Annotated in this window: 93 protein-coding genes, 1 tRNA gene and 3 pseudogenes (1 of these 97 running past the window's edge); 55 read left to right on the top strand and 42 right to left on the bottom strand. The window is 61.7% G+C overall.

Annotated features, from left to right (window positions below; translation table 11 throughout):
- Positions 1-55: 55 nt before the first annotated feature.
- The 3 genes from LA343_RS10180 to LA343_RS10170 all read left to right on the top strand — a co-directional run bounded on the left by LA343_RS10180 (position 56) and on the right by LA343_RS10170 (position 2,186).
- Complete coding sequence (locus tag LA343_RS10180) at positions 56-574, top strand: DUF501 domain-containing protein (RefSeq protein ID WP_039911539.1); 519 nt, start codon at positions 56-58, stop codon at positions 572-574.
- Positions 567-1,547: a Ppx/GppA phosphatase family protein gene (locus LA343_RS10175; protein WP_025403225.1), complete on the top strand. Its 981-nt coding sequence runs from the start codon at positions 567-569 to the stop codon at positions 1,545-1,547. Before LA343_RS10180 ends, LA343_RS10175 begins: the two co-directional genes overlap by 8 nt.
- Before the next feature lie 565 nt (positions 1,548-2,112).
- Positions 2,113-2,186: transfer RNA gene (locus LA343_RS10170), tRNA-Leu, on the top strand.
- 436 nt (positions 2,187-2,622) lie between these two features.
- On the opposite strand, the gene LA343_RS10165 is transcribed toward LA343_RS10170, so the two are convergent.
- From LA343_RS10165 to LA343_RS10155, 3 genes are all read right to left on the bottom strand, one after another.
- Positions 2,623-4,155, bottom strand: a complete 1,533-nt coding sequence (locus LA343_RS10165) for a glutamate-cysteine ligase family protein (protein ID WP_025403224.1) — start codon at positions 4,153-4,155, stop codon at positions 2,623-2,625.
- Positions 4,156-4,223: 68 nt separating this feature from the next.
- Positions 4,224-5,522: a fatty acid desaturase family protein gene (locus LA343_RS10160; RefSeq protein ID WP_025403223.1), complete on the bottom strand. Its 1,299-nt coding sequence runs from the start codon at positions 5,520-5,522 to the stop codon at positions 4,224-4,226.
- 116 nt (positions 5,523-5,638) lie between these two features.
- A complete protein-coding gene (locus LA343_RS10155; RefSeq protein ID WP_025403222.1) occupies positions 5,639-6,757 on the bottom strand; it encodes a flavin reductase family protein in 1,119 nt (372 codons plus the stop codon).
- A 326-nt stretch (positions 6,758-7,083) separates the two neighbouring features.
- Between LA343_RS10155 and LA343_RS10150 the strand changes: the two genes are divergently transcribed.
- From LA343_RS10150 to LA343_RS10140, 3 genes are read left to right on the top strand one after another with little or no spacing between them, the layout of a single operon-like run.
- Positions 7,084-7,422 (top strand): helix-turn-helix domain-containing protein, encoded by a 339-nt coding sequence (locus LA343_RS10150; protein WP_025403221.1) that lies wholly within the window; start codon positions 7,084-7,086, stop codon positions 7,420-7,422.
- Positions 7,419-8,591 (top strand): type II toxin-antitoxin system HipA family toxin, encoded by a 1,173-nt coding sequence (locus tag LA343_RS10145; protein ID WP_025403220.1) that lies wholly within the window; start codon positions 7,419-7,421, stop codon positions 8,589-8,591. Before LA343_RS10150 ends, LA343_RS10145 begins: the two co-directional genes overlap by 4 nt.
- Before the next feature lie 37 nt (positions 8,592-8,628).
- Positions 8,629-13,740 carry a DEAD/DEAH box helicase gene (locus LA343_RS10140; RefSeq protein WP_025403219.1) on the top strand — a complete coding sequence of 1,704 codons (5,112 nt, stop codon included), beginning with the start codon at positions 8,629-8,631 and terminating at the stop codon, positions 13,738-13,740.
- A 65-nt stretch (positions 13,741-13,805) separates the two neighbouring features.
- On the opposite strand, the gene LA343_RS10135 is transcribed toward LA343_RS10140, so the two are convergent.
- The 3 genes from LA343_RS10135 to LA343_RS10125 all read right to left on the bottom strand — a co-directional run bounded on the left by LA343_RS10135 (position 13,806) and on the right by LA343_RS10125 (position 16,993).
- A complete protein-coding gene (locus LA343_RS10135; RefSeq protein ID WP_144084508.1) occupies positions 13,806-15,083 on the bottom strand; it encodes a pentapeptide repeat-containing protein in 1,278 nt (425 codons plus the stop codon).
- Positions 15,084-15,464: 381 nt separating this feature from the next.
- Entirely contained in the window at positions 15,465-16,622 is a 1,158-nt protein-coding gene (locus LA343_RS10130; protein WP_025403216.1) for a GIY-YIG nuclease family protein, read from the bottom strand.
- Positions 16,623-16,726: 104 nt separating this feature from the next.
- The gene (locus LA343_RS10125) at positions 16,727-16,993 is read right to left on the bottom strand and encodes a BRCT domain-containing protein (RefSeq protein ID WP_025403215.1); all 267 of its coding nucleotides are present in this window, start codon (positions 16,991-16,993) and stop codon (positions 16,727-16,729) included.
- Positions 16,994-17,856: 863 nt separating this feature from the next.
- Between LA343_RS10125 and LA343_RS10120 the strand changes: the two genes are divergently transcribed.
- The 3 genes from LA343_RS10120 (at position 17,857) to LA343_RS10110 (ending at position 23,962) form a co-directional block, all read left to right on the top strand.
- Positions 17,857-20,277, top strand: a complete 2,421-nt coding sequence (locus LA343_RS10120; RefSeq protein ID WP_025403213.1) for a DUF262 domain-containing protein — start codon at positions 17,857-17,859, stop codon at positions 20,275-20,277.
- A gap of 605 nt (positions 20,278-20,882) precedes the next feature.
- The gene (locus tag LA343_RS10115; RefSeq protein WP_025403212.1) at positions 20,883-22,781 is read left to right on the top strand and encodes an McrB family protein; all 1,899 of its coding nucleotides are present in this window, start codon (positions 20,883-20,885) and stop codon (positions 22,779-22,781) included.
- Positions 22,778-23,962 (top strand): 5-methylcytosine restriction system specificity protein McrC, encoded by a 1,185-nt coding sequence (locus tag LA343_RS10110; RefSeq protein WP_025403211.1) that lies wholly within the window; start codon positions 22,778-22,780, stop codon positions 23,960-23,962. The genes LA343_RS10115 and LA343_RS10110 overlap by 4 nt, the downstream gene beginning before the upstream one ends.
- Before the next feature lie 103 nt (positions 23,963-24,065).
- On the opposite strand, the gene LA343_RS10105 is transcribed toward LA343_RS10110, so the two are convergent.
- From LA343_RS10105 to LA343_RS10085, 5 genes and pseudogenes are all read right to left on the bottom strand, one after another.
- Positions 24,066-24,908: a CPBP family intramembrane glutamic endopeptidase gene (locus tag LA343_RS10105; RefSeq protein WP_144084506.1), complete on the bottom strand. Its 843-nt coding sequence runs from the start codon at positions 24,906-24,908 to the stop codon at positions 24,066-24,068.
- 231 nt (positions 24,909-25,139) lie between these two features.
- On the bottom strand, positions 25,140-26,165 hold the full coding sequence (locus tag LA343_RS10100) for a cutinase family protein (protein WP_224209158.1): 1,026 nt from the start codon (positions 26,163-26,165) through the stop codon (positions 25,140-25,142).
- 107 nt (positions 26,166-26,272) lie between these two features.
- The gene (locus LA343_RS10095; RefSeq protein ID WP_052337574.1) at positions 26,273-27,001 is read right to left on the bottom strand and encodes a type 1 glutamine amidotransferase; all 729 of its coding nucleotides are present in this window, start codon (positions 26,999-27,001) and stop codon (positions 26,273-26,275) included.
- A 74-nt stretch (positions 27,002-27,075) separates the two neighbouring features.
- The gene (locus LA343_RS10090; RefSeq protein WP_025403207.1) at positions 27,076-27,585 is read right to left on the bottom strand and encodes a DinB family protein; all 510 of its coding nucleotides are present in this window, start codon (positions 27,583-27,585) and stop codon (positions 27,076-27,078) included.
- Positions 27,586-27,631: 46 nt separating this feature from the next.
- Positions 27,632-28,779: pseudogene (locus LA343_RS10085) on the bottom strand (glycerophosphodiester phosphodiesterase family protein).
- 192 nt (positions 28,780-28,971) lie between these two features.
- Between LA343_RS10085 and LA343_RS10080 the strand changes: the two are divergent.
- The 4 genes from LA343_RS10080 to LA343_RS10065 all read left to right on the top strand — a co-directional run bounded on the left by LA343_RS10080 (position 28,972) and on the right by LA343_RS10065 (position 33,470).
- A complete protein-coding gene (locus tag LA343_RS10080) occupies positions 28,972-29,397 on the top strand; it encodes a hypothetical protein (RefSeq protein WP_025403206.1) in 426 nt (141 codons plus the stop codon).
- An 11-nt stretch (positions 29,398-29,408) separates the two neighbouring features.
- Positions 29,409-30,899, top strand: coding sequence for a cryptochrome/photolyase family protein (locus LA343_RS10075; protein ID WP_025403205.1), 1,491 nt, complete (start codon positions 29,409-29,411; stop codon positions 30,897-30,899).
- Positions 30,900-30,962: 63 nt separating this feature from the next.
- On the top strand, positions 30,963-32,696 hold the full coding sequence (locus tag LA343_RS10070; protein ID WP_025403204.1) for a bifunctional ADP-dependent NAD(P)H-hydrate dehydratase/NAD(P)H-hydrate epimerase: 1,734 nt from the start codon (positions 30,963-30,965) through the stop codon (positions 32,694-32,696).
- A gap of 48 nt (positions 32,697-32,744) precedes the next feature.
- Positions 32,745-33,470: an SDR family oxidoreductase gene (locus LA343_RS10065; protein ID WP_025403203.1), complete on the top strand. Its 726-nt coding sequence runs from the start codon at positions 32,745-32,747 to the stop codon at positions 33,468-33,470.
- Here LA343_RS10065 and LA343_RS10060 read toward each other — a convergent pair.
- A complete protein-coding gene (locus tag LA343_RS10060) occupies positions 33,467-35,047 on the bottom strand; it encodes a succinic semialdehyde dehydrogenase (protein WP_025403202.1) in 1,581 nt (526 codons plus the stop codon). The two genes, LA343_RS10065 and LA343_RS10060, sit on opposite strands and share 4 nt — an antisense overlap.
- Before the next feature lie 404 nt (positions 35,048-35,451).
- Here LA343_RS10060 and LA343_RS10055 point away from each other — a divergent pair, with 404 nt between their 5' ends.
- A complete protein-coding gene (locus tag LA343_RS10055) occupies positions 35,452-36,348 on the top strand; it encodes a Bax inhibitor-1/YccA family protein (RefSeq protein ID WP_025403201.1) in 897 nt (298 codons plus the stop codon).
- 140 nt (positions 36,349-36,488) lie between these two features.
- Here the strand turns inward: LA343_RS10055 and greA are convergent, their stop codons facing one another.
- Entirely contained in the window at positions 36,489-37,013 is a 525-nt protein-coding gene (gene greA, locus LA343_RS10050) for a transcription elongation factor GreA (RefSeq protein ID WP_025403200.1), read from the bottom strand.
- 268 nt (positions 37,014-37,281) lie between these two features.
- A complete protein-coding gene (locus LA343_RS10045; protein WP_025403199.1) occupies positions 37,282-37,725 on the bottom strand; it encodes a DUF4307 domain-containing protein in 444 nt (147 codons plus the stop codon).
- 188 nt (positions 37,726-37,913) lie between these two features.
- On the opposite strand from LA343_RS10045, the gene mca reads away from it, so the two are divergent.
- From mca to LA343_RS10030, 3 genes are read left to right on the top strand one after another with little or no spacing between them, the layout of a single operon-like run.
- Entirely contained in the window at positions 37,914-38,942 is a 1,029-nt protein-coding gene (mca, locus tag LA343_RS10040; RefSeq protein ID WP_025403198.1) for a mycothiol conjugate amidase Mca, read from the top strand.
- The gene (locus tag LA343_RS10035) at positions 38,939-39,388 is read left to right on the top strand and encodes a hypothetical protein (protein ID WP_025403197.1); all 450 of its coding nucleotides are present in this window, start codon (positions 38,939-38,941) and stop codon (positions 39,386-39,388) included. Before mca ends, LA343_RS10035 begins: the two co-directional genes overlap by 4 nt.
- A gap of 10 nt (positions 39,389-39,398) precedes the next feature.
- Positions 39,399-40,169 carry an isoprenyl transferase gene (locus tag LA343_RS10030; protein ID WP_025403196.1) on the top strand — a complete coding sequence of 257 codons (771 nt, stop codon included), beginning with the start codon at positions 39,399-39,401 and terminating at the stop codon, positions 40,167-40,169.
- A gap of 49 nt (positions 40,170-40,218) precedes the next feature.
- Here LA343_RS10030 and coaA read toward each other — a convergent pair whose 3' ends face one another.
- The gene (coaA, locus tag LA343_RS10025) at positions 40,219-41,136 is read right to left on the bottom strand and encodes a type I pantothenate kinase (RefSeq protein ID WP_039910956.1); all 918 of its coding nucleotides are present in this window, start codon (positions 41,134-41,136) and stop codon (positions 40,219-40,221) included.
- 251 nt (positions 41,137-41,387) lie between these two features.
- Between coaA and glyA the strand changes: the two genes are divergently transcribed.
- Both glyA and LA343_RS10015 read left to right on the top strand, forming a co-directional pair.
- A complete protein-coding gene (gene glyA / locus LA343_RS10020; protein WP_025403194.1) occupies positions 41,388-42,683 on the top strand; it encodes a serine hydroxymethyltransferase in 1,296 nt (431 codons plus the stop codon).
- Complete coding sequence (locus LA343_RS10015) at positions 42,676-43,242, top strand: isochorismatase family protein (RefSeq protein WP_025403193.1); 567 nt, start codon at positions 42,676-42,678, stop codon at positions 43,240-43,242. The genes glyA and LA343_RS10015 overlap by 8 nt, the downstream gene beginning before the upstream one ends.
- A gap of 184 nt (positions 43,243-43,426) precedes the next feature.
- Here LA343_RS10015 and LA343_RS10010 read toward each other — a convergent pair whose 3' ends face one another.
- Positions 43,427-44,476, bottom strand: coding sequence for a TDT family transporter (locus tag LA343_RS10010; protein WP_025403192.1), 1,050 nt, complete (start codon positions 44,474-44,476; stop codon positions 43,427-43,429).
- 70 nt (positions 44,477-44,546) lie between these two features.
- Between LA343_RS10010 and LA343_RS10005 the strand changes: the two genes are divergently transcribed.
- The 4 genes from LA343_RS10005 to LA343_RS09990 all read left to right on the top strand — a co-directional run bounded on the left by LA343_RS10005 (position 44,547) and on the right by LA343_RS09990 (position 48,789).
- Entirely contained in the window at positions 44,547-45,557 is a 1,011-nt protein-coding gene (locus LA343_RS10005) for a LysR family transcriptional regulator (protein WP_081737346.1), read from the top strand.
- 9 nt (positions 45,558-45,566) lie between these two features.
- The gene (locus LA343_RS10000; RefSeq protein WP_025403190.1) at positions 45,567-46,355 is read left to right on the top strand and encodes an enoyl-CoA hydratase/isomerase family protein; all 789 of its coding nucleotides are present in this window, start codon (positions 45,567-45,569) and stop codon (positions 46,353-46,355) included.
- Between the two features lie 80 nt (positions 46,356-46,435).
- On the top strand, positions 46,436-47,206 hold the full coding sequence (locus tag LA343_RS09995; protein ID WP_025403189.1) for a TetR/AcrR family transcriptional regulator: 771 nt from the start codon (positions 46,436-46,438) through the stop codon (positions 47,204-47,206).
- Positions 47,203-48,789, top strand: coding sequence for an MDR family MFS transporter (locus tag LA343_RS09990; protein WP_025403188.1), 1,587 nt, complete (start codon positions 47,203-47,205; stop codon positions 48,787-48,789). Before LA343_RS09995 ends, LA343_RS09990 begins: the two co-directional genes overlap by 4 nt.
- A gap of 14 nt (positions 48,790-48,803) precedes the next feature.
- Here the strand turns inward: LA343_RS09990 and LA343_RS09985 are convergent, their stop codons facing one another.
- The 3 genes from LA343_RS09985 to LA343_RS09975 form a co-directional block, all read right to left on the bottom strand.
- Positions 48,804-49,979, bottom strand: a complete 1,176-nt coding sequence (locus tag LA343_RS09985) for an MFS transporter (RefSeq protein WP_025403187.1) — start codon at positions 49,977-49,979, stop codon at positions 48,804-48,806.
- A 194-nt stretch (positions 49,980-50,173) separates the two neighbouring features.
- Positions 50,174-51,346 carry an acyl-CoA dehydrogenase family protein gene (locus LA343_RS09980; protein WP_025403186.1) on the bottom strand — a complete coding sequence of 391 codons (1,173 nt, stop codon included), beginning with the start codon at positions 51,344-51,346 and terminating at the stop codon, positions 50,174-50,176.
- Between the two features lie 875 nt (positions 51,347-52,221).
- Positions 52,222-52,599, bottom strand: a complete 378-nt coding sequence (locus LA343_RS09975; RefSeq protein ID WP_025403185.1) for a DUF5997 family protein — start codon at positions 52,597-52,599, stop codon at positions 52,222-52,224.
- A 72-nt stretch (positions 52,600-52,671) separates the two neighbouring features.
- On the opposite strand from LA343_RS09975, the gene LA343_RS09970 reads away from it, so the two are divergent.
- The 4 genes from LA343_RS09970 (at position 52,672) to LA343_RS09955 (ending at position 56,626) form a co-directional block, all read left to right on the top strand.
- Positions 52,672-53,427: a substrate-binding domain-containing protein gene (locus tag LA343_RS09970; RefSeq protein ID WP_025403184.1), complete on the top strand. Its 756-nt coding sequence runs from the start codon at positions 52,672-52,674 to the stop codon at positions 53,425-53,427.
- 320 nt (positions 53,428-53,747) lie between these two features.
- Entirely contained in the window at positions 53,748-54,359 is a 612-nt protein-coding gene (locus tag LA343_RS09965; RefSeq protein WP_025403183.1) for an LGFP repeat-containing protein, read from the top strand.
- A gap of 214 nt (positions 54,360-54,573) precedes the next feature.
- Positions 54,574-55,956: an RNA 5'-3' helicase PhoH2 gene (locus tag LA343_RS09960; RefSeq protein WP_025403182.1), complete on the top strand. Its 1,383-nt coding sequence runs from the start codon at positions 54,574-54,576 to the stop codon at positions 55,954-55,956.
- A gap of 97 nt (positions 55,957-56,053) precedes the next feature.
- Positions 56,054-56,626, top strand: a complete 573-nt coding sequence (locus tag LA343_RS09955) for a GNAT family N-acetyltransferase (RefSeq protein ID WP_025403181.1) — start codon at positions 56,054-56,056, stop codon at positions 56,624-56,626.
- 121 nt (positions 56,627-56,747) lie between these two features.
- On the opposite strand, the gene LA343_RS09950 is transcribed toward LA343_RS09955, so the two are convergent.
- From LA343_RS09950 to glpX, 4 genes are all read right to left on the bottom strand, one after another.
- On the bottom strand, positions 56,748-58,373 hold the full coding sequence (locus tag LA343_RS09950; protein ID WP_025403180.1) for an MDR family MFS transporter: 1,626 nt from the start codon (positions 58,371-58,373) through the stop codon (positions 56,748-56,750).
- Positions 58,370-59,095: a TetR/AcrR family transcriptional regulator gene (locus LA343_RS09945; RefSeq protein ID WP_025403179.1), complete on the bottom strand. Its 726-nt coding sequence runs from the start codon at positions 59,093-59,095 to the stop codon at positions 58,370-58,372. Before LA343_RS09945 ends, LA343_RS09950 begins: the two co-directional genes overlap by 4 nt.
- Positions 59,096-59,295: 200 nt before the next feature.
- Positions 59,296-60,708, bottom strand: a complete 1,413-nt coding sequence (locus tag LA343_RS09940) for a class II fumarate hydratase (protein ID WP_025403178.1) — start codon at positions 60,706-60,708, stop codon at positions 59,296-59,298.
- Positions 60,709-60,848: 140 nt separating this feature from the next.
- Positions 60,849-61,886, bottom strand: a complete 1,038-nt coding sequence (gene glpX / locus LA343_RS09935; protein ID WP_025403177.1) for a class II fructose-bisphosphatase — start codon at positions 61,884-61,886, stop codon at positions 60,849-60,851.
- A gap of 298 nt (positions 61,887-62,184) precedes the next feature.
- Here glpX and LA343_RS09930 point away from each other — a divergent pair, with 298 nt between their 5' ends.
- Entirely contained in the window at positions 62,185-62,763 is a 579-nt protein-coding gene (locus LA343_RS09930) for a DUF4245 domain-containing protein (protein ID WP_025403176.1), read from the top strand.
- A gap of 9 nt (positions 62,764-62,772) precedes the next feature.
- On the opposite strand, the gene LA343_RS09925 is transcribed toward LA343_RS09930, so the two are convergent.
- Positions 62,773-63,033 (bottom strand): exodeoxyribonuclease VII small subunit, encoded by a 261-nt coding sequence (locus LA343_RS09925; RefSeq protein WP_025403175.1) that lies wholly within the window; start codon positions 63,031-63,033, stop codon positions 62,773-62,775.
- Positions 63,033-64,391, bottom strand: a complete 1,359-nt coding sequence (gene xseA / locus LA343_RS09920; protein ID WP_025403174.1) for an exodeoxyribonuclease VII large subunit — start codon at positions 64,389-64,391, stop codon at positions 63,033-63,035. Before xseA ends, LA343_RS09925 begins: the two co-directional genes overlap by 1 nt.
- Positions 64,392-64,496: 105 nt before the next feature.
- Between xseA and LA343_RS09915 the strand changes: the two genes are divergently transcribed.
- Positions 64,497-65,510 carry a 4-hydroxy-3-methylbut-2-enyl diphosphate reductase gene (locus LA343_RS09915; RefSeq protein WP_025403173.1) on the top strand — a complete coding sequence of 338 codons (1,014 nt, stop codon included), beginning with the start codon at positions 64,497-64,499 and terminating at the stop codon, positions 65,508-65,510.
- Between the two features lie 117 nt (positions 65,511-65,627).
- Here LA343_RS09915 and LA343_RS09910 read toward each other — a convergent pair whose 3' ends face one another.
- The 5 genes from LA343_RS09910 to LA343_RS09890 form a co-directional block, all read right to left on the bottom strand.
- Positions 65,628-66,407: a DUF6542 domain-containing protein gene (locus LA343_RS09910; protein ID WP_224209157.1), complete on the bottom strand. Its 780-nt coding sequence runs from the start codon at positions 66,405-66,407 to the stop codon at positions 65,628-65,630.
- 53 nt (positions 66,408-66,460) lie between these two features.
- Positions 66,461-68,236, bottom strand: a complete 1,776-nt coding sequence (locus LA343_RS09905; protein WP_025403171.1) for an AI-2E family transporter — start codon at positions 68,234-68,236, stop codon at positions 66,461-66,463.
- A 175-nt stretch (positions 68,237-68,411) separates the two neighbouring features.
- Positions 68,412-68,585: a methionine/alanine import NSS transporter subunit MetS gene (gene metS / locus LA343_RS09900; RefSeq protein WP_025403170.1), complete on the bottom strand. Its 174-nt coding sequence runs from the start codon at positions 68,583-68,585 to the stop codon at positions 68,412-68,414.
- Positions 68,585-70,249, bottom strand: a complete 1,665-nt coding sequence (locus LA343_RS09895) for a sodium-dependent transporter (RefSeq protein WP_025403169.1) — start codon at positions 70,247-70,249, stop codon at positions 68,585-68,587. The genes metS and LA343_RS09895 overlap by 1 nt, the downstream gene beginning before the upstream one ends.
- 107 nt (positions 70,250-70,356) lie before the next feature.
- Positions 70,357-72,006, bottom strand: coding sequence for a sodium-dependent transporter (locus tag LA343_RS09890; protein WP_224209156.1), 1,650 nt, complete (start codon positions 72,004-72,006; stop codon positions 70,357-70,359).
- Positions 72,007-72,372: 366 nt separating this feature from the next.
- Between LA343_RS09890 and ychF the strand changes: the two genes are divergently transcribed.
- The 4 genes from ychF (at position 72,373) to LA343_RS09870 (ending at position 77,445) form a co-directional block, all read left to right on the top strand.
- The gene (ychF, locus tag LA343_RS09885) at positions 72,373-73,476 is read left to right on the top strand and encodes a redox-regulated ATPase YchF (RefSeq protein WP_025403167.1); all 1,104 of its coding nucleotides are present in this window, start codon (positions 72,373-72,375) and stop codon (positions 73,474-73,476) included.
- A gap of 6 nt (positions 73,477-73,482) precedes the next feature.
- Entirely contained in the window at positions 73,483-74,244 is a 762-nt protein-coding gene (locus LA343_RS09880) for a type II restriction-modification system restriction endonuclease (RefSeq protein ID WP_025403166.1), read from the top strand.
- Positions 74,237-75,760 carry a DNA methyltransferase family protein gene (locus LA343_RS09875; protein WP_025403165.1) on the top strand — a complete coding sequence of 508 codons (1,524 nt, stop codon included), beginning with the start codon at positions 74,237-74,239 and terminating at the stop codon, positions 75,758-75,760. The genes LA343_RS09880 and LA343_RS09875 overlap by 8 nt, the downstream gene beginning before the upstream one ends.
- Before the next feature lie 95 nt (positions 75,761-75,855).
- The gene (locus tag LA343_RS09870) at positions 75,856-77,445 is read left to right on the top strand and encodes a recombinase family protein (RefSeq protein WP_025403164.1); all 1,590 of its coding nucleotides are present in this window, start codon (positions 75,856-75,858) and stop codon (positions 77,443-77,445) included.
- Positions 77,446-77,564: 119 nt separating this feature from the next.
- On the opposite strand, the gene LA343_RS09865 is transcribed toward LA343_RS09870, so the two are convergent.
- The 5 genes from LA343_RS09865 to LA343_RS09845 form a co-directional block, all read right to left on the bottom strand.
- Complete coding sequence (locus LA343_RS09865) at positions 77,565-79,430, bottom strand: plasmid recombination protein (protein ID WP_025403163.1); 1,866 nt, start codon at positions 79,428-79,430, stop codon at positions 77,565-77,567.
- A 554-nt stretch (positions 79,431-79,984) separates the two neighbouring features.
- Complete coding sequence (locus tag LA343_RS09860; protein WP_025403162.1) at positions 79,985-80,302, bottom strand: hypothetical protein; 318 nt, start codon at positions 80,300-80,302, stop codon at positions 79,985-79,987.
- Positions 80,303-80,419: 117 nt separating this feature from the next.
- Complete coding sequence (locus tag LA343_RS09855) at positions 80,420-80,968, bottom strand: hypothetical protein (RefSeq protein WP_025403161.1); 549 nt, start codon at positions 80,966-80,968, stop codon at positions 80,420-80,422.
- Positions 80,969-81,105: 137 nt separating this feature from the next.
- Positions 81,106-82,542, bottom strand: coding sequence for a hypothetical protein (locus LA343_RS09850; protein ID WP_224209155.1), 1,437 nt, complete (start codon positions 82,540-82,542; stop codon positions 81,106-81,108).
- 41 nt (positions 82,543-82,583) lie between these two features.
- A protein-coding gene (locus LA343_RS09845; protein WP_119664410.1) for an IS3 family transposase occupies positions 82,584-83,788 on the bottom strand; the annotation gives its coding sequence in 2 pieces (ribosomal slippage) (positions 82,584-83,494 and positions 83,494-83,788; 1,206 coding nt in all).
- A gap of 326 nt (positions 83,789-84,114) precedes the next feature.
- Between LA343_RS09845 and LA343_RS09840 the strand changes: the two genes are divergently transcribed.
- The gene (locus LA343_RS09840) at positions 84,115-84,465 is read left to right on the top strand and encodes a hypothetical protein (RefSeq protein WP_144084504.1); all 351 of its coding nucleotides are present in this window, start codon (positions 84,115-84,117) and stop codon (positions 84,463-84,465) included.
- A gap of 323 nt (positions 84,466-84,788) precedes the next feature.
- Here the strand turns inward: LA343_RS09840 and LA343_RS09835 are convergent, their stop codons facing one another.
- Positions 84,789-85,103 (bottom strand): helix-turn-helix domain-containing protein, encoded by a 315-nt coding sequence (locus LA343_RS09835; RefSeq protein ID WP_025403157.1) that lies wholly within the window; start codon positions 85,101-85,103, stop codon positions 84,789-84,791.
- A 593-nt stretch (positions 85,104-85,696) separates the two neighbouring features.
- Between LA343_RS09835 and LA343_RS09830 the strand changes: the two genes are divergently transcribed.
- The 6 genes from LA343_RS09830 (at position 85,697) to LA343_RS09805 (ending at position 96,586) form a co-directional block, all read left to right on the top strand.
- On the top strand, positions 85,697-89,383 hold the full coding sequence (locus LA343_RS09830) for a hypothetical protein (protein WP_144084503.1): 3,687 nt from the start codon (positions 85,697-85,699) through the stop codon (positions 89,381-89,383).
- A gap of 330 nt (positions 89,384-89,713) precedes the next feature.
- Positions 89,714-91,126, top strand: coding sequence for an IS1380 family transposase (locus LA343_RS09825; RefSeq protein WP_025403155.1), 1,413 nt, complete (start codon positions 89,714-89,716; stop codon positions 91,124-91,126).
- A gap of 463 nt (positions 91,127-91,589) precedes the next feature.
- Positions 91,590-93,137, top strand: a complete 1,548-nt coding sequence (locus LA343_RS09820; RefSeq protein WP_025403154.1) for an Abi family protein — start codon at positions 91,590-91,592, stop codon at positions 93,135-93,137.
- Complete coding sequence (locus tag LA343_RS09815; protein ID WP_144084502.1) at positions 93,124-93,354, top strand: hypothetical protein; 231 nt, start codon at positions 93,124-93,126, stop codon at positions 93,352-93,354. Before LA343_RS09820 ends, LA343_RS09815 begins: the two co-directional genes overlap by 14 nt.
- Positions 93,355-93,706: 352 nt before the next feature.
- Positions 93,707-95,653 carry a hypothetical protein gene (locus LA343_RS09810; RefSeq protein ID WP_224209154.1) on the top strand — a complete coding sequence of 649 codons (1,947 nt, stop codon included), beginning with the start codon at positions 93,707-93,709 and terminating at the stop codon, positions 95,651-95,653.
- A gap of 378 nt (positions 95,654-96,031) precedes the next feature.
- Entirely contained in the window at positions 96,032-96,586 is a 555-nt protein-coding gene (locus LA343_RS09805; protein ID WP_025403152.1) for a GNAT family N-acetyltransferase, read from the top strand.
- Positions 96,587-97,050: 464 nt separating this feature from the next.
- On the opposite strand, the gene LA343_RS09800 is transcribed toward LA343_RS09805, so the two are convergent.
- Entirely contained in the window at positions 97,051-97,608 is a 558-nt protein-coding gene (locus LA343_RS09800) for an antirestriction protein ArdA (RefSeq protein WP_025403151.1), read from the bottom strand.
- 853 nt (positions 97,609-98,461) lie between these two features.
- On the opposite strand from LA343_RS09800, the gene LA343_RS09795 reads away from it, so the two are divergent.
- From LA343_RS09795 to LA343_RS09760, 8 genes are all read left to right on the top strand, one after another.
- Positions 98,462-98,788 (top strand): helix-turn-helix transcriptional regulator, encoded by a 327-nt coding sequence (locus LA343_RS09795; RefSeq protein ID WP_025403150.1) that lies wholly within the window; start codon positions 98,462-98,464, stop codon positions 98,786-98,788.
- Positions 98,785-101,337: a hypothetical protein gene (locus tag LA343_RS09790; protein ID WP_025403149.1), complete on the top strand. Its 2,553-nt coding sequence runs from the start codon at positions 98,785-98,787 to the stop codon at positions 101,335-101,337. The genes LA343_RS09795 and LA343_RS09790 overlap by 4 nt, the downstream gene beginning before the upstream one ends.
- 22 nt (positions 101,338-101,359) lie before the next feature.
- Positions 101,360-102,787, top strand: coding sequence for a DNA polymerase (locus LA343_RS09785; protein WP_224209153.1), 1,428 nt, complete (start codon positions 101,360-101,362; stop codon positions 102,785-102,787).
- 73 nt (positions 102,788-102,860) lie between these two features.
- Positions 102,861-103,178 (top strand): hypothetical protein, encoded by a 318-nt coding sequence (locus tag LA343_RS09780; protein ID WP_144084501.1) that lies wholly within the window; start codon positions 102,861-102,863, stop codon positions 103,176-103,178.
- On the top strand, positions 103,168-103,314 hold the full coding sequence (locus LA343_RS09775) for a hypothetical protein (RefSeq protein WP_224208505.1): 147 nt from the start codon (positions 103,168-103,170) through the stop codon (positions 103,312-103,314). Before LA343_RS09780 ends, LA343_RS09775 begins: the two co-directional genes overlap by 11 nt.
- Positions 103,307-103,654 (top strand): hypothetical protein, encoded by a 348-nt coding sequence (locus LA343_RS09770; protein ID WP_025403146.1) that lies wholly within the window; start codon positions 103,307-103,309, stop codon positions 103,652-103,654. Before LA343_RS09775 ends, LA343_RS09770 begins: the two co-directional genes overlap by 8 nt.
- A 204-nt stretch (positions 103,655-103,858) precedes the next feature.
- Positions 103,859-104,185, top strand: a complete 327-nt coding sequence (locus LA343_RS09765) for a hypothetical protein (RefSeq protein WP_025403145.1) — start codon at positions 103,859-103,861, stop codon at positions 104,183-104,185.
- A complete protein-coding gene (locus tag LA343_RS09760; protein ID WP_025403144.1) occupies positions 104,182-105,039 on the top strand; it encodes a relaxase/mobilization nuclease domain-containing protein in 858 nt (285 codons plus the stop codon). The genes LA343_RS09765 and LA343_RS09760 overlap by 4 nt, the downstream gene beginning before the upstream one ends.
- Before the next feature lie 20 nt (positions 105,040-105,059).
- Here the strand turns inward: LA343_RS09760 and LA343_RS09755 are convergent, their stop codons facing one another.
- Positions 105,060-105,770: an IS6 family transposase gene (locus tag LA343_RS09755; RefSeq protein ID WP_025403143.1), complete on the bottom strand. Its 711-nt coding sequence runs from the start codon at positions 105,768-105,770 to the stop codon at positions 105,060-105,062.
- Positions 105,771-105,813: 43 nt separating this feature from the next.
- On the opposite strand from LA343_RS09755, the pseudogene LA343_RS11875 reads away from it, so the two are divergent.
- From LA343_RS11875 to LA343_RS09735, 5 genes and pseudogenes are all read left to right on the top strand, one after another.
- Positions 105,814-106,177 (top strand): annotated as a pseudogene (locus LA343_RS11875) (transposase).
- Between the two features lie 153 nt (positions 106,178-106,330).
- Positions 106,331-107,095, top strand: a complete 765-nt coding sequence (locus tag LA343_RS11805; RefSeq protein ID WP_317986388.1) for an IS3 family transposase — start codon at positions 106,331-106,333, stop codon at positions 107,093-107,095.
- A 163-nt stretch (positions 107,096-107,258) separates the two neighbouring features.
- Positions 107,259-107,618 carry a Cd(II)/Pb(II)-sensing metalloregulatory transcriptional regulator CmtR gene (cmtR, locus tag LA343_RS09745; RefSeq protein ID WP_014307245.1) on the top strand — a complete coding sequence of 120 codons (360 nt, stop codon included), beginning with the start codon at positions 107,259-107,261 and terminating at the stop codon, positions 107,616-107,618.
- Positions 107,619-108,215, top strand: coding sequence for a cadmium resistance transporter (locus tag LA343_RS09740; protein WP_025403141.1), 597 nt, complete (start codon positions 107,619-107,621; stop codon positions 108,213-108,215).
- Positions 108,216-108,543: 328 nt separating this feature from the next.
- Positions 108,544-109,722, top strand: coding sequence for a zinc-dependent alcohol dehydrogenase (locus LA343_RS09735; RefSeq protein ID WP_025403140.1), 1,179 nt, complete (start codon positions 108,544-108,546; stop codon positions 109,720-109,722).
- Positions 109,723-110,462: 740 nt separating this feature from the next.
- Here the strand turns inward: LA343_RS09735 and LA343_RS09730 are convergent.
- Positions 110,463-111,845 (bottom strand): replication initiation protein, encoded by a 1,383-nt coding sequence (locus LA343_RS09730; protein WP_317986483.1) that lies wholly within the window; start codon positions 111,843-111,845, stop codon positions 110,463-110,465.
- Here LA343_RS09730 and LA343_RS11870 point away from each other — a divergent pair.
- Both LA343_RS11870 and LA343_RS11795 read left to right on the top strand, forming a co-directional pair.
- Positions 111,807-112,170: pseudogene (locus LA343_RS11870) on the top strand (transposase). The gene LA343_RS09730 and the pseudogene LA343_RS11870 sit on opposite strands and share 39 nt — an antisense overlap.
- A 153-nt stretch (positions 112,171-112,323) precedes the next feature.
- Positions 112,324-113,088 (top strand): IS3 family transposase, encoded by a 765-nt coding sequence (locus tag LA343_RS11795; protein WP_317986388.1) that lies wholly within the window; start codon positions 112,324-112,326, stop codon positions 113,086-113,088.
- 210 nt (positions 113,089-113,298) lie between these two features.
- On the opposite strand, the gene LA343_RS09720 is transcribed toward LA343_RS11795, so the two are convergent.
- From LA343_RS09720 to LA343_RS09710, 3 genes are all read right to left on the bottom strand, one after another.
- On the bottom strand, positions 113,299-113,697 hold the full coding sequence (locus LA343_RS09720; RefSeq protein ID WP_081737340.1) for a recombinase family protein: 399 nt from the start codon (positions 113,695-113,697) through the stop codon (positions 113,299-113,301).
- Positions 113,698-113,814: 117 nt separating this feature from the next.
- The gene (locus LA343_RS09715) at positions 113,815-114,477 is read right to left on the bottom strand and encodes a DUF305 domain-containing protein (RefSeq protein ID WP_025403137.1); all 663 of its coding nucleotides are present in this window, start codon (positions 114,475-114,477) and stop codon (positions 113,815-113,817) included.
- A 52-nt stretch (positions 114,478-114,529) separates the two neighbouring features.
- Positions 114,530-115,343 carry the 3' portion of a copper-translocating P-type ATPase gene (locus LA343_RS09710; protein WP_025403136.1) on the bottom strand. 1,406 nt of this gene lie beyond the right edge of the window, so the window shows 814 of its 2,220 coding nt (coding positions 1,407-2,220); the start codon falls outside the window, past its right edge; it ends in the stop codon at positions 114,530-114,532.

Below are 115,343 nucleotides of genomic sequence, written 5' to 3'. Positions count from 1 at the left end.
CCAAGAGCTCCACAAAAACCCGCCCTCCACGGTCACGCCCGACGATCTCGACGTAATGCAAAAGCAGTTGGGGCGTCGCCCCCGAGGCGCGGTGGAAGTTAGCTACCGCACGCCAGACGGCCAACCGGCCGTGGTGAAGACTTGGCCGAAGCTGCCGGACGGCACCCCGTTCCCCACCCTCTACTACCTCACCGACCCGCGGCTCACCGCCGAGGCATCGCGCCTGGAAGTGGCGGGCGTGATGAAGTCGATGCAGGCTAGGTTGGCGTCGGATAAAGAGCTGGCCGAGGACTACCAGCGGGCGCACGAGCACTACCTCGAGCAGCGCAATGCGATGGAGGATCTGGGCACGGATTTCTCCGGCGGCGGTATGCCCGAGCGAGTGAAGTGCCTGCACGTGCTCATCGCGTATGCGCTGGCGGAGGGGCCGGATCGTGTCCGTCTTGGCACGGAGACGGTGGCGCTGGCCGCCGAGAATAATCCGAAGCTGCGCGGCACGGCGATCCCCGCCGACTGGCCCACGGCCGAATCTTTGGGCACATCGATGCAGGAAGCGAGCGTTTCTGATGACTAGTTCCACACACGAGTCCGCACAGCGGTTCGCGGCGATCGACTGCGGCACCAACTCCATCCGCCTGCTCATCGCGGAGCGCACCGCCGATGGCAGCATCCGTGAGCTCAACCGCGACAACATCATCGTGCGGTTGGGGCAGGGTGTTGATGCGTCTGGCCGTTTCGTCCCCGAGGCTCTTTCTCGTGTCGACGCCGCCCTAAGCACCTACACCGACCGAATGGTGGATTTCGGGGTGGTTGACGTGATGATGGGCGCCACGTCGGCCACGCGGGATGCGCACAACCGGGACGAGTTTTTCGACATCACGGCGCGTCACCTGGGGCGGGTGCGCGAGGGCGCCGTGGCGGAAGTTATTACCGGCGAGCGCGAGGCGGAGCTGAGCTTCGCCGGTGCCGTGACGGATCTGCCGGGCGCGACGGAGCGCAACGTGTGCGTCATCGACTTGGGCGGCGGCTCCACGGAGTTCGTGGTGCACGGGCCGGGGCGTGAGCCGCAGGCGTACTCCGCTGACATGGGGTGCGTGCGCCTGACGGAGCGTTTCCTGCATTCGCAGCCGCCGGCGGAGGATGAGATCGCCGCGGCCCGCGAGTACGTGGACGGGCTCATGGACGTGGTGGCTTCGCGCGTTGAGCTGGGCGTGGTGGAGCAGGTCGTGGGCGTGGCTGGCACGATGACGACGCTAAGTGCCATCACCCAGGGGCTGGATTCGTATCAGCCGGAGAAGATCCACATGTCAACGCTGTCGTTGGAGGACTTCCGCGCGACGGCTCGCGAGCTGCTGGGGCGCACGCCGGAGCAGCGCTGCGAGTTCGGGCCGATGCACCCTGGCCGCGCCGATGTGATCGGTGGCGGGGCGATCGTGGTGGATGCGTTCACGACGCGCTTCCTCGCGGAGGGGTTGGTTGACATCACGGTGAGCGAAAAGGACATCTTGGACGGGATCCTCGCGGAGGTCGTCGCGCGCAACAGTTAGCGCGCAACAGTTGGCGCGCAACAGCTAGCAGCGGCTGTGCGGTGCCGACCGTCTCACGTGCCGACCGCTCTATGGGTAGACTTCGGGCGGAAAGAGAATACCAGAGGATTGAGGTGCACTCGATGACAATCCACGTTAAGGCAATCGTCCCATTCTTCCTTGGTACGTTTTTCGCACTCATGCTCGCTAGCCGATACGGTTCATTTCTCCTTGGTCTAGCTTTCTTTGTCTTCGTCACAGTTGTTTGTTTCGCCGCAAATCGGTTCCTCATTAAGTCGGAATCGTCTAGGAATTAAGTGTCTGCACCGCCACAAGTACGGCTTCGTGCTGTGGCGCACATCGTTTGGCGGCTCTGATGGCTCCCGCTTTGCTTGCGTCAATCTCGCGCTAGTCGCGCCGATGTAATCGGTGGCGGGGCGATTGTGGGGGATACTTTTTCGACGCACGTTCCCTTGAAGAGGGGTTGGTTGATATCACAGTGAGCGAAAAGGATATATTGGACGGGATCCTCGCGGAGGTCGTCGCACGCAACAGCTAGCGTGCAACCTCCGGTGTTGGAGGATTGGCCCCTATAGCCCAATTGGCAGAGGCAGCGGACTTAAAATCCGCCAAGTGTCGGTTCGAGTCCGACTGGGGGCACGTCACTTCCTGTGTGCGAATGCCGTGTTTTGTGAAGTAGCACATCTGACCACCTGGGGTTTTGCAAACGCAAAGTGCACAAACCACGGCATTTGTACATCCGCAGGCCCCAAAACCGCAGCCGAGCACCGGGTACTGGGGCCGAGGGCTGGGCGCCGAGAGCCGAGCACCGGGCGCATATTGGGCACTGGGTGCCGGGCTCTGGGTGGGGTCCCGCTGGGACACTAATCAGGACTTCAAATGTGTCAATGTTGTGTTTTGGCGTTTTCGACTTTGCAAAACCCCAGGTCGCATTTTTCGAAAGTGCACAAAACACAACATTGTCACACCTGCGGCACGGCGCGACCGAGCACCCGGCGCTGGGGCCGAGCACTGGGCGCTGGGCGCTGGGCGCTGGCCGCAAATCGCTGGCGAGTGACTCGTGTGGCTTTTGTGACTAGTGGACGTCCGTGGACCAGGTGTGCACCGGCGCGCCGGACTTCTGGTTGGCGATGTAAGCCTTGAGCATGCGCGCGATGGCTTCGCGCCGGACAGGAGTGTCGGGGCCATCCACGCTCTCCGCACCCTCCACGCCGTCCTCGACCTCCGCGACCACAGCCGCCGTTGCGTGGTTCAGCGCCACGAGCTGCCACGTCGCGCCGTTCTGGTGGCTGCGCGCGCGACCCTCGATGATCTCCAAGTTCTTGTAGATGAGCTTCCGGTCCACCTCCAGCTGCTCCAAGCCCTGCTCGGCTTGCTCCAGCAAGTGATTGGTCACCAAATCCGCGACGGGGATGGTGCCGAGCGTCGGCCAGGTCATGTTGGCATACAGTCCATCGCGGGCTCCGGCGAAGAAGTTGCTGGTGGCGTCGTCGTAGGAGAGACGAGACCACACCGGGCGGGTCTGACCAACCAAGTACTTCACCATGCCGTAGTAGAACGCGGCATCTGCCACGATGTCTGCGACGGTCGGCCCCGCCGGAAGCAGGCGATTTTCCACGCGGATGTGGGAGAGCTCCGTGTTCGGGTCGTAGATCGGGCGGTTCCAGCGCCAAATCGTGCCGTTCTGCAGGTTGAGGTAGTGCAGGCCCGGCTTGCCATCAGTGACGATGGGCGTGCCCGCCTCCACGCGATCCTCGGGCAGCAGCGGGGAGAAGTAGCGCACGTTCTCCTCGAACAGGTCGAAGGCGCTGGTGATCCACCGCTCGCCGAACCACACGCGCGGGCGCACGCCCTGAGTAATGAGCTCTGGGGTGCGGGTGTCGATGGACTGCTCGAACACCGGGATGCGCGACTCGTGCCACAGCTTATGCCCGGCGAACAGGGGAGAGTTGGCGCTCAGCGCCGTCTGCACGCCCGCGATGGCCTGCGAGGCATTCCACGCCGCGGCGAAGCGGTCCGGTGCCACCTGCAGGTGCAGCTGGATGGAGGTGCACGTGGACTCGGGGGCGATGTCCTCGAAGTCGTGGTGGTAGCTTTCCTGGCGTTCCAGGTCGATGCGGACCAGCTCGCCGCGGGATTCCAGCACAGAGTTGGATAGGGCCTTGTAGCGGTTCTCGGGTGTCATCCAATCCGGGTTCTGGAGGAACTCGGTGGTGACGCTCGGCAGCGTGCCGATCATGGCGACTTCCGCCCCGGCCTTGTTCGCGGCGTCCCGGACGATGCCCAGCCGCTCGTTGAGCCCGTCCTCCAGGTCCAGCAGGCCCGTGCCGGAGATGGACAGTGGCGGGTGGTTGAGCTCCACGTTGTACGCACCGATCTCGGATTGGTATTCGTCCGAGAGCTCCGCGAGCACGTCGGCGTTGCACAGCTTCGGCTGCATGTGCTCGTCCACGAGGTTGAGCTCCAGCTCCAACCCGATGGTGCCCTGGTTGATGAACTCGGCTTCTTGCAGGTGCCGGTCGAACACCTCCAGGTCATCCATCAGGCGCTGGCGGTATCGCGTGCGTTGGCGCGGCGTGTAGGACTCGGTACTGACTGCATCACCCATGGTTGCCAAGTATAGGCGCGTCTGCGACGGAACCTGCGGGAACCGCCCAGAGCCAGACCCAGCCCCACCTACGCCAAGAACCGCGGCCGCATCCTCTTCAGCAGCGCCAGCCCCTTGGTCAGCTCCTTGTGCCCCGTCGCCGCGGCCACCTCCGGGTAGCGCTCGAAGGCCTCGTCCGCGCGCACTTCGGGAGCGTTGAATTTTTCCGCCCGCAGCCACGAGTTCGGCAGCGTGAGCTTGAGGATCGTCCGTTGGACCTGCAGGAATTGCCGCGCGAAGCTGTCCGTGTTGTAGGGCAGCCCGAATTCCTTAGCGATCTTCTCCACTTCCGCGCCGATCGCGGATAGCCGGTTGCTTGGCATGTCCGGGTAGAGGTGGTGTTCGATCTGATAGTTGAGGTTCCCGGAGAGCACCGTGAGCGCCTTCCCGCCGCGGAAGTTCGCCGAGCCGAGCATTTGCCGCAGGTACCATTCGGCGCGCGTCTCTTCGTCGAGGGTGCGTTTGGTGAACGTTTCGGCGTCGTCGGGAAAGTGTCCGCAGAAGATCACCGCGTAGGCCCACAGGTTGCGGATGAGGTTGCCTGCCAGCGCTGTGGTGGCGGCGCGCTTGGCGGCCTGCAGTGCGGCGCGTCCGCGGGTGGGCTTTGTTCTTCTATCTCGACGCCACCTGCCGCCCAACTGCGGGAACGCATAGGCGGCCGCTGCCGCGATCGCCGGGAAGGCCACGTAGTCCTTGGTGACTTGACGGCGAACCTTTCTGATCACGCTGAGCAGCCTGGGTTTGGTTTCCTCCCAGCTTTGCCGGCCAGCGAAGTAGCGGCCGAGTTCAACGTCGTAGAAGGCCACGGCGTATTCGAAGAGGCAGGCCAGGATCACGTTGGTCAGTGGCTGGGCGGCGGTGGAGGGTTTCCACTTCCGGTCGCGGGTGACGCGCAGGATGCCGTATCCGACGTCGTTATCCATGCCGAGGATGTTGGTGTAGGTGTGGTGGCTGAAGTTGTGCGAGTGCTTCCAGCCTTGGGCGGGCCCTACGTTGTCCCATTCCCAGGTGGCGGAGTGGATTTCGGGGTCGTTCATCCAGTCCCACTGGCCGTGCATGACGTTGTGGCCGATCTCGAGGTTCTCGAGAATCTTGGACAGGCCCTGCCCGGCGATGGCCACTGGGGTGAGGGCGGGGGCGAGGATGGTGAGCAGCCGGGAGCCGAGCTCGAGACCGCGCTGGGTGGAGATGAGGCCGCGGATGTAGGCGGCGTCTTTGTCGCCGAGGCTTTCGCGGTGGCGGCGCTCGATCTCGTCGAAGCGGCGGCCGATTTCTTCGATGTCGGCGGCGTTGAGGTGGGCGTAGCTGGGGATGTCTGTGATGGCCATGGGTGCTCCGTCGGTGGGGTCGTTGCTGGCGGGGGTCAGTACGGGTCAGTACGGGTCAGTGCAGGTCAGTGCAGGTCAGTGCAGGTCAGGGCTGGGTCAGGCGGGATCAGGCGGAATTAGGCGGGGGCTTCGCGCACGGTGACGGCGCCCTGCGGCGTGGTGCTGCACGCGCGGACGTTCTCCCCGGCGCCGTGGACGTGCCCGCTGCGCAGGTCGGTCACGGAACCGTCCACGATATGCGCGGTGCAGGTGTGGCAGATGCCCATGCGGCAGCCGTGGGGCAGGGCGTATCCGGCGGCCTCTGCTGCTTCGAGGATGCTGGTGGAGCCGCTGCACTCGAAGGTGCGGTTGGTGCCCTCGAGGGTGACGGTGCCCCCGTCCGTGGCTCCTGCGGCCAGTTCGCTGTGGAAGCACTCGGTGCGGGTGCCGGGGAGGGCGGCCGTAATGGCGTCGAGAAAAGGCTGCGGGCCGCAGGCCAAGCGCTCGCGGGAGGTGATGTCTGGGATGAGGTCGCGGAGGCGATCCGGGGTGAGGCGGCCGCGCTCGGACGAGTTCCAGGGGAGGAGCGTGTAGCCGCGGTGCTCGGCGGCAAGGTCGGTGAGTTCGCGCTGGTAGGGGGCGGGGATGGTGCCGCGGGAGTCGCTGTGGACGTGGATGATGTCCGGCAGTTGGGCGCGGCCGGTGGGGTGTTCTTGGGCGAGCCAGCGGATCATGGAGATCACGGGCGTGATGCCCGCGCCTGCGGTGATGAACGCGATGGAGTGGGGAAGGGGAGTGGGCAGGTAGAAGTCGCCGCCGGGTTGGGTGAGGCGGATGATGTCGCCGGGGCGCATGGTGTGGGAGATGTGGGAGCTTACGGCGCCGTCGGGGACGGGCTTGATGCCGATGGTGAGGAGGGCGCCGGTGCTGTGGTTGGAGCCACCGGGGTTGGAGTCGTGGCGCGTGCCAGCCGGGGCGGGTGCGTTGGTGAGGGAGTAGCAGCGCCAGACCCAGCGGCCGTTGACGCGCACCCCGAGGCCGATGAACTGGCCGGGGTGGAAGTCGGTGACCATGCCGGGGCCGGGTTGGAGGGTCACTTCGGCGTGGTCGGGGTGGCGGGAGACGTCCACGACTCGGCCGCGCAACTCCCGGCCGTGGAGTGGGTTGACGAGGTTGGCGTAGTCGCTGGGGAAGTGAGGGAAGGTCAGCAGCCGCGCGAGGCGGCGGGTGGCGTGCTGGATTGAACTGCGAATCAAAGCTTTCTCGAACCTAAAGGTTAGTTGAGGGGAAATTCTTCCCCTCTACAACTACACGCGATGGGCTGGTGCTGTCACGGTCGGAAGGGGTGATCCGCGCCACGGCTGGGCCTTGTCGGTGGTGTGGTCGCTTCGCTCCTTTTCCTCTCGACGCCACCATGCCGCGTTCCCTCGTGCCATTCCTGGTGGAAACGGGGAGGTGCTGACGTGAAGTCAGGTGAGCACGATGGAAGTTTCCACGAAAAATCGTGGAAGTTTCTGTTGCTTCGCTTGTTCGCCGAGTATCTCTAGGGGGAAGTGTAGGAAATATTCTTCCTATTTGGGGTATGCAAGCCTACAATGAGGGCAGAAAAACCTCTAAACGGAAGGATATTTCCGAGGTTATGGTTGGGTATCACAGTAGCGCTCATGATAACAGCGCTGATGAAAACTTCGGCGGCGATAAGACCGTCGCATCAGCCCCTGGCCTCACATCCGCAGAGAAGCTAGGCGCAGCCATCCGGGATGCCCGCAAAGGGTACATGCTCACTCAGCAGCAGCTGGCGGAGCTGATCGGTACCTCCGACCGTACTCTCAGGGATATTGAGAAGGGAAGCACGAGCCCTAGCGTTGGGGTGGTGCTGGCGGCGATGGATGCGCTGGGGCTGACGTGGGAGATCTCATGATGGAAGACCTCAAGCGGGTCAGAACCGCAGATGTCTACAAAGCGGGTCGTGTGGCCGGCACGCTGGCGAAGGATGCTCAGGGGGGCGTCACCTTTGCATACGCAGCGAGCTACCAAGGAGAACCGGTAGCCACAACCCTGCCGCTGTCCACATCACCGGTGCACGTGTCCAATGGCGGGCTTCCTAGCTTTTTTGCTGGGCTCTTGCCAGAAGGCCACCGGCTCACTGTGTTGCGCAGAGCGGTGAAGACATCAGCAGACGATGAGCTGAGCCTGCTGCTCGCAATCGGTAGCGATGTGCCTGGCGATGTTCAAGTGGTGCCTGCCGGGGTTTCCCCTGTCAGCCAAAAGCCACTGGTATACGGCCCGCTGGAAGAACAGGACTTTTCCATACTGACTGATTCTGTCGATGGGGTTGGCCTGCCGGGAGTGCAAACCAAGGCATCGGCCTCGATGGTCAACACCCCTGTGCGACTTGATGGTTTCCACGGGATTCTTAAAGTGGACCCACCAGAGCATGCAAATCTTGTCCTCAACGAGGCCTTCCACTTGCGGCATGCGCATAAGCTCCGCATTCCCGTGGCGGAACACGAGTTAGTAAGAGATAAGAATTCCCTCCCCGGCTTGCTCGTGAAGCGGTTCGATCGGGGTGCCAACGGCCACAGGTTCCCCCTAGAGGATGCCGCTCAGATTCTCAATATCGTTCCAGCCAGGAAATACAACGTTGATTCCGAGGACGTGGTCCGTGCTGTGCAACAGGTGGTGACGGCTCCCTTGGTGGCAACGCGGAACCTCTTCATTCAGTTCTTCTACGCCTGGTTGACGGGTAATGGCGACTTACACGCGAAGAACATTTCTGTGCTCCGCGATCGCGCCGGGGTGTGGGGCGTTGCTCCGATGTACGACGTGCCATCGACGGTCTTCTACCGAGACATGACGCTTGCCTTGCCCATCGCGGGCAAAACGAAGAATGTGCGTGCACGTCACTGGGAGGAGTTTGCCGCGACTATTGGTTTATCGCCTGCAGCTATGCGCAGCGCGGTCAAAACAGTGCTCGCGGTGATCGCTGGCATGGATACAAGCGAGCTGCCGTTTGAGGGCTCTATCCTGTACGGCGCTCAGCGGGAGCTGAGGTTCCGTCGAGCCGAAGCGGAAAAGCTGCTGGAATAATCACCGCAACAATAACCGCGCCTGCCATAATGTCCCCATGTCATCTTTTTCTGAAGCACTGAGCCAACTGCGCGATAACCAACCCCAGGGCAAGTACGGCCTCGCTTTTGAGAAGATGATGGTCAACTATTTCCGCACAGATCCTGTGCTGCGCAGCGAGTACGACCAAGTTTGCCGCTGGACGGATTGGCGCTACAACGGTGGCAAGGCCGATACAGGCATTGATCTGGTGGCCCGCCGCCAGGAGGATCACCGCTGGGTGGCGATCCAGTGTAAGTTCTACAAGCCCACCACCTCCATCCAGAAGTCGCACTTGGATTCCTTCTTCGAAGCCTCGGGTCGCACCTTCACCACCGAGCACGGCACGGAGTCCTTCGCCCAGCGCATCATCATCTCCACCACGGATAAGTGGTCGGCCAATGCGGAGGCCATGCTGGAGAACCAGGGCATCCCCACCAACCGAATCGGCACCGCCACCATCGCGGACGCGCCGATCGACTGGGATCTCACCTTCCCCGGCTCGGATATCGAGATCAATCTGTCCCCGCGCCAGACCTTCGAGCCCCGCCCGCACCAGGCCACCGCTATCGCGAAGACCATCGAGGGCTTCGCCACTCACGACCGCGGCAAGCTCATCATGGCCTGCGGCACGGGCAAGACGTTTACGGCCCTTCGCCTGGCCGAGCAGGTCGCCGAGCTCAACGGTAACCGCGCCCGCGTGTTGTTCCTCGTGCCGTCGATCTCCCTGCTTTCGCAGACCCTCAAGGAGTGGACCGCCCAGCGCCGCTTGGATTTGAAGTCCTATGCGGTCTGTTCCGACACGAAGGTCTCGAAGAAGGCCGAGGATATCGCCTCGTACGACCTCGAAGTCCCGGTCTCTACGAACGGCGCGGATATTGCCGAGCGTTTCTCCCACGGCAAGCGCGCCGCCGGCCTGCAGGTGGTCTTTTCCACCTACCAGTCCCTCCCGGCCGTCCACGAGGCGCAGGCTACTGGCTTGGACGATTTTGATTTGGTGATCTGCGATGAGGCCCACCGCACCACGGGCGTGACGCTGGCCGGCGAGGATGCCTCCAACTTCGTGTGCATCCACGACGCGGACTACATTCGTGCTGCTCGCCGCCTGTATATGACCGCGACCCCTCGTTTGTTCGACGACGCTACGAAGGGCAAAGCCGCAGAGCATTCCGCGGAACTCGCGTCCATGGATGATGAGGCCGTGTATGGGCCGGAATTCCACCGTCTAGGCTTCGGCGAAGCCGTGGAGAAGGGCCTGCTCACGGACTACAAGGTGCTGGTCATGACCGTGGATGAGGAAGTGGCCGCCGAGGCCCTGTCCCGCGGCCCGCAGGAGGTCAACCTCTCGCTGGCCTCGGCGATGATCGGTGCGTGGAACGGCCTGGCGAAGCGCTCCGGCAAGGAGCAGGGCACCAAGCACGGCTTCGATATCGATGCCGCCCCGATGAAGCGCACCGTGGCGTTTGCCAAGGACATCAAGACCTCAAAGCAGATCGTGGAGAGCTACCCCACGCTGGTGGCCGCCCACCAGCAACTCCTGCGCGAGAAGGCAGCCCTCAACGAGGTCTCCTTGCACAACGTGGACCTGGAGATCGCCGCCCGGCACGTCGATGGCGCGATGAACGCGATGGAGCGCAACTCCCGCCTGTCCTGGTTGGAGGCCGACGTGCCGGAGAACCAGACTCGCGTGCTCTCGAACGCGCGGTGCCTCTCCGAGGGCGTGGACGTTCCCGCCCTCGATGCGGTTGTGTTTTTCAATCCACGCAACTCCATGGTGGACGTGGTCCAGTCCGTTGGCCGCGTGATGCGCAAGTCCGAAGGCAAGGATTATGGCTACATCATCCTGCCCGTGGCGGTGCCACCCGGAAAATCCCCCTCGGAGGTATTGAGCGATAATCGCCGCTTCAAGGTGGTCTGGCAGATTCTCAACGCGCTGCGCGCGCACGATGACCGCTTCAACGCGAAGGTAAATTCCATCACCTTGAACGAGTCCGCGCCCGAAGAGCTGCCCATTGAGGTGGAGCACGTGGAACGCCCGGACGAGGTGGAGAATCGGAAACTGGATGGCGTCGAGAACACAACCGACCGAGCGGCCGCGCTGGATTCGGCCGACGAGGTGACTGCGCAGACGTTGGCGCTGTTCTCGCTGGAGCAGTGGCAGGAGGCCTTGTACACGAAGCTGGTGGACAAGGTAGGTACGCGCACCTACTGGGAGGATTGGGCTGATGACGTGGCTGATATCGCCGACGCCCAAACAGCCCGCATCCGCAGTTTGCTCGGGAGCGCCGATGCCGCGCTGCGCAAGGAGTTCGAGGCGTTCGTGGATGGGCTGCGCGGTAACCTCAATGACTCCATTACGGAGGACGAGGCGATCGGCATGCTCTCGCAGCATCTGATTACCGCGCCGGTGTTCAATGCGCTGTTCTCGGAGTACGACTTCGCCGCACACAATCCGGTGTCAAGGGTGATGCAGCGGATGGTTGATGCGCTAGCGGATAAGCGCCTGGAGTCGGAGACGGAGGGGTTGGAGAAGTTCTACGAGTCCGTTCGCGTGCGTGCCTCGGAGGTCACGAGCGCTTCGGGTAAGCAGCAGGTGGTCAAGGAGCTGTACGAGCGCTTCTTCCGCAAGGCCTTTAAGAAGCAGGCGGAGGCGTTGGGCATTGTGTACACGCCGGTGGAGATTGTGGATTTCATTCTCCGCAGCGCCGATGACCTGCTGAAACAGCATTTTGGCCGCGGGCTGACGGATGCGGGTGTGCATGTCCTCGATCCCTTTACGGGTACGGGCACGTTCTTGGTGCGTTTGTTGCAGTCGGGGTTGATTCGCCCGGAGGATTTGGCGCGCAAGTACGCCAGCGAGTTGCATGCGACCGAGATTATGCTGCTCGCGTACTATGTCGCCGCGGTGAATATCGAGACGACGTTTAACGCGATCATGGCGGAGCGTCGCCAGTTGCAGGTGGAGTCGGGTCTGCCGGATCCGGTTTCCACGTGGGATGAGCGTTTGCGACAGTTGCGTGGTGCGTCTGCGGTGGAGTCCACCCACGGCCGTGAGGTCACCGGCAGTGAGCCGTTGGGCAGTTCCGTTTCTGCTGGTCAGGCTACTTCCGAGCCTGCCGACGACGCTGACTCCCACGCGTATGTCCCCTTCGGCGGCATCGCGCTTGCTGATACGTTCCAGGTGTATGAGGAGGGTGACGCCCTCGACCTGGACGTGTTCGTGGAGAATAACGAGGCAATCCAGCGGCAGATGCAGGCGCCCATCCACGTGATTGTGGGTAACCCGCCGTATTCCGTGGGGCAGAACAGCGCGAATGACCTCAACGCGAACCTCAAGTATCCGTCGTTGGATGCTCGGATTGAGGAAACCTACGCGGCGAAATCAACGGCGGTCAATAAGAACTCGTTGTATGACTCCTATCTGCGTGCTTTCCGCTGGGCCACCGACCGCATTGGTGACCAGGGCATTGTCGCGTACGTGTCGAACGGTGGTTGGCTGGATGCCAATACCGCCGACGGCGTGCGTTTGGCTATGGCCGAGGACTTTAGCGATATTTACGTCTTCAACTTGCGTGGAAATGCACGAACTGCCGGTGAATTGCGTCGCAAGGAAGCCGGAAATGTGTTCCGCGATGGTGGTCGAACCACAATCGCGATTACCTTTGGCGTAAAAGATCCCAAGCGTTCGGGCTGCACGATTCATTACCGCGATATTGGCGATTATCTCAGTGCCGAGGAAAAGCTCGACATCGTTAAGCATGCCTCAATTAATTCCCCGCCTTGGGAACAGATTGAGCCCAATAAATATGGTGATTGGCTCAACCAGCGTTCCGAGGAGTTCGAGACCTGGCCGGTCTTAGGCGACAAGAAGAATAAGCAGGTCAAGAAGTTTTTTGCTAGTTACTCCGCTGGCCTGCAGACTAATCGCGATGCGTGGGTCTACAACTTTTCGCTTAAGAACCTGAACACCAATGTCCAAGCCTTTGTACAAACCTACGAAAATGCGCGGCAGGTAGCCGGAGATAAGAAGCTTTCGGCTAAGGACTTATTCCAGGAGCTTCCCGAGTTCGTTGATAGTCGAGCGATTAAGTGGTCATCTAGTTTGGAGGCTTATCTTAACCGCGGTGTCCAACTCAAAAAAGAGAATGCCGAAACTATTGCGCTTTATCGGCCATTCTGCCGTGAACACGTGTACTTCAACCAATATCTGAACCACCGCGTCTATCAACTCACGTCGATGTTCCCGACACCGGAACATGACAATATTGGGATTCTAATTACATCTCCGGGCGGAAATGCTCCGTTTACGGCAAATGCAACTAATTTGATTCCCGATCTTGTCTCAGTGACCGGTGCAGGTAATGCCGCGCAGTTCTTCCCCCGGTGGACGTGGGAGCGTGTCGAGGTTTCTGACGGTGAGTTGGATTTGGCGTTGGGGCAGTCGTCGTCGGCAAGTATGAAGGGCAGGGAGGGCGAAATCCTCTCCGGGTACCGGCGTGTGGACAATGTGACGGATGAGATTTTGGCGGAGTACCGCTCGGCGCTGGGGGACGTGACGAAGGACGACATTTTCTATTTCGTGTACGGGCAGCTGCATGATCCGGCGTACCGCGCGAAGTATGCGGCCGATCTGAAGAAGATGCTGCCGCATATTGCGACGCCGCAGTCGCGGGAGCGGTTTGACCAGGTGGCGGCGGCTGGCCGGGAGTTGATGGCTCTGCACGTCGGCTACGAGGAGGTTGAGCCGTACCCGCTGGATGTGCAGGCCAAGCAGGGGGTCTCCGAAGACGAGCGCGAGACCTGGCGTGTAGCGAAAATGAAGTGGGCGAAGCGAAAGGACCCGGAAACTGGAAAGACGGTCAATGACGTCACCAAAATCATCTACAACACGAAGGTGACGATCTCTGGCATTCCGGCGGAGGCAGAAGAATACATGCTCGGCTCACGCTCAGCTCTAGAATGGGTTATCGACCGCTACCAGGTGAAGAAGGACAAGGCCTCGGGCATCGTTAACGACCCCAACGAGTGGGCCGACGAGGTGAGCAATCCTCGCTACATCGTAGATCTCATCGGGAAGGTCACGCGCGTCGCTGTGGGAACAGTACGCATCGTGCGTGGCTTAGAATACTAGGTCTTTATTCTCTATTCACCGGTTTTGTGAAGTTGCACAGTCCCGGTAGACCATCACAGCTGGGTTCATAATTCACGTCTCTCGTGGTAGTTCTCGCAGGGAAGCGGTGGTCGGCTTTTCTGAGCATTAGCCTCCCTGGAATAGTTCAGTTTCAAACCATGCCTACCAGGTTTGAAGCCTTGTGGAAATACGGTCTCTTTGGAGTAGAGTGCGTTTTGAACGTCGGCATTGTTCAATTTGGCTCCTAAGAGGTCGGTGTCTCGGAGGTCGGCGTTTCGGAGGTTGGCCTGACGGACGTCGGCTCGCATGAGCTTGGCATGGTGGAGACGCGCGGCCCTGAGCCTAGCGTGGTGGAGTTTTGCTCTAAGAAGTTCAGCGCCTTGCAAACGTGCGTTAACGAGATTGGAGCCTTGCAACCTGCTGTCCCATAGGCACGCGTGTTGGAGCTGTGCTTTGGCGAGGTTGGCGTGTTGGAGCTGTGCTTTGTTAAGGTCGGCGTGTTGGAGCTGCGCTTTGGCGAGGTTGGCGTGTTGGAGGTTGGCGCCGCCGAGCTGGGCGTCTTGGAGGTTGGCGCCGCCGAGTCGGGCGTTCTGCAGGTTTGCTCCGACAAGAAGAGTGCGCCTCACGTAAACGCGATTTAGTTGCGCATCCTTTAGCCAGGCCCCATCCAGGTTGAAGTGGTGCCAAGATTTTAAGGAAGGCTCAGATGATTCTGAGATAAGATACGCACGGTCTGTATGCACCCGGAGGAGATCAGCACGTGCTCGCTGCACCATATTCTGACGGTCTTCGTCACATATAGAGTCTTCGTCGGTGGCACCGGGCAGCTTTTGGCAGAAGATGAGGGTGACGATTTCTTGGCGACGCTGTTGTACCTCCTCAAAGGTCAGATCATGGCGTTCCCGTACACCTTCACCATCTGGGCTCTGTGATTCACCGTCTGGTATTGCTCCGTAGGCAACTCCTAGGTTCCACCAGTCGTCGGCTAAGCCCCCAAGCTCGATGAGGCCGGCAACCTGCGTAAAACCGTTTGTCGAAGAGAGGTGGTTGATAGCCGTTGCCAGACGGCTACCAAGGGCTTCCTTTCTCTTGCTAAGCTCCTGTAATTCCAGTCGTCTGTTTTCATTTAGGATTCGGTTGCGCTCTATCATTTCTCGCTGAGCGAAGTCCCTCTTCCATCGTGAGTAGAGGATAACCGTTGAAATCACAGCTCCGACCATGGCTAAGAATGCTGGTGAGAGGATCTCTACAGCTTTGGCGAATGTTAGCTTCCACGAGAAAACCGAGATAACGACACCAGCGCTGATAAGGAAAAAACGACAACGAGGACGACTTCCTTCCACTCACTAAACCATGAATTCCACTTACCTAACCAAGCCTTAGCTCGGCTATCGGCGATTTGTGATTCGCCTTTCCAGAACCTTTCTCGGGGAGGCTCTACTGATTCGTTCTGTGCTGTGTCGTCTCCCTCATGTGAGGAAGTCTCGGCTGTTGGATTGGGCTTCTCTCTAGGGTGGTCATTTGCCATGCACTCAGTGTAGTTGGATAACGGACATGTTCTAACTTTGTTCAGCGAGACTGACTTTCAGAGTAAGCGTCGAGCTTGGCGTGGGAGAACCCGAGCAATAGCCGGTGAAGTTCGTAGAGCCGTCTCCCTTCGGGACGTACTACGCTTTGCCGTTGTTGTACGCGCACGGCGAATTGTGAATGTAAGGATCCAAAAATTAGCGATCCAATGAGACGTATATACTCGTCGCTAGGGTTGGGGAGTGGAAGCGGCGGAAGATACCCGATGAGCCCTGTCGCATGAGAGAGATCGCGGCCTTCCGTAGGAGTGGGAGAAGCTCCGGAAAGTGCACGGTGAGGAACTGTTCTGCGCTTCCTACAGGCAGGCTCAGTGTATCTCGTGGTGCCACCCGGTAGTTGGTCCTGCTGACAGACCAGTGGAGGTCTGGGGTGTTGGGGCGGGTGGTGGCGTCGGAGGAAAGGAGGATCTCTTCGCCAGCGTTTAACGGCGACAGATTGGAGGGAGAGTCCTCGGCGAATATCGGTAGGATGGTGTTTTCCGGGAAGTTGAGATGAACCCAGAATGTCGGCTGGATGACATCGGAGTCGATGACCAGGGGGTCGGTGGACGGAAATTGGCGGCGCGGGAAGTATGCGAGTTCGAGAATGCCGGTGTTCAAGGAAGCGAAGCGTCCTCCGGAGGTGGAAGGCATATCTGAGAGGGTCCAGTAGTCGAGTTCGGTGTCGACAGCGTTCGGAATAATGTTCTTGAGGAGAAATCCGAGGTCTTGGATGATCGCTGCGTGGACACCCTGCCAGATTCCCTGCTGGTGCGAGGGTTGTGCGAAATAGGCGGCTAGCTTCGTGTTCGCCGAGTTGTTGGATAGGGCAACGGAGCTCGATGAACCCTGAGCACGATGTATTGGTTGGCCTGCAGCAATCCGCTTGCGCAATCTGCCCAACTCGTAGTTGGGCGCACCGGCCGCCCAGTGGTGCTGTTCTTCGATGGTCACGACCTTGTCGAGAGGTGCCGGTCGCTCGTGCCCCAAATTCCCCGCCTTGTTCCGCAGCGTGTGACCAGTTTTGCGTAACCGTTGGATCTCTGAACGTTCCGCCTCATCGAGGTCGCCTTCAAGGATGGGGCGGAAGCGAATGGCAATAATGTCTGCCCACGGCTCGTGATGAGAAGAGCCGTGGACATGGGTGGCGAAACGCGAGACCACGTTTACAGACTGGCCCACATAGAGTTCGCCGTTTGCGAACTCGAGAACATAGATGCCTCGGCGGTCGCGCTGGATGAGAGGTGCAATGGATTGCCCAGGGGACAGAGGCCAACGCTGATAGACGGGGCGGTCTTCAGGGGTAGCGCTGTTCACATGGGCCTCCAGTGTCAGACTAAGAACTGGCCTAAGCGTACCGATTGTTAGTGAATTTTCATCGCCCGGTGGCTCGCCGTAGATGTAGAAGCCATGGCTGAGAGCTAGAAAGTCAACTGTTCGTCACCAAGGCGTTGAAAGAATTCTTCTTCGGTAAGCACCTCGATAGGTGAGACCGCTGCACGAAGTTTTGCTGTCTTGGTGAGCCTGCGAGGAGCGGACACCCCTTCGGTCCATAAGCTGGGATTTGGAATACTGACTTCCAAGATCGTTGACTTTTTCGTTAGGTTCTTTTCCGTGGCACGCCCCAAAGCCTCAACGAGCTGCTGGACTCCAGCGCGCTGTTCTAGCTGTAGGGTTTCGGTGATCATCACTCTCTCACCCCTGAGAACCGTGGAATTGCCAAATTGCGCGACCTAATCCTCCACTACGGATCGGTTGACTCCAGCTGCCGCGTGCCGGCGACGGGTCCCACTGGGAGGGCAGAGTTCAACCAGGCGATCGAACACGTATTCTTACTGCATACGTGTGAAGATCCGGCTGCACGCCTCAGCATCTGCGTTGGATTCGTGGTGCTCAAAAGTTTCACCCGGAAAGCAATAGTCGAGGACCGCATCAAGATCCTTTCGGTCTAGATCTGGCGCAATAAAACGGCGAGCCATTCGCAGCGTGCACAGCCGAGAGTTGACAAATTCAGGGTGTTCGCAGGTGGCGCCGAGATCAGAAAGAACGTAGCCATCGAAAGTCATGTTGTGGGCGACGGGGGTCGATCCCCGATGAAGTTGGCAACGGACTACCTAATACCAGACCACTCTGGTGCATGGGTTACATCCTCGGCCGTGATGCCGTGACCCCACGCGTTGACGGGATTGAAGTAGCCAACGTTAGCTTGGGGGCGAAGCACCGTATGGAAACGATCCATAATGATTCCGTGGTTGTAGAAGGCCACTAGGTTAGGGCGTAAGCGGAACGGCATTGCTCGTAGGCGGTTCCGAAGTAGATAGCAACGAATTCTTGCATGAGGTTGTTGATGTGTGTGAGGGGCCGGACAACGTCTTTTGCAAAGACGATAGCGTTAGTCCAGTACATAGGAGAAGACGTTGCTGCAAGCGTTCGAATTGCGGGGATTTTCCGAGAAGCTGTCCAGCACGCCGGTAGTGTGAGAAGCACGGCCACATGCGTGATCATATGCCAGGCGTTAGGGCACGTACCTCAAACCCAAGGAGCTCAGAAGTTGAAAGGCAACGTTCGGGACATTGTTCTCCTCTTCGATGGGAACGATAAGCAGTTGATTATCCCCGTTTACCAGCGCAATTACGATTGGGGTGAAGCGCAGTGTGCTCGGCTCTTTGACGACTTGATTGAAATAGTCCGGCACGACCGGGTTAAGCATTTTTTCGGTGCTGTCGTAGGAAAGCCTGAAACTTCCTTCGACTGGATTGTTATCGATGGTCAGCAACGTCTCACCACCACCAGCCTGTTGATGCTGGCTCTCGCGGACGCGCTCGATGCTGGGGTTGTTGAGTCGGAAGATTCAGAATTGAGCAGCAAGATTCGTCGCAACTACCTCAAGGGTGCCGGTTACACGGCGGATTCTGAGACGAAGTTGAAGTTGAAGCCTGTGAAACACGATTTGGACGCCTATCGAAGGCTGCTTCAGCGTGATGAACCCAAAGAAGAATCCACTATCACGCGCAACTATCGGTACTTCCGCGAGCGCATAGCCGAAAAGGAACTCACTGGTGATGAACTGTGGACCGCGATCCAGCGGTTGGAAGTCATGGCTCTGGATCTAGAACCCCACGATGAACCGCAGCGCATCTTCGAATCTTTGAATTCCACAGGTAAAGAGCTTAAGGAATCTGACAAGATTCGAAACCTCGTGCTCATGGGCTTGGATAACGCTACGCAGGAACGTCTCTACGAGCGTTACTGGAATGAGATTGAAAGGAACGTCGGTTTCGAAACAGACACCTTCATCCGTCTCTATCTGATTTCTCAAACCCGAAAAACTCCTCGATTCGATGCCGTTTACGAGGCATTTAAGGTCTACCTTCGAGGCCTCGATGAACCCGTGGAACAAACCTTGGCGCTCATGCGCAGCTATTCAGAGCACTACCGCGATATCAACCAATCGCGGACCGGAGTGCCCGCCGCAGACCGAAGGCTTCGCCGCTTCAACCTCCTGAACCGCGAAGTGGCCCTTCCGGCCCTCATGCCGATTGTGGGAGACCTCAAAGAAGAACAGCTGTCTCCGGAAGAATTCACAAAGATCGTCATTTTGGTGGACAGCTACCTGTTCCGACGAGCAGTGGTGGGTGCCCAATCGAACGCCCTTAACAAGATTTTTGCCACACTCTACAGCGAAGCTCGAAGACTAGTGACCGATGACAGCTCCCTAGAAGACGCAATCATCTACCTGCTCCGACGTAGAGACGGCACGTCGGGAGAGTTCCCGAACGACGAAGAATTCAGTGAACAGTTCCTCACCCGAAACTTCTACAATTTCCGTCTCGAAAACCGGCGCTACCTTTTCGAGTGCTTGGAAAACCTCAACTCGAAGGACATTTTGGATATCGCCTCCGGTATCGACGCGGGTGACATCTCTATTGAACACATCATGCCGCAGACCCTCACTAAGGAATGGCGTGAAGAGCTTGGCCCGAACTGCGAAGAAATCCACAAGACGTGGCTGCATCGGATCGGCAACCTCACCGTTACTGGTTACAACTCCGAGTACAGCAACTACACCTTCGCCCGCAAGAAAGAGTTGCCAGGAGGATTCGACTCCTCTCCGTACCGTCTCAACTCCGATGTTCGTGATGCATCACAGTGGGATGAGGCCGCAATGAAGCGGCGATCCCAAAGACTGCTACAAGACGCGATCGATTACTGGCCCATGATCGAGACGGACTTCGAGCCTGTGAGGGAGCCACTGCCTTCGATGCCGATGGGCGAAGACAACAACTTCAGTAAACGGGCCATCGTCTCCTACGAGTTCGACGGAGCCTCCCACACCGTGGGGAGTTTCCGGGATCTCATTCGCGGCGTTATTCGAACGTTGTCCGGCGAATACTACGAAGTAATTCGTGCTTATGCCGAGCAAGGTGCCCCTGGTCTGTCTGCAGGCAGTGAGCCGGGGTACAGCGGCCAGGAGGAGATTGTTCCGGGACTATGGGCTGTCACCAGTTCGTCGACCGCTTCGAAAATGACATTGCTGCGAGGACTTTTCCGCGCATTAGGGTTGGACCCCAATGATCTTGTGATCTACATGCGGCCGAAGACTGGAGCCGAACCAGAAGAAGACACCAGGGTAAAAAAGTTTGCGGAACTCACGAAGTTTATTCCTCGATTCGATGAGTTGGTCGATGCACCTAGTTCCGATCCCATCCTCCCAGAACTAAGAGCAGAGTTCCTCACGGTGTTCACAAAGTTCGCTGTTCCGGAGTGGCATGGGATTGTAACCTCTGTGCCGACTAAACCCGAGCTGGAGAGGGATACGTCCAGCTACAACGCGGAAAAGGTCTTGGCCGTTCTGACAGCAATCCAGCAGATTGACACGATGATGCCCGGAACGTTTAACTCCAAGGTGTGTGATGGCTCAGTAAGCCATTTGTTGGAGCGGCTTGCCCAGGTGGACACAGTCGAGACCTAGGTCGGCTACCGCTTGAGTTCCAAACCTAGGAGCGGATGTCTGTCGCGTGTAGCGCAACGGGTCATGCACAAGAAACCAATTCTTCGACACCGAACGCTCGCCAGTCTCACAGATCGTCTCAACATTTCTCGGTAATCCCCGTCAGCCCAAGAGGCGAACCCGAGGAAATGTTCTGGCAGGAAAACCCGCTCTGCCCGGATCGTGGTTTGGCTAGGCAGCAGCATCAGCGGCCACCAACGAGGAATTGAACAGAGCGACTACCATCGACCATGCTCACCTCCTCAGATGATTCCGCAACGTTCCTCGCGTAGGTGACTGTGTGTTGGTAAATAGCAAGATAACTGGGCCCCTCTCTATATAGGAACTGTGGAAGGTTTCGCGTGGTAACTATTCCCGGTGAACCCACGATCGCCCCAGTTGGAGCGGTCGAACAGTGGCTTGCTCGCGTTCCCGTACAGCGGGGGCTCGGACTTCTTTCGATACAGTAGTTCAGAACGTACCTTCGGAGCTCGGCTTCGGGTTATCGCACTGCATTCTCTGAGACGCGCCACAACGCGATAGCGCGGCTCGAACCTGCGCTCTCAGGAAAGGAATATCCAGGCCCTATGGAACCCACACCAGTCAACGACGATCAGAGCCTTAGCTGGGTTCCCTTCTTTGCCGAGATGTCCGACACACTCAAGGACTACCAAGATCGTCGCGCAGAGCTACTCACCAGACTCCGTGACGCAGCCGAGGCGTCCGGGCGGCCCTCGCTGTTTAACCTCCTATGGACTTATAGCAAGGGTGGCGCTCGCTACGAAGCCGATGATGTAGACCCATTCACAGTCTTTGCGGTGATCAATCGGCAAATCTCCTTGAGCAGCAAAATCGCCGTATGCACTGGATTCAAGCAGGCCCTCGGGCTCAACTCGCCCGTACCCACCGGGTTCGCTGGGGTGCCCCAGGTCAACAACATGCGGTCCAGGTTTGAATCGCGAGATGCCGACGCGGGCAACACCGCCTTCTACGACAACATCTGGGCACTCTTCACTGCTGCGCTGGAACTGGCCACACCGAACACCCCGGCTATCCCCACCCAAAGCGAGAACCCCGCTGGCAACCGCAACGGGGAGGCATTCGGCGAATACGGCGGTAGCGGCGTCGAGAGGCAACTGGCTACCGAAGGCGAAGCCTACGAAAGGTTTGTTACAGCCTTCGACGTAGCAACTGCGGGACGGGCGCGTGGCTCATACACCATGGCGCTGTTTTGGATCAGAGCCCAGCACTACCTGCCACTCGATTCGCGCACCATCGACTACCTCCAAGGGTTGACCAGTACCGAATCGCCGGATGAAGAACCGATTGCTGCGCGCATGGCGTGGTCGAAGTTGCCTCGATCTATCAAAGGCAGTGAGTACATCGACGTATGCAACAACGTGCGCGCCTGGATCGCCGAAGACGCATCGCTACCTGCAACGTTCCCGGAGCTATCGGATTCCGCGTACCTGGCCCCCGCGGCCAGTGACGGGGACGTGGAATCAGAGGAAACCCCATCGTCGCCAACGGCGCACTCGGCAGACAACGCCGGTAGCTCAGAGGCAGTAGAGGCCGCCATCAAGTACACCGTCGCGGACATCGTGGACGCAGGTTGCTTCATGCCCGGAGACGACCTCGAGGCAATCCTCACGCGTTGGCGGGAAAAGAAGAACCTCATTCTGCAGGGCCCACCCGGTACAGGGAAGACATGGCTGGCGAAGAAGCTCGCCTACGCTCTGATCGGCACGGATTCGGACGAGACCATCACTGCCGTGCAGTTCCACCCTTCAACGTCCTATGAGGACTTCGTCCAGGGGCTCCGGCCCGATGCGGAACGCGGCCTCGTGGTACAGGATGGGCCTTTCATGGACGCCATCTACGCCGCCGCGGGCGAAGAGGACGAAAAGACGAAACACGTTGTCCTGATCGAGGAGATCAACCGCGGCAACCCGGCGCAGATCTTTGGTGAAATGCTGACTCTCCTTGAGGCGGACAAGCGCAACAGCGGTAGTGCGCTGAAGCTGCTGTACGCCTCCGGTGACGATGATGCGATCCACGTCCCGCCGAACCTGTACGTCATCGGCACGATGAACCAAGCCGACCGGTCACTGGCCATGGTCGATATGGCTCTGCGGCGCCGATTCGGGTTTGCCACGTTAAAGCCGAGTTTGGGAGGGGAATGGCTGCAGTACTGCGTCAGCAAGTGCGGCCGCGACGAAGCGGTTCTGACACAGATCGCGGAGCAGATCACGGCCGTCAATGCGTTGATCGAGGATGACGTGAACTTGGGCTCGGCCTATTGCATCGGGCATAGCTTCGTGACCCCTGGTCGGCGCAGCAGCCCACTATCCGCAGACGAAACCAGAGCATGGTTTGGCCGAGTAGTGGAAACGGATCTCCAGCCGCTCCTAGAGGAGTACTGGTACGACGATCCCGACCGTCTGAAGGAGGCATTAGCACTGCTCAACGAGGTTCACGTGCAGTGAGTGAGCACGAGGGCTTTGACATCAGCAGGTACGTCCCCGTCCGGAGCCTATGGGTGCTGCAGCTCTACGCGTCGTCGGCGTTGACCTGCGGGGCGGTGACGGACTCCGGGGTGGACGATCCCGATGCCGACATTCCATTGCTGGTCGCCGAGTTGCTGTGCGGCGCAGTGGAGCAGCGGATGAAGCGCGAGCTGACCATCGGGTTCACCCGCACCCAGCGGAACCTCAGCCGGATGCGCGGCAAGATCAACGTGCTGCCAACGCTGCGCGGGCAACTGCTGGAGAAAGGCCAGATCAACTGCACCTTCAACGATCTCACGGTGGATAGCCCGGTGAACCGGTATCTCTTAAGGGCGCTGAACCGAGCAGCCACCACAGTGCAGGCGATGAAGAAGGTCGGGCAGCGCAATGGCACGTTGACGACCGAGCAAGCGAAGGAAGTCGCGGCCCTCGCGGCGCGGGCTCGGAGGTTGTGCCGGACTCTGACCAATTCTGGCGTGCCCTTCCAGTCGGATGCGCCGGAGCCTCGTGGACGACTATCGCGCCAGGACCGCAAGCCCGTGGCGCTGGCCTCCCTGATGTTGCAGCTGCTGCTGCCCGATCGGGGGACGGGTCACGCTGCTGTGAAGCGGTCGGATCTGAGCGAGGAGAAGCTGCGCACGTTGTTCGAGGCCGCTCTTCTGGGGATTTACCGTTTTTATTTGACGCCACAAGGATGGCAAGTCCATGGAGCGAAGGACATTCATTGGGCTGTGGACGACGTGTCCGACGAGGCAGCGGGTCACGAACCGGCGCTACCACGAATGAGGACGGACATTACGCTGGTGGATCCCGAGGGGCGGCTGGTTATCGTGGATGCGAAATTCACGAACATGGCGGCGACCGGCCGCCACGGCGACAAGCTGACCCTGAAACCGGATTACTTGTATCAGATTCACGCTTACGTGACGATGGCTCAGCTGAACCCCGGCCAGCTACGGGGAGTCAGCGCGGGGGAGAAGAAGGTTGGGGGAGTGATGGTGTTCGCCGCTTTGGGTACCGAGGTGCGGCCGGAGTTTCCGCGGCATCAGGAGTGGGTGATGGACGGGCATCCGATGGCGTTTTCGGCACTGGACCTTATGGGCTCAGCTAGGGTGATCCGCGACGATGCCCTCGCTGCAGTGGGGGCGGGGCCGCTGTAACCTTTACTGCCGTTTGTCGGAGCCGCGCCATCGCACAGCATCGCAACAACGGGGAGTAGATCCGGTGCTTATGAACCTTGAATTCGGCCGTGACGAGAAACAGCTACTCCGCGCGAGCGGCCTGTGGCTTCTCATTCTGCGCTCGGAACTTCTTCAAGCAGAAGACGATCAGCGCGATTCCCACGATCGACGCGACTATGGACCCCTCCATGCCGTACTCACCGCCGGAAAGAAGGGCCATTCCGGGGCGTGGCTGAGCGTGAATCAGTGCACCCTCCATCACCAGGCCGCTGACATGGGAACCGTAAATAATGCCCAAGAACATGTTCCAGAAGGTGTGGCCGGCGCCAATCTTCCATGAGTCGCCCGTCATCAAATAGGCGGAACCGAACACCAAACCGAAAATCACAAGGTTCACCATGCCCATGACACTCATATTCGAATTGGTACCATGCAACGCAGCGAACATGAGCGATGTCACGATCAAAGCAACGAAAACATTCATCGACTTCGCGAACTGAGGTAACAAGTATCCGCGGAAGATGATCTCTTCGAATGCGCCCTGGAACAGGAAGAAGGCCATCGTAATGAGGAACGTAGGGACCGCAGCCTGAGTCAGCGCCCAGGAAATGTCGATACCGCGCAGCAGCAAGTTTGAAACGAACACGATTGTAATCGCCCCGATGCCCACCACCATGCCGAAGAGGTATCGGCGCGGCCATCCCTCAGCAATCCACCCCTGCGTTCGTAGCGACATCTTCGAAACCTTCGAGATGAACCACAGTGCAAAAAGCGTATTCGCAGCCATGCCGAGCAGGGTGGCCAACGTGAATTCCTTCTCCTCGGCTGACGGGAAGATGAGGCCGAACGCGAAAGAAAACAAGCTTCCGGTTACAAGGATGATAAACGCGGAGACCGCCACAGGAATAACAATGTTATCCTTCACGGACTTCCGTGGAATTGCTGCAACGTGTTGAGAGAACACGACATCTCCTTTCCGATGAACGGGGTGCCAAAGCTACTCCAACAAGCTCCAGCTCAAGGCAGAAGCAACACTATATACAAAACTGTACATTTGTCCAGTAGGTAAAGATCGGATCGGAGCCTCGATTTCGCCTGCTCGAGCGGTTGAGTTGGATTCGCTGCAGAGAGCCGCAGAGTGGCGTCGAGAAAAAGACTAGGAGCTGGACTGGGAGTAGCTCGAAAAGGAGGGGATAGGGGAGGACTCCGCCGTGGCGGCGTTCGCGATGACGTGGCGCATGGTGCGCAGGGCGTCGGCGTCGCCGGGGTGGGGTGTTATGAAGTAGGTGTCGTGGACCTGGGTCATGGCGTCCACGGCGTGGGCGGGATCGACCTGCCACGCGGCGCACACGATGTCACCATGCAGGCAGTAGCTCGTGCGGTTCGGAGTGTAGGCGCCGAAGAAGGAATGGCCGGGAAGGATCTGCGCGGGATTGCCGATGGAGATCACTCCGCCGAGCTGGCCGCGGCGGGCGAGCTCCTGCTCGTTGGCGCCAAGGACGAACGAGCCCTGGGAGTAGCCAATGAGCACGTACTTCGGTTTGCAGCCGGAGGCGGCCTCGTACTCGGCGACCTGCTGCATCGTGCCGGGGATACCCACGCGAGCACTGTTGAGGAACTCGGTGATGGAATGGTTGACGATCTCCAGCGGAGACTGGCGCGACAGCAACACAGCGAGGCGCTGGAGGGTCTCGGTGGGGGTGAGATCCTCGCCTTCCTCGGCGAGCGGCGGGAGGGGGAAGGCGGCGGGGTAGTGCTCGGCGTCGAGTCCGATGACGGGCACGTTGGTCAGCAGGCTTGTGCCCGCTTCTTGCTGGTTCTGCTTCTCCGCCTCGAGCAGAAGGCCGCGGATGTTCGGGCCCTCGTAGCCGTTGGAGGCAGTGGGATTCGCGCCGTAGGTGGTGGGCGTGATCATGCCCGAGCCGTTTTGCTCCGAGCCGCGCGCGGCGATGATGGCCGTGGCGGGGCAGGTGGGAGCGGCGGCGCCAGCAGGTTCAGCGGCTGCCGTGGTTGCGGCCAGCGGAGCCACCGCAGTGAGTGCAGCAACAGCAACACCCGCCGCCACCGCGCGCAGCGAACGGGATGCGCGGCGCGGCGAACGGCGGGTGGGCAGGCTGCTTGACTGGCTGCTGGCATTGCCGGTGGACCGGCGATTAGCGCGGAAAGTAGGCAGGAAAATCACCCGCCGATTATCGCACGTGCTGCACAGTAATGCTGAGAACCAGCTGAGCACACGGGGGTAGCCGGTGCCCCAGCGCCAACCAAGCCCCAGCCCCGGCCCTAACAGCCCTAGCCCAGGCGAGAAATGAATTCCTTCACCACGTAGGCGCCGATCTGCTTGGCCTTGTCGTCAGCGGACTTCGCAGCCTTGTACGCCGGCTCTGCGGCATCCTCGCCGTCCTGCACGCGAGCCCACTCGCGGAACTCCTCCGGGCTCACCTCCGGGTGGAACTGCACACCCAGGGCGGACTTGATGCGCACGGCCTCCACCGGGCAGCGATCGGAGTGCGCCAGCAGAACGCCCTCCGGCGGCAGCTCGGCCACGTAGTCGCTGTGGGATTCGTACACCGTCAGCGGCGCGAGGTCCTGCACGCCGCCGAACCAATCATCGGCCTTGCCCTCGTCGGTGACCTCCACGGTGACCACGCCGTCTTCCTTGTGGGCCAGGGAGCCCACCTCAATGTGGCCGCCCATCGTGCGGTTCAGCAGCTGGTGGCCGAAGCAAGTGCCCAGCACCGGCAGGCCCTTATCTACGGCACCCTTGAGCAGTTTCATTACCGGTGGAATCCACGGGTTCTCATCCTCGGAGTAGCAGTTCATACGGCCGCCACAGATAACAATGCCGGAGATCGAATCCAGCTGCTTCGTGGAGATCGGACCGTCTTCATCGTTGTGCTGGTTCCGGTCCACAAGTGCGGGGAGGTTGATTACGTCGTACATCCGCTCGGCTTCGTCGAGCCAGTGGCTGATGCGAGTTGCGGGGGAAATCGGGTCTGGTTGTAAAATCAGTACGGTCATGCCTGCATGCTACTGAAAACTTCCGGTGCTTTCAGAGGATGAAGTATCACCTACATTGTGCTCCTGGCCTGCAGCTATGCCCGCATCCCGGCCACGTAGGCCGCCTGGGCGAGGTGCGCGCTGGCGTCGTCGACAATCGAGATCAACCGGGTTCCGCGGGAGATCGGTTCGCCGTCGTATTCCGCGATGGTTTCGCCGAGGTCGGAATCGGTGAGCGTGCGGCAGTAGGCGATGAGCGCCTCGAGCGTGGCGTTGATGTAGCCAGTCAGGGTGCCCATCGCGTTGGCGCCGCGCACCTGGATCTGCTCAGCGTCGCTGGGGGAGTGGCCGTAGCCGAGGCTGTCGCCGATCTCCCCGAGGCCGAGCTCGTCGCGGTACAAGCCGGTGCGCCAGATCTCATCGTCGCTGGTCAGGGCCGCGAGCTGCATGTCGATTTCTCGCCCGGTGTGCCACAGCAACCACGCCACGGAGTTCGGGTGACCCTCCGGGTGGTGGTTGAGCTGGTCGGTCGTGAGCGAGGGCAGCGCCGCAAGAGCATCTTTTGGTCTCGACGCCACATCGAGGAGCACATCAATTCCATTCATGGTTCCCATGCTAGGCGCGGGACCAGGATTTGCGACAAGCGCGGTGCTAGGCGATGGCCACCCCACGACCGTTGAGGATCTCCAGCGCGCGGGTGGGGTAGTCGGTGATGATGCCGTCTACTCCGGCGTCGATCATGGACGTGATATCGGCGGATTCGTTGACCGTCCACGGCACCACGGTCAGGCCTGCGGCATGGGCGTGGGAGACGCTTTCAGCGCTCACCAGCGCGAAGTCCGGAGACAGGATGCTGGCACCGACCTGCTTGGCTGCGCGCGTGATGTCGCCCTGGGTGGCGTCGAAGTTCACCGACCCCGTCCACACCGAACCGGGTTTCCACGTGGTGTCATCCCACAGCAAGACAGTGGGGATTTGCGGGGCCTGATCGCGCATGAGCTCCAACGAGCGCCAATCGAAGGACTGAATCACCGAACGGTTGTCGGCGCCGCTGGAGTGGATGACGGGGAGGATGGCATCGAGGAACTGCTGCGGGGTCGCGGAATCGGCGCGCTTCTCGGCCTCCAACTTCGTTTCGATGTTGAAGTGCACATCACGGCCGTTGGGCTGATTTGCCGCCAGGGCGAAAACGTCCTTGAGCTGCAGCATCTTGTTGCCCGGAACCGGTTGGGCGTTTGGGAAGTCGGCCAGCTTCTTGCCGCAGTCGAGGGTCTGGAGCTGCTGCCAGTTCAGCTCGTGAACCAGTTTGCCCACGTAAGGGAACTCGGGGTCATTCGGGGTGGCCGGTGCGGTATCGGAGCACTTCTCGGCCTGCACCGAGGGGTCGTGCCACACCACGGGGTGCCGTCCTCGGCGACCACCACGTCCAGCTCGAGCGTGCTGACGTTGAGATCCAAGGCATGGGTGAACGCGGTGGCGGACTCTTCGGTGAATTCTCCGCGGCCACCACGGTGGGCCTCCAGGTCGAAGCCCGGCTGCGCATCGGGAATGACCGGGCCGAGCCCAAGCGAGCCCGGAATCGGCAGCCCGGCCAGCGATCCCAGCGGGGCGATGGAATCGGAGGAGCTCGGCACAGAGCCAGCCGCAGTGCTCGGCACAGAGCCAGCCGCAGTGCTCGGCGCAGCCTGAGCCACGCCGCCGCCCGCGACAGCGCACACGGCCACGGCTGCGGCCGCGGCACGAGCAGCCACCCTGGAAGCCACCCTGGAAGCCCTGGAAGAAAGAAGTCGAATAGTCATGAGGGGTGAAAGTCCTTCCTCGCGCCCGGTTGGGCGTCGAAAAGAGAAAAAGAAAAGCTCAACGGGCAGGCAGATCGCCCACCGCCATCCGGGGATGAACCCAGATCGCTCAACACATTAGAACCCCGCCGCCGAGCCCGCACGCCCAACACCGGCCGTTTCTGCTGCACACTTTTCACTAGGCTGGGGCGCATGAAGAGTGTGAAGGACGCAGCGCGAGCCCTGCGCCGCCATAGTGTGGTGGCGAGCTGGTGGAGTTCAGCGTCCAGCCGCACCCACGGCGATCCGAGCTCGCTGTTCGGCGTGGTCACCCTGTTCAGCGGCAGCAAGCTGCAGGTCAAAATTACGAACATCAGCTCGGCCACGCCCGTGCGCGGTCTCCGCGCGGTGGTGCACAATCAAACGCTGGCCACCCGCGATGTCGTGTGGCCGCAGCGGTCCGTCACCCTGCACGGCACGAGCTCCGGGCTGTACCGCTACGCCGCCGAGCACAGCACCATCCCCGTCGAGGTCAGCTGGACCGTGCGCTCGCTGCGCATCCCGTTTCGCCGTATTACGCGCACGCACACCTTCCACTCGCCGCTGGTCGATGGCGATGTGGTGGCCTCGGGCGTCTAACCTCGGTACCCATGACACCTTCCGCCGCCGACCGCCAGCCCGTGGGCCTGTTCTGGTTCCGCGATGACCTCCGCCTCGCCGACAATCAAGCGCTCACCGCCCTGGCGGACTGGGCTGCTGATCACTCCGGCGTGGTCGTGGGGTTGTTTGTTCATGAAGATCCCGACGCCACCACGATCCGCCCACTCGGCGGCGCCAGTAGGTGGTGGCAGCGCGCGAGCCTGGACGCTCTGCGCCGGGCGCTGTCTGCCTTCGAGGTTCCGCTGATCGAGCTCGCGGGCGATCCGCGCACCGTGGTTCCGGACGTGGCGGACCGCCTCGGCGCGGCGGCGGTGAGCTGGTCGCGGCGCTACCACAAGCCCTTCATTGACGTGGACACGGCCGTGAAGGGGCAGCTGAAAAACCAGGCCGTGGAGGTGCATTCCTTCCCCGGTTATCTGCTCACCGAGCCGTGGGAGGTGCGCACAAACAGCGACACGGCCTACAAGGTCTACACGCCGTTTTCCAAGGCCGCGGGTGCCCTGGTCAACGAGATGTGGCAGCCGCCGTTGCCGGTGCCGGAGCACCTCGCCGGGCCGGGCGCGGACGCCTCCGAGATCAACGGTGTGAAGCTTGGCTCCCTCGGTGCCGAGGTGTCTCGTCAATCCACGGACGAGCCACCGCAGTGGGCCACAAAGATCCTCCAGTACTGGACACCCGGCGAGGAAGGCGCGGCCGCGCGCCTGGCAGAGTTCCGCCACGAGCTCGGCGGCCAGCCCGGCTACGACGAAGGCCGCGACTTTCCGGCCACCCCAGTGACCAGCAGGCTCTCGCCGCACCTGCGCTTCGGCGAGATCAGCCCGCGCAGCGTGTGGGCCGCCGCAGCCGAGGAAGCCCCCGACTTCCCGCAGGACGTCGAGACGTTCCACAAGGAATTGCTGTGGCGCGATTTCGCCTGGCACCGCCTCCACGAACACCCGGATTTGGCGACTCGCAACGTTCGCCAGGAGTTCGACGCCTTCCCGTGGGCATGGCCCGGCGAGGATAACGGTGGCACCAGCGACAGCGTCGATGAGGCCGTCCAGGCGTGGAAGACCGGGCGCACCGGCATCCCCATCGTGGATGCGGGCATGCGCGAGCTCTGGGAGACCGGCACCATGCACAACCGCGTGCGCATGATCGTAGGCAGCCTGCTCACCAAGAACCTCGGCGTGCACTGGCAGGTCGGGGAGCGATGGTTCTGGGACACACTGGTGGACGCCGACTTCGCCAGCAACCCCTTCAACTGGCAGTGGGTCGCCGGCTGCGGGGACGATGCCAGCCCCTACTTCCGGATCTTCAACCCCGAAACGCAGCAGAAGAAGTTCGACGCCGACCAGAAGTACATCTCCACCTGGGTTCCCGAAGCAGCACTGGGACCGCTGTCCGGGGAGTACCCCGCGCCGATCGTGGACCTTAAAGAGTCCCGCGCCGAGGCGTTGGAGGCCTACCAGCTCATGAAGGACAGCGCCGCGCAGCAGTAACGCAGCAGTAATACCGCCCTAACCGGGCTTCGCCCAATAGTGGTCAGCCCTATAGTGGAAAATATGAATTGGCTTTTCAGCATTGACCAGATCCGCGCCGCCGAACAACCCCTCCTGGAAGCACAGACCAGGCCGGACGAGTTGATGCAATCCGCAGCCGCCGCCGTGGCGGACGCCTGCGAGCAGTGGGCCCAGGGTGATCGCTATCTGCTGTTCGTCGGCCCCGGCGGCAACGGTGGCGATGCCCTCTACGCAGGCGCACTCGCCGCCATGAAGGGCAAGCGGGTCGATGCCTACCCCATCGTTCGCACCGACAGCGGCGAGCCGAAGATGCACGAGCGCGCCGCCGAGACCTTCACCACCGCGGGCGGGCGCATCCTCACCGACCTGCCGAAGGCCGCTGAGCTCGCCGACTACGGCCTCATCGTGGACGGCATGTTCGGCCTCGGCAATCGCGTCGACGGCATCCCGCTGGACATCGCCCGCCTCCTGCACGCCAACGACCACAGCATCCCCGCCGGCGATAGCGCCGAAGCCAGCGCCTGCACCCCAGAAACCTACGCCATCGCCCACGCACCCAACCACATTCCGGTGCTGGCGGTCGATCTGCCTAGTGGCGTCGACGCGAATACGGCAATCACAGCAGCGCCGACCGAGGACGGGATCAACACGCACGTCACGGCCACGGCCACCGTCACCTTCGGCGGGATGCGCAGGGCCCACGGGATCAGCGCCGAGTGCGGGCACGTGAGTGTCAGTGACATCCATCTCGACGATGGCCGCCGCCTCAGCGACGAACTCGCCACCGTGGCGGGCGCGGCGGATCGCCCGCTGCCGTCGCTGTACTGCGTGCCGCTCGGCGACAGCCACAGTTGCCCCGCCCACGCTGAGACCCAGGCGCTGCTGCGCAACCTCCCCGGCGAGCCGTCCGCGACAGACGACAAGTACTCCGGCGGCGTGGTTGGCATCTACGCGGGCAGCGAGCAGTTCCCCGGCGCCGGCGTGCTGAGCTGCACCGGAGCCGTGCGCACCACGAATTCCATGGTGCGCTACGTCGGCGGCAACGCGTGCGCCATCACCGCGTCGCTGCCGGAGGTGGTCATCCACCCCGACCGCTTCGCCACCGGGCGCGTCCAGGCCCGCGTGCTGGGCCCCGGCCGCGGCACCGATCGGGCGGCCAAGGAAGAGCTCGTGGACCTGCTGGATACGGTGCAGCCGCTCATCCTCGACGCGGACGCGCTGACCATCATCAGCAAAGACAAGGACCTCGTGGAGACGCTGCGCAAGCGCCTCGCACCGACGGTGTGCACGCCCCACGGTGGGGAGTTCGAGCGCCTCGCCAAGCCCGTCCGCGAGCTCGGGCACGAGGTCGCCAACTCCGCCGATGACCGGCTGCAGGCCGCCCGCGATCTGGCCGTCGCGCTGGACTGCACGGTGCTGCTCAAGGGCCGGTTCAGCGTTATTGCTAACCCGCGTCAGACCGTTGTAGTGGACTACGGGTCTTCCTGGGCTGCCACGGCAGGCTCCGGTGACGTACTCTCCGGCATCGTGGGGGCTATTTTGGCTCGTGACGCCAGCAGGCGAGCCTTCGCCCACGGCTATGCGGAAGCGGGACAGTCAGAGATCGACAGTGCGGAAGCGGACTACGTGCTGTTCACCACGGCGCTCGGCGCGATCATCCACGCCGTGGCGGCGTTCCAGAGTGCGGAAACGCCGTATGGTCGCGCGCCGACCTCGGCCTCGCGCATCGCGGAGGCGATTCCCTGGGCGATCGCGCACCTGACCGCGCAGGTGTAGAGCGAGCGCGGCACAGGTGCGCGCCATCCGTGGCTATGATGGGCGAGTATGACTACCAGCGCAGACAAGAAAACAGACGCGAAAACCGACAAGAAAATTGCCGTGATCACGGGCGCCACCCGCGGCATCGGCCATGCCATCGCCACCCTGCTGGCTGACGATCACCACCTCATCGTCGGCGGCAGCGGAGACAGTGCCGTGGAGGTGGCCAAGGAGTTCCCCAGCGCCGAACCCTTCGTCGCTGACCTCACGGACACGGCGTCTCTTGAACAGAAGGTTCGGGAGCTCGGGCTCGACCGAGTGGACGTGCTGGTGCACTGCGCGGGAGTTGTGGCGCACGATCCCGTCACGGAGACCACGCCGGAGCAGTGGCAGCACGCCTTCGACATCAACCTGTTCGCCGTGGCCGAGCTGACGCGGCAGTTCCTGCCGGCGCTCAAGGCCGCTCACGGCACGGTGGTGGCGATCAACTCCGGTGCGGGGCATCACTCGGGCGTGGGCTACGGGCCGTACGCAACCACGAAGTTCGCCCTGCGCGCCTACACAGACGCGCTGCGGGAGGAGCACCGCGATGAGATCCGGGTGTCCTCGATCCACCCCGGCAAGGTGGATTCCGACATGCAGCGCGAGATCCAGGCTCAGCGCGGCAACGACTACGACGAGTCGCAGTTCCTGAGCCCGGAATCCGTGGCCAAGGCAGTGCGCTTCGCGGTGGATGCCACCGACGATGCGATGGTCGAATCCATCACCATCCGCCCTGCCAACGGTAGCTAGGGCAGGATGCGCAGGGTCTTGCCCAGCTGCATGGCCGCGCTCATCACGTTGATGTAGGCCTTGCGGGACATCGATTCCGGGCCGCGGATCGACATGAAGCGCTGCTCGGTAATGTTCTGGGAGGCCGTGTACTTCACGAGGCCTTCCTTGCCGTGGCGGTGAGACACGCCGGACTCTTTGCGACCGCCCATCGGGTTGCCGATGGCTGCCCACGCGGTGGTGTAACCATCGTTGATGGCCAGGGAGCCGGATTCTACCTTCTGAGCCACGCGCCATGCAGTCTCTGGGGAGGCGTACACGGAAGCGTTAAGGCCGTAGTTGGTGTCATTAGCCTTTTCGATGCCCTCATTGAGGTCATTGACGGCCTCTAGGTACACCACGGGGCCGAAGACCTCCTCGGTGCGCAGCAGCGCATCCTCGGGAACGTCGGTGAGCACGGTGGGCTCGTAGAAGTACGGGCCTAGATCCGGGCGAGCCTTGGCGCCGGTAAGCACGCGGGCGCCCTTTTCCACGGCATCATCAACGTACTTCCGCACGGTCTCCAGTTGGTTGGCAGAGGCCAGGGAGCCCATCTGGGTCTCCCAGTTGAAGCCAGAGCCCAAGGTCATGTCCTTGACGCGCTGCACGAAGGCGTGCTGGAAGTCGTCGAACGTGGCTCGCTCTACATAGATGCGCTCGATGGACACGCACAGCTGGCCAGAGTTGCTGAAGCAGGCATCCACGGCACCGCGGGCGGTGTAGTTGATGTCCACATCGTTGGCGATGATCATGGGGTTCTTGCCGCCGAGCTCGGCGGAGTAGCCTACGAGGCGGCGCCCCACCTGCTCGCCGAGGATCTTGCCGGTGGCGGTGGAGCCGGTGAACATGAGGAAATCGCAGTTATCGGCGATCGCCCCGCCGACCACGCGGCCGGAACCGGTCACGAGTTGCACCAAATCGCGCGGCAGACCGGCCTTAAACAGCAGCTCGAAGGCAATCAGTGCGGTGAACGGGGTGGAGGAGTCCGGCTTCGCCACCAGGCCGTTGCCGGCGATCAGCGCCGGGATGGCGTCTCCGATACCGAGCGCCAGCGGGTAGTTCCACGGGGTGATCTGGCCGACCACGCCCAGCGGGTGGTGGTACTCGCGGGACTTCGCCACGATCGGCAGCGCGCTGCGGCGCTTTTCGGGCTTGAGGAACTTCTCCACATTGTTGGCGTAGTAGCGCGCGTTGTTGGCGACATCCAGTACTTCGTCGAACGCGGAGGCACGGTTCTTGCCAGTCTCCAACTGGATGATGTCGCACAACAGCTCGCGATTGCGCAACACCTGATCGTGGAAACGGCGGAAGATCTTCCTGCGCTCGCCGAACGGAACGTGCTCCCAGGACTTCTGCGCACGACGGGCAAAGCGGAATGCCTCGGCCACGTCGTCTTCAGAACCGGACGCGACCCAGCCGATGGTCTCTCCGGTAAACGGCGCCTCGACCTCCACCCGGTCGCCGTCCAGGTGGTTGATTCGTGCATTGGTGGTTAGGCCACGCAGTTCCTGCTCGAAGTCGGCAGGTAGTGGGCCCATCTTTAGTCGTTTAGGCATCATGTTTTCGGAGATTACCAATCTCGACGCCGCTACGTGGAAAAATAATGGTTATGTATTCATCGCGTTGTTAGGTGTGCGCACACGTGAGAGCCGCTTTTGTGCGCTAGCGACTGTCAGCCGCGCTTCAACTGTGCTCCAGTCACGCTTCAGCCGCGCTACGGCGGCAGCAGACTCGCTACCTGCACATGGAGCGCCACCTGCCCCCACGATGGCCACGCGGCCGAGGGAAATACCAGGTGAATTCTTTATGGGGGAGCGGGTGTGGGGTGGCGTCGAGAAGGGTGGGAACTAAAATGGCAGGCCGTGCGTTGGGTTAGATGTACGCAAGCTAAGAAATCGCTAAAGGTGCATCAACACAGTGCGCCAGAGGTGAACAAAAGACCAGCATAAGTTTGGAGTGAAAAATGCAAAGTTCCAATCCCTTCATGGGATCGCTGGCCAAGAACGAAGGCCAGCACCCGTTCGCTCAGGGCGGCCAGGGTTATGGCCAGCAGGGACAGGGCTACGGGCAGAACCCCTACGCCACCTCTGCTCGCGGCGGCATCGCCACCGCAGCAGCTCACCAGGGCATGCAGGGCGCGGCCAACTACGGCCAGGCCGGTGAGGCCGACCGCCCCATGACCGTGGACGACGTGGTGACCAAGACCGGCATCACCCTCGGCGTGATCGTCGTGGCGGCCGTCATTAACTACTTCGTGTCCCTGTCGAACCCGGGCCTAGGCTCGATCCTTACTTTCGTGGGTGCGATCGGCGGCCTGATTACCGTGTTCGTCTCCTCATTTGGCAAGAAGTATGGCTCCGCACCGGTCACCCTGACTTACGCGGCCTTCGAGGGCCTGTTCGTGGGTGGCTTCAGCTTCCTACTCGCCAACATGACCGTGGGTGGTGCCAACGCCGGTGCCCTCATCGCTCAGGCTGTGCTGGCAACCATTGGTGTGTTCGTCGGTATGCTGTTCGTTTACAAGACCGGCGCGATCCGCGTGACCCCGAAGTTCACTCGCTTCATGGTCGCCGCGCTGATCGGTGTGCTGGTTCTGGCCCTGGGCAACCTGGTCTTCGGCCTGTTCACCGGCTCCGCTGGCCCGCTGCGTGATGGCGGCCCGATCGCCATCCTGTTCTCCCTGCTGTGCATCGGTATCGCTGCCATGAGCTTCCTGCTGGACTTCGACCAGGCGGACAAGCTGGTGCGCGCTGGCGCTCCCTCCAAGATGGCATGGGGCGTGGCCCTCGGCCTGGCCGTGACCCTGGTCTGGCTGTACGTCGAGATCCTGCAGCTGCTCAGCTACTTCCAGCGAGACTAGCCACCGGCTCTCGCTAACTGGCGGCTCGCTGACGAGCACTCATAAGAGCTCACACACAAGCACCGCCCTCCCGATCGGATTCGTGATCGGGAGGGCGGTGCTTTTTGTATTCTGCTGTATTTCTGCGCTTGCTTCTGCGCTTACTTCTGGGCAGCGCGCGGGATGTCGCGGTCCGGATCGTAAGGCTCGGCGCTGACGATGGTGACCTTCACGGTCTCACCATTCGGGGTCTGGTACTCGCGGCTCTCGCCCTCCTTAGCACCCACGATGGCAGCGCCCAGGGGAGCGTCGGTGGAGTAGGTCTCCAGGTCGGGGTTGGAGGACTCCAGGCCACGAGTGCCGATGAGGAACGTTTCCTTATCGTCCTCGTCATCGTCGTAGTACACGTGGATCACAGAACCCACCAGCGCCACACCGGACTCCTGCGGAGCCTCGCCGATCGTGGCGTTATCCAGCAGCTCCTCCAGGTACGCGATACGGGCCTCTTCCTGGCCCTGCTGCTCACGGGCGGCGTGGTAGCCGCCGTTCTCCTTGAGGTCGCCCTCTTCGCGGCGTTCGTTGATCTCGGCCGCGAGGACGGGGCGATTCTCCTTGAGGCTGATCAGCTCTGCATTCAGGCGGTCGTGCTGCTCTTGGGTCAGCCAGCGGGTCTGGTTCTCAGCCATGGTGTTGATCTCCTGTAGTTGAGGTCTCGAGTGGCATGCGGGTGCGCCTCGTGCGATTCGCGACTCCGCCACACCACAGTCCCTGCAGTTGTCACTGCATCGTCATTGTCGTGGTGAGCACGTCGCCGCACGGAGCGCGCAAATACCCTGCGTATTTTTCTGTGCAAAGTGTAGCACTGCGCACGGACACCCCCACCCAACCGCACCGATTCGCGCGCCTGAGTCCCCAAGCGCCCCCAAGCGCTCCAGCCCGCAAGCCCCTGCCGTATTACTGCCCGCTACCCGTCTCCGGGTTGAGGTACTTCGGCAGCACCGTGGAGCACCCGTACACGGTCCCGGCGTATCCCTTCTTCCGGGTGTCGATCTGCACCTCGTAGCGCGACACCCGCTCGCCCCCAGCGGGCACCACAAATTCGCGGCGGCCGACCTCGTTCTTGTCGTAGTCCAGCGCCGTGACGATGCAAAACGCCGCCTTCTCCGGGTCGTCGCGCGTCACATCCACATTCATGCTCAGCCGGTTATCGCTGATGACCTGCCCGCCGGCCTCCTGCGCCGTCACGTCCGCCGCGCTCCCGCGGAACAGCTGCGCCACGATGTAGGCCAGGGTTGCCGCCAACACAATCGACAGCACAATCACCACGATCTTCCCCGAGAACTTCGTGTTCCGAGTCTTTCCGTACCGCTGCTGCGTGGTCTGGTTTGTCGCATCCATGATGCCCCCAATCGTATCGCACCACACCTGCGCCTTCCCATTTCCCACTGCCCGTTGTTTTCGTCTTCCTTCTTTGTTTCGACGCCACTAGCCTCCCACCCCCTCAGCAGCTCACTTGGCCGTCTTGGGGCTGGCCGTGCTGGGGAGTAAATTGGGGTGGCATATGTGAAAGGTGGTTGTAGGTTTCCGTGAGTCACTTCTCGAGTCGCTCCACGACTCAATCCGATGAACAGCACCAGCACGGCCCGTACCGTCTGCTGGCGATTCACGCCCACCCGGATGACGAATCCAGCAAGGGTGCGGCAACCATGGCACGCTACGTGGACGAAGGCCACCGCGTGAAGGTCCTGACCTGTACAGGTGGCGAACGCGGCAGCATTTTGAACCCCTCCATGGGCCCCGTGGAGGATATGGTTCGTACCCGCCAAGAAGAGATGGCCAAAGCGGCGTCGGTATTGGGCGTCGAACATGAGTGGCTGGGATACGAGGATTCCGGTCTGCCCGAGGGCGACCCATTGCCGCCACTGCCCGAGGGCTGCTTCGCGCTGGAGGACACCGAGGATGTGACCCAGCGCGTGGTGAAGGTGGTGCGCGAGTTCCGCCCGCACGTGATCATCACGTACGACGAAAACGGCGGCTACCCGCACCCCGACCACATCAAGGTCCACGCGGTGTCTATGCGCGCCTACGAGGCCGCGGCGGATCCTAACTACCACCCGGAGCTCGGCGAACCGTGGGAGGTCAAGAAGGTCTACTACACCCACGGATTCATCCGCCGCCGCTTCGAGCTGCTCGCCGAAGCCCTCGAAGCACGCGGGACGGAACTGCGCCCTGAGGTGCGCGATCACCTGGACCTGTGGCGCACGATGCCGGACATCTTCCCGCGCGTGACTACCCGCGTGCGCGTCGGCGACTGGTTCGACCGCCGCGATGATGCCCTGCGCGCCCACCAGACGCAGGTGGACCCGGAGGGGCCGTTCTTCCTCGGTGATTCCGACCTGCAGCGCGAGATCTGGCCCACCGAGGAATTCGAACTCGCGGAATCGCGGGTGCGCACCTCGCTGCCGGAAACTGACCTGTTCGCGGGGCTGGATGGCAATTCCGATAGTGAGTCCGGTGCTTTAGAATCAGACGAAGAGACCAGCGCCGAGCAGGGCGCTGAGCATGCTGAGCATGGCGCCGAGCAGCGCACCGACAAGCTAGGAGTCCGTTCATGACCTCCCCACTCGTCACCGAGTTCATCGTGGCCCAGGCCGAGCGCAGCGGCCCCCGCGGCGCCGAGTTCGGCAAGGCCGCGCCGATCGGCCTGTTCATCATCGTGGTCCTCGTAGTGGTCATCCTGCTGCTGGGCTTCAACATGAACCAGCGCATCCGCCGCCTAGAGCGCCGCCGCGCGTTCGCGGACAAGCACGGCATCGACCTGTTCGACAACCAGAAGCTGGACGCTGCCATGGAGGCGGAGGGCTACACCGAGTCGGCGGGTGAGTCGCTGTTCGCCCGCACGGAAGTGCCGCAGACTGATTCCCGGTTCCTCCCGTCGTCTGGTGTGCTGACCGGACCCGATGCCATCGATGCTGAACGTGCGGCGCAGGGGGAACGTGGTGGCGTCGACGATGACCCCACACCACAGACCCGGCGGCAGGACGACGACAACCGACAGTAAGATCAACGTCGTGAACAAACTTCCGCACCTGCTGTACCCGGCGTACGAGGCGCAACTGGCGCGCTCACTGCGGGATCAGCCACGGCCGAAGCACGTGGCGATCATGGCCGATGGCAACCGCCGCTGGGCGCGCGAAAACGGCTTCACGGACGTCTCGCACGGCCACCGGGTTGGGGCCAAAAAGATTGCGGAAATGTGCTCGTGGTGTGACGAGCTGGGGATCGACACCGTCACGGTCTATCTGCTGTCCACCGAGAACCTCAAGCGCACGCCCGAAGAGCTCGAGCTGCTGTGCACCATCATCGGGGATGTGGCCGAGGAACTGGCCAAGGACGAGGCGGGGTTCCAGCTCCGCACCGTCGGCCACCTTGAACTGCTGCCCGAGGAGCTGCGCCGGCGGTTGGAAGAGAACCAGAAGCTCACCGCCGACCACACCGGCGTGCGCGTCAACGTGGCCGTGGGCTACGGCGGTCGCCAGGAAATCGTGGATGCGGTGAAAAATCTTGTGGCGGAGCTGGCGGCCAAGGGCACGCCCGCGGACGAGATGGCCGATGCCATCACCACCGAGGGCTTAGGCGATCACATGTACACCAGTGGCCAACCGGACCCGGACCTGGTGATACGCACCTCCGGTGAGCAGCGACTCTCCGGGTTCCTGCTGTGGCAATCGGCGTATTCCGAGATCTGGTTTACGGATACGTACTGGCCGGCGTTCCGGCGGGTGGACTTCCTGCGCGCGCTGCGCGATTACTCGCAGCGGCACCGGCGGTTCGGGCTGTAGCGAGGCAGCGCTGGCTGGGGGCGAGCCGGGGCCAGGTGGGGCCCAGCCGCTAGATCTTGCGCATCCGCACTTTCTGCACGAGGTGATCGTGGCCCTTGCGCAGCACCAATGAGGCGCGCACGCGGGTGGGCAGAATATTCTCCATGAGGTTCGGCAGGTTCACCGTCTGCCAAATCTCGCGAGCCACCACGGCCGCTTCCTCATCGGTGAGCGGGGCGAAGTGGTGGAAGTGCGCCTCGGGGTCCTTAAACGCCGTGTTCTTCAGGCGCAGGAAGCGGTCGATGTACCAATCTTCAATGTCCTCGCGGCGCGCGTCCACGTACACGGAAAAGTCGAACAGGTCCGAGACCATGAGCGTGGGGCCGGTCTGGAGCACGTTGAGCCCCTCGACGATGAGAATGTCCGGGCTATCCACGGTGATGTACTCGCCGGGGATCCGGTCGTATGCCTCGTGGGAGTACACCGGCGCTTTGACGTTGCGCGACCCGGACTTCACCTGGGTGACGAACCGCAGCAGCGCGGCCTGGTCGTAGGACTCCGGGAAGCCCTTGCGGTGCATGAGGCGCCGGGCCTCCAGCTCAGCGGTGGGCAGCAGAAATCCGTCCGTGGTCACCAGATCCACGCGCGGGCTGGACTCCCAGCGCTGCATGAGCACCTGCAGCACACGGGCGGTGGTGGACTTACCCACGGCCACCGAGCCACACACACCGATGATGTACGGGATCTGCGGCAGCGGCTCGCCGAGGAACGTCTCGGTGGCCTCGTTGAGCTGCCGGTGCGCCTCCACGCGGAGGTTGATGAGGCGGGAAAGCGGCAGGTAGACTTCGCTGACTTCTTCCAGGTCGATTTCATCCCCGATGCCGCGCAACTGTTCCAGTTCATCCTCGGTGAGGACCTGGGGCATGGACATGCGCAGCTTTCGCCACTGCGTGCGGTCCAGCTCGATGTAGGGGCTGGGGGAAGTCATGCGCCTTATTGTGCCTGGTTTGGGCAAGGCATACGAAATTCTCCCGCGAATTTATCAGTCGATTGCGGGGGTCGCCCTCTTTGTGGGGTTGACCAACTGGTCATACGGGGGCATGTAGCTACAATGAGTCCGTACCAATTGTTGTTACCAATTGTTTGTACTGTTTGTACCAGCTGCTTACTGCTCCACACTCTGATTCTCCTCGCCATGACTTCCTGGGGAGACGCTTGACCACGGAAGGCTTTATCCATATGTCCTCATCCGCACACGCTGCCCAGCACAACACTCCTCTGGATCAGCTCGATCCCGAGGTCGCCCAGGCCATCGCCGGGGAGCTGGGCCGCCAGCGCAACACCCTAGAAATGATCGCGTCGGAGAACTTCGTTCCCCGCGCCGTCTTGCAGGCACAGGGCTCTGTGCTGACCAACAAGTACGCGGAGGGTTACCCCGGCCGTCGCTACTACGGCGGCTGCGAGCACGTTGACGTGATCGAAGACCTGGCACGCGACCGCGCCAAGGAAGTCTTCGGCGCAGAGTTTGCCAACGTGCAGCCTCACGCGGGTGCGCAGGCCAACGCCGCTGTGCTCATGGCTCTGGCCAACCCGGGCGATAAGATCATGGGTCTGTCCTTGGCCCACGGCGGCCACCTGACTCACGGCATGCACCTGAACTTCTCCGGCAAGCTCTACGAGGTCGCGGCCTACGAGGTTGATCCCGAGACGATGCGCTTGGACATGGACAAGATCCGCCAGCAGGCGATCGAAGAGAAGCCGCAGGTGCTCATCGCCGGCTGGTCCGCATACCCCCGCCACCAGGATTTCGCCGCGTTCCGCGAGATCGCCGACGAGGTCGGCGCGAAGCTGTGGGTGGACATGGCTCACTTCGCCGGCCTCGTCGCCGCCGATCTGCACCCCTCCCCGGTGCCGCACGCTGACGTGGTGTCCACGACGGTGCACAAGACCCTGGGTGGTCCCCGCTCCGGCATGATCCTGGCCAAGCAGGAATACGCCAAGAAGCTCAACTCCGCTGTGTTCCCGGGCCAGCAGGGTGGCCCACTCATGCACGCCGTGGCCGCCAAGGCCGTGGCCATGAAGGTCGCCCAGACCGAGGAGTTCAAGGATCGCCAGGCCCGCACCCTCGAGGGCGCAAAGATCCTCGCCGAGCGCCTCAATGCTCAGGACACCAAGGACGCTGGCGTGCAGGTTCTCACCGGCGGCACCGACGTGCACCTGGTTCTCGTGGATCTGCGCAACTCTGAGCTGGACGGCCAGCAGGCCGAGGATCTGCTGCACGAGGTGGGCATCACCGTTAACCGCAACGCCGTGCCGTTCGACCCCCGCCCGCCGATGGTCACCTCCGGCCTGCGCATCGGCACCTCCGCGCTGGCCTCCCGCGGCCTGGATGCCGAGGCGTTCACCGAGGTTGCCGACGTGATCGGCACCGCCCTGGCAGGCAACGCCGATCTTGAGGCTCTGCGCGCCCGCGTGGAGAAGGTCACCCGCGACTTCCCGCTGTACGAGGGCTTGGAGGACTGGAAAATTGTCTAAGGCCGTTCTGGTTGTAGACGTCCAAAACGATTTCGTTGATGGTTCCCTAGGAACCGCACGGGGCGTGGAAGTCGCCCGCGGCATTTCCTCTTTTTTGTCTGACGCCGACATGGGGGACAACACCTACGTTGTCGGCACGATGGACTGGCACATCGACCCGAAGGGCCACTTCAGCGATGAGCCGGATTACGTGGATACATGGCCAGTGCACTGCGTAGCGAACTCGCACGGCGCCCAGGTCTGCTCCGAGCTGGACGCGGACCTCGTGCAGGTCTGGTTCCGCAAGGGCGAGTACACGGCCGCCTACTCCGGCTTCGAAGGGCACCTGGAGGGTGCCAACGACACGCTGGAGCAGTGGCTGCGTTCGCGCGAGGTTGAGAAGCTGACTGTGGTGGGCATTGCCACGGACTTCTGCGTGCGCGCCACGGTACTGGATGCGTTGAAGGCTGGATTCGACGTGCGCGTCATTGAACGGCTGTGCTCGGCGGTGACTGAGCAGGGCGGAAAGTCCGCGATTCAGGAGATGGAGGATGCTGGCGCGGAGATCGTCCGCGGCTAGCCTTCTCGATTGCCGAGCTGGTTGACGCTCCGAACAGCATTGAGACAAGCAGCATTGAAGCATGCAGCACTGCAACAAGCCCGCTGATGGTGAGAAACCATCGGCGGGCTTGTTGTTTGTTGTGATCAGACAGAGCGGGAGGGGTACTCGGGTGTAGTGGCTGATCCTAGCGAGCCAAGTGAATCTAGTGGCTTGCGGAGTTTGCCAGTCCCAGCTGAGCAACAGCGCTGGGGCCGTTGGTGCGTACTGGGCGGAAGGGGTTTTCGATGATCTTGATGACTCCGAAGGCTGCCCAGGCAACGTGGACGAGAAGCAGGACCAGCAGGGCGGCGCTGATGCCGTTCATCCAGCTCATGCCCCAAGCAAGTGCAGCGGGCTGCGTGGAGAGAATGTGGGTGCCGAGGCAGCAGGTGCCCACGGGGAAGGTGCTGGCCCACCAGGTGGGGTTGTAGGACATCGGGGTACCGCCGAGGGCTGCGCCCCAGTGCTTGACGAGTGCGTAGACGGCCAGCGGGATGCCCACGCTGAGCATTGCGATGCCGTAGATCATGGTGCGGAAGTGCCACTGTTCACCGGCGAGCAGTTGTGCGGCTGCGGTGGACTGGCCAACCAGACCCAGCGGGATCCATGCGGTGGTGGCGAAGCTGGTGGGGATCTTCGGGAAGGTGCGCAGGTAGACGAAGGCGAATACCGGCACTGCTGCGGCCCAGGCCAGCACGAAGCAGGCTACGCCGATCCCGTGGACGGTCGAGCCCCAGTCACCGGCGTGCGGTGCCAGCTGTGCCGAGGAGGTTGCGGCAACCATGGGTGCCACGAGCGGCAGTCCCCAGGTGAAGGCAGGTGCGGGGTGGTGGTTAAAGATGAGGAAGTGGAGGAACCTCACGCAGGTAATCACGCCCAAGACGGTTCCGACTGCCCAGCAGAATGCGTGAATCGGCCAGGCGTTGAAGATGAGGGAGTATGCGCTGCCCAGGGCCAGGATGCCCATGGAGACCATGCCCCATGCCGGCATGTCGCTGGCGTAGAAGCCCGGGTTGCGGTACTTGATGAAGCCCACGGCGAGTGCCAGGGCGAGGAGTGTTGCGGCGCCGAGCATGATCTCGGCGGGGAGGTGGCCCATGATCGGGCTCAAGTGAATATCCATGAGGGACGAGGTGATGCCCAGTCCCATAACTGCTCCGGCCCAGCCGGGTCCTAGTGGTGGTAGTTCCAACCTGCTCTGTGTCTTAATCATGTTTTCGAGGTTAAGCACCGCCGAACCGTTGCGGGAGAGCGTAAAAACGGAACGGGGTTACAATGAATGAATGTACCCTCCACGACATGATGGTAACGATGCGTCATCCCATGTTCGACGCGGCTACGTTCCCGATGCCCTCACGGTCGATGCCGTCCTCGCCGTCGCCCGGCATGGCGGCATGAACCAGGCCGCGAAATACCTGGGAGTCTCCCAACAAGCCGTCAGCACGCGCATCGCCAAGCTGGAAAAACACCTGAACACGCGCGTTTTCTGGCGCGGTGCAGCGGGTAGTTCCACCACAGAGTCGGGCCAGAAAGTCGTCCGCGCCCTCGAGGGGTTGGAGGAGGCTCTCAACGATTGCGCCCGCGGCTTGGAGGCCGCCATCGGCGAGGACATCACCGAGGAGCTCACCCTGGTGGTCTCCCACACGGTGGCGGAGTTGGACTACCCCCGCTGGGCGGCGGCCTACCAACGAGCCCACCCGCAAACCCATCTGCACATGCGTCAGCTCAACAGCCGGGAAGCCCAGCACCAGGTGGTCCAGGGCCAGGCGGAGCTCGCGGTGGTGGAGGGCAACTGGGTGGCGCACGAACTGCACCAACGGGTGTTGGGCCACGATGAACTGGTGGTTGTTGTGCCGGCAGATCACCACTGGGTGGCGTCGGATAACTCGGATAACGATGAACGCCCAGCAGCGCGACCGGGCGCGGCCGCACCTGCCCCTGCTCAGGTGACGATGGAGGAGCTGCAATCCACGCCGCTGGTGCTGCGTGAGCAGGGCAGTGGCACCCGGGAGGTCGTGGAGGATGTCCTCGGCAGGCTCGCACCCCCGGCCGGGGAGTTCGGCTCGCTGGGAGCCCAGCGCACGGCGATCGGTGCCCTGGGCGCGCCGGGTGTGATCGCGCGCCGGGCGGTGGCCGCGCAGTTGGCCACGGGGGAGTACGTGGAAGTTCCGGTGGCGGGGGTGAGTTTCGACCGGCCGCTGCGGGTGGTGTGGAGCTCGAAAAACCAGCTCTCCGAACCAGCGCATCGGTTTTTGCGCTTCCTCGTGGATTATCAGGATGGGCACGTGTCCTAGACTTGAACTATGACTCAGGACACACTGCTCGTTTCCACCACCGGTGCGGTGCGCACCATCACCATCAACCGCCCTCAGGCGCACAACTCGCTCAACCGTGAGCTCCGCCGCGCGCTGCTCGATGCGTTCATCCGCGCGGCCGCCGATGCGGAGGCCGGCACGATCCGCGCGGTGGTGCTGCGCGCCGAGGGCAAGGCTTTTTGTGCTGGCCAGGACCTCAAGGAGCAACTCGAGGACATGCGTACCGGCGGGGCCGCAGGCAAGGTCGTCCGCGAATACAACCCCATGGTCGCCGCCCTGCTGGCCATTCCCGTGCCCATCATCGCCTCCATCCCGGGCCCGGCCGCCGGTGCTGGCTGGGGGCTGGCCATGGCGTGCGACCTGCGCGTGGTGAGCACCGCGGCCTCGTTCAAGGGCGCGTTCTCCGGTGTGGGGCTGACCGCCGACTCGGGCCTGTCCGTGACGCTCGTCCACGCTGTGGGCCGTTCCAAGGCGCTGGAATTGCTGCTTCTTGACGAGAAGATCCCCGCAGAGCGCGCCAACGACCTCGGGCTCGTTACTCAACTGGTTGCTCCCGAGGATCTCGACGCCGCTACGCAGGCCCTGGCTGACCGCATGGCTAGCGGCCCCACGGCCTCTTTTGTCGCCACGAAGAACTTGGTGAAGCGCGCCGCCGAGACCATTGCCGGAGCTTCGGAGGAGTCCGTGGCTCAGGACAAGTTGGGGACGACCTCTGATCACCTCGAGGCTATCCAGGCATTCCTGGACAAGCGGCCGCCGAGCTTCACCGGGCAATAGCGGCTGGAAACTGGTGGCGCGGCTGGCTCGCCCGCGGTAAAACATTGCACCTGGTGTAAATATTCACTAGGTTTACTTCTGTGAGTTCCCATATCCCGTACTTCGACGCTTCCGTCGAAGAAGCTGGATTACGCGAACGCAAACGAATTGAGACCCTGTGCAGTATCGAGGATCACGCCACCCAACTGGTCCTCGACAACGGCTACGAGAACGTCACCGTCGATGACATCTGCCACGCCGCTCACATTTCGAAGCGCACGTTTTTCAACTACTTCGACTCCAAGCGAACCGCCACACTAGGGCGGCTCCACACAGACATCAGTGACGAACTGCAAGACGAATTCTTCGCCACCTCGGCCAACGAGCTCATCAAGGGCATTATTCGCTTGATTCTGCAGCAAACCCAGCTCAACGAAGGCCGCTCAGAAGAGTTCATGGCCACCTTGCAGCGCCGCCGCAAGAAAATCATGCACGCCAGCGAGGAGCTGGCCGCGGCTCTGGTCATGTCAATGATGCGCCAGCTCGATCTGGTCTCGCTCCTGGTAGGGCAGTACTTCGACCGTCACCCCGAGGCGCGCCGACTGCCCAAGGTGGATGCCGAACAAGAGTCCCGCATGCTCGTCACGATGGCACACTCTGCCATCCGCATGGGCACGCACTACTGGATGAACGGCACGTCATCATCACACGCCGAGCTCTACAATGCCTGTGTGGGCGCACTAGGAACGATGGCCTACGTGCTCGATCAGGAATACTGCCCCGTCCACTCGCCGAAAGTAGCCCCCGCCGACAACCAGCGCGCTGTTAGCGACAGCGGTCCTCAGGCGCACAACGAAGGAAAAGAATCATGAGTCAACCCCACAAGACGACTCCCGCTGCCGAGGACAACGCTGCCAATTCAGGGAGCCAGAAGACCAACATTGCCGCGGTGATGGCTTCCATCATGATGGCAATGCTGTTGGCGTCCCTCGACCAGATGCTTTTCGGCACCGCACTGCCGACCATCGTCGGTGACCTTGGTGGCGTCGAACATATGTCGTGGGTCATCACGGCCTACCTGCTTATGCAGACCATTACGATGCCGATCTATGGCAAGCTCGGCGACCAGATGGGCCGCAAGCCCCTGTTCATCGCCTCCATCGCCATCTTCCTGGTGGGTTCGGTCATGGGTGCGTTGGCGACCGACATGACCATGCTGATTATCGGCCGCGGTATCCAGGGCGCGGGCGGCGGTGGCCTGATGATTCTGTCGCAGGCCATCATGGCGGACGTTGTCTCCGCCCGTGAGCGCGGCAAGTATGCCGGCTACATGGGAGGCATCTTCGGTGTGTCCTCAGTGCTCGGCCCCACCCTCGGTGGTTGGTTCACGGATGGCCCCGGCTGGCGCTGGGCGTTCTGGATGAACATTCCGCTGGGCCTACTGGCGATTGCTGTGACGATCTGGGCTCTGCACTTGCCCGCGCGCAAAACGAAGCTCAACCTCGACTGGCTGGGCATGCTGTTCATGGCATCGACGGCCTCGACGTTGATTCTGTTCACCACTTGGGGAGGTAACCAGTACCCATGGGGATCCCCGGTGATCATCGGCCTCATCATCGGCTTTGTTGTGTCCTTGATGCTGCTCATCGCGGTCGAGCGCAAGGCCCAGGAGCCAATGATTCCGCTGGATCTTTTCCGCAGCCACAATTTCCGCATGATTACGCTCGCCGGCCTGTGCATTGGTATCACGATGTTCGGCGTGATGGGGTACATGCCGACCTACATTCAGATGGTCCACTCGTTGAACCCAACGAAGTCCGGTTACATGATGATTCCCATGATGATCGGCATGCTCGTGATGTCGATTACGGTAGGGCGCTATGTCACGCGCTCGGGTCGCTACCGAGTGTTCCCGCCCGTGGGCATGGTGATCGTCGGCATCGCGCTGGTGCTCTTCCACCGCCTGACCCCGGATACCTCGCTGTGGTACTTGGGGATGTGCCTGTTCCTGCTGGGGCTCGGCCTTGGTATGACGATGCAGATTCTCATCCTGGTCGTGCAGAACTCTTTCCCGCTGAAGAAAGTGGGCGTGGCGACCGGTACGAACAACTTCATCCGCCAGCTCGGCGCAGCGCTGGGTTCGGCCCTTGTGGGCGGTATCTTCTCCAGCCACCTGTCGACGTTGATTAAGGAACGAATCCCAGCCGCGATGGCCGAGCTTCCACCGGAGATGTCTGCAAAGCTGCAGGCGCAGGAACAGTCCAGTCATGTGACGGAGGGAAGCCTGACCCCGGCCATCGTCAACCACCTGCCCGGACCAATCCACGACGTGTTCGTGAACTCGTACAATGACGCGCTCACCCCGGTCTTCCTCATCATGTTGCCGTTCTGTATCGCTGCGTTCGTGCTGCTGGTGATGGTGAAGGAAGTCACGCTGCGCACCACGATCGACTAGGGCCGCGGCGAGTTTCACAGGTTTGTCGCTGCTCTTCCCTTTCTGAGCGAGATTATGAGCAGAACCAAACTGACGAGAGAGGCGGCACCCATCGCCACCAACACCGCATCAAGCGGCAGCGAGTTGGTGGCCAGGGGCGCGGCAGCGGTCATCACGTAACCGAAGATGTAATACAGGGAGATTGCCGTGGATTGACGGTGATCGCTGGCCACATGAGCGGCGATGGACAATGAGCTTCTGAAGCTCAAGCCCTGGCCAATGCCGACGATGGTTGTTCCCGCCCACAGGATCGGCATTGACCCGCTCGATGCCGCGTAGGCAGTGACGATAAAACCCGTCCCCAGGGTAATGAGCCCCACGGTAGCCATCGGTTTGGGTGGGAGCGCCAGGGTCACTACCTGTGCGACGGCGGACATTCCCAACATCGCCGAGGCCAGCGTGGCCATGTACACCTGGGAAAAACCGCGGCCGTCGATCATCAACGGGACAACGCTCTGCCATAGACCATTCGCACCATAGGCACCGCCGATCATGGTTGCGCAAATAATGAAGATAAACAGGTGCGATGCGGTGGCGAACAGGCGAGATTCTTCGCGGCTGAGAGTGTGACGCGTTGTTCTTCGTGTGGTTTCCGGAAGCCTGGCCAGAAGGAAGGTGATAACGCAGAGGAATACCAGGTGCAGGGCAAAGGGAAGCTGAAGCTTGAAAGGTAACCAGTGAGCGACCATCGCTGAGGCAAGGGGGCCCATGGCCAGCGCGCCCGAGGTCACAATTGCGCTGATCGCAGCGCCGCGCTTTGCGGTGCTGAGATCACCAAGTGCGGAGGTGAATGCGCCCGTACAGATGCCGACGGCGATACCGCTGAGAAGCCGCCCCGCATAAAGGAACCCGGGACCCGTAGCCAACAGGAATAACGCGCTGGAGCTGATCGAAAGCAGCGCGGAAGCCATGATAACTTTCTTGCGCCCGATCCGGTCCGCGAGGTGACCGAGGAACAGCAGGCTGATCAGCACGCCTGCCACGTACATCGCAAAAACAATCGTGGTCGCACCGCGCGAAAGATCCCAGTCCCTCTCGTAGATCGCATAGAGTCCCGAGGGGAGTGTGCTGCCAATGACAACCTGGAACATTCCGGCAGCGAGCACCCACAGGCCCCACCGGCTACCCGAGTGTCGCGCTGTGGTGTCCATGTGACGAGGCTAACACCAAAGTTTTTTTAGCTACTTACTCTTGATAGCTTCCTGCCTCAATGCCCAGAGCGGGAGTGGGGACAAAACGTACGTGGGGTGGCGTCGGAGATAAAAGAACACCACCCGCACCGGGGAAAACCGGAACGGGTGGTGAAGACTTGGGGGCGAGTCGCCCTGCGACTAGCGCTAGAGGATTACTCGCTCTTGGCCAGGCGGCGGGAGATGATCTCGATCATGATTTCGTTCGGGCCGCCGTAGATCGGCTGCACGCGGGAATCGAGGTAGTGCGTAGCGATCGGGTACTCCATCATGAAGCCGTAGCCACCGTGCATCTGCAGAGCCTGGTTAACGACCTTGATCTGCAGCTCGGTGGTGAGGTACTTAGCCATAGCGCCGGTAACCTCATCGAGGTTGCCCTCGACCTTCTCCATGATGCAGGCATCAACGAAGGACTGAGCGGACTGGATCTCGGTCACCATCTTGGCGAGCTCCCAGCCGTAAGCCTGGTGATCGACGAGACGCTTACCGAAGGTCTTGCGGTCCTTGCCGTGCTGGAAGACCAAGTCGAACGCGCGGCGGGAGGTGGCGATGGAGCCCACGGCGATGGACAGGCGCTCTTGAGCCAGGTTGGTGCGAAGGTAGCCGAAAGCGGCGCCCTCCTCACCCAGCAGGTTCTCCTTGGGAACGCGAACGTCCTCGAAGGACAGCTCGGCGGTGTCCTGAGACTTCAGGCCAACCTTCTTCAGCGGACCGGTCTTGGTGTAGCCCTCCATGCCATCTTCGATGATGAGCATGGACACGCCAGCGCGGCCCTTCTCCGGGTTGGTGACGCACACGACCAGGGTGAAGTCAGCCTGAACACCATTGGAGATGAAGGTCTTGGAGCCGTTGAGGATGTAGTCGCCGTTGTCATCCTTGCGGGCGATGGAGCGGATGCCAGCGAGGTCAGCGCCGGCGCCTGGCTCGGTCATGGCCAGAGCGGCGATCTTGTCACCGGCGCAGAGCGGCTTGAGGAAGCGCTCCTTCTGCTCATCGTTACCGAAGCGGGTGAGGTAGGGGATAACCAGGTCATTGATGGTCTGGATGCCCACGATCACGGAACCGGAGTCTGCCTCGGCCAGCTCCTCGGAGAGGATGGCGTTGAAGCGGTAGTCGTTGGCCATTCCGCCGCCGCCGAACTCCTCGGGGGCCATCATGCCCAGCAGGCCCTGCTGGCCGGCCTTCTTGAACAGTTCGCGGTCGCAGAAGCCCTGCTCGTGCCAACGCTCAACGTTGGGGGCAACCTCGGCCTGGACGAAGTCGCGAGCAGCCTCGCGGAACATGTTGTGCTCTTCTTCGAAGATGGTGCGTGGCAGGTAGTTCTTCATGATTTCCTTTCAGTTCCTTCGTTGCGGGACTCTTGGGGGAATCCCTTGGTCTCGAGTGGCTGGGGCTCGTCCATGGTTCGTGCATGTCCTGCCCGGTCACTGGGGACGCGGAGTGCGAAGGAGCGGCGTGGATTCAGTTGGGTTGAGTGCGGGTGCAATCGAATGCGGTCGAGTGCTGTGCAGCATGAGAGCCATCGGAATGTGATGTGCGTCTCTGCATTACTTATGAACATAGTAACGCTTTAAGTCTACCGCGCAAGAACTCATCGGGGGGAGGGGTGGAAGGAGGGTGAAGTGACCCCGGGAGACCCCGGAATCGCGCGCCTCGATTGCGCCTGTGACCTGCGGAGAAGAAATTAGCAAACAAAAGTGTTGCGTAATTGTTGACAGGGCAGGTGAGGTATGACTAACCTGATCAATGTGTCACAGGCTAGTCACCTGAGGCGCACTGCAGTTGTGGATAGTCCGCTTCTGAACAGCAACGTCAAAACGTCGAAGTGCTGCACAGTGCTCATGGCGGAGCTGCCGGGTTTACTCTTCTCCCCGTGCTCTCCCCGTGGCAGTGCAGCAGGCACCTCCTGTCGGTGGATTTGCTTTCTCGTCGCACCCACCGGCGCCCCCGGAGTCATCCGGGTCGGCACAGAGACATTGTCATCTCTGTCGTCGCAGGCGACGCTGTTGAACAGATGTGGATGAAGGATCGCCTCAACGCTGCGGCAGACTCGTCAACTGTCGCAGCGAGCGATCCTCAAAATAGTAGGGTTCTAAGGCTCGTCACCTTAAACCTCACAATGGGCGGGGCGGACAGTACCGAAAAGGTCTTGTCCGCCCCGCCCATTGTCGTCGTGTCACCGGAGCCGGCGCGCGGGGTGCCGCTAGCGCTCCGCCGCCTTCTGCTGACGCTCACGCTCTTCAGCCAGTTGACGGCGTGCCTGGCGCAGCCAGTCCGGCTGATTCTCCAACAATGCCTTGATATCGGCCGTGGTCAGCGGCTTATCAACGCCGTTGTTTTTCAGCGCGGTGATCGTGATGCCCAGCTTGCGCGCCACCTCGGGCCGCGGGTGCGGGCCCTCGCGGCGCAGTTCCTCCAGCCATTCCGGGGGATTATTCTGCAGGGCCACGAACTCGTCGTGGCTCAGCGGGGTGTCCTGAAACGACTGCGGTGCAGCGGGCAGGTAGATGCCGAGCTTCTTCGCAGCGGTCATGGGCTTCATCGGCGGACCGGACTTTTCTGAGGTACTCACACCGGCCATCCTATCTGCGCTCATCCACCCGCGCCCACACGGGGCATCGCCTGCGCACCATAGGAACCATAGGATGGTGGCATGACTCAGCAATTCCTCCGCGTGGTGTTTAGCCCCGGTATCGCCCCGGACAAGTGGTTCAGCCGCTTCAATCAGCGCGTCGATGGGTGGGCTATTGCCTCCGCCCAAGCCGATGATCCCCTGCGCTACATCGATGCCGGGGCGGCGGATATTGCCATCGTCCGTCTCGGAGTGTCGGCGGGGGAGACTGGTGGCGTCGATAATCGAGACCGACGCCACAAGGTTCATCTTTACGATGAGCAGATAGGTATTGCAGCGCCGAAAGACCATCCAATAAAAATGGAGAAGTCTGTGCAATGGTCGGAGGTGGGTGACGAGACAATCATGTATTCCACCCCTTCCGATGGGAACGTTTCGGTTTCTGCTGTGCGGGAGGCTCTCCAGGTGGTCGCTGCCAATGTGGGTGTGGCCATTGCTCCGCGCCCGCTATTGCGTGGGATTAATCAACCCGGTGTGGTGCACCGAGATGTGTATGGAGTTCCAGATTCGGTGGGGGAGACGGCCGTGGCGCTGGTATGGCTGAAGGGCCGAGATGACGAGGTAATTCAGGATTTTGTGGGGATCTGCCGGGGCCGCAAGGAGGGGAGCTCGCGGCATAGCTCACCGCAGAAGGCGGGTGCGCCTCGGGGCGGCGCAAAGAAAACGGGCGCGAATGCGCGGAACAATCAGCGCAAAGAAGGCGGGAAAGGTGCGCGCGGTTCCAAGGGTTCTCGGGGTGCGCAGCGAGGTCAGCGAGGTAGTGGCGGTCGCCGATAAACGGGTGAGAATTTGGCGGGGATGAAACTTTTTTTGGGGTGCTTGATAGGTCTAGTAGGTGGAGGAGTGCCCCATTCCTGCCAGAGAAATGCGGCGGATGTGAAGTGCAACCGAAAGCGATTCGCCGATGAGGATGTGACCTATCCGTTGGTCCACCGGGGGCAGCACATGTGTTATTTCATCCTTGATGCACAATATTCTTCACGGAATTCTGCAATAGTATTGCGATTTGGTTGCAATTGTATAAAGGAATCCCATGAGGGTCCTGTGTCTCGGTATAAAGGATGGGGTACACGTTTTTCGAGGAAAGGTGATCCCCTATGACCCGCAAGACCGGTCTCCGTCGTTCTGCACTCGCTGTCGCCGCTAGCGCTTCGCTGGTGCTGGGTCTGGCAGCATGCTCGGACGATAACAACGATTCCGCTGCCTCCAACGTCAGCTCCGCTGCTGAGAAGGCCACCGACGCTGCTGGCAGCGCCGTCTCCAGCGCCACCGATGCCGCAGGCAGCGCGGTCTCCAGCGCTACCGACGCCATGTCCGACAACGCCGAGGGCGACAAGATGGTCGAGGCTGACTCCGTCGACGGCCAGAAGCTCGAAATCCCCGCCGCTGTCAACGATGCCTGGAAGAAGGCCGACGGCAAGGACGGCAAGTTCGGCGGCCTCGTGGGCACCGAGTCTAACGACAACGGCACCCTGGTGACCTTCGAGAACGGCATGATGACCTACAGCAAGGACACCGGCGCTGTTCCGCTGATCGGCAAGATTGGTGAGACCTGGGTCAACGGTGGTGGCCTGGACAACGCACTGGGTCTGCCGACCGCTCCCGAGGAGGGTAGCGCAAGCAATGGCTGGACCCAGCAGTTCCAGAACGGCTCCATGGAGTGGAACAACAAGAGCGGTGACTGGGGCGAGACCATCGTCATGAACTAGTCGAACTAGTCGCTGACGACGTTCCAGCAGACAAGTTTCAGCCTCAACGTGAGGTAGATAACCCCAGGTGAGGGATCACACGCGATCCCTCGTCTGGGGTTTTGTCGTGTTAACCAATCGTTCATCTTTCAACAATGTAATTTCCACTTGCTCCTCCTACCGTGGGCGGTGAAACGCAGGTTTCCCCTACCCACACCGAAGGAGTGCCATCCCCATGGCAACCACCACCTCTACCTCTCCCTCCACCATCTCTGCCCCTTTATCCGACGCCACCACGCAGGCCCCATCCTCACTGCGGACCTACGTGATTGACACGTCGGTGTTGCTTTCCGACCCCTGGGCGCTGTTGAAGTTTGCGGAACACCGCATCATCTTGCCCGTCGTTGTGGTCAGCGAGCTCGAGGGTAAGCGCCACCACCCCGAGCTGGGATGGTTCGCCCGCCAAGCCCTAGGGCTGCTGGAGGACTTCCGCCACCACAACGGCCGGTTGGATCAGCCGTGCACCGTCAACGCCGATGGTGGCACCGTGCAGGTGGAGCTCAACCACGTGGATCCTGCCGTACTGCCCTCCGGGCTGCGCGCCGAGGAAAACGATCACCGCATTCTCGCCTGCGCCCTGAATCTCCGCGCCGAGGGGCACACCGTGACCCTCGTGACCAAGGACGTGCCGTTGCGCGTCAAGGCCGGTGCGGTGGGGCTGGACGCCGACGAGTATCACGCCCAGGACGTGGTCTTGACCGGCTACAACGGCATGGCCCGGGCTGAAGTCCCGTCGCAGATGATCGACCAGCTTTACGACACGGCCGAAGCCGACCTCACCGGCGCGCTGACCATCGACAACAAGGAGATCGACGAGCTGCCCGTGCACTGCGGGCTGCAGCTCACCGCAGGCAGCCAGTCGGTGCTGGCCCGCGTAGTGGGAGACGGCGTGGTGCGCCAAGTCCCCTGTGACCTGGAGGCCTTCGGGCTGCGCGGCCGCAGCGCTCAGCAGCGCGTCGCATTGGATCTGCTGCTCGACCCCGAGGTGGGCATCGTGTCCCTCGGCGGGTCGGCAGGCACTGGAAAGTCTGCTCTGGCGTTGTGCGCGGGTCTGGAGGCTGTGCTGGAACGCGGCGAGCACAAGCGCATCGTGGTCTTCCGCCCGCTCTACGCCGTGGGCGGCCAGGACCTGGGCTACCTGCCCGGCAGCGAGTCGGAGAAGATGAACCCCTGGGCGCAGGCGGTGTACGACACCCTAGAGGGCGTGGTCAGCGACAACGTCCTCGACGAGATCGATGACCGCGGGCTGCTCGAAGTCATGCCACTGACCCATATCCGTGGCCGCAGCCTTAACGATAGCTTCGTGATCGTCGACGAGGCCCAGTCGCTGGAACGCAACGTGCTGCTCACCGTGCTGTCCCGGCTCGGGCGCAACTCGCGCGTGGTCTTGACCCACGATGTCGCCCAGCGCGATAACCTGCGCGTCGGTCGCCACGACGGTATCCAGGCGGTCATCGAAAAACTCAAGGGCAATCCGCTGTTCGCCCACGTCACCCTGCAACGCTCCGAGCGCAGCGCCATCGCTGAGCTGGTCACCAACTTGCTTGAAAAGGGATAGCGTATTCCCGCAGCGCACGCGCACCGCATGCGCACCGCACGCTTCCGGCACCGCTCTGAGTAGCGTAGGTGGTTCTATTTAAGGCACAATCTTTGTCATGACCTCCGCTGAGAAAACTGCAATCTCCGTCCGGTTGATGGAGGAGAAGGATTACCCGCGAGTCAGTGAGATCCTTCAGGCTGGCATGGACACCGGCGAGGCGACCTTTGAGCGCTTCGCTCCGGAGACCTGGGAGCACTTCATCGGCCACCGCGTGCGCAATCTAGCATTCGTGGCCTACGAGGGCGAGAAGCTGATGGGGTGGATCACCGCCACGCACACCAGCCACCGCGAAGTCTTCGACGGTGTGCTGGAAGACTCCATCTACGTCTGCCCCGACGCGGCGGGCAAGGGCGTGGCAGGAAAGCTGCTCGACCACCTCCTCGAGGAAGCCGGCAACCAGGGGTACTGGTGCATGCAGTCCAGTATCTTCCCTGAAAACGAAGGCTCGGTGGCCCTGCACGCCTCCCGCGGCTTCAAGCAGGCCGCCAAGTTCCACTGCATGGCGCAGATGACCTACGGGCCTAAGGAAGGCCAGTGGCGCAACATCGTCGTCATGGAACGCATCCTGGAAAACGGCCCCGCCTGGGAGGCCTACCAGAAGTTCATGGCCGAGGAAGCTGAGTCTTAATCACCCGCCCCTAACCCCCTTCACGACCAACCCCCACCAGCCCTACCGATGCACGGCACTCGGAAGACAGGGCGGGTGGGGGTTGGCGTCGAAAAAAGGAGGAAAACCCACAGAACAGAGGCTATTCCACCGTTTCCTTGAGGTGGTCCTGGCGCACGAAGGACAGGATCAGCGCGGCCACAATGGCAGCCGGGGTGAGGGCCATGAGAGCCGGGGTCAGGCCATCGTTGTAGCTGGTGATGATCACGTGGGCGAGCTCAGGAGGCAGCTTGTCCACGATTGAGGGCGTCAACTGGGAAGCACCACCGTGCGCGAACTGCTCCGCGTACGGCTTCACCGCAGCCGGACCGGCCTTCGCCGCCATCTCCTGCAAAGCGGCAGGCATGCGCTGGCTCAGCAACTCGCCGACACGGTGGATAAACACCGAGCCGATGATGGCCGAACCTGCCGCGCCACCGATCTGGCGGAAGAAGTTGTTCGTGGCCGTCGCCGTGCCCACGATGCGCACCGGGAACGCGTTTTGCACGATGAGCACCAGCAACTGCATCGTCAGACCCAAGCCCATGCCCATGAGCGCGAGAACCAGACCCAGGTGCACCAGCGAATCGTCAGCCGTGAACCCGCCCATGAGGAACGTGGCAGTAGCCGTGACCAGCAAGCCCACCACCGGGAACCACTTGTACCGACCCGTGCGGGAAACGTACTGGCCGACCGTGACGGACGTGACAATCATGCCGGCCATCATCGGGATCATCATGAGGCCCGCCTTCGTGGGCGACATGCCGTGGACCATCTGGATGTACGTCGGCAGGTAAGCCAAGGTGCCGAACATCACGACACCGGCGATGATGCCGGCCAGGGTGGTGAGGCTGAAGTTGCGCACGCGGAACAGACCCATGGGGATCAGCGGTTCCTTCACGCGCCGCTCCACGAGCACGAACGCTGCGCCGAGGATGACCGTGGCCGCGATGAGACCGATGATGATCGGGGAGTTCCACGGGTGATCGCGGCCTCCCCAGGTGAGGAAGAGGATGAGGCAGGACGTGGTGCCAGCCATGAGGATCGTGCCCGGCACATCCAGGTTGGCGCCGCTACCGCGCTTCGGCAGCTTGAGGTTGAAAGCCACCATGACCAGCGTGATAATGCCCAGCGGCAGGTTGAACCACAGTGCCCAGCGCCAACCGGGGCCGTCCGTGAAGAAGCCGCCGAGCAGCGGGCCGAGCACGGAGCTCAGGCCGAACACGCCGCCCATGATGCCCATGTAGCGGCCGCGATCGCGGGCGGAGACCACGTCGGCGATGATGGCTTGCGCGCCGATCATGAGGCCGCCGGCGCCGAGGCCCTGCACGCCGCGGGCGAGGATCATCATCTCCATGTTCTGCGCCAAAGCACCGATCGTGGAGCCGATGAGGAACAACACGATCGCCACCATGTAGAGGGGCTTGCGGCCCATCTGGTCGCCGAGCTTGCCGTAGACGGGCATGCCGATGGTCATGGTGAGCAGGAAGATCGTGATGACCCAGCTCATCTTGTCCACGCCGCCCAGGTCGCCCACGAGGGTGGGCAGGGCGGTGGAGAAAATCATCTGCCCCAGCGAGCTCATGAGCATGCCCAGCATGAGGCAGCTAAAGACGAGGGGCACGTTGTTATCGGCGGAGGCGCTGCCGGCGACGAACGTTTCTTTTTGCGCGCTCTGCGTGGCGGGCTGCTTCTGCGATTCCGCCTCAGCAGTGGTGGTATTTGTCATTCTGCGTGTTCTTTCTGTGCGGTGTGAGGGAGGTCCAGTTGCTCAGGCATGGCGCTGAAGATCCGTCTGAGCAGTTGGAAACCGGTTTGTGCTGCATCGTGGTTGTAGCCTGGTTCGCCGCGAAGGACGCTGAGGTTCGATCCGCTCCACAGCACGATCGTGATGGCCGTGACGGTGAGGAACGCTTCCTCCTCGACCGGGCAGATGTCTGTTGCCAGGCGATTGTCCGGATAGGTGCGGAGGTTGTCCTCGATGACGGCGGAGAGCTCTGTTCGGGCCTTCTCGAACGTCGCCATCTTCGCCATCGCCAGCTCAGGGTTCCGGTGGAGTAGTTCCACTCGGCGTTCTGCTATCTCCGACGCCAGCATGGGGTTAATCGACCGGGAGTCCTCGAGTGCCGCGTCGCGCAGCCTCCGGGCCGCGACGAGGTTGAGTACTCGTTCCGCGAGCGTGTCGTGCTCGGAGGGGCCCATGTCCTTGATGGCTCCGCGCTCGTCCTCGGTGAGGGGAGTGGGTAGCTTGCCCACGGCGACGTGGTCTTTGGACGTGAAGTAGTTAAAAAATGTTCTGCGGCTGATGTCCGCGGCGGCGCAGATCTCGTCCAAGGTAACGCAATCGAAGGGTTTCTCGAGGAAGAGGCGGGTGGCCTCGTCCTCGATCCTCAGGCGGGTTTCTCTGCGTTTGCGCTCACGCAGCCCTAGCTGTTCCTCGCATTTATTCACAAGATGCAAACATACACCCAGTGCAAAATTTTAGCCAGTGCAAAAACTGCGCGAAGGTCGAGGGGACACGAGGGCAAGGCAAAATAGCGAAAAAGGCACGAAAAAACCGGCGCGTGTTGCCCACGAATCCTTGATGATTCATGGGGCACACGCGCCGGCGTGGTTCCTACCTCACGGCAGGTAGGAGTGTGCGAGTGGACTTACTTGTCGCGGTCGGTGTTGGCCATAGCCAGCACGTCGAGGCGCTTGTCCAGCTCTTCCTCGGTGAGCTTGTCGCCGTCCACGAAGCCCAGGTCGATAACGGTCTGGCGGATGGTCTTGCCTTCCTTCAGAGCGGTCTTGGCGACCTTGGCGGCGTTTTCGTAGCCGATGGCGGAGTTCAGCGGGGTCACGATGGACGGGGAGGACTCAGCCAGTTCCTTCATGCGGTCGGCGTTCGGCTCGATGCCGTCCACCAGCTTCTCAGCGAACACGCGGGCGGTGTTGGCCAGGAGCTTTGCGGACTCGAGCACGTTGCGGGCCATCATCGGGATGAAGACGTTGAGCTCGAAAGCGCCCTGTGCGCCACCGAAGGCCACAGCAGCATCGTTGCCCACAACCTGTGCGGCAACCTGGGTTGCGGTCTCGCACAGCACGGGGTTGACCTTGCCCGGCATGATGGAGGAGCCCGGCTGCAGGTCCGGCAGGTGGATCTCGCCCAGGCCGGTCAGCGGGCCGGAGCCCATCCAGCGGATGTCGTTGGCGATCTTGTTGAGGGACACAGCGATGGTGCGCATGGCGCCGGAGAACTCTACGAGGGCATCGCGGTTAGCCTGAGCCTCGAAGTGGTTGTGGGCCTCCTGGAGCTGCTCCACGCCGGTGAGCTTCTTCAGCTCTTCGGTGACCTTCGCGCCGAAGTCGGCGGGGGTGTTCAGGCCGGTGCCCACTGCGGTGCCGCCGATGGGCAGCTCGCCCAGGCGGGGCAGGGTGGCTTCAACGCGCTCGATGCCGAGCTCGATCTGGCGGGCGTAGCCGGAGAACTCCTGTCCGAGGGTGACCGGCACGGCGTCCATGAGGTGGGTACGGCCGGACTTCACAACCGTCTCCCACTCCTTGGACTTGTTCTTCAGGGAGGTGTGCAGCACCTTAAGGCCGGGGATCAGGTCGTTGACGGCAGCTTCGGTGGCCGCAACGTGGGTTGCGGTGGGGAAGGTGTCGTTGGAGGACTGGCCCATGTTCACGTGGTCGTTGGGGTGCACCTCAACGCCGTTGTTCTTGGCGATGGAGGCGATGACCTCGTTGGTGTTCATGTTGGAGGAGGTGCCGGAGCCGGTCTGGAACACGTCGATGGGGAACTCATCGTTGTGCTTGCCGTCGGCGATTTCCTTGGCGGCGGAGATGATGGCATCTGCCTGCTCGTCGGTGAGCAGGCCGCGGTCCTTGTTGACCTGGGCGCAGGCTGCCTTCAGCAGACCCATGGCGCGGATCTGAGCGGCCTCCAGGGGGCGGTCGGAGATGGGGAAGTTCTCCACAGCGCGCTGAGTCTGTGCGCGCCACAGTGCCTTGGCAGGCACCTTAACTTCGCCCATCGTGTCGTGCTCGATGCGGTAGTCTTGGCCGTTCTGTTCGGTCATGTGACGATCACCTTCGTTGTTGTGAGTTGCTGAGAGGTTTTTGCAAAAGGTACATAGATCCACCGGAAGTTGCCGGTGGGTGCTGGGGCCACTACGCGCAACCGGGGAGTTGCTGCAGAGGCCCTCTGCCTTAGTGCAGCTTAGCTGCGCGTGTAGTCCAGCACGGAGTAGGACTGCAGCTTCGCCAGCTGGTGCTGGGACTCGATGAAGCGGATCGTGCCGGAGCGCGAACGCATGACCAGCGAACGGGTCGTGGCGGAGTTGCGCATGTAGGACACGCCGCGCACCATGTCGCCGTTAGTCACGCCCGTGGCAACGAAGTAGCAGTGCTCGGAATTGACCAAGTCGTTGGTGCCCAGCACGCGGGTGAGATCGTGGCCTGCGTCGATGGCCTTCTGGCGCTCGGCTTCGTCCTTCGGCCACAGCTTGCCCTGAATCTCACCACCCATGCACTTCATGGCGGCCGCGGTGATGACACCCTCCGGGGTGCCACCGATGCCCATCATGATGTCCACCGAGTTCGTGGAGTTATCCTGCGCTGCGGCCACAGCACCGGCCACGTCGCCGTCACCGATGAGGCGCACCTTGGCGCCGGCCTCGCGGATGTCGCGGATGAGGTCGTGGTGACGGGGGCGATCTAGCACCACCACGGTGATGTCGCCGGGAACGGTGCCCTTGGCCTTGGCCACGGCCTTGACGTTGTGCTCCACCGGGGCCTCAATGTCGATCACACCAACGGCCTCCGGGCCCACGGCGATCTTCTCCATGTAGAACACGGCGGAAGGATCGTACATGGAGCCGCGCTCGGCAGCGGCGATCACGGAGATGGCGTTCGGGCGACCCTCGGCCATCAGGGTGGTGCCATCCACCGGGTCTACAGCGATGTCAACAGCGGGACCGTTGCCGGTTCCCACGTGCTCGCCGTTGAACAGCATGGGGGCTTCATCCTTTTCGCCCTCGCCGATAACAACGATGCCGTCCATTTCAACGGAGTTAATCATCTGGCGCATAGCGTCCACTGCGGCACCGTCGCCGGATTCCTTCTGCCCGCGACCGACCCACTTGCCGGAAGCCAGGGCAGCAGCCTCGGTGACGCGCACCAGCTCCATGGCCAGGTTACGGTCAGGAGCACTGGGATTGGGGGATACGGCAGGTACCACGTTGGAATCTGAGGACATGCACACCATCTCATTTCATTTCATGCCCGGGGCTAGGCCCGCGCGGTCAACACTTGGTCACCTTTTATTGTTCCACTGTTAGCAACAGCGCGGGGGGATAAACCCACCCAACCAGGGGAGAACACAACATAACCGGGGGTACCGCCGCGCCTCACGCAGCTCACGTGACTGCGGGGCGTACACCGGTACGCACTGGCGGGATGTTCGGGGAAGGGTGGGGATGTACAGAAAAGTACAGAGGAGTGCAGGGAAGTGTAGGGATGTGGAGGTGCGGGTGGCCTTCTGCGATAATGGGAGGGTGCAAATCCAAAAGCCTCGCGCATTCCAGTCCACAAAAGACATCGTCCTGACCCTGGGCGTGCTTCTTCTGGCCACTTTCTTGGTGGTGGGTTTCACCGGGTTGTGTTCGTTTAACCCGGGTCCCCCGGAGCAATCCAACTCGAATGTGCAGAAAGTCGATGCCGATACGATCCTCAAGATGGATGCGCGCGGCCTGAATATGCCGATCCGCAACCCTCAGATGCCCGAGGGATGGGTCACCAACTCGGCCCGCCGCGTGATGGTCGGTCAGCAGCCCTCGAGCCTGGTGGGCTGGGTGGTCGATGGCGACCAGTACGTGTCGCTGACGCAGACCAAGGCCGACTACAAGGCCGCCACGAAGCCCGATGATTCCGTCCGCTCTGAGGCCGGATCCGAGGATATCGACGGTCTGACCTGGCACATCTTCAAGGGTGACGACGAAGTCCGCCCCATCTGGGTCGCCGACACCGGCAAGGTGCGCCTCATCCTCGAGGGTCTGGCCTCCGAGGACACGATGCGCACCGCCGCACAGAAGGTCACCGAGACTAAGCCGATCGAACCGAACGTGAAGCTCTAGCTTGCTTATCTAGTTCTCCGCCTCGCCGGAGTTTGAACCGCCCTGGTTGCGCTGATCGCGCTGCGCCAGGGCTTTTTCAATGCGACTCGACGCCCCATTGAGGTAGTCCTCGCAATACGCCGCCAGCTCCTCGCCGCGCTCCCAGTAATTTAGCGACTCATCCAAGCTCATCTGCCCGAGTTCGAGAATCCGCACCACCTCGATGAGCTCATCGCGCGCCTCCTCGTAGCTCAGCTGATCGATCGGGCGGAACTTCTGCTGCTCACTCATTACTGCTGTCCTTCGCTTTCTGGTGCTTCCGGTTGGTCTGCGTTTTCTCTGCTGTTGCTGCTATCTGTTTTCTTATCGACGCCACCAGGCGCCGCTTGCACAGCCATCGCCGCGGCTGTCACGGATCCATCGGGCACGCGGACCCGCAGTTGGCTTCCCGGCTGCACGTCATCGACCGTGGTCACGACCTGCGGACCAGAGCCATCGCGGGGCACGACCTGAACGATGGAATAGCCGCGAGCCAACGTCTGTGACGGCCCCAGCGCATTGACCTGCGCCTTGAGGGAGGAAATCTGGTTGCGCATATCCCGCACCGTCACGCCCAACGCGCGGTCCTTGCGCCGCAGTGCCTCGCCAATGAGCTCCTGCTGCCGGGTGACGGGCAGCATCGGGTCGGCCATCGCCGGGCGGGAGTAGAGCTGCTGAAGGTTGCGCTTTTCGGAGGCGACCCAGCCGCGCAGCGCCGCAGAGCTGCGTTGGCGCAGTTCACCAATGAGTTGCCGCTCGGCAACCACGTCCGGAACCACGCGCTTGGCGGCGTCGGTCGGAGTGGCGGCCCGCAGGTCAGCAACGTTATCGAGCAGTGGCGAATCCGGCTCGTGGCCAATCGCCGAGACCACCGGCGTGCGCATGCGCGAGACCTGGCGGATGAGTGCTTCCTCGGAAAACGGCAGGAGATCCTCCACAGAGCCTCCGCCGCGGGCGACGATGATGACATCCACGCGCGGATCGTCCTCCAACGTCTGCAACGCCCGCACGACCTCAGGGACAGTGTTGGGCCCCTGCACGGCGGTGTTGATTACCTCGAACTGCACCTGTGGCCAGCGATCCTGCGCGACAGAGAGCACGTCGCGCTCGGCCGCCGAGCCGCGGCCAGTAACTAGGCCCACGCGGTGGGGGAGGAACGGCAGCGCGGACTTCAACCGCGGGTCGAATACGCCCTCGGCGGCCAAGGCCTGCTTCAATTGCTCGATGCGCGCCAGCAGCTCGCCCACGCCCACCGGGCGGATCCGCGTGACCCACAGCGAGAACGTGCCACGACCCGCGTAGAAAGCAGGCTTGCCGTACATCACCACGCGATCGCCGTTGCGCAGCGGCGTGGGCAGATCCCGCAAGGTGGCTGTGCTGGTGGTGATCTGGATGGACATTTCCTGATCCACGTCCCGCAACGTCACATACGACAACTTCCAGGTGGACTTCATGTTCACCTGGGTGACCTGACCTTCGACCCACACGTGCCCGAGCCGTTCGATCCACTGCTTCACCTTCGAGTTCAGCTCGTGGACCGCCCACGGCGAATCGGCGGTGTTCGCCTGGTGCGAGTTGGGTGGCGGTTGAGATGCCGGTTGGGATGCCATGGTTAAGCATTGTAAAGACTGAGGTGGACAACGGTTACTCCCGCGCGCCGGAGCCTGTGGATAAGTGTTCGTTTCTTCCACTACTTTTCTACTACAGTGGTGCCCATGACTACGCCCAGTACCGATACTCTGACATCCACGACCACCGACAATCCCACGGTGGGCACCGGTAACGACAAGCAGGTCTTGCTCGCCGCTCCCCGTGGATACTGCGCCGGCGTGGACCGCGCAGTGGAGACGGTGGAAAAGGCGCTCGAGAAGTTCGGCAGCCCCCTGTACGTGCGCAAGGAAATCGTGCACAACAAGCACGTGGTCAAGACTTTCGAGGACCAGGGCGTGATCTTCGTGGACGAGACCACGGAGGTTCCCCGCGGCGCCAATGTGGTGTTCTCCGCCCACGGAGTCTCCCCAATGGTGCACCAGCAGGCTCGGGAACTGGAGCTGAAGACTTTCGACGCCACATGCCCCCTCGTCACCAAGGTGCACCACGAGGTGACACGTTTTGCCAAGCAGGGCTACCAGATCATCCTCATCGGCCACCACGGCCACGAAGAGGTGGAGGGCACCGCTGGGGAAGCCCCCGACGTGGTGCACTTGGTCGACGGTAAGGAAGACGTTGACGCGTTGGACTTCCCCGAGGGCACCAAGCTGATCTGGCTGTCGCAGACCACGTTGAGTGTGGACGAGACGATGGCTACCGTGAAGTTGCTGCGGGAGAAGTTCCCGGAGATCCAGGATCCGCCGTCTGATGACATTTGCTACGCCACGCAGAACCGCCAGGTGGCGGTGAAGGCCATCGCCCCCAAGGTGGAGCTCATGATCGTGGTGGGCAGCCAGAACTCCTCTAACTCGAAGCGTCTGGTGGAGGTTGCGCTGCAGCACGGTACGAAGAACGCGTACTTGGTGGATTACGCCGAGCAGGTGAAGCCGGAATGGCTGGAGGGTGTGACCAAGGTTGGTGTGACCTCGGGAGCATCGGTGCCGGAGATTCTGGTGCGTGGCGTGCTGGAGCTGCTGGCTGACAACGGCTTTGAGAACGTCGAGGAAGTCACCACGGCAACGGAGGATTTGATCTTCTCGCTGCCGCGCGAGCTGCGCCCGCCGCGGACGAACCGCTAAGCGCTATCACACACTGATGCGGCGCATGACTGCCGCGCACTCAAACAGCCAGTGCCGCCTCATGTTTATTCGTGAGGCGGCACTGGCTGTAGTGGTCTTGGCTCAAGTACTCGGTGGCTAGTATTCGGAATCGTGGGAGATGTAATTCCGCGGGGCGCTGCGGCGCTCGGGCAGTGGCATCCGGCGACGCTGGGCGCTGGCGCGCAATTCGTCGACAGTCCGTGTGCGGGAGATGGGGTTTTCTGCGCGAGCCTGCGCCTGCTCCCGTGGGGTCCATTCGGAGCGGGAGGTGGATGTACCCCGCTCTCCGGTGACCGCGCGGTTGTGGACGCGTGAGTAGCTTTCGCGATTCTTCCGGTCAGCGTCCGCGCGGCGGCGTCGAGCAAGAGCTTCCTTAGCCTGCTCCCGGCCCAGCTTTTCGCGGTAATTCCACCACCGGAAAATACCGATACCCACCGCGATGAAAAAGGGGATCAGCAACCACATGAAGTGATCAACCGTGGGATAAATCGACGTAATGAGTTTCGTCTTTTTACTATTCGCCCCAGTCGACCCCGCCGAGAACCACCCCACGAACAGGGTGCCCAGCAGGAAATACAGGGGCAAAGCGGCGACCGTAATAAACAGGCCGCGGGCCTCGACCAAAACGGTGCAGACAATGGCGGCGATGGCGAACAACACGAAGAACGTCTCGGGGACCGTGTTTTCGCTCATGCCGAGAACGAGCCCCGTGATCGTCACGGCGATCATGACCAGAAGCGGCGCCCAGACCGGGAAGAGGCTTCTCCGGTCGGCAGACCGGCCAGACGGTCGCGCGGCAGAGGAGCGCGCTGCGGGGCGCGCATGCTTCCTACGCTCGTGCGCGCCTTCTCGGCGGTTACGTCTTCTTTCGCTCACGGGCACTAATGCTACTTTCCTCGCTGACTTATCCCAATTATCTAATCAGAGTCTCAGCTTTTACCGCGGAGGCGGCGGAGCATGTTGCCAAGTTTGCTACCCGAAGGTTGCTCATCGTCTTCGGTGGAATGGCGTGGATGGGAGGTTTCGGAGGATGTACCTTCGGGAGTGATGGTTCGGGTAGTGCTGGTCTCGGACTCATCCCGCTCCGCTGCTACGACAGACGATGTGGTCGCAGATGCATTGGTTGATTCTGCGGCGTCGATCGCGTCCGCAGTTCCAACGACACCAGCCGAACCGGTATCAGCCGAGTTACTGTCCGAGTCCGAATGAGCAACATCGTGAAGGTTGCGGAACGCATTGTTGCGGAGAGCCTGCCATCGGCGGGCAGCCTGCTCGGATTGTTCGCCGGTCAGCGAACCTGCCCGTGTGGCGAAGGCGATTTCATCCGCGGTCTTTTCACCCGTGGCCAGGTCGGTGAGATCACCCATGTAACGGAAGATAACCGCCAACATCGCTGCGGTCGGAACAGCCAAGAAGGCACCCACGATACCGAACAGCGCTGAGCCCAGTGTCACGGCAAGCAAGATAATCACGGCGTGAACGTTCATTGCTCGGGACTGAAGAACGGGGGAGAGAACGTTTCCTTCGAGCTGCTGTACAGCAATGATGATGGCGAGCACGATCAGAGCCGTCGTAAAGCCATTAGCGACAAGGGCCACAAGGACGGAGAGCGTACCGGCGACGAAGGCGCCGACAATTGGGATGAAGCCACCGCAGAAAGTAAGGAAGGCGAGGGCCCCGGCGAGGGGAACGTTCAGGATGACCAGGCCTAGTCCGATGAAGAAGGCGTCGATGAGACTGACGATTGCCTGGGTGCGGATGAAGCCGCCGAGGGTGTTCCAGCAGCGGGTAAGAACCTCGGTAAGGTGCCAGCCAACGCGGCGGCCAGTAACTCGACGAACCATGGGCAAGAAGTTCTCGCCATCCTTGAGGAAGAAGAACGTCAGGACCAGCATGATCAGGAGCGTAGCGAGCATCGATACCGTCTCGGCTGCACCTGTGGCGACAGTTGTAGCGATATCCCCGGATTTGTTCTGAATCCAATTCGTTGCCTGGTCGAGATAATCGTTGAACTGACTTTCCTGAAGGTTCAGCGGGGGACCTTGTAGCCAGTTCTGAATGGTTCGAACACCGCCGTTTGCCTGGTTGATGAGTGTTCGACTTTGGTCCACGGCGCCGGGAGCAATGAGGGCAAAGACTCCGGCTATGAGGGCGAAGAACCCGAGGATGGTTACGAGGACAGCGAGAGCCTTAGGGAACTTGGCCTTCTGGCGGAGGAAGCGAACCACCGGCCACAGGACGGTACAAACGATGATGGAGAGCACCACGGGCAAGATTCCGGCCCAGAGCTTGCCGAAGGCCATGGCGGCGAGGTAAGCGGCCGCAATCATAATGATGAAACGAACACACCAGCCTGCGAACCAGCGAACGGAGGTGCCAATGACTTCCGCGCGGTCGCGAAGTTCGGGCCGCAAATCTTCATCGACGGCAGACTTTGCTTTGCTCGGTTCGGGTTGATCCTCAAGAGGTTCGGCGTCACCAGTGGTTTGCCGCGCGGTCTTCACCTCACTGGCGTAGGCCGTGCCGAGCTTTCCGACCGTTTCTGACGGCTCGGTGTATACAGCAGGGTGGACCTTCTGCTTATGGTCGTCGGGAATCGGCAGTTGGGCTTGGGGATCCAGGCGATCAGATCCTGCGAGGAAATCTGCGAAATCGCGGTCGCTGTGATTTCCGCGGTTTGTGCCGCTGTCGTGATGTGGACTCATTCTTCCTATTCTGCACTATGGTGGCCGAAAATAAGCAACGGGAGGGGCTGAGAAATCAGGGCGGATTCTGCGCCTTTGGACGGTGACTTCCTTAACCTCCATGCAAGAACCGCCGCCGAGTTGTCTCGGCGGCGGTTCTTAGTGCGTGGATGTTTTGTGTACTGGGTCAGCCGGGCTACATTGTTGCCGCGCCCTGGTGCATCAACGTTTCATCGTCGGTGCCGGGGGCGTTGCCGAGCTCGCCGGAAGTTTCATCATCATTGTTGCTGAGGAGGATGACGGAGGCCACCAATCCACCCCAGATGACGAGGATGAACAGGACCATCAGCAGGATTGCGGGAGCGGTCATTAGTGATCATCTCCTTGAGAGTGAGAGGTTGTGCCTGTCGGATTAGTCGTGGTGCCGGGAGCCCCGGCGGGCACGGTGTTGGTAGCGGAGCTCAGGGGATTGGGCACACCCTTCGGGCGGCCCTTCGGCGGTACACCGTAGTCGGTGCTGGGCAGACCGTTGAGGATCTGGTTGCCGCGGAAAGGAACGATGGACCACAGGATGGCGCCGACCACGATGAGGATGAGCACCAGCCAGCCGAACAGGAAGATCGTGCCGGTGGAGTAGCCCTCGTAGGGCTCGTTCAGCAGGTTGCGTACTTCCTGGAAGAGGAAGAATGCCAGCACGGCCGGGGTGATCACGAACACGCAGGCCTGCCACAGGCCACCGACGCGCACGGAGGACACGGCGTTGAGGTGCTGGTTGATCTCGCTGCGGCGGCCGAGGATCCAGCCAACCACCACGGTGGCGGTAATCGCACAGAACACGATGCCCAGATTGTTGGTGAACTTGTCCATGATGTCCAGCGTGATCAGGCCGGTGGTCGTGGAGAACAGCAGGATGGACGCGATTGCCATGACGCCACCGATGGAGATAGCGGCAACCGGGCGGGAGAGGTTCAGCTTGTCCTTCACAGCGGAGATGACCACTTCCATGATGGAGATCAGGGAGGTCACGCCGGCCAGGAACAGCGATGCGAAGAACAGCACACCAAAGAGCTCACCGAAGGGCATCTGGTTGATGATTGTCGGGAAGGCCACGAAGGCCAGACCGATGCCGGAGGAGGCAACCTCGTCCACGGGCACGCCGGAGCGTGCGGCCAGGAAGCCCAGGGTAGCGAACACGCCGATGCCCGCCAGCACCTCGAAGGAGGAGTTCGCGAAGGCCGTCACCATGCCGGTGCCGGTCAGGTTGGTGCGCGGCTTGAGGTAGGAGGCGTAGGTCATCATGATGCCGAAGCCGATAGACAGGGAGAAGAAGATCTGTCCGTATGCGGCGATCCACACCGAGGTATTGGTCAGCACGCTCCAGTCCGGGGTGAAGAAGGCGTTGAGGCCGTCCGCTGCGCCGTCGAGGAACAGCGCGCGCACCACCATGATGATGAACAGCACGGTCAGCACCGGCACGAAGACCGTGGTGATGCGGCCGATGCCGCTGTTGATGTTGGTGGCCAGGGTGAGGATGCAGATGACCCACACCACGATCATGGCGATGAGGATCGGCATCACGAAGTCGCCGCTCCATGCCGAGGAGTCGTCGACCTTGAGGAAGTCGCTCATGAAGTACTCGTCGGCCTTCTCGCCCCAGGCCTTGGTGATGGACTTGATGGTGTACAGGCCAGCCCACGCGATGATGGCTGCGTAGTAGATGGCGATGAAGAAGTTCACGCCGACCTTCAGCCAGCCGATCGGCTCCGAGTAACGGTTGATGCGGCGGAAGGATAGCGGGGTGGATCCGCGGAAGCGGTGACCCACGGCGAGGTCGAACCACAGCAGGGGGATACCTGCGGTGAGTAGGGCGACCAGGTAGGGGATCAGAAAGGCGCCGCCGCCGTTGTCGTAGGCGACGTAGGGGAAACGCCAGATGTTTCCCAGACCCACGGCGGAGCCGATGGCTGCCATGAGGAACACCAGGCGGGTGTTGAATGTCTCCCGAGTTGCTCGGGTCGAACTTTGATCTGTCATAGGTCAAACTTCCTCAGCGGCCCGCCGCAGCGACGTGGGCGGGGAGTGAAAACGTAGTGTTCTCACTATATGTGCCATGACAAGTTTTAATATCATTTTGCTGCATTTCACCTGAGAAATTCATTGGAACGTTCACCTTCGAGCGCGCCTCGCATTCCCGCCCGTTGCCTGTGATGGCCTGGTTCCGACAACGGATTCGGTACTCCTCGTGGCCGACCCCGCGCCGGGACACCGTAATCGGAGCTGGGCAGCCCGTTCACACAGACGCCCTGTGGGTAGGGGATTACCGTCCACAGCACCGCTCCGCCGGCGATAACCAAGACAATCAGCCAGCCAAAGGTGAACACTGTGTCCGCTCCGTAACCCCCATAGGGCTCAGTGGCCAACGCCCGTACCTCGCGGATCAGGAAGAAGGCGAGGACTGCTGGCGTCAAGATAAAGACGCTCGACCGCCACAACACGCCCACCCGCAGGTGGGATACGGCGTTGATGTGCTGGGAAACCTCTCGCCGGCGCCCGAGCACCCACCCCACGATCACCGCAGACATGATTGCGCAGAAGACAATCCCAATGTTGTTCGTGAATTTGTCCATAATATCTAGGGTGACGACGCCACTAGTCGTGGAAAACAACACAGTAGACAGAAGGGCCATCATGCTGCCCACCACCACGGCGACGCGGCGGCGCGATAGCCCGAACTTCTCCGCCACCGCCGAGGCGACCACCTCCATCACGGAAATGAGGGAGGTGATTCCGGCCAGGAACAACGAGCCGAAGAACAATACGCCGAAGATCTCTCCAAAGGGCATCTGGTTGATGATCGTCGGGAAGGCCACGAAGGCCAGACCGATGCCGGAGGATGCGACTTCGTCCACAGGAATGCCAGCCTGTACCGACATGAAGCCAAGCGTGGCGAACACGCCAATGCCCGCCAGCACCTCGAACGACGAGTTGGCGAAGGCGGTAACCATGCCCATGCCCGTGAGGTTCGTACGCGGCTTGAGGTAGGAGGCGTAGGTCATCATGATGCCGAAGCCGACAGAGAGGGAAAAGAAGATCTGCCCGTAGGCGGCGATCCACACGGAAGTGTCGGTGAGGATGGACCAGTCGGGGCTGAAGAAGGCATTGAGTCCGGTGGTGGCGCCGTCGAGAAACAGGGCACGAACGACGATGATGGCGAACAAGCCAATGAGGATGGGGACGAAGAACTTGGTGACCCGGCCGATTCCCTTGTTGATATTCGTGGAAAGAACCGTGATACACAGCGCCCACACACCGACCATCACCAAGAGAATAGGAACAATGAAGTCGCCAGACCACACGGAGGAATCATCGGCCTGGAGAAAATCATTCATGAAATGCGAGTCTGGGTGATCGCCCCACGCCTTGGTGAAGGACTTCCACGTGTAGATGCCCGCCCACGCGATGATGGCCGGATAGTAGACCGCGATGAAGAAATTGACGCCCACCATGAGCCAGCCGATCGGTTCTGCCTTCCGGTTCATTCGGCGATACGCGAGTGGGGCGGAGCCGCGAAAGCGGTGCCCCAGCGCAAGGTCGAACCACAACAGTGGAATACCGGCGGTGAGTAGGGCGATCAGGTACGGGATGAGGAAGGCGCCGCCGCCGTTGTCATAAGCGACGTAGGGGAACCGCCAAATGTTGCCCAAGCCCACAGCGGAGCCAATGGCGGCCATGAGGAAGACCAGGCGAGTATTGAAAGTATCCCGAGGGGTGTGAGTCGGGGAGCGTGTCATGGAGGTGCCTACCTTGGGGTGCTGGAGGTGCGATGCTCCCCGGGGTGTTGGGGGCATCGATGAGTGTCCGGACACGGTAGAACGCGTTGGGTGGGATGAGTGGCGAATCACGGTGGACAATGTGGTCCTGTTGTGCAGGTGGTCTAGTGCGCGGGGGAGTATGAGCCCGTAAACAGTCCGATTGCCCACCGTGCGGGGTTGGCGTGGCTCGGTGATGAGGGCGATATATCAATGTGGGAACAACAATTGTCGTCCGTGGTCTTTTCTGTGTGGCGCCTGTCGTGTGGAGCTTCCTGTATGGAGCTCCCTGTATGGCGCTCAGGGGTGGTTCGGCTCGTTATCGGTGGCCACGATAGGATGAGCAGTGTGACTTTGACTCTCGGAATCGTCGGCTTGCCCAATGTTGGTAAGTCCACCTTGTTTAACGCCCTGACCCGCAACGATGTGCTGGCTGCGAACTACCCGTTCGCCACCATCGAGCCGAACGTCGGCTTGGTGGAACTGCCAGACCCGCGCCTGACCCGCCTGGCCGAGATCTTCAACTCGGAGCGCATCCTTCCCGCCACGGTGTCCTTCGTGGACATCGCCGGCATCGTCAAGGGCGCTTCGGACGGCGAAGGCATGGGCAACGCCTTCCTCGCCAACATCCGCGAGGCGGACGCGATCTGCCAGGTTGTCCGTGCTTTCTCCGATGACAACGTGATTCACGTTGATGGCCGGGTCGATCCCGCGAGCGACATCTCTGTGATCGAGACTGAGCTCATCCTCGCCGACCTGCAGACCATTGAAAAGGCTCTGCCGCGTTTGGAGAAGGAAGCCCGCAAGAATAAGGAGATCGCCGAGCAGGTCGAGGGTGCCAAGACTGCCCAGACGATTCTCGAAGATGGCCGCACACTGTCCTCTGCCGCCACCAACGGCGAGATCGATCTGGCGAGCGTCCGTGATCTTCACCTGATGACCGCCAAGCCCTTCCTGTACGTGTTCAACTCGGACGAGTCGGTGTTGCTCGACGACGCCCGCAAGGACGAACTTCGCCAGCTCGTCGCTCCGGCTGACTGTGTGTTCCTCGACGCGGCGACGGAGGCCGAACTGCTGGAGCTCGACGACGAGGAAGCCGCCGAGCTGCTGGAATCGGTGGGGCAGACGGAGCCGGGCTTGCAGACGCTGGCTAAGGCGGGCTTCGAGACTCTGGGGCTGCAGACGTACCTGACGGCTGGCCCGAAGGAGTCCCGCGCGTGGACGATCAAGAAGGGTTCCACCGCCCCGCAGGCGGCGGGCGTGATCCACACGGACTTCGAGCGCGGCTTCATTAAGGCTGAGATCGTGTCCTTCGAGGACTTGGACGAGGCGGGCTCCATGGCGGAGGCTCGCGCGCACGGCAAGGTCCGCCAGGAGGGCAAGGACTACATCATGGCCGACGGTGACGTGGTGGAGTTCAAAACTGGATTAACGTCTGGGAGTAAGAAGTAATTACCCATGGATAATCACGAAGATAAAATAATCGACGGAGCTGGCGAAGTGTCGTTACCTCCTCTTACGCTGGAGCTGTTCCAGCAAGCTGCCAGGGAGTTTGCTGATAAACTGTCGCGCCACGATGTTCCTGAGCTGTATGGTGTCACCGACGGCAAGGCAGTGGGTACCTGGGTCGAGGCGCGGCTCAAGTCGTTCTTGGAGGAGAGCTACAACTTCGAGATCGGTAATGCTGCAAAAGGACTCGACTTCCCGAGCCTGAACACTGACCTCAAGGTGACCTCTTCGCGGCAGCCTCAGTCGTCGTGCCCGTTCCGTAACGCCAGTCAGAAGGTTTATGGGCTCGGTTACAATCTACTTGTCGTCGTGTACACGAAGACTGATGACGTTGAGGCTCAGACAGCGCGTCTGGATATCGATCACGTAATCTACATTGACGAGGACCGCACCGGCGATTACACGCTGACCCGGATGATTCGGGCCATTCTCGATGACATGGGTGACGGGCCCCATGACCGGGATGTCGCAATCGACGAACTGGACGCGCTGTTTCAGGACAAGAACGTACCGCTCGATGATGCCGGCCGCATCACGCTCGCTGAGCAAATCGTCGCTGACCCGCCACTGCAGGGCTACATCACCATCTCTAACGCGTTGCAGTGGCGGCTGCAGTATAACCGTGCCATTAAGGCAGCAACGGAGAAGGTCGCCCTCCCCGAGGTAGTTGATCTGCGCCACGCCGCAGCCGGTGATGTCTCCAATGGCTAATAATGAGTTCGGTGACTTTCAAACCCCGTTAGCCCTGGCAAAGCGGTGCTTGGAGGTTCTCAATATCTCCTCCGATGCCCGCGTCCTCGAGCCCACGTGCGGTGTGGGGGCGTTCCTGCAGGCTGCACAAGAGTTGGCTCCAGGTAGTGAGCGTGTCGGTTTGGAGATCAACGAGGTTTATGCCGCAGAGGCCGGCCAGTGGGGGCGGGTAACCCAGGCAAACGTGTTCGACAATCACGTGGGGAACACACTTTCATGGGATACTGACGGGCTGTTATTCGTGGTCGGCAACCCTCCGTGGGTCAACTCCGCGGACCTTGCTCGCATGGAGTCGGGGAATATCCCGAAGAAGGAGAACTTCAAGGGCGCTAAAGGGCTCGATGCCATGCTGGGCGGCTCGAACTTCGATGTGTGTGAATACATCATTCTGAAGATGCTCAAGGAGCTCGCCGGGCAAACATTTAGGTTAGGCATGCTCTGCAAGACTCAGGTGGCACGCAATGTCATCGAGCATGCGCACCAGGTCGGCATCAAGATCAATGGCTCAGGCATCTACCCGATCGACGCGAAGAAGTGGTTCAACGCAGGCGTGGATGCCTGTTTCTTCGTGGTCAGCGTCGACCCACACGCTCCGGCCAGCTACCACGCGAATATCTACGGGGACCTGTTCGACCCGGGGGAGACCCCGGCTAAGGCTTTCGGTGTGGTCGATGGGGTCATGGTCTCTAATGTGCAGCGTTATGCTGAGGTGCGCCAGGCCGACGGAACCAGCCCTTACACGTGGCGATCAGGCCTCAAGCATGACGCATCAAAGGTTTTCGAACTCAAGGCAGCACCGGAGCCGACAACTAAGGCTGGTGAGGTCCTCGATATTGAGGAGCAGTACCTGTACCCATTCCTGAAGAGCACGGATATCTTCCGTGGCCGTCATCGTGAGCTGACGAAGTGGGTGATCGTTCCCCAGATGAAGTTTGGCGACAATACAGACCACCTGGAGCACACCGCTCCGCGGTTGTGGAGCTACCTGACACGTAACGCTGAGGTGGTGGACGGACGTAAGTCCTCTATCTATCGCAACCGGCCGCGGTTCTCCGTCTTCGGTCACGGTGACTACACGTTCGCGCCGTACAAAGTCGTGGTGTCGGGACTTCATAAGGAACCACGTTTTCGTCTGGTGGCTCCACTGGCGGACAAACCCGTGGTGATGGACGACACGTGCTACCTACTGCCGTTTGAAGATGGCACTGAGGCGGCTATGGTCACCGCTGTCTTGCAGTCGCAGCCGTGCGTGGACCTGATCGAGTCGCTGGTCTTCTGGGACTCTAAGCGGCCGATCACCAAGAAGCTGCTGGCGCGTCTCGATCTGAACCGTCTGCAGATCGATGTGGATGAGGTGCTTGGTCAGGCCCTGACCGTCGCCACTGAGGCGGGCGTCGAGTTCGACCCTGCCAGGGCAGCAGACATGCCGGGTCGGTTCGGCCAGCTCGACCAGGAGCCGCAGAACGTACTGTTTTGAGCTGGTCACCCGCACCCTTGACCCCTATGTAACCAGAGGTTTAAGCCATGTCGAGTTCAAAACTGGATTAACGTCTAAACGGTAATCTTAGGGGCATGAACCCGCCACCACAAGACACTCGCAAGGCCGCCATCTACCTCCGCATCTCGCAGGACCGCGAGATGGACGGCTTGGCCATCGACCGCCAGCGCGAGGACTGTGAGAACCTCGCAGCATACCGACGCTGGGACGTTGTCGAGATCTATGTCGATCAGTCCGTCAGTGCTACCGACAAGACCAAGGTCAGGCCCGCGTACACACGCATGGTCACGGACTACGAGGCCGACAGGTTCAGCGCCATCATCTGCTACGACCTCGACCGTCTCACGCGCCAGCCGCGAGAGCTGGAGGACTGGATAGACCGGGCCGAGAGCCATGGCCTGGCACTGGTGACCGCCAATGGTGACGCCGATCTAAGCACGGACGGCGGTAGGATGTATGCCCGCATCAAGGCTGCCGTCGCCCGCGCAGAGATGGAACGCAAGTCCGCGCGCCAATCACGCGCACAGAAACAACGTGCGGAACAAGGACGCGCGCCCAAAGGTGTGCGGCCACTCGGCTATTCCGTTGACGGTGACGTCATTGAGAAAGAGGCCTATGCAGTTCGCGCGATTTACTCTTCGTTCGTCTCAGGAGGCACGCTCCGCGGCATCGCTCGTGCGTTAAGCGGTACACCAGAGGATGGACGGAGCCAGATCCCGACGGTCACCAAGCACACACGAACACTCGCGCTCGAGCGCAACGCCAAGCGCGTCGCCGAAGGTCTTGAGCCCAGGCCGGTGCCTGCTGACACGCCGTGGGACCCGAGCAGCGTACTCGGCATCCTCAGAAACCCGAGGTACACCGGCTATTCGGCGTACACGCCGACAAAGGCCCGTCGGCAGGCGAGGCTTGAGAACCGGGCTCGTGTCGAAGCTGGAGGGCCCTACCGCGGTAAGCGCAAGGACTGGAGACAGTTCATCGTCACCGACGAGGCCGGTCAGCCCATCATGGGGCAGTGGGAGTCGCTGATCGACGTGGAGACCTGGCACACGGTGCAGGCAATTCTCGACGACCCGAGCCGCGCGACCACCACAAACATAGCGAGAACGCATCTGGGCAGCGGCATCTACCGATGCGGCGTCGACGGGTGCGAAAACCGGGTGAGAAGCGCGAACCTTGGCGGTAAGACGGGCTACCGGTGCAAGACCAAGGGGCACGTCAACCGCACGGCAGAGGCCATCGACACCTTTGTGCAGGCCGTCATCGCCGAGCGACTACGACAGCCTGACGTTCTGGAGACAGTACCTGGCAGCGAGGGCCCACGATTCACAGAGATCATCGGCGAGATCGACATTCAGCACGCGCGGATCGCGCGAGCTGAACGAGACTACGACGAGGAGCTGATCGAGGCCGCCGACCTTAAACGCATCCGTGACCAGTCTAAGCAGAAGATCGACACATTGGAGACTGAGAAACTCACACTGGCACACGGGGCCACGACCGTCCCTCTCCTCAGCACAGACGACCCTGCGACGACCTTTCTAGAGGCAGACCTGGACACACGCCGGGCAGTGATCACGGCACTGTGCACCGTCACCCTTCATAAGGCGAGACAAGGGAAAAAAGGTTTTGACCCGAGCTCGGTCACCATTGAGTGGAACTGACCTCGTGCATCCCAGCTGACGCTGTCTTGTGCAGTGACAGGCCTTCCCTGCACTAGATTATGGATGGAATCGATCCACACCACGAGGCTCGGTCCGCGGAATGCGCCACGTTTCCCGGCCTAAAAGTTCGCCTGCGGGCCGGAGGGGCCGCGGTGACGTTCCTGCCAGCTCCGGTCTTCCCGGCCCATTTTTGGACTATCCATGCGCTCACGGAGGCGCCGAGCGCGGAGCCGGTTCTCCTCGACGGTGCGGTTGGCCAGGTCGCGCTGCGCCTGGTTCTTCACCCACAGGGATCCGTGCTCACGCTCACGCATCCCTGCTATCTTCGGGCTCTGCTCGCAGAGCCGGTCAAGGAAGTCAGCGTCGACCTGTTTCATGGCGTCGCGGGTGTCGCCGTCGAGTACGGCTGGGTTGAAGTCGGGGATCGACTTCACCGAAGAAAGCATTTCCTCTGCATCGACGAGCGCGGTCGCCGCACGGGCACGCTGCTGAGCGGCGGCCTCACGGTCAGCCACTACAGCCTGGCGCTCCCGCTCGGCTTCGGCCACGAGCTCGTCGGCTTCCTCCCGTCGACGACGCGCATCGGCCTGAGCCTTCTGCAGCACCTGATCCGCCGCATCCTTCGTCTGGGCCGCGTAGTCGTCAGCCTCGCTGCGGATGCGGTCGGAATCACTCTGCGCCTCAACCGTGCCGGCAGCCTTCGCCAGACGACGGATCTCTGGCGCCTCAGCCTCGGCGAGCGTCTCGGTGGCCCTCTTTTCGATCGTGGCGACCGATTCCTCTCGGGCGGCCCACTCAGTCCGCTTCTTACTGACGTGGTCGTTGAATTTATCCATCTCAGTGCGGAGCGAGTTTTCACGACCAGCCACAGCCGTTTCACGCTCGCTCAGAGCCTCTTCGCGCGCGGTCACCGCTGCCTCACGCGAGGCCAGGTCCTTGAGCCGGTCACCGGCCTCCACGACGTTATCGGCGACCCGCATGTCATGCATCCGCTGGCGCAGCTGCTCGGCCCTGTGACGACGCAACTGGGTCTTGCCCAGATTCGACCGCTGGCTGTCCACGCGCTCCATCGTCGCCACGTAGTCGATGCCGTGGGCCCGGGCGACGTCATTGATGTGGCTGCGCATCTCGTCGTGTCGCTCGGAGTAGTTGCACTGAGCCTCGGATCGGGTCGGGGAGTGGCCGACGAGCAGCTGCTTGAGAGAGAGCTTTCTCTCCGTCACGCCGCCCGGCAGCTCACGCTCGTCACCCACAGGGACGGCGAAGATCTGGGCATGAGGGCTCGTCTCATCATGATGGATGTGGTCGGAGACGAGGCTAGCTTTCGTACCGTCGACATCCATCCACTCGTGGACCTTGTCGATCATCGCGCGCAGAAGCGTGTCCGTCGCCTCCCGGCGTTCGGTGATGGTTCCGCGCCAGCGGTCTACGTCCTCACGACCTTCTTCAAGTTCGATCTGAGCACCCTCGGCGTCAAGCTGGGCCTCGTAGAAGTCCTCACCGGTTATACGAGCCGACTCCAACGCCTCAGCGAAGTGATCGCGGCGCCGCTCCAGCTCCTTAAGGTAGGCCACCGCGCCGTCCTCGAAGGTGTCCTCGAATTGACTCCAACTGGGCCCGGTGAACTTCGGATCCAGCTGCAGCACGAACTCAGCCACGTGTGCCGCGTTCGATGGGGTGCCGCGCGGGGTGTACTCGCCTGTCTTCTTGTTCAACCGGGCGTGTTGGGCTTGGGACCACCGCGCCTCAGCCACGGCGTACATCTGGCCGATCGGGTTCGGCCCCGTCAGCGGTTCACGTACCCCGTCAGGCCAAATGTAGGACTCGTTGCGTGCTGTCATCGCGGCGTTGATCAACTCGTTGCCGTGCACCGCCACGATGCCGGCTTCTTCTTCCGCTTCACGTCCGTTATGGCGCATCCTCGGCTTGACGTCCGCTTTGGCGACACCCTCCCACCGGAGGACCGTCGAGTACCCCTCAGACATCCGTGCCCCCGTCCCGTCCATCATTCAGTCGTCGCGTCCGCGCCAGTTCCACTTCGCCCATCGCTGGCCCCAGCGGATGACGTCGTCCCCGCACGGTCCAGTCGATCAGCTTTGGTGCACTGTCTCAGCCCCGACGGTGGGTCCACATCGGTGCCCCGCTCGCCAGACACGGCCGTTGTTTCGTTCCTCACCCCGGTCACGGTCTCGTCGATCGGGCCGCCTCTGTGGCCCCCGCTTATCTCTAACCCTGAACACGTGGAGCCTCTCGCTCCGCTACTCCACATGCCCACGTTTAGAGATAAGCGTAACACACTACCCTTATACTCAGTCGCTGGCGCTCCATCGTAAACATAAGGGGCGTGCCCTGCCGGGGGCTGGCCCTGACTAGCCCAAGCCCTCGCTCGCTCGGTTTGTGCCATTCAGGGCGGATTTTTAGACCCCTTCGTTGCTGCGACTCTCGCAACTTCGGGGTCAAAAATCATGAAAACGACCCCCTGCAGATGCTCTCTGCAAGGGGTCGCCACCACGTGGTCACGGAGGCCACGTTGCCTAAGTTACGGGGTCATTTCTGATCCAGTTTCCGGGTTAGAAATGACCCGATTCTGACCCGCATTCCCGGCCCCAGAGGCCTGCTCCAGAATCTTCTTCGCAACCTTGATATCAGCTTTGAGGCGGGTCACATCATGGCGGATCTGGGCCAGCTCCAGGGCCTCGATCTCATCCTCGGGCAGGGTGCCGGCGTGAGTGGTAATCAACTCAGCCAGCTCCTCGCGTTCAGCGATGAGCATCTTCTGCTCCAGCTCGGCCAGGCGACGGGCATGGGCCTGCTTCTCGGCGTCGATCTGGGCCTGAATTTCGGTGGCAGTAGCCATGATGGTTGGTGTCCTTTCGGGGGGTGTTGTGGGCTGAATTCGGGAGGATGCGAGGTGCGTCAGTGTCGCCGAGAATAGGCGGGGCACGGACACACTCCCGGTGCGGTTTCGGTGATGTCATGCCACATCACGGTCCATGTCGAGTACCCCCTCGACGACGCTCTCCAGTAGGTTCATATCCGCATTGTCGAGCACCCGCACCCGCCTATCCCGCTTACTCATGTGGTCCCACTGAGCGCGGGTGAAAGTGCCATAGCCGAGACCCGACAACCAGGTGAGCTTGTCGACCACAGACAACTTCGACGCCAGCACCGGCAGGGACCATAGGCCTTCCTTGTGCCCTGCTACCAGCTCAGTCACCAGGGCATCGTTGGCAGTGCGCACACGACGCCCTTTCACAGAGCTAAACCGCTTCTCCCAGGTGCGCCAGTCATCACCAGTCCGCAGACATCCAGACGGTCGGTCTTCGCCCACGGTTCCGGGACGCACGTCCTGCATATGACGGGCAATTCCACGAGCCCGCTCATAGTCAGTGACACTCTTCCAGGGCACCGTGCGAAAGCCCGCTAACTCATGCCCGTCGACGATATCCACGCGGAGCGTGGACATGTCGGGACGTCGCTTCAAATCGAAGTCCAGGGTTGAGACGTGCGGTTCACGCGTCACTGGGTAAAAATCCTTGCGGTCTTCAGACCGGGACAGCTCCCGGAACGTGGGAAATGACGTGTACGGATTGGGTACTTTTCCTTCGCGCGAAAGTGCGGTGGCACGAAACCACCGTCGTTCTTCTAGACTTTCGCGCTCTATGCTTTTGGGGTCTTCAGCCCAGCCTTCGCCAGCACCCCACCGTCAGACAGAGAGACGTTCCCCCGGGTCGAAAGATTGATCAAATCGTCCTGCTCGTGCTTGACCTCCCACACGGTCGGATCATCAGCCAGAGCCAGGCGGGTGTCGCGGAAAACATCAGCGATGCCGAAGCACTCCAATGCTTCAATTTTCTCGACAGCAGTGATGAAACCGTCCGTGGTCACGGATAGAATCTCAATCTCGTTGGCCATGGCCAGCAGCAAGGCACGCACCAAAGACGTAGTCATGGACGCGTGGTACGGACTCGTGATTGCGGACCCACCGATGGACTCCATCCGCTCTTCCCATGCATCCCAGCCATTCCGCTCGGCCACGTCCTGCGCGAGCTTGCCGTAGCCGGAATTAGTCCCGACCTTGATGGTCTGCTCTTCAAGCGACTCTTTGCCGAAAACCTCCTTAGCGAAGGCCCGATCAGCGACCATCTGCCGCAACGCCGATCGGAGAGAACGAGAACCATCCTCGTTCTCATCCGGTGCGTCCATCACGCACATCGTGTAGCCAATCTGCACGGCTACCCGCGCCCCCAGCTGCAGGGTGAGATACAGCTCAGGCCCGGCGCACCAAGCGCCTTCAAAACCTTGATACCCGTTGACATCATCGCCCTGGGCAGCACCACACCCGTGAGAAGTCAGCGGGTAGATCACAGAGTCACCAGAGCGCACTGGCAGGCACGGGGTCACGGTGTCACCAGGGAACTCCCACGAGGCATAGACCACCATCGGCGTGATCGGCCCACGGTCGAAATCATCCAGGGTGAGATCCCGGTCCTTGATCACCCTATCGATCGCTCCCCCTACGTAATCGACATCATAAATCGAGGCCATCGCTGACGGATACGCGGACTGGATGTCGTGGTCATAGGTCGGATACGGGTGATACCCCGGAGCGATACACCCGTTCCACCCACCATGGAAAGCCTTCTTCCACGCAGTGTGGGTCTGATTCGCGTCACCGTCCACTGGCGCGAGATCGCGCACGGCGTAGTAAGACAGACCATCATCACCGTCGTTGCCCTCGGCCTGAGCAGTCGAAAGCTCCACGAGACCCTGAAATTTCATGCGAAAATCAGCCGGTGAGTCAATCCCCCAGTAATCCATGACACCATCACGGAGGGCACGGGCACCACCACCGGAAATCGTCACCGGAGGCACCGTGTTCAACCCCCACAGGGCACTCAAATACTCCAAGACAATGACCGAATCGTTAGCACCGTATTCCAGGAACTCCACGAGATGATCACTGCGTAGAGCGCTCATGTCCGAGATCGACTCACCGATATCCAACTTCTCTACTCCGCAAGACTCGCCCAGCGCAGCAAGAGTCTTCTGACCGGGGGCCACCTGCCCCATCGTGTCGCGGACGATGACCGACATCGGCAGGGGGTGTCCCCCTTTGAGTGGACACGCAGGATTGATCAAGCAGCGGGTGCCACGGTAACAGCCGTGGCGCGGTGTTCGAAAGCTCTCGGCGATAAGTAACTGATCCCGGAGTGCCGACGACGTGTGTTGTACCTCGTGATCCACCGGAACACCTCCCGTCGACACTGAACCGGCGACGCCCAACCACCAGAACCTTGCAGCGTCTCCCGCTTCAGCGAGGCGTTGAACGACTCAGCCATCGCGTTATCCGCACTCGATCCGATCCGGCCCATCGACTGGCGGATCCCCAGCCTCCGGCACGTGGTCTGGAACGCTGAGCAGGTATAGACGCTGCCGTGGTCCGAGTGAAATATTGCCCCGTCCAGGGAGCCTCTCGTGCGTGCCGCGTCCTCAATCGCGTCCTGGACGAGACTGGTACGCATGTGGTCCGCAAGCGAGTAGCCGACCAGACGCCTGGAACAGACGTCGATGACCGTGGCCAGGTACATGAATCCTCCTTTCCCGCAGGGCAAGTAGGTGATGTCGCCGATATAGAGCTGGTTGCAGTCCTCGGCGGTGAAGTCTCGGCCGACGAGGTCGTCGAAGACCCTCGCGTCCTGGTCCGGGATGGTGGTGCGTTTCTTCTTGCGCAGGTTCACCCCGGCGATCTGGTGCTGGCGCATGAGACGTTCGATGCGTTTGTGGTTGACCGGCGTGGGCGCGGTGTCGTTGATTTCGGCGGTCATGCGGCGCACTCCGATCGTGGCGTCGAACTCCTCGTGGTAGTCCCGCATCTGGGCCACCAGCACCTCATCGGCGTGCTGGCGCTGCCTGCGGGCAGGCTTGCCGTCCCGCCACTTGTAAAAGCTTGACCGGTTCAGATTAAGGACATGACACAACCGCTTCACCGAGTAGGTGGTGGCGTAGTCGTCAACGAACTGGAAGCGGATCACCAGGTCGTCTCTCCCGCGAAATACTTCGCGGCCTTGCGCAGGATATCGCGCTCGGTGGAAAGCTTCTGGGTCTCCGAGCGCAGGTGCTGGACTTCTTTGCGCAGGCGCAGCAGCTCGTCGGTGGGGTCCTCGGCGGTGCGGCTGGGCTGGACGCCGCGGGCCCTGCGGGCGGCGTAGACCCAGTTCTTCAACGTCGCCCGGCTGATGCCGAGGTCCACGGCGATTGAGGAAAAAGAAGCGCCCTTGGTGTCCTCGTAGAGCCGGACCGCGTCGGCTTTGAACTCATCGGTGTAGGTGTTCTTCGGCATGGTGGTCTCTCGCATTCTCCGGCCCATTCTGGGCCAGGGTCAGCGTGTCCACCAAACAGGGGACGGCCCCGCATCCATCGGGAACCGTCACTACGACCTCCCCGGTAAACCACACGGATAGGGTTAAGTCCCACCAGACCGCCACTGGCACTAGTCACGCGCCGAAGAAGATCGTTGTACTTCTCACCACCGCGACGCTGCCGTGAAGGTCGGGCGAACGCCGTGAGGTCAGCCGGAAGGTAATGACCTGCCAAGACCAGGGGGACACGATGCTTAAACAGTGCATCGAGCGACCCTTTGTAATCACCGCTCTCCCAGAAATCTCGATGAGCGACACCCCGAGGGTGGAGCCCTTCAACCAACCGATGCAGGCCGGCGGCGCGGACGACGATGTACAGCGCGTCTTCCACCAGGATGCGTTGCCGCTGCAGCGGCAGGATCACCACGTCGATACGCACACCCTCGTCGGTGGGATCGAGGCAGCAGAATTGGTAGCTATCGATCACCCGCTCAGTCTCACTGACGTAAGTGAATTCGGTGTCGAAACCGATGACATGCGAGCGCTGTCCAGTGCCCATCGACCGGACCGTGGCGAGGTCTCCGAACGCCGGGACCGCGGCCCCGGCGGGGTCGCACGTTGGCTGTCCTTTCAGGCCAGCCAATCTGCTCTCCCATAGGGGATTTTGGCCTGAAAGTGTTCGAATGACCTGACCAGCAGTTTCAGAGCTTTGTTCGAATGAATCCGTGGGGCGGGTCTCCGAGACCCACCCCATATTTCCCCGCTCCACACGACGGATCAGGACGCTGAAAAATGAGGCGTTCTTGACATCTGGATTACCCAGGGAGACGTCAACCAGGCGGGCAGTCCAATCGGTATCCTCCACGTCGGAGACGATCGACAGGTGCGTCTTTTTAATGCCGCAGGGTAAACTATCATTAGAACCAGAACGTTCGATTTCCCAAGAATCCCCGTCCAGGCTGGCGGGGTTTTTCTTTGTGCTCATTGCTGGCCACCGCCCAGGAGCCGAGCGAGACGGTGGATCTGCTGATCACTCAGCGGGGGAGCAGCGGCGGCGATGCGGCTCACGGCCAACTCGATATCCTCAAATGTCGGCTGGCGGCCGGTGGGGCGCTTGAGGGCCTCGAGGTCGGCTCTCTCGATCTTGATGCGCCCACCGATTTTGCTGGCGCGCAGATACCCCTCGGAGATGTACTTGCGGAGGGTGGAGTAGCCGCCGAAACCTTCGGCCACCGCATCCTGCAGGGTAAGAAGTGTTTTCTCGTCTTCTAGTGAGGGTAAGGCGAATGCTCCCATGGCAACTCCCGGTAGCGTTTCACCTTCCGTCAAGAAGGCGCTACTGGAGCCAATCGGCGCTCCGGCCCGGGGTCCATCCCCTCAGGCGTGTTCGGCGAGCCCGTTCCGTCGCGCGGGCCAGTGGCGACTATGCCGCCAGACGTCCAATCCAATGACGCCCCAGGCAATTACTCCCGTCATGCTGTAGATGAAGGATAGTCACACCAGCACAACGTGACGCCAGAATAACACGGATGGGCGGCCCAGAGCGTGACTGAGCGCTGTGAAGTTATAGTTATGTGAAACGTAGTGGTCCAGTTCAACATATAGTGCTCTGCCGTAATTACTCTTCTGATATTGATCAATTTGGGACTGCGCGTTCAGGTATAAGGAATCGTTTATCCATTAAACTCTCTAAAGCTGGATCTGGAGCGACCGTAGTTTATGGGGAGTAACTTGCGCGACTGGAGGCGTATCCTGTGAGGACTAGAGCAGGCTACATTGACCGAAGTAAGCTGAAGAACTGGGCCGATACTCGTCATTCGGAGTCTGAACTCCCGCGTCTGGTTCGTCGTCTCATCCTTGAAACGACACCGGGGTTGGTCGAGCTAGGGATGCCCGCAGGCGACGGTGTGGCGGCAGGGGATTGGGACGGTTCTGTTCGGGCAACCGAAGCGACGGCTTGGGTTCCAGATGGTTTGTCGGTTTGGGAGCTGTCGGTTAATTCCAGCCCTAACAAGAAGGCCGATGAGGACTATTCTAAGCGAACAGAGACTCCAGACGGCACACGGACCGCTGAATGCACCTACATCGAAGTGATCCTGCGCACTTGGACGGCACGGGACAAATGGGCTACAAATAAGCGAAACGACCAGGTCTGGAGAGACGTCAAGGCTTTCGGGCTTGATGATATCGAGACCTGGCTTGAGGCCGCCCCAATTACATGGGCGTGGCTGTCGGAAGAACTGGGGCTTTCTCCATACGGACTTCGCACCGGTCTGACCTGGTGGCGAGACTGGGCAGCACAAACGAATCCAACATTGATACCGAAAGTTGTGCTCGCCGGTCGAACTGACACTGCCAAGGATCTTGAAGACCGGCTTGGTTCATCCGGCTCCGTCACTACGATTGCTGGCGCCTCGATGGAGGAAGTGTGCGCCTTCATCGCTGCGATCGCCGTCAACCTTGATGACCAGGGCAGCGGCCAGATGCTCGCACGGCTCGCATTCGTCGACGACATATCCACATGGAGGCAGTTGACAACCTCGTCCCAACCGCTTGTCTTGGTCCCTCGCACGCCCGAGTTGGCAAGCGAGATCCCCGCAGGTACTGTGCACAACTTCTGTGTGCCGGTTGTCTCCAACGAAGGTGCCGACGTCACACTTCCAGCGTTGGATGCTGCTGAGGCAGCAGTCGCGCTGACGAGCGCCGGAGTCACAGATAGAGATAGGGTCGATGAGCTCGGTAGGCTCGCACGGCGAAGCTTGACCGGTCTGCGGCGAAACTTGGCTGTAAAGGCCGTCCTGCATCGACCGACCTGGGCTGATGCGAGTCCGTCCCGAAACTTCCGATCAATCCTGTTGGCTGGCTCCTGGGGAGACAATGCAGAAGGGGATCGTTCGATCCTCGAGGTGCTCACGGGAACCGACTACGAGTCGTTTAGAGAGGCGATCACAGGAATAGCCGACAATCCTACCGATCCTCTGGTAATCCGCACTGGCGAAGCTTGGCATCTTGTCTCACCGGTGGATGCTTGGATGCTGTTGGTGTCGAAGCTGACTCACGATGACATGAAGCGGTTCGAGACCATCGTCGAGAGGGTCTTCGCAGAGGGCGATCCGGCCCTCGACCTGCCGCGGGACCAACGGTGGAGAGCATCGATTGATGGCAAAACCCGTCGCTACTCCGGTGACCTCCGCCGCGGCCTCGCTCAGTCGCTCGCTCTATTGGGAATGTACGGCGAAACTATCGTCTTGTCGGGTGGAGTATCAGGGTCAGACTTCGCAAACTATCTGGTTGGGAAGCTACTCGAATGGGCGTCGACAGATGATACCGGGCGAGCGTGGCAATCACTAGCTGACATCTTGCCCCTCCTCGCTGAGGCCGGGCCGGACGCCTTCCTCGATGCGGTCAGTGCAGCAACAGCGGGCGATGCCCCTCTATTGGCCACCATGTTCCAGGACAACGCCGACGAACCGGGAATCTTCTCGGGCGGAACTCCCCACAGCAATCTGCTGTGGGCGCTCGAGTGCGTGTCCTGGTCCTCTAATCATTTCGGACGTGCTGTCGATCTCCTGGCACGCCTTGACGAGATCGATCCGGGTGGTCGGATGGCTAACCGTCCCGCGGCCTCTTTGGCTGCAATATTCCGCCCGTGGCATCCAGATAGCTCTGTCGATCCTGACCGGCGACTTATTGTCCTCGACACGTTGCGCCGAAGACGCCCTGGCGTCGCCTGGAAGTTGGAGTGCAGCATGCTTCCTGAGGGGCACGGGACACATTTCCCGATTAGTACACCTGCGTTCCGAACTTGGAGGCCGGACAAACTATCTGTGACATACGGCGAATTCTGGAAGATGACGACCGCCGCGGTAGAGAGTTGCATCGAAGATGCTGGTCAGGATGCGCAGCGCTGGTCAACGATCCTTTCTCACACGGCAGAGTTACCACCAGAAGACCGAGCGCGAGTGGTGGATGCTCTCGAATCGATGGCCGACCAGCCGCAGTTTACGGCTGACTTTCGAGAAGCGGTGTGGCGAACCCTGGTGGACCTCATCGGCCGTCATCGCGAGTTTCCGGATGCTGCCTGGACACTTCCCGACGAGGAGCTCGGCAAGCTCGACGCACTGGCAGCGCGCTACCAGCCGAAGTCCGCGTATGTCCGACTGATCGGACTCTTTCAATCATGGACTCCGTATATCGGCGCTCACAGACAAGATGATTATGAAGCCTTTGAACGTGAGCTCGGGCGCCGACGCGTCCAAGCCGTAGAGAAGATCGAGGCCGAGGGCGGTTTTGACGCCATCACGAGACTGGCACGAGACGCGTCGGTGCCGGGGGCCGTTGGTATCGCCTTGGCGAAAATCGGCTCGTCGCACGATGATGAATTGCTCGGTTGGTTGACGTCTGCCGACCAGGATCTCGCCAGCACCGCGATGTCGTATTTCTCGACTCGCTATTCCCTAGAAGGTTTCGCTCTGATCACAGACTTCCTTGAACAGAGCGATCTTACGGTCGATCAACGTGTTCGACTCCTGCTTGTCGCGCGCGACAACCTCGCGGAGGTATGGGCTCTGGTTGATACGGACCCGGATCTTGAGGCCCGGTACTGGAGGGAATTCCAGACAATCGGCTTGGGGCAAGACATTGACAAGATCGACGAGATTGCTGAGCACCTGATCCAAGTTGGCCGCCACGCCGACGTTGTACATCTCATGAGCATGTACACCTACATCGACAAGGACGGTCCGCGTCCCCAGGTAGCGAAACTCATTGTGCGAGCACTGGACGGGCTCCTGGCAGATCAAACTCCATCTGCCGCTGCTCGTGATCTATCGTCCTATGATTTTCAGCGGCTCTTCGCCTACCTCGAAGCTATGCGCGAGCACCTTGAGCCTGGCTGTCTTGTTCGACTGCAGTGGTCGTACCTTCCGGCGCTCGGCTATGACGCGAGAGTCCCAGCGCTATCCGAAAGTTTAGCTGCCGACCCTGCAAAATTCGTCGAGATCGTGTGCGCTGTTTACCGTGCCCGGCCGAGCGGTGAGGACGAAGAAGGCGCCGAGGACCCGGCTGGCGAAGAACAATGCGACGCTTCCCTGACAACCAGTGCGTACCGCTTACTCAATGCATGGGACACACCGCCCGGCCTCGTCGATGGCGTCATGAATGCCGAGGTGCTTCGAGCCTGGCTTGATCGAGCTATGGAGCTCCTGGCTGAACGAGGCCGGACCGAGGTCGGCCTGCAGCAGATTGGCCAGGTTCTCGGCCACACCCCACCAGACGCTGACGGCACCTGGCCGGGCAACGTCGTGCGGGATCTCATTGAAGAAGTGCAGCTTGATCACATTGAGACCGGCTTGTACCTCTATATCCTTAATAGTCGTGGAGTTACTAGTCGCGGCTTGGAAGACGGTGGCGAGCAGGAGCTCAGGCTTGCTGCGGACTATCGAGTCAAGGCCCAAGCATTCGCCGACATCGCGCCTCGGGTGGCTGGTTTGTTTAGGAGAATCGCTGTCTCGTACGAAAACGACGCACGACGGAACGAGGAGGACGCAGAACGTTTCCGGCGCCGGCTGCACTGAGCGGCATAAATCGCGTCACGCAGCGAGTTTGCAGGACACTGTGAGCTGGAGTGTGTATGCACATCGCTCGAGACGTTATAAGGATATGGAATGTGGTTGAATTCAGGTTCAACGTCTAAAAAGGTCGTCTGACCAGGGGTTTTACCTTCTCGGCTTCCTGTTGGGGTCGACGGATGAGTTTCGATCTACCATCAGTTGCTGAGCGTTAACCTCGAGTTTTCATAGCGGTATGGTCTCGATGGGTGGGAGGCATAGAGAAAGGTGCTCCTGGCCTGGGATGATACGGGGTGTTGAAGCTCGTAGCCATCCACTGGAAGGAGCACCTTTCAAGTGTCCCACCCTACCTTGTTCTTCTACCCCCGCCCGCGCGTGGACATCGCCCCGGTTCCAGCGGTCTCGCATGCTGGTGCGGTGCTGCTGACCGACGCGATCCACGCCACCGGCCTCGCCTCTTCGCTGCGGGAAGCACTGGCTCCGTGGACGAAGCCGCTGGCCGAGCACCACGCGGCGAAGGTCCTGCTGGACCTCGCACTCACTCTCGCAATCGGCGGGGAGCATGCTTCGGATACTGATCTGCTGCGTTGCGAGCCGGGCCTGTTCGGTAATGTCGCCTCGGCCCCGACGATCTCCCGCACGCTCACCACCCTCGCCCAGGACGCGCCCACCGTGATCGAGGCGATCTCGAAAGCCCGCCGGGCCGCGCGTGAACAGGCCTGGGCCCTGGCCGGAGACCATTCTCCGACTGTGGGGGCGAGCGTGAAGAGCCCGCTGGTCATCGACCTCGACGCCACCCTGATCACCGCCCACAGTGAGAAGGAGCAGGCCGCACCGACGTTCAAACGCGGCTTCGGATACCACCCGTTGTGTGCGTTCCTTGACCACGGCAGCGACGGGACCGGGGAACCACTGGCGATCCAGCTGCGCCCCGGCAACGCCGGCTCGAACACGGCCGCTGATCACATCACCGTCACCCGTGACGCTCTGGCCCAGCTGCCTGCGGGCCTGCTGGCTCGGGGTGGTCGGGGATCGAAGAAGATCTTGATCCGCACCGACGGGGCCGGCGGCACCAAAGACTTCCTGGCCTGGCTCCAGCGGCAGCGTCTGGCCTACTCGGTCGGGTTCACCCTGCCTGCGAACGCGCCTGACCTACTGGAACGTATCGACGAGGCAAAGGCGTGGACCCCCGCCTACGACAGCGAGGACGAGGGGATCCGCGAGGGGACATGGGTGGCGGAGCTGACCGAGCTGCTGGATCTTCAGGGTTGGCCGCCCGGGATGCGGGTGATCGTGCGGAAGGAACGTCCTCATCCTGGGGCGCAGCTGCGGATCACCGATCACGAGGGGATGCGCATCACCGCGTTCGCCACCAACTCCCCGCGCGGCCAGCTTCCCGTCCTGGAACTGCGGCACCGTCGCCGTGCACGCTGCGAAGACCGGATCCGTAACGCCAAGGACATGGGCCTTGAGAAGTTCCCGCTGCAGGGCTTCGCGCAGAACCAGATCTGGTGCCAGATCATCCAACTCGCCTCCGAGCTCGTCGCCTGGATGCAAACCATCGCCTTCACCAGGCACGACGCGAGGAAATGGGAACCCAAACGGCTCCGCGCGCGGTTGTTCGAGATCCCCGCGACCCTCGTGCGCCGCGCCCGGCACAAGGTCCTCCACCTCGCCGAACATGCACCCGAAGCCGTGAGGGGCCTGACCGGCGTCAACCGGCTCCGCACCACCGTCGCACAGACCTAACCCGGCGAGACCACCCGCCCCTACGACCAGCAGCTCCTCTTCTCGGGAGTGGAACCCGACCGCCTGCAACGGACACTGCGACGATCTGTCATACCCGAATGCCAGAATCAGCAGCTCAACACCGGCAACGACGCCGACCCACCCCGCTCACCAGCCCCATGAAACATCGAGGTTAATGGCGCTGACCTTCGCTTTTAACCGGCCCCTGCGGAACCTCCGCAGGAGCCGACTGCCTCCCTAACGGAACCCAGGGCGCTTCACCAGCGCGTTGGTTCCAGCACCGAGGTCGTGGCCGGGGCAAGCAGTGCCCGGAGCTGCCGACGCTGAGCGACCGAGCAGTGTTTGACTTGCGCAGGTGGAACCCGTATCCTCGAAGTAACACGACAGGCTCGCTTCTCTAGATGAGACGCGGGCCTGTTCTCTTTCTACCCCCGGGTGCCGGGGACACCAGGACGATGCGCACGTGACGACCCCGAACAGCACCTACGCCAAGCCGTTCCTCACGGTCCCCGAGCAGATCCGCCGGCTGCGCGGGCGCGGCATGGACTGCGGAGACAACGCCTACGCGGCCGAGGTCCTGCAGCGATACGGCTACTACCGGCTCTCGGGTTACTGGCACCTCTACCGTGACCGGCCCGCTCCTCCTGCGCCCCGGTTCGACGAAGAGGACCGCGAGATCCGCCTGGACACGTTCGTGCCCGGGACCGGCCTCGCGCACGTGGTCTCGCTGTACGAGTTCGACCACGAGCTGCGCATGCGCCTCGGCGACGTCCTCGGTACCGTCGAGACGGCCTTCCGGTTCTTCATCGGCCACCGGCTCGGCAGGATCGACGCGTTCGCGCACAGGCACCCCTGGGCGCTCGGCGCGACGAGGCAGGAAGATCCCGGCGCGCCGCCCGAGCCGACCGCCGCCTACCGCGAGTGGCTCGAGGAGTACGACCGGCACGAGCAGCGCGCCCGGGGCGACTTCGTCGTACATTTCCGCCAGCAGTACGGTCCGCACCTGCCCATCTGGGTCGCGACAGAAGTGATGTCCTTCGGAGTGCTGAGCAGCCTCTACGACCTGATGCTGCAGCCCGACCAGGAGATCCTCGCGGCACGGTTCCAGGTCCGCACCGCCGACGGCCACGGAGATCGCGGCGCTCTCGGGAACTGGCTCAACAACCTCAGGAACGTGCGGAACATCTGCGCCCACTACGGCCGTGTGTGGAACCGCGCGTTCGATGTGCTCATCGACGCGCCGGGGCAGGCTCGAAAGGACGCCGACGACCTGCTCGCGTCGCTCGCGGAAGAAGGGACGAACAACAGGCTCTACGGAGTGCTGCTCGTATTGCGCCACCTCCTGCTGAGCATCGCGCCGGAGAAGGGCGACGTCGTGGACCTGGCCGACTTCGTCGAAGAGAAGTCCCGCACCGTCGGCTTCGGCATGGAGCAGCTCGGATTCCCCGACAGTTGGAGGAGCAGCCCGATCTGGGATCGGGCCTTCGCGCTCGACCGCTCACCGATGATGGCCGCGAGCCTGCTCGACCGAGCCGAGTGCATGACCGCCGCCGAGACCCGCGCATCGCTGACGGGGGCGGAAGTGATCGACGCGGAGCGGACACGTACCCCGGCGCAGGCGGCGCGCGCGAAGAAGGCCGCCCAGCGCAGCCTGCTGCGGACCTACCTCAAGCACAACGTCGTGATCGAGGTCGAGCTCGGAGGGACAAAGTTCTATCCGGCCTTCCAGTTCCGCGACGGGAAGATCATCGACGCGCTTGCCGAGATCAACCAGGCGCTCGCCCGGTCCTGCGGAGGCTCGGATCCGACCGACGTCGCCAGGGCGCTACTGGACTGGTGGCAGACGCCGCACCCGGACCTGCCCCATGGCGCGGATGGCTCGGACCGATCACCCCTCGAGCTGCTGAGCTCGGCCACCGAGGAGGAGTTCGCCGCGGCGATCGACGAGGCGGACGCCATACGCAGCTTCGTCGTGCCGCACGACCTTGACCGGGGCAATGCGTGCGAGTAACGCTACGTGTCGGAGTGCCGGGGCACGAAGACCCATCCGCGAGCTGACTCGCGTCGAGGTGGAGGAAGGCGCTGGCCGAGGTCAAGGACAGTCGTACGGCGACCTCGAGGCTATCGACGTCGGCTTCGCGCCCGAGTGCGTGGCCGGCACATCAGGTGACAGTCTTCAGACGTTCGCTAACTGCGGCGACGTGGTGGAGTTCCGTTTCAATAACTAGTGAGATTCGTTGATGATTCTTGTCGAGTGTTGAGTCAGGACTAGTGCCCGGCGCTTTTGCAAGGGACCTACCCCCGTAGTTGTGCATCGTCCGTCGTGCGCCGCTCCGCGGTGGGGAGGAGCCCGATGGGGCGCGGGATTATGCCCATGGAGACGTAGGTCGTGTCCGCCTCGGGGTGATGCGCCGCTAGTTCGGCTCGCTTCCACGACAGAACGAGGAGCCGGCGCAACGATCGACGTGGACGACGGCTCCGCCCAAGGGGACTGCTGGACGATCAGGCAACAACTTCAAATTCGTGCCACTAGGCGCCCCCGAACTGTATAGAGTGACGCCTACCGGGAGGGAGATTCGAGTGTCGGAAAGCGGACCAGAGAAGAGACTGAAGTTCTTCGGCCTCAGCGACTACGGAACCTTCTGGCAGGCCGACCGCCTCCTAGAGCTCGTCCGTGAATTCGATGCTACTCGTGGCGATCAAGGCATAAACGACATCGTTGAGTTGCATCATCTCGCGTTGTTCCTAGAACACAAAGTTCTCCCGAAGGACCTGGCCGAAGCAGAGCGAGACGCGCCTCTGGCGCACCTCCCCGAGATCCGGAAAGTCATCGGCAGGTTTTTCGGCAAAGTGACTGACGCCACCTTCTCAACGCTCGTTCAGGACGTTGACTTTCAGTACCGCACAGACGTCCTCGATCTCCTCGGAAAGAACAAGGTCTTCGAGCGCTGCATTGACTCGATCGTGCTTGCTGCACTTCAAGAGCAGAGTTTCCACCCGCACGATCTGCTCTCATGCCAGGCACTCGTGCGTGCCTACGACCAGGAGATTCGGGCCCTGCTACTCGCTGGGCCGCGCAATGCTGAGCTGCTTGCGCGGAAGTTCCTCCAGTCCGAGGGGCGGGATCCAATCCATCTTCCGAAGAGCTTCACTCCCGCGGATCAGCGTGGCCTGTTTGACCGCTACCTCGATGAGGAAGAGCCCAACCTCAACTTCGTCATGCTGATCGCATCCGCACGAGCTGACAAGAACACCGGCGTCGATGCACGACTGAAGCTAAAGGCTCGTCGCAAGGCAGATGCGCTCACGAAGAAGATGTTCGAGTCCACGGAGGGGATCAAGACCGGCTGCGAAGTGGGCATCTCGGCCGATCAGGTCGAAGAGGTCGTCCAGTCTTTGGACGGCATGGTTGGCAAGTACTCCTACAGTCGAACCTGGCTCACGGAGAACCTCGACTACCCGACTATCCTGAATAACTTCGTTCACCTGTTCCAGTTCGCCAACGACCACATGCTCCTGGAACTCCCTTCCTACGGAGCGCAACTTGGCGTCTTCGAGCGGTTCATGGGTACGCCGGGCAAGGGCGACTACCGGACGGGGGCGGCGTTCAGGCTCCAGGACCAGGCGTCCTTGCTCCAGACCTTGATGTACGAGCGCTTCCTCAGCTCCGAAGGTATAGAGCTCGAGTCGGTCATCGCTTGGTTCTTCACGGACTACCTTGAGCAGGAGTTCGGTGCCAAGGGGCTGAAGTACCGCGCCTCCAGCCCGACCGCTACCTACCTTGAGAAGAGCCGCCATCTGTTCTCAGAGATGGAGAGCGTCCTCAAGCAGTTCACGCTGCATGTCGACTACGGCGAGGTTGGCCCGGAGCTGCTGACAATCACATCGGAGCAGCTTTCCTACGGCGACATCCCGAGTCAGGTTGTGGATAAGTACGCCTACGTTGCCAACAACGCAGACATCCAAGGAATTCAGCACCTGCTCTTCTCGGACCAATCCGGATTGGTGCACATCAGCAGCGATCTGGAGGCAGAGAGCTTTCTGCACTTGGTCATCGCCAATGACATCGCCTACGACCAGTTCCACGAGTACCAACAGCGCAACATCGACTTCCTGGTCGAGAAGGGCATCCTGACCGGAGATCGTGACCGAATTGCGTTTGCAAGCGCGCCACAATTGCATGTGCTCAAGGAACTCTGGGAGTGCGAGGTGACGAGCTGTCTCCATCACTCGGCGGCCGGCCAGAAAGCCATTGACGAGATGGTGAGCGCCGGATGGCTGACGCATCGATCAACGCTGCTCAGCGCCGCGGAGGTCAGCTACTTCAACTACTTCCTTAACGATAAGGAGTTCAGCAACGGACCTAGCCTGCGCAACCGCTACCTCCATGGATCACAGGCAGACGGTGACGACGACCGCGTTCACCGCCACACGTATCTAACAGCGCTCCGCCTACTCGTTGCGCTGATCATCAAGATCAACGATGACTTCTGCCTGACGGATAACGCCGTGCTCGCGAAGGAATAGGGGCCGACCGCTGGCATGGTCGAGCCCTCTTCAGATCCCTAGTATGTGGCGTCTCAGCCGGGTTCCCTGCCGCCGTGATGGCGCGCTACCGCCTTCGTGGCGTCCTGCAGGCTGACCCACGTCGAGGGTGAGCCTGTGTCCCCTGATCAGTAGCGAGCAGTGACCGTGGGGGGGGGGGAGGGCGCACGTGAACCCCGTGTTCAGATGTACCTATGTGCCGGAACTCGGTGGAGTTCCGCTTTTCGATCTAACCTCTGAAGCTGCAACTCCTCTTGATCGAGGCTCTTCAGGGTGGCCTGCGCGAGGTCGGCCAGCGGCACGTCGGCGATTCGAGATGTTGATCAGACGCACGATGACGACGGCCGTAGGCTTGGGGGCATGCCAGAAGTCGCGATCGAGATCGTTGCGCACGAGGAACTGACGTCCAGTGACCTCGAGGGGTTGCGTCGACTCTTCGATGCCGAGTACCTGGATGACTTCGGTGAGTGGGACCCCGATATGCCGTACGGGTATGCGCCTCACGCCGTTCATGTCATTGCACGGAGAGGCGGGGGGATCGTCGGGCATGTTGGTTGGGCGAGGCGGACGATAGCCGTCGGCGGTGATGAGATCGAGATTGGCGGTGTCGGGGGAGTACTGATCTCTGATGTTGTGAGGGGTGAGCGCGTCGGGGGTCGGCTCATGGGCGCTGCTGCGGAGTCGATGAAGGTAGCCAATGGCGTCGCATTCGGGTATCTCGGCTGTCGTGAAGAGGTGGTCTCGTTCTACGCCTCGTGCGGCTGGACTCGGATCTCTGCTGCGGAGCGTTCGATCGATACGTCAGGCCGACCTCGCGAAGACCCGCCGGGGCAGCCGTTGCTGATCCTGCCGGTTGAGGATGAGATCGCCGATTGGCCGGTGGGTGCGGTCGACCTGCGCGGTCGGGCCTGGTAATCGGTCGTAAAAGGTTGGTCTGTGCCGGAACTCGGTCGAGTTCAAGTTTAATGTAACCTGACAGGTGAAAAACAAAACCCCCGGTGACCGTGCAGGTCACCGGGGTTTTGTCGTTATGAGCCGGGCGATATCGGCGTGCGGCTGACGTAGAGGCCGCACCAAAAGTCACGTCGTCATGATCGAGGTCGTCGACGGCGATAGCTTCGGCATCGAGGTCGATGATTATGCCGGCCAGATCGTCGCTGAGATCGTCGACGTGCGGGGCGAGGCGGCGCGCTAGGACAAGAAGGACGTCGATCAGGGTGTCGATGGCGAGATCGGCGATGACGAGGTGACCGTCGGCGACGCGGCGGATGCGGCTGTCCACGTCGGCGACGGGGGCGGTGAGCCGGAGGCTGCGGCAACGGCCGGCGGTGTCGGCGGCCATGAGGGCGGGGGTTTCGAGGGTCATGGCGGGGTGCTCCTTAGAGGGCGCGGAACACAAAAATTCCGCCGTCGTCGCAGGTAGCGGTGATGTAATCGTGGGCGAGGTCGTCGGCGAAGCTGTCGTAGTCGAAGTAGCGCCGGGCCGTTTCGCTGGCGCCGTCGAGGATCCCCGTTTCGTCGACGTGATTGTCGGCGAACTCCCGGAAATGGGTCCATTCGCCGCAGTAGCGTTCTTGGAAATCGTCGACGGTGGGGAGGTCGTCGGCGTCGACGACGTGCGCGCCGGTACCCGTCCACGCCAGAAAGGCTGGCCGCTGCCATGTGTCGACTTCTGCGATGCGGGCACCCCATGCCGCGGCGCGGGCCGGATCCATTTCTCCGCGTTCAGGTATATTTTCATGATCGAAAACCCATAGTTCTTCGCAACCGCGTGCGGTTATATCGATGCCGCTGCCCGCGTGCAGGCCCGCGACGGTGACGTCTGCGGCCTCGGTGGCCGAGTACCAGTCACCGATGAGATCGCCCGCGTTGTAGCAGCTCAGACAGCCGATCCATGCTCGAGCTTCGATGTCCGGGCGGTACAAGGATGTACTCACGATCTTCCTCCTTCATGCGCCGCCTTAATCGAACTGGTGGTCGATGATGATTAGCGGCAATCCCGGACCCGGGCGCGGCCCCTGCCGCGCCGGCGGTGCGCGATGACGCGCAGGAGGGCGGGTTGCAGCGGCGGGACCCTGGGGTGATGGTCACTACGGCGCCACTCGAGTAGCCACTGGAAAGTGCGGTTCAGCGCTGGAAGTGAGGCCCGGAGGCTTGCGGGGGGTGGCCCGGATTCTGGGGGGATTGAAATCGGCAATCTCCCCGCCGCCCCGGCGCTCTGACCTGCGGCAACAGTGCCGCTGGGGGATTGGGGGGATTGGGGGATGTTTTGAAATTTTACGCGCGTGCGCGCGAAGCGCCTTCGCGTGCGCGTACGTGCGCGCACGCACGCATACATGTGGGAGGTGAGCGTTTAATCCCCCCGATCCCCCCGGTGCCTGAGTTTCGAGGTGAAAGCCCAGGTGGGGCGTGGTTTTCGCCTGGGGGGTTGCCGATTTCAATCCCCCCAGCATCCCCCCAGGCGGGATTCAACCCCCCGGCCCCCGGATTTTGCCGTTGGTTGACCATCTATTACGGCGTGTGTAAAATAAGGTGTAGAGTGAGGCTCCGCTATTGCAAGGGGCTTCGCCGGGTATTACACCTCGTGCGCCTGCCCGGTTAACGCGACCCCGGGAGGGTGGGGACTAAGGGCCCCCGCTGGTAGCGACAGAAGGCACGTACAAAAGACAAGACGGCGGCCAGGTAGGGAGACCCTCTCCCGTAAAGCAGACACGCACCCACACGGGGCCTGGAGAGAAACCGGCAACAAGCGGCCCGCCCTGGGAGAATCCAGCATGTCTAGGACTCCTGATGTCTTCTTCTCGCGTTGTTTCCTCTCCGACGCGCGCTTCCGATGACGAGCTCTTCGCGCGCGAGGCCGCTGCTTACGTCGGCCACACCTATGAATCTTTGGCCGCACTGCGTCATCGCGGCACGGGCCCCCGCGTCTACCGGTACGACGGGCGCAGTCCCGTGTACCGCCGGGCTGACCTCGACCGATGGCTTGCGGCCACGGACTCGGCTCTGACGCCCGAGATCGAGGCTTTCGCGCGCCGCGCGGCGGCCGAGGCGCCTCCGATGACCGCGGCCCAGGCCGCGGCCGTCGCCCGGATCTTCCGTGGGGGCGCGGCGTCATGACCGAAAAAAAGAGCCCCGCTGCGGCTAACGGCGAGGCCCCTTCGAACGAGATCGTTCCTAGTCTGGGACAGATTTTACCGCATGGCGGTGCCCGGGGGCAACTGCTCCCCGCGCACGTCGATGAGCTGCGCGCGTCGGCAATTCCGCTGGAGGTGGCCGTGCGGCACGGCGTCTACAGTGCGGAGACCGTTGACGACCTGCCCGAGTGGGGCCGGTGGATCGGTGAGCGCGATGGCGCGCTGCCGGCCCTGGTCTATCCGATGACGGAGTGCGACGGCACGGTGACCGGCCAGGTGAAGCCGCATCCGGGGTCGGTAAAGGACAGGACCGGCCGCGAGCTGAAGTATGTCGGGCCGTCGAAACGGAGTTCCGGGGCACAGCCTCCGCAGCTCCCTGTGGTCCGAGAAGTCGACGACGCGGACACCGTGCTCATGGTCGAGGGCGTCAAGCAGGCGCTCGCGGCCGACGCATGGGCCGCCGATGACCTTGCCGTTTACCGGATTGCGGGCATCTGGGCGTGGAAAGCGGACGGTTCTCCGACGCCTCATCTGGCCGCTGCTGTGGCCGGGCGCCGTGTCGTCATCGTCGGCGACGCCGACGCCGCGACCAACGCCGCCGTCTACGACGGTCTGACCGCGCTGGGCAAGGCGGCTGGTGCCGCCGGCGCGACGTCTGTGGCGTTCGCGTGTGTGCCCGGCGCCGGCAAGGACGGTCTCGACGACGTCCTGGCAGGCCAGGTTGATGATGATGCCCGTCGCGCGCTGATGGCGGAGCTGGTGGCGGGTGCCGCGCACAAGCCCGCTGATCTTTCCGCGGCGGCGTTGAAGGAGCTGCGCGCGGAGCAGCGGCGCAAGGATGCGCGGCGGGCCATTCGCGAATCTGCAGGTGATCGGGTGGATGTCGAGTTGGTCGGCGATCACCAAGTCGACTGCATGGCCGTCGCAGATCTCGTTGTGGCCCGTGTGGGTGGCCGGAAACTCTTCGTCCGTGGAGGTGGGCTCGTGGAGAGGGTTTCGGTCGGAACCGAGGTGGCGTTGTCCGAGGTCGACGGGGATGACCTTCACCGCGTGGCGCTCGGCGTGGTACGGCTGATCGGCACTGATCGCGAGGGGAACCTTGTTGTGGTGCCGGGCCTTAAGCGTGATGCGGTGGGTATTGTCCGCGGTCACGTGCGCCGCCGTTTGCCTGAGGTCGTCCGCGTGTCGACTGCGCCAGTCGTGCGAGAGGATGGTTCGATCGTCACGCGAGACGGGTTCGATGAGGCCACCGGTGTTTTCGTCGATCTCGCGGATGACGTGCGGAACCTCGTGGTGCCCGAGCATCCGTCCGATGCGCAGATCGAAGATGCGGCGCGTCTCCTGCGTGACGGGCTTTTCGAGGTCGACGGCACGGACGGTTTCGACGGCTGGGTTTTCGCCTCCGAGGCCGATCGCACCCACGCGATCGCGTTCTTACTGACGTGCTTGACGCGCTCGGCGATGCCGTCGGCCCCGATGATGGTGCTTGATGGTCTTCAGCGCGGCGTGGGAAAGGGAGCGTTGATCCAGACGGTCCATCGGGTGGCGTACGGCGGTCCCGCGACCGTGATGGCGGCGCCGGCGACCAACGCGGAGCTCGAAAAGCGGGTCACGGCTGAGCTGATGGCCGGGCGCTCGCTCATCGTCCTCGATGAGGTCATGGATGGTTCGACGTGCAAGCTGCGGTCGCCCGCGCTTACCGCGGCGCTCACGACGCCGGTTTGGGGCGGTCGGCGACTGGGCAGGTCCGAGGCCGTCGGTCTCCGGCAGGATTCCGTGTGGGCGGCGACGGGTAATAACGTCGACATCCCCGGTGACATGGTGCGGAGGATCTTGCCGATCCGTCTGTCCAGTGACCGTGAAGATCTGGACATCCGGGACAATTTTCGGCATGACCTGGACCGCTGGGTGGGTGAGCATCGCGCGGACCTCCTTGCTGCGGCGCTGACCTTGGTGCGTGCCTGGTACGACCGCGGGCAGCCCGGTCACCCGCGTCGGTTTGGTTTCGTCGGATTCACCGAGTGGCAGCGCGTCATCGGCGGGATCTGTCACATGGCGGGCCTCACCGGGTTTTTGGACGGCGTTCTGGAGGTGCGGCGCACGGCCGACTCTGAGGCCGTGGACTGGGCCGATCATCTCGTCTGGCTTGAGGGAGCTGCGGCCGGTCTGCAGACGGCGCCGCGGTTCACCGCACGTGACGTGCTGGCCGCGGCGAAGGCTGATCCCGATGCCGATGCTCCGTACGGGGCGTCCTGGGAGGATCTCGACTCCAGGAAATTGGGGCGCCTGTGGAAGGGGGTCGCGGGCAGGTGGTTCGACGGTCGGCGGATCGTTGCCGACGGCAAGGCTCACGGCAATGTCGCCGCGTGGCGCGTGGAGTCCCGGGTGCCGGTGCCGGTGTCGGCCCCCGCGGTCCCCACGGAACACATGCAGGTCAAGGGTCGTGACGGCCACGTGGAGACCCATGTCCGGGTGATGCCGGAGATCGAGGGCGAGTCGATCGCGTCGATGGGCGGTGATCGCGATGCGTAGGCGGGGTGTCCTGTACTTCGACTTGGAGACGGCCGACGCGGACCGCCTGCACGACTACGGTGAGGGCTTCGTGCGGCTGGCGGCATGGGCCTGGGACGACGGGCCGGTGACGGTCACCGACGACGTGGACGCGCTGGTAGCGGAGATCGACCGTGCGGCCGTGGTCGTCGGCCATAACGTGCTCGCGTTCGATCTGCCGGCGCTGGAGCGCTGCCACGGTCTTGATGTCGACGCGCTGGTCGAGGCGGATCGGGTGGTGGACACGCTCTTGGTGGCTCGCCAGAATGACCCGCCGCGCGCCGGCGGCGTGGATCGCGGCCGCTACCGGCTCAGCGAGCTTGGAAAGCGCCTAGTCGGTGCCGACAAGCTGGGCGCCGATGCCGGCGGATCGGCGCTCAAAAAGCTCGCCGATCGCCACGGTGGCTACGACCGCATCCCCGTCGACGACTCGACGTATCGCGCGTATGCCGCCCAGGACGTCGAGCTGACCCGTGCGGTCGCCGCGTGCCTGCGCGTCGACGCCTACTGCCGTCGCGAGATGCGCGTCATGTGGCGTCTGGGCGTTATCGAGCGGCACGGGGTGCGCGTGGCCGTCGATGTCGCGCGCGACAGGATTGCAGCTCAGGAGGTCCGCCGTGGGGTCGCGATGCGTCGGCCGGCGGATCTGACGGGCATGCCGCTGGAGGGGAAAGCCCCTCACGCGACGGCCGCCGGGAAGACCGCGATTGAGGCGGCCATGGTCGCGTGCGGGGTGAATCCGCCGCGGACGCCCAAGGGCGCCCTGGCGACGAACCGGGACGCGCTGGCGGAGCTTGCCGCCGCCCATCCCGACAACGGGGCGCTGGCGGAGCTCGTCGATGCATTGGGCACAGTGACCGGCGAGCGAGGTTTCGCCGAAACGGTGATGAAGCACGTGACCAGCGACGGTCGCGTGCATCCGCGCGTATCGGCGGAGCAGGCCACTGGCCGTATTTCGGTGACGCGGCCCGGGCTGACCACCAGCGGGAAGCGCGATCGCAAGGCGCTGATGGAGCGGGCCCTCCTCCTGCCGGACGATGACGATCACGTGCTGATCGCCGCCGATCTGTCGCAGATCGACGCCCGCGCGATGGCGTTGCTGAGTGGTGATCCTGCCTACATCGCGGCCTTCGACGACGGCAAGGACTTCCACTCTGCAATGGCCGAAGCGATCTTCGGCACGGACGGCTGGGACGGTGTTGGTCGGCATCCGCGCAGGTCGGATGCAAAACCGGTGACGCACGGGTCCTCCTACGGAATGGGGCCTGCGGGGCTGGCGCGGTCGGCGGGCATCCCCGAGGATGAGGCCGCCGCACTGCTGGCCCGTCTCGACCAGCAGTTCCCGCAGCTCGCGGCGTATAAGGCATGGATCCGGGAGGAGGCGCGACAGCAGATCCTCCGCACGCCCATTTGGCCGGACGATGCGGATTGAGCCCGGACGGGAGTGGACGCAGGCGCCCGCGGCGATGGGCCAGGGAACCGCGCGTGATCTGATGATGGAGGGCGTGCTGCGACTTCCCGGCTGGCTCGCCGACGGGCTGCGCCTTGTCGTCCACGACGAGATTTTCGTCAGCGTGCCGCGTGCCCGCGCCGACGAGGCTCGGGAGGTTCTGCTCGATGCACTCGAGCTCGGTGGCTGTGCGGCGACCTTGGGCGAGGCTTCGATCTACATCCGCGCCGACGTGTCGCCGCCGGGGCGGGATTGGCTCGATTGCTACCGCGAGGAAGTCCCGCAGTGGCCGGAAGTCGCGCATGAGCACCGCCGGCTGCCGTCCTGTACGGATCCGGCCTGCGCATGGCACAACTCCGGAGGTGCACCATGAGCGCCACCCCGATCCCCGCGCGTGGTCCGCCCCGGCGGCTGTTGCAGGAGAGACAAGAGACATTGCGCCGAACTTGATCGGCGATGCGGTGAAGAAGATGAAGACGAAGACGTCGGGAGATAAGACCAATGGCTAAGAAGATGACCAAGCGGGAGCGGATCGAGCAGAAGATCGCTGACGGTCTCTCGCGGCTCGATGCGGAAATCGAGATCGCGAAGGAGGACGCGGCCGAGAGGATCGCTCGGCTGGAGCGGCGGCAGGCGCGCGAGCGTGCTCGGATCGAGGCTCGCGCCGTCGAGATCATCCGGCGGGATTTTGCGGACGCGTGGACGCATGCGGAAGACGCAGCTCGGGCGGAGCTCGATGCGGAGCGCGCGAAGCGGTCGGAGGCGCGCCGCCGGGCGGCGGAGTCCTCGAGGACGGATGAGCCGCAGCTGGCGATCGGCGACGGTCACGGTGGCGGTGATCAGCCGTGACGTCGGCGACCGGAATTTCCGGCGGGCTTTGCCCGGGTGACACCGCTCTGCGGTGTCGTCGGGAGGGGTCCCGGGGAGGGCGCAAGCCCTCCCCGGCAAGCAACAGATTTCCGACGAGCGCCAGCTATGTCGGACAATCTGTCTGCTTGCGACCCTTCCCGGAGAGCATCAGGTGTGACGTCAGCGCCGACGAAGGAGGCGGTGATGGCACAGGCGAACCGGGATCGGCGAAGGCCGTCGCTTGATGCCCGCTTCACGGCGAGATTCGGCGAAGCCGAACTCGCGGCGATGTCGGCGGCGATCGCGCCAGCGATCGACAGCGGCCCTGCGGGCCGCTCAGCGGAGCTCGCAGAGCTCCGTACCGAGGTCAACCACGTCGGAGTGAATCTGAATCAGGTCGTGCGAGAATTCAATGCGGGCCGTCTCAGCGGTCGCGATTTTCGTGAGCACGAGGATCTGATGGCGGCGCTCGGCGAGGTGGCGTCGGTGATGCGGGACGTCCGGGAGCATCTCGGAGGTAGGTCGCGATGAGCGTCACTCACATCAGGAAGATCGCGCATACGAGGTCGGCGGTCGAGTACGAGGTGCTCGGCGGCAAAGGGACACGGCAGCGGCGGGAAAACATCGCTGCCGGGACCGACCGCATCGCCGCGATCACCTGCGACCGGGCGACCGCCGATGAGTTCGTCGATCATGCTGAATTGATGGCGGCGGCGCACGGTCGCAAGGTCGAGACACTGAGCTTGATCCAGTCTTTTCCAGCCGGCGACTTCGATGTCGGCAATCGAGATGACATTCAGGCGATCAATGACCTCGGGTACATGCTGGCGAAAAGGTTGTACCCCGATTCCGACGCACTGGTGATTACTCATTTGGACGGCGCCGGCGGGCACCCGCACAACCACATCAAAGTGATCAATCACGATAAAAAGACCGGCAAAGTCCCCACCAACACGCTGCACTGGCAGGTAGCGAAGGCAAACGACTTGCTGATGCGAGAGCACAGCCTCCGCGTCACGGAGCGCGGTAAGCGCAGGGAACAGTCGACGTGGGAACACCGCCGTGACGGCGCGGCGGTGACCGCTTTCGAGCAGCGGCTCGGCGATCAGATCGAGGAGATCCTGGCCGACGAGACGACGAGCGCGGCGATCTTCAAGGAGCGGCTCGCGGAGCGCGGTATCGAGTTGGTGGAGAAGCGACACACGATTAAAGCATCGGCCGACGGGAAGTCGCCTGAACGCGAGTCGGTCGGGTGGACGTACAAGATGCGCGACGAGACCGGCGACAAGCCCCGCATACGCCGCCGCAAGGCGAGTGTGCTGAGCGACGAATGGTGCTGTTGCAAAGTTGGGTCAGGGTCGAAAAGCCCAACCTCAAGACATTAGTTGTCCTTGCTCCGGGGTGCTTAAGCCGTCTCGAAGACCCGGTTGACGATCACCGCGTCTGGGTTCGGTTGCCCGTAGGCAAACACCGTGCCTTGCTCTTTCCGCAATGAGTGCATCGCCTCCATCCCTTTCAACGTCCGATATGCAGATGTCCGGTTCTTAAACGCGCCTTTCGGCCCGAGGATCCGCTTCAGCCGACCATGGTCGCCTTCCAGGATGTTGTTGAGGTATTTCACCTGCCGGTGTTCCACTGTTGGCGGGCAGATTCCCTCCGCCTTCAACTCGGATATTGCCTTGGCCAGAGCTGGTGCCTTGTCGGTGTTGATGACCCGCGGGGATCCGGCTGTCGTATTCGATCGCAGCGTCTTGGCCAGGAAACGCTTCGCTGCGGCCACGTTCCGCTTCGGAGAGAGGTAAAAGTCCAGGGTCTGGCCACCGGCGGTGATTGCCCGATAGAGGTAGCACCACCTGCCGCCGACCCGGATATAGGTCTCATCCACCCGCCAGGAACTGGCCTGCCAGTCAGGTACCTGCCGGTACCACCGTGTTTGCTTGTCCAGCTCAGGGGCGTATTTCTGGACCCAGCGGTAGATCGTGGTGTGATCGACCGGCACGACCCGCTTGGTCATCATTTCCTCCAGATCGCGGTAGCTCACTCCGTAGCGGCAGTACCACCGCACTGCCCACAGAATGATGTCACGGGGGAAATGACGACCGGAGAAGATACCCATGGCTGTGATTATTTCACGTCGCTCTTCCTACTGCCCCAATGAAGTGCCCCAGGTTTTGTTCCGTCTGAGTAGATGGGAAAATCTGGAATATGCCAAAGAAATTTGGCCAGGATGCGAAGGATCGCGTAGTCCGTCTCGTAGAAGACCGCATTCTGGCAGAGAACCTTTCGATGTATGCCGCGTGCCAGGCTGTGGCACCGAAGTTGGGCGTGTCATGGCACACAGCCCGGCAATGGACACAGGCCGCTCGCCGCGAAAGCCGAGTTGCTGAGCCTTTGCCCGTAGACCTCGTTGCAGAGGTAGCCAAGTTGCGCCGTGAGAATCAAGAGCTTCGCGACACCAACGAGTTATTGAAAGCCGCATCGGCTTTTTTCGCGTCAGAACTCGACCCACAACGTCGGAAATGATCCAGTTCATCGATGAACACCGGGATCGTTTCACAGTCGAGTTCATCTGCCAGACGTTGAAGAGCAATCGCGAAGGAGGCTTCATTACCTCTCGTGGGTACCGCCAATCCAAAGCTCGAGGGCTGAAGTGCCCGCAGTCTTCGCGACGCTGCATTGCTCGAACATATAAGTACTGTTCATAGCGCCAATTACGGAGTCTACGGCGTTCGCAAGATGTGGCATGCTCTCCGTCGAGACGGCATCGATATTGGGCGTGAGCAGACCGCGCGTCTGATGCGCCTTGCTGGCGTTACCGGCAAGGGGAAAGGCCGGTCTCCTGTGACGACTCGCAAGCCCAAAGGTCCGGATCCGCGTCCAGACCTAGTCAGGCGAGACTTCAAGGCTCAGCAACCGCAAAAGTTGTGGGTAGCTGACATTACTTATGTGCGTACCCGGAAAGGCTTTGTGTACACGGCGTTCGTGACAGACGCGTTCTCCCGACGGATCGTCGGGTGGGCGCTATCGGATTCGATGCGTACCGAGGCGTTGCCGCTGCAAGCGCTCAACCAGGCGATCATCAGCGCAAAGGAAACCTCAAGCCTGATCCACCACTCTGACCACGGTTCGCAATACGTGAGCATTGTCTACAACGAGCGACTTGCGGAATATGGGATTACTGCTTCTACCGGCACGGTGGGCGATTCTTATGACAATGCGCTGGCAGAAAATGTTAGCGGTTCCTACAAGAACGAGCTGATTCATACCCGCACGTGGTGCGATGTGGTGGACGTGGAGATCGCCACCTTCGAGTGGGTTACCCGGTGGAACGAGTCACGGCTCCATCAGTCCTTGGGATACCGCACGCCAGCTGAGGTTGAATCAGAGTTTTGGAGCCACAACCCTGCCCAAGGAATAATGGAAAGTAGGGCAAATGCCTAGGAACAAAACCTAGGGCACTTCACAGGCACAGATTCAACAACCACACAAACACAAAAAGGGAAGACACTAAAGCCGCGCGGAAACAGGCTCAGAAACACAACACCGTCGGGCCGACGTTCGCCCCTCGTGGCAACAGTTCAGCAACAGCTGTATAGTTCAGTGCATGCTGACTATTTCTTCGCGCTTGGACGTGATGAACAGATTGGGTCGGGCGATGGCCGATCCCACCCGATCCCGTATTCTCCTGACCCTGCTGGGCGGCCCGGCCTACCCGGCCGCTCTCGCCCGGGAGCTGGAACTGACGCGGTCAAATGTGTCGAACCACCTCACTTGCCTACGGGACTGCGGAATTGTGGTCGCCGAACCGCAGGGGCGGAAGACCCGCTACGAGATCGTCGACGCCCATCTTGTCCAGGCGCTGAACTCACTGCTGGATACCACTCTGGCTGCCGACGAGAATGCCCCATGTATTGACTCGGCATGTGACGTGCCCGGGTGCGCCACCGGAGAGGGGAACAGGTAAGTGGTAACTGGTCTCCTGGGGGCGGTTGGTCTGTTTATCGCCACCAATATCGACGACATCATCGTGCTCTCGCTGTTCTTCGCCCGCGGGGCCGGTCAAGCAGGGACCACACTTCGGATCCTGGCCGGGCAGTACCTTGGTTTCGCGGGCATCCTCGCAGCCACGATCCTGGTCACCCTAGGGGCGGATGCCTTCCTGCCCACCGAGGCGATCCCCTACTTCGGGTTGATCCCCCTGGCCCTGGGGCTTTGGGCGGCCTGGCAAGCCTGGCAGGGAGACGATGACGACGACGATGACGCGAAAGTCAGCGGAAAGAACGTAAGCGCCTTGATCGTCGCCGGGGTGACCTTTGCCAACGGTGGCGACAATATCGGCGTCTATGTCCCGGTTTTTCTCAACGTGGATACCGCTACCGTTATCATCTACTGCGTCGTCTTTCTGATCCTGGTGGCAGGCCTGGTCCTGTTGGCGAAGTTCGTGGCCACCCGTCCACCGATCGCGGAGGTTCTCGAACGCTGGGAGCATGTGCTGTTCCCGATCGTTTTGATTGGCCTGGGCATCTTCATCCTCGTCAGCGGCGGCGCCTTCGGCCTTTAATAAGCTCATCCCCCGTGCCTCCTTTGGACTGGATGATGGAGACGATATGCGGCATAAGCCCCGCTTAAAGCGGGGCGTGATCAAGACCTGGGAGAGACTTGTGCGTACATGTACGCCTATGCGTATGCCCGCCCGCGGTGCGTTGGACGCGGAGAGGTAGGGCTCAGGCCACGGCCATGTAGAAAACACTCCCTAGGGCCCCGTCGGGATGCGAGACCCCGGCCGCGACGTGGGCAACCCGCCCACCGTGTTTTCAGTACAGTCGGACTCAACCAACCAAACAGTGGCGCCGTTTCAGCTGAGGCGGCCGCCCTGGCGAGGAGGACACATGAAAGCATTGACCTGGCAGGCGTCAAATACGGTGAGCGTGGAGGAGGTCCCGGACCCACAGATCCAGGAACCCACCGATGCGGTCATCCGGGTCACCTCGACCGCCATCTGCGGATCTGACCTTCACCTCTATGAGGTGCTGACTCCGTTCATGGACGAGGGCGACATCATCGGCCATGAGCCCATGGGCATCGTCGAGGAGGTCGGCTCAGCCGTCACCCACATCAAGCCGGGGGATCGGGTGGTCATCCCCTTCAACGTTTCCTGCGGGCATTGCTTCATGTGTCGCCAGGGCCTGCAGTCGCAGTGTGAAACCACCCAGGTCCGCGAATACGGCACCGGCGCGCAGTTCCTCGGTTACTCGCGGCTTTACGGCTCGGTGCCCGGCGGACAGGCGGAGTACTTGCGCGTGCCGCACGCGGACTACGGGGCGATCAAGGTTCCCACCGTCGGTGAAGACGAGCGCTACCTGTTTCTTTCCGACGTCGTGCCCACCGCCTGGCAGGCCGTGGACTACGCGGCGGTCCCCGACGGCGGCTCGCTGGCGGTGCTGGGCCTGGGCCCGATCGGCCAGATGAGCGCCCGGATCGGCAAGCACCTGGGATACCGGGTGATCGCGACGGATGCAGTGCCCGAGCGTCGCGCCATGGCCGAGCGTTACGGCATTGAAACGCTGGATTCCTCCGAGGACGGCGTGGCGGAGCAGCTCAAGGATCTGACCGACGGGCGTGGCCCGAACTCGGTGGTCGACGCCGTCGGCATGGAAGCGCACGGTTCGCCGGTAGCCAGCGCGGCCCAGGCAGCCGTCGGCAAACTGCCGTCGCCGCTGGGGCGCGCAGCAATGGGCAGGGCCGGGGTAGACCGGATGAGCGCGTTGTACACCGCCATCGACTCCGTTCGCCGTGGCGGGACGATCTCGATCAGCGGCGTATACGGCGGCATGAAGGACCCGATGCCGATGCTGACGATGTTCGACAAGCAAATCCAGCTGCGTATGGGCCAGTGCAATGTGCGCTCCTGGACCGAGACGCTGCTGCCGCTGGTGGACGATCCGTCCGATCCGCTGGGCGTGCTCGACCTCAAAACGCACACCGCGTCGTTGGAGGAGGCGCCGGCGATGTACGAGAAGTTCCAGAAGAAGGAGGACGGCTGCATCAAGGTGGTGCTCAAGCCGTAGTCCGGTCACGCAATTGACCTCGGACCCCGTCGAGGATCAGGGTCAACCTCTTTTCGGTGGACCCCTGTGGAGACGGAGTGGATAGCGCGGTTTGGGTTAGGGCGTGGCCCCTAAAACACGCAGCCAAGTCCAGACCATTTGCCAGGGGCCGAACTGCTCGCAGGGCAGCTTCATCGGCTGTTCCGACGGTTGACCTCAATAGCTGCGATCGTCTTGCAAAGCTCATTCGTTCAAATGGGGAGTCTGGTGTGAAGCTGCGTCCGACTGTTGACACTCAGTGGTTCGACAAGTTTGAGTAGCTACCGTTGAGCGCCAGGGCGTTGCACTGTAGTTAGTTCGTGGCTAACTCTGGGGGTCTCTACCTCTGCAACAGAGCCCGCCCCTCGGCTAATAGCACACACGCACGCGTGTGTGCTTGAAGAAGTCTCACACTCACTGACCCACTGTATTCAACTTCTACGTACCAGAGCTCGGAGAAAATCAGCCCCAGTCTTCCAGCAGACTCTTGAGTGATCTCAGCAGGCACCATGGTGCCCCTGTAAGAGTGGGTTTCTCTAAAAGCTAACTGCCCAAAAGAGGGGCAGGGGAACCGTGTATTGCTTACGGTATTGCACCCCCTAGCTCTCGGGAATCTCCTCTAGTTTCTTGAGTGCGGACATGTGATAGGCCACTGTTCTACGTGAAGCGTTCACTTCAGCTGCGATCTCCTTCCAGGTAGGAACGAGACCCGTCTCTATGTATTATTGGTCGTTGACATACTGAGAGATACGGGAACGGGTGGAACGTCCTCTAGCTTTCTTCCGCTGTTGCGTCTTTCGTAACTTCTCTAGTTCCTTTTGGGCGTACTCGCTGTCCCGATCGTTCCATCGTTCTGCGGCTTTTTGCCCGCCCTTACGTCCCATCGTGGCTAGCGCTTTGCGCTCACGGGCGTTCACGCCGTCTGCAGCACCGCTAAAGGCGGACGCCCCAGACGAGCGGTTGTTAGACATCACGTAGCCACGTACGCGGCGTGCCATAGTCACACGATCACGCTGCGGCGGCATCTCAGGCTCACGGTTATCCGCGCCAACGGCCTGGGCGATGTTGTAGGCACGTTCATAAGCATCGATGATCTTCGCGTCCGTCATCCGCTCCCCTGCCTCCCGGAGTCGATGACCGGCGGCGAGCGCGTGCCGGAATGCGGTCTCGTCTCGCGCTGCGCGCCCCTCGGAGATCCACAACACCTTCACGCCGTCGATACGGTCGCCGTCGAGCGCATCCGCGCTAGGAAGATCTGATTTCAGCGAGTCCAGGAGCGCATGGGCTTGTTGAGCTTGTTCACGCCGTGTGCGGACAGCCTCGATCAGCTCACGTCCGCTAGAGAAGTTTTGCTTCTTTGTCTCGGTGGTGTGGGCTGGTTGTCCGGTCATGGTTCTCACCTCGTCGCGCAGGTGGGCGAGTCGATCGACTCTGTGGTGTTGTACATGCCAACGATATGCCGTGGGATCGTCGCCTGTATAAAACGGCGAGCGGGAGAGCCTGTGAGAGAAAGAAGGGTCACCACCGAGTAGTTCAGCCAGAATGGTCATCACCACCCTCAAGAGACGCGCGTTAGAGGCATCTCCCCTCTCGTCGGTATAGACGGGGTCAATCATCCAGATCAGTTGGCACTTACCGTTCATCGGGTTTACCCCGATCCAGGCGGGCCCTGCATTGCCAGCAGCGAGGACAGACAGTTTCTGGCGAGCCATCTCGTCGATGCAGTTGATGGTTCCACCGTGGTGTCCTCGGCGGTCAATATCAATGACCAGGACGGCGGAGCGTTGCTTGTGCGCTAGTGCGACGTATTGGCAGCGTCTGAGAGCCGCTGTTTCGACGCGGTAGAGCTTGGGGACGGTGTGACCGTTTTTGTCTTTGCGCCAGGCAGCTTTGAAATCACGGGTGGGGCTTCCCTGCAAGGTTTTGCGCCCGAGGTGGTCAATGAGTTGTTGGCGATCTTGTTCGGTGACGCCGAATGAGCCGAGCGTGGTGGGTGTGGCACCCAGGGTGTGGGTGATCAGCTGGGCTGCGTCCCAGTGGGACTTTTTTGTGGGGCACGCTGTGAAGTGCCCCAGGTTTTGTTCCGTCTGAGTAGATGGGAAAATCTGGAATATGCCAAAGAAATTTGGCCAGGATGCGAAGGATCGCGTAGTCCGTCTCGTAGAAGACCGCATTCTGGCAGAGAACCTTTCGATGTATGCCGCGTGCCAGGCTGTGGCACCGAAGTTGGGCGTGTCATGGCACACAGCCCGGCAATGGACACAGGCCGCTCGCCGCGAAAGCCGAGTTGCTGAGCCTTTGCCCGTAGACCTCGTTGCAGAGGTAGCCAAGTTGCGCCGTGAGAATCAAGAGCTTCGCGACACCAACGAGTTATTGAAAGCCGCATCGGCTTTTTTCGCGTCAGAACTCGACCCACAACGTCGGAAATGATCCAGTTCATCGATGAACACCGGGATCGTTTCACAGTCGAGTTCATCTGCCAGACGTTGAAGAGCAATCGCGAAGGAGGCTTCATTACCTCTCGTGGGTACCGCCAATCCAAAGCTCGAGGGCTGAAGTGCCCGCAGTCTTCGCGACGCTGCATTGCTCGAACATATAAGTACTGTTCATAGCGCCAATTACGGAGTCTACGGCGTTCGCAAGATGTGGCATGCTCTCCGTCGAGACGGCATCGATATTGGGCGTGAGCAGACCGCGCGTCTGATGCGCCTTGCTGGCGTTACCGGCAAGGGGAAAGGCCGGTCTCCTGTGACGACTCGCAAGCCCAAAGGTCCGGATCCGCGTCCAGACCTAGTCAGGCGAGACTTCAAGGCTCAGCAACCGCAAAAGTTGTGGGTAGCTGACATTACTTATGTGCGTACCCGGAAAGGCTTTGTGTACACGGCGTTCGTGACAGACGCGTTCTCCCGACGGATCGTCGGGTGGGCGCTATCGGATTCGATGCGTACCGAGGCGTTGCCGCTGCAAGCGCTCAACCAGGCGATCATCAGCGCAAAGGAAACCTCAAGCCTGATCCACCACTCTGACCACGGTTCGCAATACGTGAGCATTGTCTACAACGAGCGACTTGCGGAATATGGGATTACTGCTTCTACCGGCACGGTGGGCGATTCTTATGACAATGCGCTGGCAGAAAATGTTAGCGGTTCCTACAAGAACGAGCTGATTCATACCCGCACGTGGTGCGATGTGGTGGACGTGGAGATCGCCACCTTCGAGTGGGTTACCCGGTGGAACGAGTCACGGCTCCATCAGTCCTTGGGATACCGCACGCCAGCTGAGGTTGAATCAGAGTTTTGGAGCCACAACCCTGCCCAAGGAATAATGGAAAGTAGGGCAAATGCCTAGGAACAAAACCTAGGGCACTTCAAAAGCACCCTGATGGTAAATATGTGCAGCGCCCGGAGGTGACGCCGAGTTTCGTCACAGAGGCGATTCTGCCGAAAGGGAAAGCAAGGGGCAAGCATAGAGCCTATCGGCGTTGAAGAAAGCGCAAGCGTTGTCTTTGCTCACAGAAATCTCGGACTGTATAGCTTCCCGATCTCCACACATCTCTCACTAAGCGTGCGCAGATTTACCACCGGCCGCATCTAGATAGCTGTACAACGTGGTCCGCCCCACCTTCAGACGTCGCGCAACTTCTGCTTTCGGCACACCAGCGTCCACCCACACGCGTGCCTGAAGAATCTGCTCATCAGTGAGCGCGCGAGCGCGACCCTTGTACACCCCGCGCTCTTTCGCCCGGGCGATTCCTTCTGCCTGACGCTCGCGAATGATCGAGCGTTCAAATTCCGCCACCGAACCCAACAACCCCAGCATCAGCTTGGCGATCGGGGTGGAGTCTTTCGAATAGATCTGCCCCTCTTTGAGGAACTTCACCGAGACCCCTTTGCTGACCAACTCGTCAACAATGGCGTACAGATCTGTCAGGGGTGTGTTCTCATTGCTGATTGCCATGTGTTACTGTGTCCTCAGTGAGTCGGTGAGACCCCAAGTGCCCTCGGGCAGTTGGGGTCTTTCCCTTATGGTGGAAGGTCGTGTTTCTCATCTGGGGTGGTCGCGGAATGTCCTTGTTCAGAGCTCGTTGAGCATCTGGTCCATCTCGGCGATCTCGGCCTCCTGGTCTTCAATGACCTGCTCAGCCAGAGCGATGGCCTGCGGGTTCTGGCCATCAGTGACCTCATCGCGGGCCATATCGACCGCGCCCTCATGGTGGGCGGTCATCTGCTCAAGGTAGAGCCGGGCAGCCTCGGTGCCCTGGGCATCCTCGAGGGCTGTCATGTTCTCCTCGCTCATCATTCCACTCATCCCGCCATGGTCCATCTCACCCATATCACCGGTGACCGGATCTTCTTCCCAGGTCTCGAGCATGGTATTCATCCGGTCGATCTCCGGGCCCTGGGCATCGATAACACCCTGGGCGAACTCGATGACCTCGGCCGGGATATTGTCCTTGGCCAGGAGGATTTCACTCATCTCCACAGCCTGGTGGTGATGCGGGATCATCATCTGCGCGAACATGATGTCCGCGTCATTGTGCTCGGCGGAGACCTCTCCGGCCGCCCCCGTCTCTGTCTCAGGATCCGTGGTGGCCCCGGTCGTTTCGGTGGTGTCGGGGGCGGACGTAGTGGCGATGGTCGTGGTGTCGGTGTTTTCTCCCTCAGTGTTATCTGCGCAGGCGGACAAAACCAGGGTGGAGGTCAAGGCGAGAGCGGCGATGGTGATGGTGCGCTTCATGGGGGTTCCCTTTCGGAGGTTGTGTATGGGGGAGTCGATGAAGGATTGAAAGTCAGCGGACGGGGGCTACAGAGCTCACAGCAGCCCTCTCCTCCTTCGACTCGGTCGGAGCCAGGTGGGCCGGATCCAAATCAATGCGGCGCAACAGCTGGGCGTTCAGGGCCACCACGATGGTCGAGGCAGACATCAAGATCGCGCCCACGGCCGGGGACAGCACGAACCCGATCGAGGCGAGCACGCCGGCGGCCAGCGGCACGGCGAGGATGTTGTAGCCAGAGGCCCAGATGAGGTTCTGGATCATCTTGCGGTAGCTGGCCTGCGAGAGCTCAATCATCGACAGCACTGCACGCGGGTCATCACTGGCCAGGACCACTCCGGCGGATTCCATGGCCACATCCGTGCCGGCCCCGATGGCGATACCGACCTCCGCGCGGGTCAGAGCGGGGGCGTCGTTGACACCGTCGCCGACCATGGCCACGCTCAGGCCACGCTCCTGTAACTGGGTGACCTTGGTGTCCTTGTCCTGGGGCAGGACCTCGGCGAAGACCTCATTAATCCCCAGGTCCTGGCCAACCGCCTGGGCCACCTGCTGCGCGTCACCGGTGATCATCGCGACCTTCACCCCGCGGTCCTGCAGGGCTTTCACGGCGGCGCGGGATTCGGGGCGGATCTTGTCCTCGACGGCCACCGCACCGATGATCTGACCGTCGCGGACAATATGGAGCACACCGGCCCCACGCCCGGTCCAGGCGCTGGTGGTGTCGGTGAGCTCGGCCGGGGTGGTGAGGTTGAACTCGCGCAGCATGTTCGGCCCGCCCACGAGGATCTCAGCGCCATCGACAGTGGCCCGGACCCCCCGGCCGGAG

Source organism: Corynebacterium falsenii (assembly GCF_020099275.1).
Classification (GTDB): domain Bacteria; phylum Actinomycetota; class Actinomycetes; order Mycobacteriales; family Mycobacteriaceae; genus Corynebacterium; species Corynebacterium falsenii.
Note: the sequence above shows the minus strand (reverse complement) of the source record. Positions and strands in the feature narration are given on the sequence as shown.

Bases quoted from the DNA above. Each gene is read 5' to 3' on its own strand.
- LA343_RS10180 (WP_039911539.1), top strand. From the start codon at position 56: ATGCAAAAGCAGTTGGGGCGTCGCCCCCGAGGCGCGGTGGAAGTTAGC.
- LA343_RS10175 (WP_025403225.1), top strand. From the start codon at position 567: ATGACTAGTTCCACACACGAGTCCGCACAGCGGTTCGCGGCGATCGAC.
- LA343_RS10165 (WP_025403224.1), bottom strand. From the start codon at position 4,155: ATGGGTGATGCAGTCAGTACCGAGTCCTACACGCCGCGCCAACGCACG.
- LA343_RS10160 (WP_025403223.1), bottom strand. From the start codon at position 5,522: ATGGCCATCACAGACATCCCCAGCTACGCCCACCTCAACGCCGCCGAC.
- LA343_RS10150 (WP_025403221.1), top strand. From the start codon at position 7,084: ATGCAAGCCTACAATGAGGGCAGAAAAACCTCTAAACGGAAGGATATT.
- LA343_RS10145 (WP_025403220.1), top strand. From the start codon at position 7,419: ATGATGGAAGACCTCAAGCGGGTCAGAACCGCAGATGTCTACAAAGCG.
- LA343_RS10140 (WP_025403219.1), top strand. From the start codon at position 8,629: ATGTCATCTTTTTCTGAAGCACTGAGCCAACTGCGCGATAACCAACCC.
- LA343_RS10125 (WP_025403215.1), bottom strand. From the start codon at position 16,993: ATGATCACCGAAACCCTACAGCTAGAACAGCGCGCTGGAGTCCAGCAG.
- LA343_RS10115 (WP_025403212.1), top strand. From the start codon at position 20,883: ATGGAACCCACACCAGTCAACGACGATCAGAGCCTTAGCTGGGTTCCC.
- LA343_RS10095 (WP_052337574.1), bottom strand. From the start codon at position 27,001: ATGACCGTACTGATTTTACAACCAGACCCGATTTCCCCCGCAACTCGC.
- LA343_RS10090 (WP_025403207.1), bottom strand. From the start codon at position 27,585: ATGAATGGAATTGATGTGCTCCTCGATGTGGCGTCGAGACCAAAAGAT.
- LA343_RS10080 (WP_025403206.1), top strand. From the start codon at position 28,972: ATGAAGAGTGTGAAGGACGCAGCGCGAGCCCTGCGCCGCCATAGTGTG.
- LA343_RS10075 (WP_025403205.1), top strand. From the start codon at position 29,409: ATGACACCTTCCGCCGCCGACCGCCAGCCCGTGGGCCTGTTCTGGTTC.
- LA343_RS10070 (WP_025403204.1), top strand. From the start codon at position 30,963: ATGAATTGGCTTTTCAGCATTGACCAGATCCGCGCCGCCGAACAACCC.
- LA343_RS10065 (WP_025403203.1), top strand. From the start codon at position 32,745: ATGACTACCAGCGCAGACAAGAAAACAGACGCGAAAACCGACAAGAAA.
- LA343_RS10060 (WP_025403202.1), bottom strand. From the start codon at position 35,047: ATGATGCCTAAACGACTAAAGATGGGCCCACTACCTGCCGACTTCGAG.
- LA343_RS10055 (WP_025403201.1), top strand. From the start codon at position 35,452: ATGCAAAGTTCCAATCCCTTCATGGGATCGCTGGCCAAGAACGAAGGC.
- greA (WP_025403200.1), bottom strand. From the start codon at position 37,013: ATGGCTGAGAACCAGACCCGCTGGCTGACCCAAGAGCAGCACGACCGC.
- LA343_RS10045 (WP_025403199.1), bottom strand. From the start codon at position 37,725: ATGGATGCGACAAACCAGACCACGCAGCAGCGGTACGGAAAGACTCGG.
- LA343_RS10035 (WP_025403197.1), top strand. From the start codon at position 38,939: ATGACCTCCCCACTCGTCACCGAGTTCATCGTGGCCCAGGCCGAGCGC.
- coaA (WP_039910956.1), bottom strand. From the start codon at position 41,136: ATGACTTCCCCCAGCCCCTACATCGAGCTGGACCGCACGCAGTGGCGA.
- glyA (WP_025403194.1), top strand. From the start codon at position 41,388: ATGTCCTCATCCGCACACGCTGCCCAGCACAACACTCCTCTGGATCAG.
- LA343_RS10010 (WP_025403192.1), bottom strand. From the start codon at position 44,476: ATGATTAAGACACAGAGCAGGTTGGAACTACCACCACTAGGACCCGGC.
- LA343_RS10005 (WP_081737346.1), top strand. From the start codon at position 44,547: ATGTACCCTCCACGACATGATGGTAACGATGCGTCATCCCATGTTCGA.
- LA343_RS10000 (WP_025403190.1), top strand. From the start codon at position 45,567: ATGACTCAGGACACACTGCTCGTTTCCACCACCGGTGCGGTGCGCACC.
- LA343_RS09990 (WP_025403188.1), top strand. From the start codon at position 47,203: ATGAGTCAACCCCACAAGACGACTCCCGCTGCCGAGGACAACGCTGCC.
- LA343_RS09985 (WP_025403187.1), bottom strand. From the start codon at position 49,979: ATGGACACCACAGCGCGACACTCGGGTAGCCGGTGGGGCCTGTGGGTG.
- LA343_RS09980 (WP_025403186.1), bottom strand. From the start codon at position 51,346: ATGAAGAACTACCTGCCACGCACCATCTTCGAAGAAGAGCACAACATG.
- LA343_RS09975 (WP_025403185.1), bottom strand. From the start codon at position 52,599: ATGGCCGGTGTGAGTACCTCAGAAAAGTCCGGTCCGCCGATGAAGCCC.
- LA343_RS09970 (WP_025403184.1), top strand. From the start codon at position 52,672: ATGACTCAGCAATTCCTCCGCGTGGTGTTTAGCCCCGGTATCGCCCCG.
- LA343_RS09965 (WP_025403183.1), top strand. From the start codon at position 53,748: ATGACCCGCAAGACCGGTCTCCGTCGTTCTGCACTCGCTGTCGCCGCT.
- LA343_RS09960 (WP_025403182.1), top strand. From the start codon at position 54,574: ATGGCAACCACCACCTCTACCTCTCCCTCCACCATCTCTGCCCCTTTA.
- LA343_RS09955 (WP_025403181.1), top strand. From the start codon at position 56,054: ATGACCTCCGCTGAGAAAACTGCAATCTCCGTCCGGTTGATGGAGGAG.
- LA343_RS09950 (WP_025403180.1), bottom strand. From the start codon at position 58,373: ATGACAAATACCACCACTGCTGAGGCGGAATCGCAGAAGCAGCCCGCC.
- LA343_RS09940 (WP_025403178.1), bottom strand. From the start codon at position 60,708: ATGACCGAACAGAACGGCCAAGACTACCGCATCGAGCACGACACGATG.
- glpX (WP_025403177.1), bottom strand. From the start codon at position 61,886: ATGTCCTCAGATTCCAACGTGGTACCTGCCGTATCCCCCAATCCCAGT.
- LA343_RS09925 (WP_025403175.1), bottom strand. From the start codon at position 63,033: ATGAGTGAGCAGCAGAAGTTCCGCCCGATCGATCAGCTGAGCTACGAG.
- xseA (WP_025403174.1), bottom strand. From the start codon at position 64,391: ATGGCATCCCAACCGGCATCTCAACCGCCACCCAACTCGCACCAGGCG.
- LA343_RS09915 (WP_025403173.1), top strand. From the start codon at position 64,497: ATGACTACGCCCAGTACCGATACTCTGACATCCACGACCACCGACAAT.
- LA343_RS09905 (WP_025403171.1), bottom strand. From the start codon at position 68,236: ATGAGTCCACATCACGACAGCGGCACAAACCGCGGAAATCACAGCGAC.
- metS (WP_025403170.1), bottom strand. From the start codon at position 68,585: ATGACCGCTCCCGCAATCCTGCTGATGGTCCTGTTCATCCTCGTCATC.
- LA343_RS09895 (WP_025403169.1), bottom strand. From the start codon at position 70,249: ATGACAGATCAAAGTTCGACCCGAGCAACTCGGGAGACATTCAACACC.
- LA343_RS09890 (WP_224209156.1), bottom strand. From the start codon at position 72,006: ATGACACGCTCCCCGACTCACACCCCTCGGGATACTTTCAATACTCGC.
- LA343_RS09880 (WP_025403166.1), top strand. From the start codon at position 73,483: ATGGATAATCACGAAGATAAAATAATCGACGGAGCTGGCGAAGTGTCG.
- LA343_RS09875 (WP_025403165.1), top strand. From the start codon at position 74,237: ATGGCTAATAATGAGTTCGGTGACTTTCAAACCCCGTTAGCCCTGGCA.
- LA343_RS09870 (WP_025403164.1), top strand. From the start codon at position 75,856: ATGAACCCGCCACCACAAGACACTCGCAAGGCCGCCATCTACCTCCGC.
- LA343_RS09865 (WP_025403163.1), bottom strand. From the start codon at position 79,430: ATGTCTGAGGGGTACTCGACGGTCCTCCGGTGGGAGGGTGTCGCCAAA.
- LA343_RS09860 (WP_025403162.1), bottom strand. From the start codon at position 80,302: ATGGCTACTGCCACCGAAATTCAGGCCCAGATCGACGCCGAGAAGCAG.
- LA343_RS09850 (WP_224209155.1), bottom strand. From the start codon at position 82,542: ATGTCGGTCATCGTCCGCGACACGATGGGGCAGGTGGCCCCCGGTCAG.
- LA343_RS09840 (WP_144084504.1), top strand. From the start codon at position 84,115: ATGAGCGACACCCCGAGGGTGGAGCCCTTCAACCAACCGATGCAGGCC.
- LA343_RS09835 (WP_025403157.1), bottom strand. From the start codon at position 85,103: ATGGGAGCATTCGCCTTACCCTCACTAGAAGACGAGAAAACACTTCTT.
- LA343_RS09830 (WP_144084503.1), top strand. From the start codon at position 85,697: ATGCCCGCAGGCGACGGTGTGGCGGCAGGGGATTGGGACGGTTCTGTT.
- LA343_RS09815 (WP_144084502.1), top strand. From the start codon at position 93,124: ATGCGTGCGAGTAACGCTACGTGTCGGAGTGCCGGGGCACGAAGACCC.
- LA343_RS09805 (WP_025403152.1), top strand. From the start codon at position 96,032: ATGCCAGAAGTCGCGATCGAGATCGTTGCGCACGAGGAACTGACGTCC.
- LA343_RS09795 (WP_025403150.1), top strand. From the start codon at position 98,462: ATGTCTTCTTCTCGCGTTGTTTCCTCTCCGACGCGCGCTTCCGATGAC.
- LA343_RS09790 (WP_025403149.1), top strand. From the start codon at position 98,785: ATGACCGAAAAAAAGAGCCCCGCTGCGGCTAACGGCGAGGCCCCTTCG.
- LA343_RS09770 (WP_025403146.1), top strand. From the start codon at position 103,307: ATGGCTAAGAAGATGACCAAGCGGGAGCGGATCGAGCAGAAGATCGCT.
- LA343_RS09765 (WP_025403145.1), top strand. From the start codon at position 103,859: ATGGCACAGGCGAACCGGGATCGGCGAAGGCCGTCGCTTGATGCCCGC.
- LA343_RS09760 (WP_025403144.1), top strand. From the start codon at position 104,182: ATGAGCGTCACTCACATCAGGAAGATCGCGCATACGAGGTCGGCGGTC.
- LA343_RS09755 (WP_025403143.1), bottom strand. From the start codon at position 105,770: ATGGGTATCTTCTCCGGTCGTCATTTCCCCCGTGACATCATTCTGTGG.
- cmtR (WP_014307245.1), top strand. From the start codon at position 107,259: ATGCTGACTATTTCTTCGCGCTTGGACGTGATGAACAGATTGGGTCGG.
- LA343_RS09735 (WP_025403140.1), top strand. From the start codon at position 108,544: ATGAAAGCATTGACCTGGCAGGCGTCAAATACGGTGAGCGTGGAGGAG.
- LA343_RS09720 (WP_081737340.1), bottom strand. From the start codon at position 113,697: ATGGCAATCAGCAATGAGAACACACCCCTGACAGATCTGTACGCCATT.
- LA343_RS09715 (WP_025403137.1), bottom strand. From the start codon at position 114,477: ATGAAGCGCACCATCACCATCGCCGCTCTCGCCTTGACCTCCACCCTG.